Raw genomic sequence first — 115,343 nt, forward strand, 5'->3', positions numbered from 1 at the left:
GAGGGCTGGGGAGAGGGCTGGGGAGAGGGCGCTCTTTAACCTCTGCCTCAACACCGTCGTAAACCCGTAGCCCCGTAGAAAAGCAGGCCCCGCCTGGAGCGCCCCCGGGGCTGAGGCGGTCAGCGCAGCGCGCAGCGCTCGAAGAAGCTTTCCCGGCTCTGCACCATCAGCGCCGCGCGCTTGTGCGGGAAGTCGAATTCCTTTTCCCGCCAGAAGCCCAGGCGCTGCATGTGGCCGATCATGCGCGCGTTGTCCGCGCGGGGCTCGGCAACGATGCGCTGGGTGCGCGGTTCGTCCAGCAGCAGGTAGTGGACCAGGGCATCCAGCCAGCTCTGTACCTTGTGCGGGCCGCGCTGGCTGTCTTCGCCCACCAGCATGTGGATGCCGCGGTCATAGTCGTCCGCTGCGTAGAACGGTGCGATGCGGTCTTCCTTGGCCCAGTAGGCCTCGAAATAAGCGAAGGGCTGGTCGTCGAAGCAGCCGATCAGCGTCAGCGCGTGAGGGGCGAGCGCGAGCTTTTCCAGGTAGGCCCGGTGCTGCGCGAGGCTGCCGCCCTCCTGCCAGAACTCCAGCACGCGCGGGTGATTCTGCCAGCGGTTGAAGCGTTCCAGGTCGGCGTCGATATCCAGGGTGCGCAGGGATATCCAGCTTCCCAGGCGGGCATCGAAGCGCCGGTAGACCTCGCCTTCAGGCTTGGGCGGGCGCAGCGGGTGGCGCTTGCCGGCGTCCATGCGGAACACCTGGGGGAACGCCACCTCAAGGGGCTGGCGCAACCAGGGCTGCGGCAGTTGCCAGAAGGCGCTGCGCTCCACTTGCGCCAGGCCGTCGCCGGTGCGGCTGAGCAGCCCTTCGGCGTAGGCCTGCGCCGGGCAGCCGGCGCCTTGCAGGAGGATTACCTGGCGCTGTTCGTCATGGGCGAAGCACCAGTAGGCGAAGGCCCAGAGCGCGAAGGGTGACACCTCGGACAGCAGCTGCCAGGTATGGCCATCGCTTTCCAGGGCAAGCAGCCCCGCGCCATCGAGGGACAGCGTCAGGCGTCGCCCCTGCGTCTCGGCACTCAATTGGCGGCCGTCGGGTAGTGGCAGGATGGATTCGGGAAGCGGACTGGACATGCGGATACTCTCGCTTGGAGGCGCCGCCCCGATGGGGGCGGCAACGGGCCCATGGGCTCAGGCGGTCTCGGCGGCGACTGTGCGAGCTGCCGGCTGCGCCTGCAGGTGCCGGAACAGCGACGTGGAAATCTCCTCGGCGCGGGCCGGCAGGACCGACAGCAGGGTGTCGCTGAGGCCGTGGCTGGCCTGGCTGAAGCCCTGCAAGTAGATGGGCGCGCGCAGTTGCGCGTCGGTCTGCAGGCGGTAGTCGCGGTCGACGCGGAAGTCGCCCAGGTGCGCCTGCAGCGGCGCCAGCAGTTCGCGGTGCGAGTTGCGCTCGTAGCCGGTGGCCAGTATCACCGCGTCGTACTGCTTCTGTTCCACCTCGCCGGTGGCGCTGTCGCGCAGGCTCAGGTGCACGCCGGCGGCGTCGGCGCGCACGCCTTCGACGTGGCGGCGGCAGAGGAAGCCGTGGCGGGCCTGCCCGGAGACCTTCTGGCGGTAGAAGATGGCGTAGATGCGCTCGATCAGGTCGAGGTCCACCACCGAGTAGTTGGTGTTGTGATATTCGGCGATCAGCTTCTCGCGCTCGCTTTCCGGCTCCTGGAACACCAGGTCGGTGTAGTCGGGCGCGAAGATTTCGTTGACGAAGGGGCTATCGTCAGCCGGCTTGAGCACGGCGGCGCGCAGGATCATGTCGACCTGTACCGAGGGGTAGCTGTCGTTGAGGTCGATGAAGGCCTCGGCGGCGCTCTGCCCGCCGCCGACCACGGCGATGCGCATCGGCTCGTGGCGCACGCAGGGCTGCTCGGCCATGCGCTCCAGGTAGCGCGCATGGTGGAACACCCGCGCATCGCCGCGCAGGCTGGCGAAGGCTTGCGGGATGCGCGGCGTGCCGCCGGTGCTGAGGACGATGGAGCGTGCCAGGCGGTAGTTCTCGTGGCCTTCGGCGTCACGCGAGACCACCTTGAGCAGGTCGATGCCGTGGGCGCCGGCGACCGGCTCCACGTGCTGCACCTCCTCGCCGTAGCGGGCCTGCTCGGCGAAGTGCCGGGCGACCCAGCGCAGGTAGTCGTTGAACTCCATGCGGCACGGGTAGAAGGTGCCGAGGTTGATGAAGTCCGCCAGGCGCCCCTGGCTGTGCAGGTAGTTGACGAAGCTGTAGGGGCTGGTGGGGTTGCGCAGGCTCACCAGGTCCTTGAGGAAGGAGATCTGCAGTTCGCTCTGCGCCACCAGGGTGTTGCCGTGCCAGCGGTAGTCGCCCTGCTTGTCGAGGAACAGCGCATGGTAGTCGAGGCCCTCGCGTTGCGCCTGCTCCTGCAGCGCGATCGCCAGCGCCAGGTTGGAAGGCCCGAAACCGATGCCGAGAACGTCGTAGGTGGGGGTGATCATCTGGTTCATGCTGCCAATATCCTTAGCCCGTTTGCCAGGAGGCGCGGTGGCGGTCCGCCGGCCCATGGGGACGCCGCATCGGCGCCTTGTTTCTGAAAGACGAGACCGCTTTGCGGAAATTTAGAATGCGTCCTATTAGCGTTTTCTGTAGGAATCTCTAGCGACGCATCACTGCAGACGGCGCGCCTCGCCCTCTTCGTCCAGCGCCATCGAGAACGAGAACGAGAACGAGGGCGCCAGGCGGTAGCGGCGCTGCGCATCGCGCACCAGCACGCCGCTGCGCCCCAGGCTGCGCAGGGTGCTCTGCACGCAGGCCTGGGTGATGGAGTTGGTCGGTTCGCGCAGGCGCTGGTAGAGCTCTTCCACCGTGTAGGCGTCCTGCTCGTGAAAGGCGCTCAACACCACCAGCCGCGGCAGGCTGGTGCGCAGGCCGGCATGGGCCAGAATCCGCCGCGCGGGCTCGCTGGCTCTGGATTGGGTCATTGGCTTCTCCTTGTCCCCCTGGGCCGGGCGCAGCCAGTGGTCAGGGTGCGCCGCCCTCCTCTTGCATGGTCGAATCCGTTCCGCAGGTGCCTGAAACTCGTTGGAAATCATGGGAGTCCGCCTCCTTTCATTGCGCCAGGCGCACCACCCGGAGTGTGGGGTCCGCGTCGATCTGCGCCTCGGTGAAGGGCAGTGGCGACCAGGCCTGGCGCGAGAACAGCCGGGTCTGGTCGGCGTGGTGCGGCGAGCGCGGCTCGCTGGCCTGGGAGAACGCCAGCAACCCCTTGGCCTGCGGGCCCTCGGCGGTGAAGCTGACCAGCTGGATGTAGCTGCTGCCGCTCACCACCTCCAGATGGTCGCCGTGGGGCACGCTCTGCATGGCGTTGTAGATGCCCAGGTGGCCGTCGCCGCCGGGGATCGGGATCGGCGGCTTGGCTGTGCTGCTGACCTGCACTTCGCCCCAGCGTTGGCGCTGGTCGAGCCCCAGTTCATGCACCTCTTTCGTCGCGGCCAGCAGTGCCTCGCGCACCTGTTTCGCCACCTGCGGCTTGTCCAGGGCGATGCCGCTGGGCGTCTGTAGCGGGCGCACGGGGTCGAAGGGCACCTTCCAGGCGCCCTCCAGACCGTCGAAGTGGGTCATGAAGCGCTGGAAGTAGACGAAGCCCGGGCCGGCGTCGAGGTTGGCGCTGCGGTCCCATTTGGCGAGGCTGCCACAAGCGGACGATAGCGCGGCGTCCTGCGCTTGGCGGCACAGTTGCAGCAGGTCGGGCAGCACCAGGTCGGCGGCGTAGACGTGGTTGCCGGTGACCAGCCGCTGCAGCAGCGGTTCATCGATAGCGCCCTTGCCCAGCAGGGCCTGCAGCGCGAAGCGGGCGCGCAGGCCCAGCGGCTGGTCCTGGCGGCTGGCCAGCGGCGAGAAGCCTTCCAGCGGCGCCGCCGGGTTGGTCATCCAGGCGCTGTCGTTGGAGTTCTGCACGAAGTCGCGGCGCACCAGCGCCGGCAACTGCGTGGCCGGCTGGATGCCGGGCTGCGCCGCGCCGGGGTCGCGGCTCCAGCCGCAGCGGCCGAGGTTGCCCTGCAGCGCCGGCAGGCCCTCGGCCATCAGAGCGGGAATGGCGCAGGCCTGCAGCTGCCCCGGGGTCAGGTTGGGCACCACGGACTGGTTCAGGTAGAGCACGTCGCCGTGCTCGTCGGCGGCCAGGGTATTGACCCAGGGGATGCCCTGCAGGGATTCCACGCGCTGGCGCAGGTCCGCCACGTCGCGCGCCTGGTTGATCGAGTACCACTGCTGCAGCACCCGCGTGTTGCCCAGGTTGGCGTCACGCAGGGCATAGGCTTCGCCGGCGCTCCAGTCGAGCTTGCCGGGCCAGACCAGCACCGGGCCGTAGACCGACTCGTAGACGTTGTGCTCGACCGTCTGCAACTGGCCGTCGGCGCCGCGCACCTGGACCTTCACCACGAGCTTCTCCAGCGGCTGCCAGCGTCCGTCCAGGCGGTAGTGCAGCGGGTTCTGCGGGTCCAGTTCCAGGCGGTAGAGGGTGAAGTGGCTGGAGGTGTCCACCGTGTGCGTCCAGGCCAGGTGCCGGTTGAAGCCGATGTTCACCATCGGCAGCCCGGGCAGCGCCGCGCCCATGACGTCCAGCTTGCCGGGGATGCTCAGGTGCAGCTGGTAGAAGCGCATGGCGCCCTGCCAGGGGAAATGCGGGTTGGCCAGCAACAGGGCGTGGCCGCTGGCCGAGCGCTCCGAGCCGACGGCGATGGCGTTGCTGCCGCGTTCCAGGCGGAAGCGCTCGCGGCGCTGCTCGGCCAGGCGGAAGCCCTCCGCGCCGGTCAGGGCTGCACTGGCAGCGCCCGGCGGCGCCGCGGCCACCACGGCCTGGGCGAACTGGCCGACGCCGCCCTCCACCAGCAGGCGACGGGTCAGGCGCACCAGGTCGCTGCTGTCGATCGGCTTCAGCCAGGGCTGGCCCAGGCAACTGGTGGTGTCGGTGCTGGCCTCCCGCAGGAAGCGGTTGAAGCCCGCCGCGTAGCCTTCCAGCAGTTGCGTCACTTCCGCGGACTGGGCCTTGCGGAAGGCCTCCACCGATTCCGGACGGTTGAGCCAGGTGAAGAAGACGTCCGAGGCGAGGTTGCCGACCTGCGCCGAGGATTCGCCCTCGGCGCCGAAATAGCGCGAGCGCTCGCCGCGGGCGGTGACGATCTCGTCGGCCAGCAGGCAGGCGTTGTCGCGGGCGTAGGCGTAGCCGACGCCGAAGCCCAGGCCGCCTTCGTCGGTGGCGCGGATGTGCGGTACGCCGTAGGCGGTCCAGCGGATGTCGGCGGCCAGGGCGGCCGGGCGGGCGCTGTCGGCGTGGGCCTGGGGCAGCAGGCCGAGCAAGGCGCCGGCGAGGCCGGCCACGAGGGTGCGCTTTTGCATCGATTCATCTCTGTACGAGCGCGCCGCGGATGGCGCAGGACGACGGGAAGTCGCGGCCTTCGGCGGCATGAATGCTCCGCCCAGAACGCCGGCATTCAGGGAACGAAGCGCGCCCGGGAAACTTTACCGGCGCCCGCCGTATGCGCCCGGGCAAGGCTGGATCGGGGTGGCTGGCGCCCGGCCGCGGCTTTCCGTAGGATGCGAGCTCTCCTATAATTGCGCCCATCATCCCTCCGCCATGGCGGCGCCGGATCCAGGCGCGGCAAGGTTCAACCGGCCCCTTCATGACTACCCCCCCTTCCCCTTCGAGCGATCCCGTGGCGCAAGCCGCCGCGCACTGGTGCATGCGTCTGCACGAGCCGGACTGCAGCGACGCCGAGCGAGCGGAGTTCCAGCAATGGCTGGAAAGCGATCCCCGGCATGCCGCCAAGTACGCCGAAGTGGAAAAGATCTGGAAGCTCAGCGCGCACCTGCTGGAAGCCCGCCCCACCCCGCGCACTACCGGCCGCCGTCCGCCGCTGCCGCGCCCGCCCGCGCAGGCCGGGCGCCGCCGGCGTTCCTGGCGCAAGCAACTGCGCGCCGCCGCCCTCGCCCTGCTGGTACTGCCGGCCGCCGGCTACCTGGGCTGGCTGCAGGGCTGGGTGCCGGACAGCTACCACCGCTACCAGGCCGACGCTACCCTGCGCAAAGTGGTGCTGCCCGACGGCAGCGAGGTCGAGCTGAACCTCAATACCCGCCTGTCCTATGCCAATTTCCGCGACGTGCGCCGAGTGGTGCTGGACCACGGCGAGGCCTATTTCCACGTCAGCCACGACGCCAGCCACCCCTTCGTGGTGCGCGCCGCCAAGGGCAGCATCACCGTTACCGGCACGCGCTTCGACGTGTGGAAGTACCAGGACCAGGTCACCGTGACCGTCACCGAAGGCTCGGTGCGGGTGCGCAGCGAGAAGGACGGCAACGACAGCAGCCTGACCCCCGGCATGCAGGCCAGCTACCGCGCCGGCATGCTCCAGCCCCTGGTGGCCAGCGCCGACCCCGCCCAGGTCCTGGCCTGGCGCGACGGCCGCCTGGTGCTCGACGACCTGTCGCTGGGCGCCGCCCTGCCGCTGATCAACCGCTATCTGGACGCCCCGCTGGTGCTGGCCGACCAGACGGTGGCCAACCTGCGCATCGGCGGCACCTACCGCACGCGCAACCTGCAGGAACTGGTCAATGCCCTGCCCCGGGTGCTGCCGGTCGAGCTACAGCGCCTGGACAACGGCAGCATCCGCATCAGCAGCCGCTACGCGCAGTTGTAACAGCGCGCGAATAAAGCTCCGCGAGCCCTGTCGGCGCTAAATTTCCTTGGGCATCATCCGTCTTCCCGAAAGCGCATGCCTGGCCGCGATCCCGCGGCGGCATGCCTTCCAAGCCCTGGCCGGAACCCCGAATGAAACGCCCCCGTCGTACTGGTCGCACGCTGCTGATCGCAGCCCTTCTCACCTCCCTGCTCGCCGTCGCAGCCTGGCAGACCCACCCTTTCGGCGGCGATGACCTGATCACCGCCCCGGTCGCCCGTGGTGACATCGAAAGCAGCGTCACCGCCCTCGGCACCCTGCAGCCACGGCGCTACGTGGACGTCGGCGCCCAGGCGTCGGGGCAGATACTCAAACTGCACGTGGAACCCGGCGACGAGGTCAAGGAAGGCCAGTTGCTGGTGGAGATAGACCCCTCCACCCAACAGGCGCGGGTCGACGCCGGCCGCTACTCCATCGAAGTGCTCAAGGCGCAGCTGGCCGAGCAGCGCGCCCAGCACCTGCTGGCGCGCCAGCAATACCAGCGCCAGCAGCGCCTGGCCGCCGCCAGCGCCACCCGCGAGGAAGACGTGCAGACCGCCTACGCGCAGGTGCAGGCGACCCAGGCGCGGATAGACATGTACCAGGCGCAGATCCACCAGGCCAAGGCTACCCTGCGCAGCGACGAGGCCGAGCTGGGCTACACGCGCATCTACGCGCCCATGTCCGGCACCGTGGTGGCGGTGGACGCCCGCGAGGGCCAGACGCTCAACGCCCAGCAGCAGACGCCGCTGATCCTGCGCATCGCCAAACTCTCGCCGATGACCGTCTGGGCCCAGGTCTCCGAGGCCGACATCGGCCGCGTCAAGCCGGGCATGCCGGCCTACTTCACCACCCTCGCCGGCGAGCAGCGGCGCTGGAACGGCACGGTGCGGCAGATCCTCCCGGTGCCGCCCAAGCCGCTGGACCCGAACAACCAGGAAAGCACCGGCAGCGGCTCCGGCAGCGGTTCCAGCGGCAGCGGCCGGGTGGTGCTGTACACGGTGCTGGTGGACGTGGACAACAGCGACCACCAGTTGATGGCGGAAATGACCGCCCAGGTGTTCTTCGTCGCCGCCACCGCCCAGGGTACCCTCACCGCGCCCGTGGCCGCGTTGCATGAAGACGGCCAGGGCGGCCGCCACGTCTGGGTGGTGGGGCGCAACGGCAAGCCGGAGAGCCGCAAGGTCGAGACCGGCATCAGCGACCGCCTGCACGTCCAGGTGCTGTCCGGCCTGCAGGAAGGCGAGCGCCTGCTGATGGCCGCCCCGGACAATGGCGAGGGCTGAATGAGCGAACCCCTCCAGGACATCCCGCTGATCGAACTGCGCGACGTACGCAAGCGCTACGGCGGCAACGGCAGCCCCGAGGTCGAGGTGCTGCGTGGCATCTCCCTGAGCATCCACCCCGGCGAGTTCGTCGCCATCGTCGGCGCCTCCGGCTCCGGCAAGTCGACGCTGATGAACATCCTCGGCTGCCTCGACCGCCCCAGCAGCGGCCGCTACCTGTTCGCCGGGCGCGACGTCGCCGAGCTGGACAGCGACGAGCAGGCCTGGCTGCGCCGCGAGGCCTTCGGCTTCGTGTTCCAGGGCTACCACCTGATCCCCTCGGCCTCGGCCCAGGAAAACGTCGAGATGCCGGCCATCTACGCCGGTACCCCGGCCCTGCAGCGCCACGGCCGCGCCCGCCAGCTGCTGGAGCGCCTGGGCCTGGGCGAGCGCACCGGCAACCGCCCGCAGCAGCTTTCCGGCGGCCAGCAGCAGCGCGTGTCCATCGCCCGCGCCCTGATGAACGGCGGCCACATCATCCTCGCCGACGAACCCACCGGCGCCCTCGACAGCCACAGCGGCGCCGAGGTCATGGCGCTGCTCGACGAGCTGGCCGCCCTGGGCCACGTAGTGATCCTGATCACCCACGACCGCGACGTCGCCGCCCGCGCCAAGCGCGTCATCGAGGTGCTCGACGGCGAGATCGTCAGCGACAGCGCCAATGGCGCGCCGTCGCAACCGGCCACCCCCGGCCTGCGCGCCGAGGAGCTGCGCGAGCGCCTGCAGCAAGGCAGCGCCGAGCCCGCCGGGGCCTGGCGCGCCGAACTGCTGGAAGCCATCCGCGCGGCCTGGCGGGTGATGTGGCTGAACCGCTTCCGCACCGCCCTCACCCTGCTGGGCATCGTCATCGGCGTGGCCTCGGTGGTGGTGATGCTCGCCGTCGGCGAAGGCAGCAAGCGCCAGGTGATGGCGCAGATGGGCGCCTTCGGCTCCAACATCATCTACCTCAGCGGCTACTCGCCCAACCCGCGCACGCCCATGGGCGTCGTCAGCCTGGACGACGTCGCGGCCATCGCCACCCTGCCCCAGGTGAAGATGGCCATGCCGGTGAACGGCGGCGAACTGGTGGTGCGCCACGGCAGCCTCGACTACCACGCCTACGTCGGCGGCAACAACACCGACTTCCCGGCCATCCTCAACTGGCCGGTGAGCGAGGGCAGCTACTTCACCGAACGCGACGAAGCCAACGCCGCCACGGTCGCGGTGATCGGCGCCAAGGTGCGCGAGAAGCTGTTCGGCGCCGCCAGCCCGATCGGCCGCTACATCCTCATCGAGAACGTGCCCTTCCAGGTGGTCGGCGTGCTGCAGGCCAAGGGCTCCAGCTCCGGCGACCAGGACGCCGACAACCGCATCGCCGTGCCCTACTCCGCCGCCAGCATCCGCCTGTTCGGCACGCGCAACCCGGAATACGTGATCATCGCCGCCGCCGACGCGCGCCGCGTGCACGAGACGGAAAAGGCCATCGACCGCCTGATGCAGCGCCTGCACCGCGGCCAGCGCGACTATGAGCTGACCAACAACGCCGCGCTGATCCAGGCCGAGGCGCACACCCAGAACACCCTGTCGCTGATGCTCGGCTCCATCGCCGCCATCTCCCTGCTGGTGGGCGGCATCGGGGTGATGAACGTGATGCTGATGACCGTGCGCGAACGCACCCGCGAGATCGGCATCCGCATGGCCACCGGCGCGCGGCAGAGCGATATCCTGCGCCAGTTCCTCACCGAGGCCACGCTGCTCTCGGTGGTCGGCGGCCTGGCCGGCGTCGGCATCGCCCTGGGCATCGGCGGCGCGTTGCTGCTGGGCAAGGTGGCGGTGGCGTTCTCCCCAGCAGCCATCCTCGGCGCCTTCGCCTGCGCCCTGGCCACCGGCCTGGTGTTCGGCTTCATGCCGGCGCGCAAGGCCGCCCGCCTCGACCCGGTGGCCGCCCTGGCCAGCCAATGACGGACCCCCGAATGAAAGCCCTGAGCCTACTGCCCGCCTGCCTGCTGCTGGGCGCCTGCGCCGGCGCCCCGCAACCCCTCGACAGCGGCATCGCCACCCCGCCCGCCTGGCAGTACGGCGCCGGCGACACCCGCCGCGGCGAGCTGCAGCGCTGGTGGACGCGCTTCGGCGCCGGCGAGCTGGACGGCCTGATCCAGCGCGCCCTGGACAACAGCCAGGACCTGGCCGCGGCCATCGCCCGCGTCGACCAGGCCCGCGCCAGCGCGGTGATCGCCGGCGCACCGCTGCTGCCGGAAGTCAACGCGCAACTGGGCGTCACCCGCGAGAAGCTGCTGCACGGCACCGGCTACAGCGGCATCGACGCCAGCGAGGACGACGAAGCGGTGGACACCTTCAGCGCCGGCCTCAGCGCCAGCTACGAAGTGGACTTCTGGGGCGGCCGCCGTGCCGCCTACCGCAGCGCGCTGCAAAGCCTCAAGGCTAGCGAGTACGACCGCGCCACCGTGGAACTGACATTGGTGGCAGGGGTCGCCGACGCCTACCTGCAGGTGCTCGCGCTGCGCGAACAGCAGCGCATCGCCCGGCTCAACCTGGAGAACGCCGAGCAAGTCCTGGGCCTGGTGCGCAGCCGCCGCGAGGCCGGCTCCGCCACCGAGCTGGAGGTGGCCCAGCAGAGCGGCCTGGTGGCCGCCCAGCAGCGCCAGTTGCCGCTGCTGCTGCAACAGGAACGAGATGCCCAGGTCACCCTGGCCACCCTGATCGGCGAACCGCTGCCGGCCCTGAAACTGGGCGGCCAGCCGTTCGACAGCGTGCACTGGCCACGGATCGGCGCCGGCCTGCCCAGCGAACTGCTCACCCGCCGCCCGGACATCGCCCGCGCCGAAGCGCAACTGGCGGCGGCCCAGGCCGACGTGCAGGTGGCCCGCGCCGCGATGCTGCCCAGCCTGACGCTGACGGCCAACCTGTCCTCCGGCGCCAACCACGCCTCCGACCTGCTGCGCACCTCCTACTACGACCTGGGCGCCAACCTGCTCGCGCCCATCTTCAACCACGGCCGCCTGGGCGCCGAGCGCGACCGCCGCCTGGCGCTGCAACGCGAGCTGCTGGAGAACTACCGCAAGGCCATCCTCGGCGCCTTCGCCGACACCGAGCGCTCGCTGAACGGCATCGACGGCATCGACCGCCAGCTGCACTGGCAGCAGCAGGAACTGGAACAGGCGCAGCGCGCCTTCGAACTCTCCGACAGCCGCTACCAGGCCGGCGCGGAAACCCTGCTCACGGTGCTGGACACCCAGCGCACCCTCTACCAGGCGCAGGACGCCGCGGTGCAGCTGCGCCTGGCGCGCCTGCAGGCGGCGGTGGGGTTGTTCAAGGCCCTGGGGGGCGGCTGGGAAGAGAGCGGCAGCCTCGCCCGGCGACCCTGACGCCGCGCTCTTCACACCCAGGCACTGGCACTCCTGCCTTCTTCAGCCGATTCATCCTCCGTTGACGGATACCCCCTACAGGCCTGCCTAGTGCGGACCTGCTGTGATAGCGGCTTCCCTTGGAAAGGAAGCCAGCCATGTTCTCCCCCGCCAACCAGCCCCATTTCAGCCTGAATATCGACGGCCTCGACAGCGACCTGCAAGTCCTCGAATTCCACGGCCGCGAAGCCCTGAACCAACCCTACCGCTTCGATATCGAGCTGGTCAGCGAACGTCCCGACCTGGACCTGGAAAGCCTGCTGCACAAGGGCGCCTACCTGGACCTGGGGCAGGGCCACGGCATCCATGGCCAGTTGCACCGGGTGGCCCAGGGCGAATCCAGCAAGCGCCTGACCCGCTACCAAGTGAGCCTGGTGCCACGTTTGGCCTACCTCGCGCATCGACATAACCAGCGCATTTTCCAGCAGCTGACGGTGCCGCAGATCATCGCCCGGGTGCTGGAGGAGCACGGCATCCTCGCCGACGCCCAGCGCTTCCAGCTCGGCCCCACCGTCTACCCGCCGCGCGACTACTGCACCCAGTACGATGAGAGTGACCTGCACTTCGTCCAGCGCCTGTGCGAAGAGGAAGGCCTCCACTACCACTTCGAGCACGGCCCCGACGGGCACCTGCTGGTGTTCGGCGACGACCAGACGGCTTTCCCCAAGCTGGCGCCGGTGGCCTACCAGCAGGACTCCGGCCTGGTCGCCGACCTGCCGGTGATCAAGCGCTTCGGTCAGCGTCTGGATACCCGTACCGCCCGCGTCAGCCGCCGCGACTACGACTTCGAGAAGCCCAGGCTGCAACTGGAAAGCACGGCGCGCAGCGACAGTCGCCCGGACCTCGAAGACTACGATTACCCCGGCCGCTTCACCGACCGCGAACGCGGCAAGCTGCTGAGCCAACGCAGCCTGGAAAGGCACCGCGCCGACTACCGCCAGGCCGAGGGCCGCAGCGATCAGCCGAGCCTGCGCAGCGGCCATTTCCTGCCCCTGCGCGAGCACCCGCGCGGCGAGTGGAACGACCTCTGGTTGCTCACCGAAGTGTTGCACGAAGGCAAGCAGCCGCAGGTGCTGGAAGAGTCGGTCACCAGAGACGCCCGCGACGGCAAGGACGACTTCCACCAGGGCTACCGCAACCGTTTCCTCGCCACGCCCTGGGACGTGCCCTACCGCCCGCCGCTGGCGCATCCCAAGCCGCGCGTGCTGGGCAGCCAGACCGCCGTGGTGACGGGGCCGAAGGGCGAGGAAATCCATTGTGACCGCTACGGCAGGGTCAAGGTGCAGTTCCACTGGGACCGCATCGGTGCGGCCGACGACAAGACCAGTTGCTGGCTGCGCGTGGCCTCCAGTTGGGCTGGCAAGCAGTACGGCGCCATCGCCATCCCGCGCATCGGCATGGAAGTGCTGGTGACCTTCCTCGAGGGTGATCCGGACCAGCCGCTGATCAGCGGCTGCCTGTACCACGCCGAGCACCTGCCGGCCTACGAGCTGCCGGCGAACAAGACCCGCAGCCTGTTCAAGACACTCTCCAGCCCCGGCGGCGGTGGCTACAACGAGCTGCGCATCGAGGACCGCAAGGGCCAGGAACAGATCTACCTGCATGCCCAGCGCGACTGGGACGAGAACATCGAGCGCGACCAGAAGATCCGCGTCGGCCACGAACGCCACGAAACCGTGGAAGCCAACGCCTACAGCGAGTTCAAGGCCGAGGAGCACCGCACCACCCATGGCGACCGCAAGGTCGAGGTGCGCGCCGACGACCACCTCTCGGTGGGCAATGATCAGCACGTGAAGCTCGGCAGTGGCCAGTTCATCGAGGCCGGCAACGAAATCCACTACTACGCCGGCGAGAAGGTGGCGATCGACGCGGGCCAGGAACTGACGCTCAAGGCCGGCGGCAGCTTCGTCAAGCTCGACCCCGGCGGCGTCACCCTCAGCGGTGCCGAGGTGATGCTCAACAGCGGCGGCAGTCCCGGTGTCGGCACGCCGGCCGCGCCCCTGCTGCCCGGGCCGTTGCAACAGGCGGACCAGGACAAGCCCGGAGCCTTGCTGATCGCCGCGCAGCGCCAGGCCCTGCTGCGCAAGTTGCCGGTGTGCGCCATCTGCGCCCAGGCAGCGGGAGCGCAAGCATGAACGCCGAGGTTCGCTACCTGCCGCCGCTGCCAGTCGGCCTGCCATGGGCCGAAGGGGCCAGCCTGCTGCTGGATGGCGCCAGCCTCGCAGAGCTCCCCCAATGGCTGCGGCAATGGAGCGGGACCACGACCTTCCAGCTCCTCTACGCCCAGACGCGATGGGACGAGCTGGTCGATATCTCCCCCTGCCTCGTCCAGCTGAACGGGCCGGACGATGCGTTGCTCGACGCCTTTCTGGCTCAGGGCCAGGGGGATTGGGGCTACCTGCTGTTCGGCCTGGCCCCCTGGCATGAACGGCTCGCCCATCTGCGCTGGCTGCTCAACGTACGCCATCCCCAGGGCGAGGAAATGCTCCTGCGCCTGGCCGATCCGGCGGTAGCCAATGCGCTGCTGGGGCGGGCCGTGGCCAATGGCGATGCCTGCCTGTTCGGCCCATTCGAAACCATCCTCGCCTTCGATGGCGAAACCCGCTCCTGGCTATGTCACCGTCGCCCCGCGGGGCCTGTGCCGGCTCGACAGGACGGCCCGTACCGACTTGACGACGAAGAACTGGAACGCCTGGGCGAAGTGCGCTGGCAACGTGTCGTGGAACAACTGGATGCGCACCTGCGGCAGGCCTTCCCGCACTACGCCGCGGACTGCGACAGGTCGGCGCGCTGCGCCCATTTGCGCGGGTTGGCCGAGCAGGCCCACGCCAGAGGCCTATATAGCGAAGTCGACATTGCCCGCTATGCCAACCTCTTCGGTCTGCTGGGCGAGCAAGCGCTGCAGGACTACCCGGAGATAGCCGCACTGCTCGACACGACGTCCAGCCAAACGCCATCCCGGCGCCTGGAGGCTGCCGCGGACCTCGCCTACGCCATCGTCCTGCAAGCAAGGAGCGCTTCATGATCAGCAACCCCAACCGCCTGCACGGCATGAGCCATGACGACGCCCGCAACCCGATAGCCAGTTGTCCAGCGCGCCAGAACGAGCTGTACGTCGTCCCGGCGCGCTACGCCCTGGCCGAGCACCCCGCCCGCCACGCCAGCCTGCAACCGGCCGTGCGTGCCAGCAGCCACCCCATGGCCCTGCGCCGCCTGCGCGGTGGCTTCCTCTACCTCTGGCATGCGCAGGGGCCGCTGCAACGCTATGCCGTGGCCGCCGACGGGTTGCTGCAGGCGCAGCCGCTGACGGCCGACGAGAGCGTCCTGCTGCACGGCAGCCAGGCCGGCTTCGCCCTGGACAAGCGCCACGATGCCTGGCTCCTGTACAGCGAAATCCCCCTCGGCGCAGACGCCTGCGCCCAACTGGCGGAGGCCAGCATCCGCCTGGGCATGGGGCCGATCAATCTGCTGCTGCTCGCATTGGGAGGTGTGTACCTGTACGCCTGGTGGCGGCAATCCACACCACTGCAGCAGTATCTGGCCAACTGTTGCTGGTCCAAGGCTCGCGCCGGCAATACCGATCCCATTCCCGCTGAGCAGCAGCAACGGGAGTTCGACCAGTTGCTGATACTGCTTTACCAGCCACGCGTCAGCGTGGACAGCAAGTCCCAGCGGGTGCCCGGCTCCCTGGGCGACACCGTCAGCCTGGAAGCCATCCAGCGCCTGACCATCGACCTGCCGGGTGCCGAACCGTCCAGTGTCGAACTGGACCTGGGCCTGATCGGCAGTCCCGTACCCGACCACTTCCGCATGCTCCGCAGCAACGACCTACCGAGCCTGGATATTGGCGATCTCTGGCTGGAGCGCAGCCAATGCACCTGGATACCGTCGGATCAAGGCCAGGGCCTGCGCCTGAGCGGCACCTTCCGCCAGGCCCAGGTGCGTCTCTCGCTACGCCTGCGCTACCGCAACCCACTGGTGGATCTGGCCGGCATCACGACCATCGGCGGAAGACAGGGCGTGGCCTATGTCCTGACGGCGGAAATTGCACCGATTGTCCTACGCCCCAGCGAACCCACCCCGGAACTGGATCGTGCACAAACCTACCGCCTGACCGGCGAGAACCACCTGCATCCCAAGGAGTCTCGATGACGCTTCCCCCCGCCGGCAGCCAGAAGAAGGGCTTCCTCTCCCGCGAGGACTACCTGGCGCCACCGGCCATTCCCACCGGGCAGCCCCCAAGGGATGTACTTAATACCATCTGGCGCAAGAACGAGGTGTTTCTCGATATCGGCCAGTACAGCATTGGTTCGTTTGTGATGATAGTTTGGCCTTTAATATTGTTATTTTTCCTGATCAACGACATGCCATCTCTGGATGAGTCACAGGAAATACAAGTGCTCTATTGGTTTGGTTTCTTCTGCTTTGTTGCTTTTCCTATTCTCATATTGCTTTATGCATTGATTCAATCACCTCCTCCTCCCACCCGTTTTAACCGCCAACGCCGCGAAGTCTGCGTACCACAGAAAGACGGTAGTTACTGGATAGTGTCCTGGGAAAGCGTGGTGGCGCAGGCCATTGCCATGGACTCGGTGGGACGCCATGGCAAGACCACCCAAGGCATGCTGGTGGTGGGCTTCAAGAACCCGGACCCGAATGCGAAGGAAGGCGAACGGGATTGCAGTATGGGATTCAGTTGTGGTGGCGGTACTACGGCGATGTGCCTGTGGGAGTGTATTCGCAGTTATATGGAGATCGGTCCCGAGGCGGTGCCTAAATGCCATTTCGAAGGAGAGAAAACCGGTAGAAGTCTGCTGGGTTGGTTCTTGAGCATCATGGGCGATGCCATTCGTTCCCTATTGAGGGGAAACGTCAAGTCCGCGCTCAAGGACGTTTTCTTCACCTTCTTTCTAGGCGCTCCGCTAGGTTTTTATCTACAGGAGCGAAAGCTGATCCCCCCTCCCGACCTGACCGCCCCCGCCATAGTCGAATGGTCCAACCCCCTGCCACCCGAACAATGGGCCAAGCGTTCCCCTGAGTGGGACGAAGCCATTCGCCAACGTGAGGCTGAGTTGGCGGGAGAGGTTGCGACATGACGCTTCCCCCCGCCGGCAGCCAGAAGAAGGGCCTGTTCTCCCGCGAGGACTACCTGGCGCCACCGGCCATTCCCACCGGCCAGCCCCCAAGGGATGTGCTTAATACCATCTGGCGCAAGAACGAGGTATTTCTCGATATCGGCCAGTACAGCATTGGCTCGTTTGTAATAATGCTATGGCCGCAGCTACTAATAGCCATCTGGTTACTCATCAATGTACGAGATAACGGCGAACTCTTCTCGATGTTCAGCATATTGTTCTCTTTCGTTATTGGTATTCCTCTGTTGATGCTCCTCTACAGTCTGGCCAAGCCTGTATCACTTCCCACCCGCTTCAACCGCCAACGCCGCGAAGTCTGCGTACCGCAAAAAGACGGCAGTTACTGGATAGTGCCTTGGGAAACCGTGGTGGCACAGGCCATTGCCATGGACTCGGTGGGCCGCCATGGCAAGACGACCCAAGGCATGCTGGTGGTGGGGTTCAAGACCCCGGCCCCGAATGCGAAGGAAGGCGAACGGGACTGCAGCATGGGGTTCAGTTGTGGTGGCGGTACTACGGCGATGCGCCTGTGGGAATGCATGCGCAGTTATATGGAAGTCGGGCCGGAAGCTGTCCCCGACAACCTTTGGCGCCTGAACAGGAAGAAAGGAATCCTGGCCAGCTATATCGATGATGTTATCGAAGCGGGGAAAACCAAGGGCTGGCTGCGGGCGTTGCTATGGGAAGGCTTCTGCGGGTTGATCGTGTTCAACACCTTGCTGATCGACCTGATCGAGCGAAAGAAACTCTCACCCCCTCCCGACCTGACTGATCCCAATATCGTCGAATGGTCCAAACCCCTACCGCCCGAACAATGGGCCAAGCGTTCCCCCGAGTGGGACGAAGCCATTCACCAACGTGAGGCAGAACTGGCGCGAGAGATTGCGATATGAAGCTTCCCCCTGCCGGCAGCCAGAAGAAGGGCCTGTTCTCCCGCGAGGACTACCTGGCGCCACCGGCCATTCCCACCGGGCAGCCTCCAAAAGATGTGCTCAATACCATCTGGCGCAAGAACGAGGTGTTTCTTGATATTGGCGAGTACAGCATTGGCTCAGCGGTAATGATAGTGATGCGTTGATACGAGATTTGATAAGTACGGACTCGTCAGCCCATAGGCGCCTTTTGGGCACTGCTCGTCGAAAGCTACAAGGCCAACAAAGGCCGTAACTATCTTGGGTGCAACGATGTTGCAGGCATAGTGGGCAGCATTCTTCTTGCTCCCATGTTCGCCATCCAGAAGTTCACCTACGACATCGCCGCCAATGGCCCGAACGGGTCCGCGAGCGGCTGCGCACCGACGGCCCCACTACCCGATTGATCGATCTGGAGCGAGAGCGGGGTTGGATGTCTGAAACGCGCCACCCTGGCGCGCCAGCGCTTTCCGCCCCGCTCAGCGCTCCGCCAGCTTCAGGTTGCGCGCGTACCACGGCCGCCGCGGCGCGCGCTTGAGCCAGCCCTTGCGCTCGTCGTCCTCGGTGAGGATGACGCGCAGCGCCAGTTTCATGGTCTCCACGTCCAGGGCCACGTCGCTGCTGCTCGCCTGCAGGTCGGAGAGGCCGCAGCCGTGGGTGGACGGGCCCAGCCAGGGGTCGTCGATCTCCACCCAGCGGCCGCGGGCGAACCAGGGCATGCCCAGCACCTCGGCGCGGCGCACCTCGCCCGGGTGGAAGCGCTCGTGGGCGCGGAACCAGTCCTCGATGCGGTCGTCGATCCAGCCGTGGAAGCACCAGAACACCGGGTTCACATGGGAGGAGAAGGGGTCGCCGAGGAAGTCGTTCTCGCGCAGGAACCAGCGCGGCGCGAAGTCGGCGTAGTTGCGGTCGGTCATCAGCGGCGCGCCGTTGGACGGGTCGCGCGTCACGCTGGCCCAGCGCATGTGCAGCCAGTCGTGCATGCCCAGCTCCAGCTCCGAGCCGAACTGGCCCAGGGTGAGCTTCGCCAGGTAGGCCGGGTCCTGGTACTGCGATTCCCAGACCTGGAAGTTGCCGTGGTAGGCATCGGCGCTCTTCAGGCCGTGCAGCCACTGGCTGTATTCGTCATCGTCCACCGCCACCCAGGCCGGCGGCACCGAGCAGCCGTCGGCGTTCTCGAAGTAGCGGATGAAGCCGGCGCGGTCGTATTCCAGCGGCACCGCCGGCGGCGGCAGGCGCTGCCAGGACGGCAGGTCCTGCAGCGAGCGGGCCTTGGCCAGCATGCGGCGGTGCATGAAGAGGAAATCGATGCCCGAGGCGTTGCGGTCCTTGTGCCGGCCGCGCGCGTCGCGCTCGGCGTCCAGCGGCCCGGGTTGCCAGCCCACGCCGCGCAGGGCGTTGCGCTGGGCCTCGTCGAGGTGGTGCCACTTGTCCCGCGAGGCGTGCCAGAGCTGGTGGAACAGGCGGTGCTGCGGCGACACCAGCCAGGCCAGCAGCGCCTCGTTGAGCGGCAGGCGCTCGCGGGCCAGGGGAAAGGGCTGCTTCCTGGCGACGAAGCGGCAGTCCTGCTGCGGCAGGGCCAGGTCGCGGTCCAGGCGCTGCAGGCGGCCGCTGAGGGTGCCGTCGCCGGCATTCGCGAAGTTGTCCCACACCTCGTCGAACACGGCGCTGCATTCGTGACTGGGCGTGTTGCCTTCGCCCAGCAGGCGCCAGCGGATGTTCGCCGAGCTGGCGCCGACCAGGTCGCCGAGCACCCGGTAGCGCGGCGGTTCCGTGCCGCGCAGGCGCTCCGGGGTATCCAGCCAGCCGATCAGCCCGCGCCCGCGGGGGCCGCAGTCGAGGACCAGTTGCAGGCCTTCGGCGGGCAGGCCCGGCAGGCCGAGCCCAGGGTCAAGCAGGCGCAGATCCCAGATGCCGCGCAGGCGGTCGGCCAGGCGCAGCTCGGCGCCGGCGCTGGTTTCCAGGCTGGCTTCGCCGGGCGTCTCCGGCTCCCGCGCGTCCAGCTCGCGGCGTTGCAGTTCGCGGTAGCCGAAGTAAGCCGCCGTCGGCAACGCCGCCGCCCCCGTCACTGCCAGGGCCGCCATGAAACCGCGTCGAGAAACCGTCATCGTCCGTCCTGTGTCCGTCGCCAAGCAGGCTGTACCGAGGCTAGAACGGTCGGCCCGGCGGCAAATTTAGCGGTGCGCCGGCGCTAAATTTCCGCCCGCACGCCTCGTCCTCCCCCACAGGCGATGCCCTGCCCCGGGCTGCCATCCGACTCCAACGCTGACTGGGACGGCAATGACTAGCACCCGCACGAAAAAGATCCTCTGGCTCACCCTGCCCCTGCTCGTACTGGCCCTCGTGGCGGGCGCCGCGGCCTGGCTGCTGCTGGTCCGCGCCCAACCCTACCCACACGAGGTGATGGCCCACGCCGAGGCGCTGCACGAGCGCATCCTGTCCCTCGACAGCCGGGTGACCATACCCCTGGACTTCGGCACCGAAGGCCACGAGGCCGACCGCGACGGCCCCTCGCAGCTGGACCTGGTCAAGGCCGGGCGCGGCCGCCTGTCCGGCGCGGCCCTGGCGATCTTCGGCTGGCCGGAGATGTGGAGCGGCCCCGACGCCCCGCACAAGCCCACGCCGGGCTTCGTCGACGAGGCGCGGCACCAGCAGGAGATCCGCTACAGGATTCTCACCGGCATGGTCCGCGACTTCCCCGAGCGGGTGGGCATCGCCTACACGCCGGAGGACTTCCGCCGCCTGGCCATGGAAGGCAAGTTCGCCATCGTCATGAGCATGCTCAACGCCTACCCGCTGGGCGACGACCTGTCCCAGCTGGACCTGTGGGCGGCCCGCGGCATGCGCATGTTCGGCTTCAACTACGTGGGCAACAACAGCTGGTCCGACTCCTCCCGCCCGCTGCCCTTCTTCAACGATTCCGCCGACGCCCTCGGCGGCCTCTCGCCCCTGGGCAAGCAGGCGGTGCAACGGCTCAACGACCTGGGGGTGATCATCGACGTCTCGCAGATGTCGACCAAGGCCCTGGAGCAGGTCGCCGCCCTCAGCCGCGCGCCCATCGTCGCCTCGCATTCGGCGCCGCGCGCCCTGGTGGACATCCGCCGCAACCTCAGCGACCACGAGATGCAACTGATCAAGGACAGCGGCGGGGTCATCCAGGTGGTCGGCTTCCCGGCCTATCTGCGCCCGCTGAGCAAGCCCACCCTGGAGAAGCTCGACGCCCTGCGCGCGCGCTTCGACCTGCCGCCGCTGGCCGGCCTGGATTTCGCCCTGATGCCCGGCGACCCGGTGATCGCCATCTGGCCGGAGAAGAAGTTCGGCGAATACGCCAGCAGCCTCTACGGCATCCTCGAAGAAGAACCCAAGGCCGGCCTGGCGGACTTCGTCAACGCCATCGACTACACGGTGAAGAAGGTCGGCATCGACCACGTCGGCATCAGCTCCGACTTCAACGACGGCGGCGGCCTGGACGGCTGGAAGGACGAGAGCGAAATCCGCAACGTCACCGCCGAGCTGATCACCCGCGGCTACTCCGATGCCGACATCGCCAAGCTCTGGGGCGGCAACTTCCTGCGCGCATGGGGCGAGGTGCAGAAGCGCGCCAAGCCGCCCGTCGCCACCCGTTGAACCGCGCCAAGGACATTCCATGAACGATCGCCGTACCTTCCTCAAGCAGGCCGGGTTGCTCGCCGCCAGCCTGCCGCTGCTGCAGACCTCCGACCTGGCCCTGGCCGCCGCCGCGCCGGCCGGCGCGGACAAGTGGCAGGCCCTGCGCCGGCAATTCGACCTTGCCCCGGACTACCTGCACTTCGCCAACTTCCTGCTGACCTCGCACCCGCGCCCGGTGCAGCAGGCCATAGATGCGCTGCGCGCGCGCTTCAACGCCAACCCCGGCGAGGCGGTGGACTGGGACCGCGAAGAGGTCTGGAAATACGAGGACGAGACGCGCGCCTGGGCCGGCCGCTACTTCGGCGTCAACCCGGCGCAGGTGGCCCTCACCGGCAGCACCACCGACGGCCTCGCCGCCATCTACGGCGGCCTGCTGGTGGCGCCGGGCAAGGAAATCCTCACCTCCAGCCACGAGCACTATTCCACCTACACCACCCTGGAATACCGCCAGCAGCGCATGGGCACCCAGGTGCGCAAGATTCCCCTGTTCAAGGACCCGCACCGGGCCTCGGCCGACGAAATCCTCGCCAATATCCGCCGCAACATCCGCCCCGAAACCCGGGTGCTGGGCATGACCTGGGTGCAGTCGGGCAGCGGCGTGAAGCTGCCGGTGCGGCAGATCGGCCAACTGGTGGCCGAGGCCAACCGCAACCGCGACGCCGCCGAGCGGATCATCTACGTGGTCGACGGCGTGCACGGCTTCGGCGTGGAGGACGCGAACTTCGCCGACTTCGGCTGCGACTACTTCATCGCCGGCACCCACAAGTGGCTGTTCGGCCCGCGCGGCACCGGCGTCATCATCGCCCGCGAGGAGCAGTTGCAGGAGCACCTGGTGCCGAGCATCCCCACCTTCACCCGCGCCGACAACTTCGGCACCCTGATGACCCCCGGCGGCTACCACGCCTTCGAACACCGCCTGGCATTGGGCAAGGCCTTCGAGCTGCACCTGCAGCTGGGCAAGGCCGACGTCCAGGCGCGCATCCACCAGCTCAACGGCTACCTCAAGCAGCGCCTGGCCGAGCACACGAAAGTGCGCCTGGTCACGCCGACCAGTCCGGAACTCTCCTCCGGCTTCACCTTCTTCCGCGTCGACGGCCGCGACTGCGACGCCGTGGCCCGGCACCTGATGGCGCACAAGGTGATCAGCGACGCCGTGGACCGCGACGTCGGCCCGGTGGTACGCCTGGCGCCCAGCCTGCTCAACGACGAGGCGCAGATCGACCGGGTGATGGCCATCCTCGCCCCGCAGCTCGCCTGACCCGCTTCCCCACTTCACGAGAACCGCCATGCACGCATTACCGCCCCTGGCCCTGGCCACCCTGCTCCTGGCCGCCCCCACCGCTTTCGCCGCCGAGGCGCACAAGCCGGGCGCCGTGTTCAAGGACTGCAAGGACTGCCCCGAGATGGTGGTGCTGCCCGCCGGCAGCTTCACCATGGGCACCCCGGACGACGAGGTGGGCCGCCAGCCGGACGAAGGCCCGCTGCACACCGTGACCTTCGCCCGGCCCTTCGCCATCAGCCGCTACCAGGTCACCGCCGCCGAGCTGGACGCCTACCTGAAGGCCACAGGCGTGCGCCTGGCCAACGGCGACACCCGCCCCGGCCGCGAATGCATCGCCGGCAAGCCGCGCTACCAGCAGGGCCCGCGCCAGCCGGCGGTGTGCGTCGACTACGAGGACGTGAAGCGCTACGCGGCCTGGCTGTCGAAGAAGACCGGCCAGCATTACCGGATGATCAGCGAAGCCGAACGCGAATATGCCGCCCGCGCCGGCAGCGCCGGGCCCTTCCCGTTCCCCTTCGACGAAGGCAAGGACTACAGCATCGCCAAGCACGCCAACACCTACGGCGCCTCGGACGGCTACAACTTCACCTCGCCGGCGGGCAGCTTCCCGCCCAACGCCTTCGGCGTGTACGACATGCACGGCAACGTCTACGAATGGGTCGCCGACTGCTGGCACGACAACTACGACGGCGCCCCCAGCGACGGCAGCGCCTGGATCGACAGCGACTGCAAGCTGGTGCAGATCCGCGGCAACGACTGGGGCGAGGCGCCGATCTTCTCCCGCTCGGGCAACCGCAACAATGCCTACAAGGACGTACGCGGCGACTGGATCGGTTTCCGCGTCGCCCGCGAAATCTGAACCGCCGTCCCACCGAAACAGCGAGGAAATGGGAACCCCTATGACCCAGCCCAAGCCCGGCGCCCTGCGTGAACTACTCGTCCGCCTGCGGCCCTTCCGCGTCCTCATGACCGCCGCCATCGTCCTGGGCATGCTCGGCGGCCTGGCCATCACCCTGCTGCTGGCGCTGATCAACGATGCCCTGCACGCCAGCGACGGGCTCAGCCAGGGAATGCTGGCCGGCTTCGCCGCGCTGTGCCTGCTGGCCCTGGGCAGTTCCATCGCCTCGGACATCGGCACCAACTATGTCGGCCAGCACGTCATCGCCAGCCTGCGCAAGACCCTCGGCGAGAAGGTGCTGCTGGCGCCCATCGAGCAGATCGAGCGGTTCCGCAGCCACCGCCTGATCCCGATCCTCACCCATGACGTCGACACGGCCAGCAACTTCGCCTTCTGCTTCGCCCCGCTGGCGATCGCCTTCACCGTCACCCTTGGCTGCCTGGGCTACCTGGCCTGGCTGTCGCTGCCGATGTTCGCCCTGACGGTGCTGGCCACCGCACTGGGCACGGCCATCCAGTACGTGGCCCGGACCCGCGGCATCGAAGGCTTCGAGACCGCGCGCAATGCCGAGGACGAACTGCAGCGGCACTATAACGCCATCGTCGGCGGCGCCAAGGAACTGCGCATCCACCGCCTGCGCCGCCAGCGCATGTTCCGCCAGCGCATCGAGCACACCGCCGACCACATCTGCAACACCCACATCCGCGCCATCAATACCTTCGTGGTCGCCAAGGCGCTGGGCTCGACGCTGTTCTTCGTGGTTATCGGCCTGGTGCTCGCCGTGCAGAGCCTCTGGCCGCTGGCCGAACCAGGGGTGCTCAGCGGCTTCGTGCTGGTGCTGCTGTACATGAAGGGGCCGCTGGAGTACCTGGTGGCCACGCTGCCGGTAATCAGCCGGGCGAACATCGCCTTCCGTCGCATCGCTGACCTGGCCGAGCAGTTCTCCTCGCCCGAGCCGCACCTGCTGCTCAACGACGCCGAACAGCGCCCGCAGGCGGTACACAGCCTGGAGCTGCGTGACGTGTACTACGGCTTCCCGCCGGTGGACAGCCAGCCACCGTTCGCCCTGGGCCCGGTGAACCTGTCGATTCGCGAGGGCGACATCGTCTTCATCGTCGGCGAGAACGGCGGCGGCAAGACCACCCTGATCAAGCTACTGCTGGGCCTGTACGCGCCGCAGCACGGCGAGATCGTGCTCAACGGCCGGTCGGTGGAGGCGCACGAGCGCGATGACTACCGCCAGCTGTTCAGCACCATCTTCGCCGACTACTACCTGTTCGACGAGCTGCTGCAGGCCGACCCCCAGGCTGCGCAGGCCGCCGGGCGCTACCTGGAGCGCCTGGAGATCGCACACAAGGTGAGCATCCGCGACGGCGCTTTCAGCACCACCGACCTGTCCACCGGCCAACGCAAGCGCCTGGCTCTGCTCAACGCCTGGCTGGAGGAACGCCCGGTGCTGGTGTTCGACGAATGGGCCGCGGACCAGGACCCGATGTTCCGCCGAATCTTCTACACCGAGCTGTTGCCGGAACTGAAGGCGCTGGGCAAGACCATCATTGTCATCTCTCACGACGACCGTTACTTCGATGTCGCCGACCAGTTGGTGCGCATGGAATATGGCCGCGTGGCCAGCCAGCGCGTCGCCGCGACCACCGAATGACCTGCCTGCGATAGCGAGCCCCCGATGAACGACACCCTCGACCTCGACGACGACCTGCTGGCCCTGCTGCTGCACGAGGACGCCGACGACACGCAGCGCATCGCCCGCCGTGGCCTTGCCCAGGCGCCGCTGACCTTCGCCCAACGGCGTATCTGGATGCAACAGCAACTCGACCCGGACAGCCCGGCCTACAACCTGCCGCGGGCCCTGCGCCTGCGCGGCCCGCTCGACCGCGAGGCACTGGAGCGCGCGCTGAACGCCCTGCTGCAACGTCACGACGTGCTGCGCAGCCGCTACAGCGAGGAAGACGGCGAGCCGGTCCAGTGCCTGTGCCCCGAGTTCCGCCTGGCGCTGCCGCTGGAGGACCTCACCGCGCTGCCGGCCGACTGGCGCGCGGGCGCGCTCGCCGAGCGCATCGGCAAGGACGCCAACACTCCCTTTGACCTGGCCGCGGCGCCTCCGATCCGTAGCCGTCTGCTGCGCCTGGACGCGACCGAGCACGTGCTGTTGCTGAACATGCATCACATCCTCTCCGACGGCTGGTCCAACGAGATCATCGTCGCTGACCTGATCCAGGCCTATACCCAGGCCAGCGCCGGGCAGCCGCAGGCGCTACGCCGGCCGGAGATTCAGTACGCCGACTACGCCGCCTGGCAGCGCCAGGACTACCCGGCCAGCCCCACCTGCCGCGCCAGCCAGGAGTACTGGCGCGCCTATCTGCAGGGCCTGGAGAGCAACCTCGACCTGCCCACCGATTTCCCCCGTGCCCGCGCCCGCGCCGCCGCCGGCCGCGTCGCCCTGCGCCTGTCGGCGGCGCAGCTGCAGGGGTTCAGGCGCTTCTGCCAGGAACAGGGCCTGCCGCCCTTCGTGCTCGCCCTCGGCGCCTGGCAACTGCTGCTGTCACGGCACTGTGGCCAGCAAGACTTCTGCATCGGCGTGCCCGGCGCCACCCGTGGCCGCGAGGAGCTGCAGGAACTGGTCGGCTACTTCGTCAGCACCCAGGTGTACCGCGCGCGCGTCGATCCATGTATGCCGGTGCGCGACTTCCTGCAGCGCCTGCGCGCGGAGTCCATGGCCTGCCTGGAGCACGCGGAATGCCCGCTGGAACTGGCCCTCGACGACCGCCAGCTGAAACTGGTCAACGCCCACCCGGTGCTGTTCGACTGGCACGTGGCGCGCCCCGGGCGCGACCACCTGTACCTGGGCGAACTGGAGGTGGAGCTGCTGGGCACCAGTGCCGACGAGGCCAAGTTCGACCTGTCGCTGGACGTCGACTACGCCGACGACGGCCTGGAAGCTGTGTTCGAATACCGCCGCGAACTATTCTGCGCCGGACGCATCGAGCGCCTGGCCGAGCACTGGGGCAACCTGCTGCAGAGCATTGCCGAACGGCCGCTGGCGCCTTGCGGCGAACTGCACTTCCTGTCCGCGGCGAACTGGCAGCGCACCCTGCTAGCCGCGGCGCGCAACCAGGATCAGCACCCCTATGACGACTGCGTGCAGCGCCTGTTCGAACGCCAGGCGCGGCGCACGCCGAACGCTCCGGCGCTGATCTGCGGCACGCAGCGGCTCGACTACGCCGAGCTGAACCGTCAGGCCAACCGCCTGGCGCACCGCCTGATAACCTGCGGGGTCGGCCCCGAGGTGACGGTGGGCATCGCCGTGGAGCGCTCGGCGGAAATGATCGTCGGCCTGCTGGCGGTGCTCAAGGCTGGCGGCGCCTACGTACCGCTGGACCCGGAATACCCCGCCGAACGCCTGGGCTGGATGATTGAGGACAGCGACCTGAAGCTCATCCTCAGCCAACGCCACCTGCTACCGCGCTTGCCGCTGCCGGAGACGCTGGCGGTGGTGCTGGTGGACGAGGAACTCTCCGACGCCCTCGCCGAGCACGACCCGCCGTGCCGGGTGCTACCGGCCAACCTCGCCTACCTGATGTTCACCTCCGGCTCCACCGGCCGGCCCAAGGGCGTGGCCATCGACCAGCAATCGCTGGCGCGGCACGCCCAGGTGGCCCGCGAGTTCCTCGACGTGACCGCCGAGGATCGCGTGCTGCAGTTCGCCACCTTCAACTTCGATGCCTTCGTCGAGCAGCTCTACCCGGCGCTCACCTGCGGCGCCTGCGTGGTGCTGCGCGGCAACGAACTGTGGGACAGCGAGCGCTTCCACGCCGAACTGCTGGACAAGCGCATCAGCATCGTCGATCTCACCACCGCCTACTGGAACCTGCTGGTCAACGACTTCGCCAGCGGCGGCCCGCGTGACTACGGGCGCCTGCGCCGGGTCAACGTCGGCGGAGAGGCGATGCCGGCCGAGTCGCTACAGGCCTGGCGCAAGGCCGGCCTGGGCCACGTTACCCTGCTCAACACCTATGGCCCAACCGAGGCCACCGTCAGCGCCACCCTGTTCGACTGCACCGAGCTGGCCGGCGGCGAGGCGCCGCGCATTCCCATCGGCCGCGCCCTGCCGGCGCGCGCGCTGTACGTGCTGGACAACGCCGGCCAGGCCGCCGCGCCGGGCGTGGTGGGTGAGCTGATGATCGCCGGCGACCTGCTGGCGCGCGGTTACTGCAAGCGCCCGGCGCTGACCGCCGAACGCTTCCTCCCCGACCCCTTCTCCAAGCACGGTGGGCGCATGTACCGCAGCGGCGACCTGGCCTCCCAGGACACCTGCGGCGTGCTCGAGTACGTCGGACGTATCGACCACCAGGTGAAGATCCGTGGCTTCCGCGTCGAGCTGGGCGAGATCGAGGCCTGCCTGCAGGAGGACCCGCGCCTGCGCGCGGCACTGGTGGTCGCCAACCAGGCAGCCAGCGGCGCGCAACTGGCCGCCTACGTGGTGGCCGAGCCGGAGCACGACGCCGACACGCTCAAGGCGCAGCTGCGCGAACACCTGCGCGAGCGCCTGCCGGCGTACATGCAGCCGGCTTTTCTCTGCGTGCTGGAACGTTTCCCTCTCTCGCCCAACGGCAAGATCGACCGCAAGGCCCTGCCGGCGCCCGGCAACGACGAGCTGGAACGCAGCCAAGTAGTGCCGCGCTCGACCCTCGAGCGCGAGGTTGCCGGCCTTTGGGCGCAGACACTTGGGCTGGAGCGCATCAGCGTGGAAGACAACTTCTTCGAGCTGGGCGGCCACTCCATCCTCGCCCTGCAACTGCTGGCCAGCCTCAAGCGCCAGTTGTCGATCAAGGTGGCGCTGGCCGAGCTGCTGGCCAACCCCAGCGTGGCGCAGCTGTGCGCTTTCATCGCCAACCGCGAGGCCGGCAAGGGCCAGTGCCTGGTGTCGCTGAACGCCGCGCCGGCCTCGGCGCCTCAGTTGTTCTGCCTGCACCCCAGCGGCGGCGTGGTGTTCTGCTACCAGCCGCTGGCCCGGCGTCTTAAGGACGAGGTGCGGGTGCACGGTCTGATGTACCAGGGCTACGCCGGCAGCGACGGCCAGCGCCAGGGCTGGGCGGAGATGGTCGAAGACTATTGCCGGCGGATCCGCGAAGCGCAGCCGCAGGGGCCCTATCACCTGCTCGGCTGGTCCCTCGGCGGGCCCATCGCCATGGACATCGCCGCGCGCCTGGAAGCCCAGGGCGAGCAGGTGGCCTTCCTCGGTCTGATCGACGGCAGCGTCCACGCCCGCGACTACCCGCGCGACCTGGTGCGGCGCAACCCCGGCGACGACGGCGAGATCCGCCCCGGCCAACAGAGCGAACTGGAGCGCGCCGCGGAGTTCTTCGGCCTGCTCTACCCGCACCTGGCCGAGCGCACCCGGCAATTCCTCCGCGAGCACCCCGCGGCCGAGATGAAGGCCTTCCACCAATGGGCCGCCGGGCTAACCAGCGGCACCGGGGAGGACGACCTGGCAGCGGCCCTGGAGGGCATCAAGGAAGAGATCATGGCCTCCAACGCCTACGACATCCACGACCAGTTGGTGGCCAGCTTCGAGGACTTCCACCTGCCGCGCCTGGCGGTCCGGCCCAGTTGCTGGTGGTCCACCGACCACAAGTCGGCGCAGGAGATATCCTTCCTCGAGGGCCTGATCGGAGGCTGCAACCACGAGGGCCGCCTGGCCCTGTCGGTCCACTCACCGCTGCCCCATGCCAGCATGGTGTTCCACGCCGAGCTGGTGGAGTCGGTGCGCGAGGCGCTGCTCCGCCAATAACACCTGCCTTGCGCGGCGAGGGTGATTACCCTGCAGCTCGTGCGCGGTTGACGCCCAGCCCCCTCCTCTCCCGCCACAGGAAAGGGGCTGGAGTCCGACGCGGGGCAATCCGCTTCGCGAACCACTCGTCCCTGCCGGGCGGGCAAGGTGGCAGGGACGGATGGCCGCGGGCTTCACAGGTCAAGAGAGCCTCCCCGAGCCTCGCGGTTACAGCGGCCTCCATGCCCTCTCCCGAAAGGTTTCCGGACCAAGCAGCCACCAGGAGGCAGCCTCGCGAGCAAGCCCGCGCCTGCTGAGCTGGATGAGCGAGGCTTTCGGGGCGGTGCTGCCAGCGCCCATGAAAAAGCCCCCGCGAGGGCCGGCATCATCCGGTCTCTGCGGGGGCTTGCCCGGGGAAGGGCGGGTTGGCGGTGCGGCTCAGAGTTCCGGCGTGTATTTCACGCTGAACATCACGTTGCGCGGGTCGCCGTAGTAGTTGTTGTAGTCGATGGTGTTGTACGCGGGCACGTAGTATTTCTTGTCGAACAGGTTGTTCATGTTCGCTGCCACCGTGATCTCGTCGCTCAGCTTGTACGCAACCCGCGCATCCCAGATGGCGTAGCCGGGCAGGTCGAACTTGTGGTCGTACGAGGTGGTGCCGCTGACCGCGGTGGTGCCCAGGCCCAGGGACACGCGGTTCCAGTCACCCGGCAGGGTGTAGTCGCCCCACAGCTTGAGCTGGTGCTTGGGCGTCCAGGTACTGAACACCTTGTCCTTGTAGTCGTTGTCCTTGAGGTACTTGGTGGTGTTGTAGACGTAGCCGGCCATCAGCTGCAGTCCGGTCAGCACCTCGCCGCTGATCTGCGCTTCCAGGCCCTGGCTGCGCACCTTGCCCGAGGGCTTGGAGCAGTACCAACCGTCACAGTCCATCGGTCCGCTGAGGTCGAGCACCGCGCGATTTTCCTGATCGTAGCGGAACAGCGCCACCGAAGTGTTGACCGCGCCATCGAGCAGTTCGCCTTTCAGGCCCAGCTCATAGTTGGTACCGGTGATCGGCTCAACGATGGAGCCGGAGGCGGTGCGACTGGTCTGCGGCTGGAACACGTCGGTGTAGCTGGCGTAGACCGACCACTGCGGGTCCAGCTCGTAGACCAGGCCGGCATAGGGCGAGACCTTGCCGGTGCTGGTGGTGGTGGATTCGCTGCGCCCGGTGTGGGCGAAGGTTTCGGCGCCGTAGGTGTAGTCGTACCAGCTGGTGCGTGCGCCAAGGATCAGCTTCAGCGGGTCGGTCAGGTTGATCGACCAGCGGCTATAGAAGCCCTTCTGCTCCACGTCGTAGTCAGTCAGACGGCCCAAGCCGCGGCTGGCGAGGTCATAGATGTCCGGCATCGGCCGGTGGTGGTCGACGTTGGAGGAGTCGGCGCCGAAAGTGGGGGCACGTGCCCAGCGGTCATCGGTCTTGATCCGCGAGTAGTTGGCGCCCAGAAGAAAGGTCTGCTCGAAGCCCAAGCCGGTGAACTGGCCGTCCAGATACAGATCCACGCCCTTGCTGTGAGTAGTGAAGTCGGTGCTCCAGTCGATGTAGGTGTTGTCGGTGGAGCCATCGGTGGGCAGCGCGTCCCACAGCGCCTGGTAGGTAGCGCCGTTGTGCTCGCTCATGTACACGCTGGAACCCTTGATGCGCCAGTCGTCGTTGAGCCGGTAGGTGGCGTCGAGGAAGACGCTGGTCTGGTCGTTGTCCGAACGGTTCCAATCGGCGCCGACGTAGGTGGAGCGCGACCAGTCGGGGTTCCCACCATCGGCGTAGCGCGGCAGGCCGAGCATCGGCGGACGCGAATGGCCCTTCTGGTTGGCCACACCCACCCCGACGGTGAAGTCCGGGGTGAAATCGTAGTCGACGGCGCCGTAAACGGTCTGGTTCCAGCCGCGCACATAGTCGATGAACGAGTCGCTGTCGTTGTAGCTGACCACGGTACGGCCACGCAGGGTGCCGCTCTCGTTCAGCGGACCGCCGGCGTCCAGCTGCATGCCGTAGCGGTCCCAGGAGCCGGCCTTGCCGGTCAGGCTGACGGTGGCCTTCTGCTGGCCGCGCTTGCGCACGAGGTTCAGCGCCCCGCCCGGGCTGTCGCCGCCCTGCAGCAACGCCGCCGGGCCGCGCAGCACTTCGGCGCGGTCGTAGAAACTCAGGTCCTCGGTCAGGTAGCTGCCCAGGGAATAGGTGTTGCGCGGGATAGGCACGCCATCGTACTGGATGGTGTCGATGCTGAAGCCGCGGGAAAAGATGAACAGGCCCGAGCCGGGCGACTTGGTGGCGGTCAGGCCGGGGGTGCGGTTGACCAGGTCGGAGATGGTTTCGGTGTTCTGGTCATCCATCTGCTTGCGGGTCACCACCGTCACCGACTGCGGGATGTCCTTCAGGCGCTGCACGCCCTTGCCCAGGGACACCGCGCCAGAGGTATAGGAGTTGCTGCCCTCGGTGGTGGCGTTGAGCGTACTGGAACGGATGGTGGTGGCGCCCAGGTCCAGTCTGTCGGCGCCGGGGCGGGTGAGGATCAGCATGTCGCCCTGGAAGTGGTAGCTGATGCTGCTGTGCCCCCCCAGCAGCCGCGACAGTGCCTCGTCGACGCTCATACGGCCCTTGACCGTGCCGCTGCGCAGGCCTTCCAGGTCGACGGCGTTGTAGATCACCTGGGTGTTGCTCTGCTCGCCGAACTGCTGCAGTGCCTGGCGCAGTGGCTGCGCGGAGATGTCGAAGTTGATGTCGGCGGCCCACACCTGCGCCGACAGCGGTACCAGGCAGGCCATACCTAGGCCTGCGACGTGCCCGCGGGCACCGACGGCCCTGGCGGTGATCAGGGCCCTGAACAAGGGTTTCAATTGATTGACTGCTGGCATTTGCATTCTCTGCTTGTCGTTGTAGCCGAAGGTAGGTCGCACCTTCGCCCCCCTTTGATCCGTGACCACCCCGCGTGCCTGTGCAAGCGGATCCCCCGGACACGGCAGGACGTGCCGCCCGCGCCCTGGGAGGGCGCCGGCAAGTGCTCGCCGATAGAACGTAGCCACGCTCGGCGGATTTACCCCTGAAGCCAAAAATAAGGCGAATAGCCATCATTTGCGCCATGTGTCTGGCAAAGACGACGGATCGATAGCGATCGGACAAGGAAAAACGCCGCTTCCCACACGGGGAAACGGCGTTGGTGTCGGCTCATGGGGTAGCTGACTCGGTACCGATGCGAATGCCCTGCCCGCGTGGTGAGAGGGAACGGCGCCTACGCCAGCGCGCAGGCGCCTGGTCGGCTGTCAGGCGGGCGCCTGCCCGGCGCGCGCGCGCTCCTGCAGGCGGGCCTTCTCCTCGGGGCTCATGGCGTCCAGCTGCAACCTGGCGCGGGCCAGCCTGAGCAACTGGCCCGGCGTTGCCTCGCGGTCGCGCAGCCGCTGGGCGAGACCGGCGACGCTGGGGTGCTCGAACAGGTCCGCCGGCTGGATCTCGCACTTCAGAGCATTGCGTATCCCCGCCACCAGCTTGATCACCAGCAGCGAGTGGCCGCCCATCGCGAAGAAGTCCTGTTGCACGCCCAGCCGCTCCCGGCCCAGCAAGGCGGCCATCCGTGCGGCCAGCCATTGCTCGAGGGGATCGGCGGGCGCCACGTACTCTTCCGTTTCGCTGGCGCACAGGCGCTGCAGGGCCTGGCGGTCGAGCTTGCCGTTGGGCAGACGCGGCAGCTGCGTCAGGGAGCGCACCTGGCGGGGCACCATAGCCGCCGGCAGTCGCTCGGCCAGCTGTTGCCGTAGCACCGTGGCGTCGTCGGCGGCGTCCCGCAGCACCACGAACGCCGAGGTCCCCTCCTCGCCATCGGCACCGGGCAGCACCACTGCCTCGGCGACCGCTGGCAGGCGCAGCAGCTCGCTTTCGATCTCCGTCAGGTCGACGCGGAAGCCGCGAATCTTCACCTGCTGGTCGCGCCGGCCCTGTAGCTGCACAGCGAGGTCCGGACGGTAGCGCGCCAGGTCGCCGGTGCGGTACAGGCGCTGGCCGGGGTGGAAGGGGTCCTCGACGAACGCCGCCGCGCCCTCCCCGCCCAGGTAGCCACGACACAGCTGCGCGCCACCCAGGTAGACCTCGCCCAGCACGCCGACCGGTGCCAGGCGCAGCTGTTCGTCGAGCACGTAGACACGGTTGTTGGGCAGCACCCGGCTCAGCGGCGCGACCTCCTCGTCGCCGTGCAGCGGGTGCACCATCACCCCTACGCAGGCCTCGCTCGGGCCGTAGTGGTTGAACAGGCGGCTAGCCGGCGCCTCGGCGCGCAACCGCCGCAGCAGCGCCGGGGCGCAGGGCTCGCCGCCCAGCACCAGGGTCGTCGGCATCGCCAGCGGCTGGTCGTCGAGCAGCGCGGCCAGGTGCGAGGGCACGATCTTCAGGCAGTCGATGCGACGCTCGGCGAGGAAGGCGGCGAAGCGCCGCGCGTCGCCCATGGTCGCCTCGTCCGCCACGTGCAGAGCGGCACCGTTGTAGAGCGCACCATACAGCGTGGTGTTGCCCAGATCGGCCGCCACCGAGGAGCTCAGCGCGAAGCTGGCGCAGCGCTCCAAGCCCAGTACCTCGGAGGCGCCGGCCACGTAGTTGAGCAGTTGCCCGTGCTCTATCACTACCCCCTTGGGCGTGCCGGTGGAACCGGAGGTGAACAGCACATAGGCGACGTCGTTCGCCGCCACCTCGTGGGCCGGCGGCGCTGCCGCGGCCGGCGCCGCCAGCAGTTCCTCCACCGTGCAGACGTGCAGACCATCCGCCACCAGCGGCTCCGCGCCCAGCACTACGCTGGCGCCGGTCTGGCGGATCAATTGCAGTTGGCGGGCCGGCGGCCACTGCGGGTCGAGCGGCAGGTAGGCGGCACCCAGGCGCCAGGCCGCGAGGATGCCGCCAAGCAGCGCCACCGAACGCGGCAGGGCCAACGCCAGCGTGGCGCCGGGGGCCACGCCCAGACGCTGCAGACCGGCGGCCAGGTGTTCGACCAGCGCGGCCAGTTGCGCATAACTCAGTGACTGGCTGGCATCGCTGACGGCAAGGGCCTCGGGCGTCTGCTGCAGCCAGTGGGCGAACCGCTGCGGCAGCAGCTCGGCGCCAGCAGGGGTGGCCGGCGGGTTGATGGCGTGCAGGCGGCGGGCCTGCGCCTCTTCCAGCAGCGGCAGGCTGGCCAGGGGTGCGGTGGGCTCAGCCAACGCGCCCTGCAGCAGCACCAGGTACTGTTCCTGCAAGGCCAGCAGAGCGTCGGCCGTATAGTGCCCGGTGTCGCTGCGCAGGATCAGGACCTCGGGCACGCCGTTGGCGTCCAGCTGCAACTGCAGCAGCAGTTCGAAGCCATCTCCCGCGGCGTCTTCCTCGTGCGCCTGCCAATCCAGGCCGCCGCCACTGGCCGGCGCGGCGCGACGGCGGCTGGCGAAGCCCAGGGCCGGGCCAGCCAGCGCATCCGGCGCCCAGTATTCCTGCCAGGCGCGGTGCGCCTCCAGTTGCTCGGCCAGCTGCGCTGCCAGGCTGGCGGCGCCGGCCTGCGGCTGCGCGGTCAGTTGCAGCGGCAGGGTGCGCTCGAACACCCCGGCGGCGCCGGCGAAGTAGTCGTAGTCGTGGCGCGCGTCATGCCGCACCCCGACCAGCAGTCGCGGGGTACCGGCGATGCGTGCCAGCAGCGCCCACCAGACGGCCTGCAGCAGCATCTCCGGCTCCTGGCCACTGGCGCCCAATGCCTGGCGCAGCGCCTCGGACAGGGCCTTGCGCAGCGCCGCGGGCGCACCGGCCTGGCCACACCGGTACGGCAGGCGGCTGCCGGCCTGCGCCTCGGCACCGCCCTGCAGGTGCGTGGTCCAGTAGGCGCGGGCCTCGGCGGCATCCTCGTCGAGGACCACCTCGGCGCGCCAGGCCAGGTACTGGCTGAACGGTCCGACCTCTTCCTCATCCGCCTCGGCATCCTCGCCGGCGTAGAGCGCAGCCAGCTGCGCCGGCAGCGCGGCAAGGCTGGCCGCGTCCAGCAGCAGGCGCGACACGCCCAGCTCCAGGCGCCAGTCCTCGGCGCCACGCTGCAGTAGCAACGCATCGGCCGCCGGCAACGCGTCCAGGCTGAAGCGGCGCGCCAACCAGACGGCGCGTGCGCTCTCGCCCTGCGCCGCGTCCACCTCGGTCAGGAGCGGCGCGACGCTTGCCGGGAAGCGCTGGCGCCAGCCGTGGTAGCCCGGCACCCGGCACAGGACGGCGGCCAGCGCCTGCTGGCGCTCGGCCAGGCGCGCCAGGGCGCCGCGCAGGCGCTGCGGGTCCAGCGTACCGCGGATCTCCAGCGCCAGACGCAGGCTGGCCTGCTCCCAGCTGGGCTGCTCCGGCAGGGCGGCGGCCAGGGCCTGCTGCTCCGGGGTCAGCGCCAGGCCGATGTCGTCGATCAGTTCAGCGGCGCTCATGCTTGGGCCTCCAGGGTGTCGGCGGCCGACGCGGCGACGGTGCGCTCGCGCAGGTCCTTCTGCTCGTACATGTCGCCCATGGCGACGACTATCTTGCGCGGCCCCTCGTAGGGATCGCGGGCGTGGGCGGCCAGCATGTTGTCGAGCAGAATCACGTCGCCCTTCTGCCAGTCGAAGCGCACCGCGCAGGCCTCGTAGAGCTCGCCGAGCAGTTCCATCACCGCGTCCTCGATCGGTGTGCCGTCGCCGTAATAGACGTTGCGCGGCATGCGCTCCAGCCCATACATGGCCAGCAGGTCCTCGCGCACGTCCGGGTCCAGGCAGTGGATGTGGTGCAGCTGCACCTGGTTGAAGAAGCTCGCCTCTCCGGTGACCGGGTGGCGGATGATCGCCGGGCCGGGAGTGCGGATCTGCAGCTCGTCGGCCCCCAGCCATTGCCACTGGATGCCCGACTCGCGGCAGCGGCGCTCTACCTCGGCGCGGTCCTCGGTCTTGAAGAAGTGCTGCCAGGGCACGTCGAGCTTGTCGGCGAAGGTGCGCACGTAGAGCAGCCCCTTGGCCTCGAAGCGCTGGCGCAGTTCCTGTGGCAGGCGCTGGTACATCAGCCGGCAGTCCACCACCGGGGTGGCGCCGCCCTTCAGCGAGGGCTGCTCGCAGTAGAACAGTTGCTTGCGCGGCCAGCGGTCCTGGTGCGAGCTTTCGTTGTGGAAGAGGATCATCTTGCGCTCCGGGTAGGGCGTGGAGCGATAGGTGTTGCGCCCGCCCTCTTTCTTCGGCAGGTCGCCATACTGCCCGTAGAGCCCCGGCTGCACTGCCTCGGCGAAGGCCTCGAAACCCTGGATGCCGTCCAGACGGAAGCCGCGGAAGAGGATGCCAGCGTGCTCGGCCAGCTTCTGCTCCAGCAGCGGGCGGTTGTGCCGCGTCCACTCGATGAGGTCGAGCTGGCTGTCGCTCGGCTCCATCAGCAGCGGGAAGCGCTGACCGGGCACCAGCGGCGTCTCGCGCATGCCGGCCGGCTGCACGACGCCACCGGCCGACGCGGTGCCGGCGCGCTTGAGGAACTTGCCCAGCTTGTCGGCTTTGGGCCCCTTTGCGGTGGGCGTGGAAACGCCCGTGGATGGAACGTCGATTGGCATGCTGATAGCTCCCAGCTTCCTGTCCTGATCGGTGGCGAACTGTTCCAGCAGCGCGGTCCAGGCGCCGAGGAAACGCTGGATGCTGTCGCGCTGGAACAGTTCGGAGGCGAATTGCCAGTTACCCTGCAAACGCCCCTGTTCCTCTTCAACGAACAAGGCCATGTCAAATTTGGAGTGGACCTCCACCGCCGCCAGCGCTTCCACTTCCAAGCCGTCGATGGCGGCCCGTCGCGCCGGCAGGTTGTTCATCACGAAAAGCACCTGCAGCAGCGGGTTCATGCCTTTGAAACGCGGCACCGCGACACTCTCGACGATCATGTCGAAGGGCAGGTCCTGGTGCTCCAGCGCCGCCAGCAGGTCCTGCTGGATCTGCCGCAGATAGCTGCCCAGCGGCAGTTCGTCGCGCAGCCGCGAACGCAGCGGCAGTACGTTGACGAAGAAGCCGATCAGCGCCTCCAGGTCGGTATGCCCGCGCCCGGCCACATCCACGCCGACCACCACGTCGTCACTGCCGCAGAGACGGTGCAGGAACAGCTGGAACGAGCCCAACAACAGGCTGTAGAGGGTCACTCCATGGCGCTGGGCGACCTCGCGCAGGCGCGCGACCAGCGCGGCCGGCAGCTCGAAGCCGAGCTGGCCGCCGGCCTGCGAGGCGCTGGGCGCCCGCGGTCTGTCCAGCGGCAGCGGCAACTGCCCGCTGTAGCCGGCCAGACGCTCGCGCCAGTAGCCGGCCTGCTGTTCGAGAATGCCGGCGGCCTGCAGTTGCTCCTGCCACAGGGAGAAGTCGGAGTACTGCAGTGGCAGCGCCGGCAGTTCGCCGCTCTCGCCGCGTTGAAGGCGCGAGTAACTCTGCACCAGGTCGTTGATCAGCACGCCGAGGGACCAGCCGTCGGAGATGATGTGGTGCATCGAGTGCAGCAGCACGTGCTCGTCGGCCCCCAGGCGCAGCAACCGGGCGCGCACCAGCGGCGCCTGCTCGAGGTCGATGGGCGTGGTCGAAAGTGCGCGGAAGGCCTCGTTCACCCGCACATCGCGTTCGGCCGGGGCCAGCGCCGACAGGTCCTCCAAGGGAATGTCCAGGCTCGCCCGCGCGGCGATCAGCGCCAGCGGGTTGCCCTCCTCGTCCTGGCTGTAGGCGGTGCGCAACACCTCATGGCGTTGGGCGACCAGTTCGAAGCTGCGCCGCAGGTGCTCCACCGCCAGCGGTCCGCGCAGGCGCAGGGCCATGGGCATGCCGTAGGCGGAGCTGCCACCGGAGAGCTGCTCGGTGATCCACAGGCGGCGCTGTACCAGCGACAGCGGCGCGCGAGTCTTGGCGCCGTGGCTGCGCAGCTGCGGCACCGCCGTGGCGGCCCCCTGGCCAGCCAGGCCAGCAATGTGCGCAGCCAGGTCGCCCAGGCACGGATGCTCGAACAGGTCGCGCAGGCCCAGCGGGGCGTCCAGCAGCTGGCGCAGGCGCGACAGTACCTGCGTGGCCAGCAGCGAGTGGCCGCCCAGTTCGAAGAAGTTGTCCTCCAGGCCCACCTGCTGCAGTTGCAGCACCTCCTGCCAGATGGCCGCCAGGGCCAGTTCCAACTCGCTGCGCGGGGCCACGTAGGCCTGCTGCGCCTGGCTGGCGTCCGGCGCCGGCAACGCGCGGCGGTCCAGCTTGCCGTTGGCGGTCAGCGGCAGGCTACCGAGGAACAGCAGGTGCGTCGGCACCATGTGTTCCGGCAGCTTGGCCTTGAGGGCGCCGCGCAGTTGCTCGCGCAGGTCGTCCCCCTCCTCCTTCGGCACTATGTAGGCCACCAGTTGCGTACCGCCCGGCCCTTCGTGGGGCAGTACTGCCACCTCGCGCACCTGCGGTTGCTCCAGCAGGCGCGCCTCGATCTCGCCCAGCTCGATGCGGAAACCACGAATCTTCACCTGGTGATCGATGCGGCCGATGTACTCGATCACCCCATCGCGACGGAAACGCGCCAGGTCGCCGGTGCGGTACAGGCGCCCACCCTCGCCGGAGAACGGGTCGGCCACGAAGCGCGTACTGCTCAGGTCCGCACGGTTCAGGTAGCCCCGCGCCAGGCCGGCGCCACCGACGTAGAGTTCGCCGATGCAGCCCGGCGCCACCGGCTCCAGCTGGGCATCCAGCAGGTACCACGACAGGTCCGGGATGGGCTCGCCGATGGGGCTGGCGGCACCGCCCTCCAGATCGGCCAGGGTGATCGGCCGGTAGGTGACGTGCACCGTGGTCTCGGTGATGCCGTACATGTTGATCAGGCGCGGCGCCTGGTCGCCGAAGCGTTCGAACCAGGGACGCAGCGCAGTGACTTCCAGCGCCTCGCCGCCGAACACCACATGGCGCAGCGCCAGATCGATCTCCCGCGCCGGGTCGCACGCCACCTGTTGCAGCTGCTTGAACGCCGAAGGCGTCTGGTTCAGCACGGTGACGCGCTCACGGCACAGCAGCGCCAGGAAGTCCTCCGGCGAGCGACTGATTTCGTGCGGCACGATGACCAGCTTGCCGCCGTACAGCAGCGCGCCAAAGATTTCCCACACCGAGAAGTCGAAGGCATAGGAGTGGAACAGCGTCCAGGCATCGTCCTCGCCGAAGCCGAACCAGTGGTTGGTGGCTTCGAACAGACGCAGCACATTGCGGTGCGGCAGCAAGGTGCCCTTCGGCTTGCCGGTGGAGCCGGAGGTGTAGATCACGTAGGCCAGGTTATCGACCGTGGCGCGATTGGCCGGGTCGCTTTCCGGGTAGCCCGCCAGCCAGTCGGCGCCGCCCTCCAGCAGCAGGGTCTGCACACCGGGCGCCGCGGGCAGTTGCCCCTGCACCTCGGCCTGGGTCAGCAGCAGGCCGATGGCGCTGTCCTCGATCATGTAGGCCAGGCGGTCCTGCGGATAGCGCGGGTCCAGCGGCACGTAGGCGCCGCCGGCCTTGAGGATCGCCAGCAGGCCGACGACCATCTCCAGGCTGCGTTCCACGGCCAGCCCCACCAGCACGTCCGGGCCCACGCCGGCCTCGATCAGCCGATGCGCCAGGCGGTTGGCCCGGGCGTTAAGCTCGCCATAGCTCAGGGCCCGGCCCTGCAAGGTTACCGCCACCGCCTGCGGGCGCAACGCGGCCTGGCGGGCGATGCCCTGGTGCAGGCATTCCTCCACCGGGAAACCGCGCAGATCCGGGTTCCAGGCCCGCAGTACGGCGTCACGCTCGGCCTCGGCCAGCATCGGTAGCTCGCCCAGACAACGCTGCGGCGCCTCCACCATGGCCTGTAACAGCTGCAGCCAATGCCCGGCGATGGTGGCGACGGCGCGCTCGTCGAACGCCGCACGCGCATAGCTGCACCGCAGCTCCAGGCGCTCGCCCTGGTTGACCAGCACGGTCAGCGGGTAGTGTGTCTGCTCGTGGTTGCTCAATGCCTCGACGCGCAGGTCGGCCGGCGCCTCTTCGTTCAGCGCCTCGGCTACCGGATAGTTCTCGAACACCAGGATGTTGTCGAACAGCGCCTCGCCACCCTGCCCGGCCCAGCGCTGGATGTCGTACAGCGGCGTGTGCTGTTGCTCGCGCAGCTCCAGGTTGAGCGCCTGCACCTGCTGCAGCCATTGCGCCAGGCTCTGCTCGGCGCGCGGGCTGGCGATCACCGGCAGGGTGTTGATGAACAGGCCGATCTGCTGCTCGATGCCGCGCAGCTGGGCCGGGCGCCCGGACACGGTGGCGCCGAAGGCCACCGTGGCCTGCCCGGTATAGCGCTGCAGCAGCAGCAGCCAGGCGGCCTGCACCAGGGTGTTGAGGGTGACCTTCTGCTCTCGGGCGAAGGTGTTCAGGCGTTGCGTCCAGCGCTCGTCCAGTTCCAGCGCGTGGTCGGCGTAGCCCGGCTGCGCCGCCACTTCCGGGGCCAGCACCGCGGCCAGCCGGGTCGGCTCCTCCAGGGCCGCCAGTTGCGGCTTCCAGAAGGCTTCGCTGCGCGCTGCGTCCTGCTCCTGCAGCCAGGCGATGTAGTCGCGGTAGCGCCCACTGCCGCGCGCGACCTCCAGGCCACGGTAGCGTTGCAGTACCTCGCCGAGCAGTTGCGAGTTACTCCAGCCGTCCATGAGGATGTGGTGGTTGGTGTAGATCAGGTGGTAGCGACGTTCACCCGTGCGCACCGCCAGCAGGCGCAACAGCGGTGCCTCGGCCAGGTCGAAGCCCAGCCGTGCCTCGCCCCCGGCCAGGGCGTCGAGGGCCTTGCCCAGGTCAGCGCGGCCGCGCCAGTCGAGCAGGCTGAACGGCAATTCGACGCGCTTGCGCACCACCTGCAGTGGCTGCGCCTGGTGCCACAGGAAGCCGGTGCGCAGGATGGCGTGGCTGTCCAGCGCCGCCTGCCAGGCCTGGCGGAAGCGCTCGGGGTCCAGGCCCTCCACGTCCAGGCGCAGCTGGTTGAGGTAGTCGCCGCTGTCCTGCTGGTACAGGCTGTGGAACAGCATGCCCTGCTGCATCGGCGACAACGGGTAGAGGTCTTCGATCTGCCCCGGCGCCAGCGGCAGGCTGTCCAGTTCGGCCTGGGCGAGCCCGGCCAGGGGGAAGTCCGAGGGCGTCACTCCTTGCCCCTGAGCCGAGCAGCAGTGCGCCACCAGCGCCTGCAGTTCGTCGGCGTAGGCGTTGGCCAGGGCCTGGATGTCGGCCTCGACGAAGCACTCGCCGCTGAAGCTCCAGTCGATGACCAGGGCGCCGGCATAGACCTGGCCGTTGAGGGTCAGCCCGGCGCCCATCGGCGCCCGTGGGTCGCGCTCGGCGCCGGGCGATTCACCACTGGGCACGAAGAACGCGTCCTGTTCGGTGGCGAAGCTGCCGTCGAACTGGCCCAGATAGTTGAAGGTGATGTTCGGCTGCGGCAGCGCGGCCAGCGCCGCGCGGTCCGCTTCCTTGCTCAGGTAGCGCAGCACACCGAACCCAAGGCCCTTGTTCGGCACCGCGCGCAGTTGTTCCTTGATGCGCTTGAGCGCTTCGCCCGGCTTACCCGCCGGGCTCAGGCGCAGCGGGAAGACGCTGGTGAACCAGCCGACCGTGCGGCTCAGGTCGATGTCGTCGAACAGTGCCTCGCGGCCGTGGCCTTCGAGCAGCACGGCGGTTTCGGGCTGCCCGGTCCAGCGGCAGATCACCCGCGCCAGCGCGGTCAGCAGCAGGTCGTTGACCTGGGTGCGGTAGGCCGCCGGCGCTTCCTGCAACAGGCGGCGGGTAGCCTCTGCGTCCAGTCGGGTGCGTACCGAGCGTGCGTGTTGCAGACTCTGCGCGCCCTCGGGGTTGGCGCCGGGCAGGGCGAGGTCAAGGCCACGCAGCTGTTCCAGCCAGTAACCACGCTCGGCCTCCAACACGCCGCTGGCGGCATGGGCCTGCAGGCGTTCGGCCCAGTGCTTGAAGGCGCTGGTCTTGGCTGGCAGGACGATGGCCTGCCCGGCCTCGGCCTGGCGGTAGGCGCCTTGCAGGTCCTCGAAGAGCACGCGCCAGGACACCCCATCCACCACCAGGTGATGGATCGCCAGCAGCAGGCGCTGGCTGCCATCGTCCAGCTCGACCAGCAGCGCACGCAGCAACGGCCCCTGGGCCAGGTCCAGGCTGCGTTGCGCGGCCTCAGCCAGGGCCAGCAGCGCGTCGGCGTCCGCCGCACGAGCCTGCCACAGCAGTTCGCCGTCGGCCGCCTCCAGCCCCTGGTGCTCGGCGCGCCAGTTGCCCTGCTCTTCGTGGAAGCTCAGGCGCAGCGCGTCATGGTGTTGCAGCACTGCGCGCAGCGCCTGGGCCAGCGCGTCGGCCCGCAGGGGTTGCAGCGCGCGCAGCAGCACCGACTGGTTCCAGTGCTGGCGCTGCGGGATGGCTTCGGCGAAGAACTGCTGCTGGATCGGCAGCAGCGGCGTGGCGCCGCGCACCGGCCCCTGCTCGATGGCCTGCGCCGCGCCTTGCACCGCCACGCTGGCAAGGCCACCGACGGTCTGGTGCAGGAACAGGTCCTTGGGACTGAGGTGGATGCCGGCCTGGCGTGCGCGACTGACCACCTGGATGGAGATGATGGAGTCGCCGCCCAGTTCGAAGAAGTTGTCTTCCAGGCCCACGCGCTCCAGCTTCAGCACTTGCGCCCAGATCGCCGCCAGGCGTTTTTCCAGTTCGCTACGCGGGGCCACGTAGGCCTGCTGCGCCTGGCTGGCGTCCGGCGCCGGCAGCGCGCGGCGGTCCAGCTTGCCGTTGGCGGTCAGCGGCAGGCTACCGAGGAACAGCAGGTGCGTCGGCACCATGTGTTCCGGCAGGACCGCCTTGAGCGCCGCGCGCAGTTCGTCGCGCAAGCCTTCGCATTCTCGACTGGGGACTATGTAGGCCACCAGTTGCGTACCGCCCGGCCCTTCGTGGGGCAGTACTGCCACCTCGCGCACCTGCGGTTGCTCCAGCAGGCGCGCCTCGATCTCGCCCAGCTCGATGCGGAAACCACGAATCTTCACCTGGTGATCGATGCGGCCGATGTACTCGATCACCCCATCGCGACGGAAACGCGCCAGGTCGCCGGTGCGGTACAGGCGCCCGCCCTCGCCGGAGAACGGGTCGGCCACGAAGCGCGTACTGCTCAGGTCCGCACGATTCAGGTAGCCCCGCGCCAGGCCGGCGCCACCGACGTAGAGTTCGCCGATGCAGCCCGGCGCCACCGGCTCCAGCTGGGCATCCAGCAGGTACCACGACAGGTCCGGGATGGGCTCGCCGATGGGGCTGGCGGCACCGCCCTCCAGATCGGCCAGGGTGATCGGCCGGTAGGTGACGTGCACCGTGGTCTCGGTGATGCCGTACATGTTGATCAGGCGCGGCGCCTGGTCGCCGAAGCGTTCGAACCAGGGACGCAGCGCAGTGACTTCCAGCGCCTCGCCGCCGAACACCACATGGCGCAGCGCCAGATCGATCTCCCGCGCCGGGTCGCACGCCACCTGTTGCAGCTGCTTGAACGCCGAAGGCGTCTGGTTCAGCACGGTGACGCGCTCACGGCACAGCAGCGCCAGGAAGTCCTCCGGCGAGCGACTGATTTCGTGCGGCACGATGACCAGCTTGCCGCCGTACAGCAGCGCGCCAAAGATTTCCCACACCGAGAAGTCGAAGGCATAGGAGTGGAACAGCGTCCAGGCATCGTCCTCGCCGAAGCCGAACCAGTGGTTGGTGGCTTCGAACAGACGCAGCACATTGCGGTGCGGCAGCAAGGTGCCCTTCGGCTTGCCGGTGGAGCCGGAGGTGTAGATCACGTAGGCCAGGTTATCGACCGTGGCGCGATTGGCCGGGTCGCTTTCCGGGTAGCCCGCCAGCCAGTCGGCGCCGCCCTCCAGCAGCAGGGTCTGCACACCGGGCGCCGCGGGCAGTTGCCCCTGCACCTCGGCCTGGGTCAGCAGCAGGCCGATGGCGCTGTCCTCGATCATGTAGGCCAGGCGGTCCTGCGGATAGCGCGGGTCCAACGGCACGTAGGCGCCGCCGGCCTTGAGGATCGCCAGCAGGCCGACGACCATCTCCAGGCTGCGCTCCACGGCCAGCCCCACCAGCACGTCCGGGCCCACGCCGGCCTCGATCAGCCGATGCGCCAGGCGGTTGGCCCGGGCGTTAAGCTCGCCATAGCTCAGGGCCTGGTCCTGCAAGGTCACCGCCACCGCCTGCGGGCGCAACGCGGCCTGGCGGGCGATGCCCTGATGCAGGCATTCCTCCACCGGGAAACTGCGCAGGTCCGGGTTCCAGGCCCGCAGCACGGCGTCACGCTCGGCCGCGTCGAGCAGTTCCAGCTCGCCGATGCGCGCCTCCGGGTGTGCCACCATGGCCTGCAGCAGGTTGACCCAGTGCGCGCCGATGCGCTCGGCGCTGGCGGCATCGAACAGGTCGCAGGCGTAGGTCAGCTCGGCGCTCAGGCCCTGGGCGGTCTCGCAGGTGTCCAAGGTCAGGTCGAACTTGGCGGTCCGCACCTCCCAGACCATGTCCTCGATGCGCAGCCCGGCCGGTCCCACGCTGCGCGCGCCGCTGTGGTGCTCGCGCTGGTGGTTGTACAGCACCTGGAACAGCGGCGCATGGCCAAGGCTGCGCTCCGGCTGCAAGGCGTCCACCAGTTGCTCGAAGGGCAGGTCCTGATGGCCCTGGGCCTCGACCACAGCCTGCCGCACCTGCCCCAGAAGGCTGCGGAAGCTTGTTTGCGGGTCGACTTCGGCGCGCAGTACCTGGGTGTTGACGAAGAAGCCGATCAGCCCTTCGGTCTCCAGGCGGTTGCGGTTGGCGATGGGCACGCCGACGCGGATGTCCGCCTGGCCGCTGTAGCGGTGCAGCAGGGCCTGGAACGAGGCCAGCAGGAGCATGAACAAGGTGCTGCCCTCGGCCTGCGCCAATTGCCCAAGGGCCTGTTCCAGCCCGGCCGGCAGGGCGATGCGCAAGCGTCTGCCACGCTGGCTGCGCTGGCTCGGCCGCGGGCGGTCGCCGGGCAGCTCCAGCAGCGGCTGCTCGCCGCCCAGGCGCTCGCGCCAGTAGGTCAACTGGCGCTCGCCCTCGCCGGCGGCCAGCCACTGGCGCTGCCAGGCGGCGTAGTCGGCATACTGGATCGGCAGCTCGGCGAACCTCGGCGCCTGCCCGGCGCTGCGCGCGGCATAGGCCTGCAGCAACTCCTCGACCAGCACCTGCAGCGACCAGCCGTCGGCGACTATGTGTTGCAGGGTGAGGACCAGCACCCGGTCCTCGGCCTGGCTTTCCAGCAGCAGGACACGCAGCAAGGGGCCGTTGCGCAGGTCGAAGGGCCGGTGCGCCTCCGCTTCGACCAGGGCGCGCAGCGCCGCCTCGTCCGTGCCCGGCGCCAGCTTGCGCTGCTCGATGGCCAGCGCCAGCCGTGGGTGGATCAGTTGGCGCGGCTCGCCGCCGACCTCATCGAAGGTGCTGCGCAGGCTTTCGTGGCGCAGCAGCAGGTCGTCCAGCGCCGCCTGCAGCGCCGCCACGTCCAGCTCGCCGCGCAGGCGCAGCGCCAGGGGGATGTTGTAGGCCGGGTTGTCCGGCTCCAGCTGCCAGAGGAACCACTGGCGCTCCTGGGCGAACGACAGCGGTGCAGCTTCGCCGCTGCGCAGCGGGATGCGCGCTTCGGCCTGCGGCGCCAGCCCGCCCAGGGCGGCAGCGAAGCCGGCCAGGGTCGGCTGTTCGAACAGCAGCCGCAGCGGCGCCTGGACGCCCAGGCGGCGGCGCACCCGTGAGGCCACCTGGGCCACCAGCAGGGAGTGCCCGCCGAGGTCGAAGAAGTGGTCTTCACGGCCGATGCGCTGCACGCCCAGCAGTTCGCTCCAGATCGCCGCCAGGGTCTCCTCCAGCTCGCCCAGCGGGGCGCTGAAGGCAGCCTGCGCCAGAACCGCCTCGGGTTGCGGCAGGGCCTTGCGGTCGACCTTGCCGTTGGGGGTCAGCGGCAGTTCGGCCAGGAACACCCACTGCGCCGGCACCATGTAGTCCGGCAGGCCGGCCAGCAGGGCTTGCCTGAGCTGCTCGCGCAGCGCCGGCAGGGCATCGGCCTTGTGTCCGGCCGCCGGCACCAGATAGGCCACCAGTTGAGCGCCGCCGGGGCCGGGCTGGGCCACCACCACAGCGGCGTGCACGGCGTCCTGTTGCAACAGGTGCGCCTCGATCTCGCCCAGCTCGATGCGGAAGCCGCGGATCTTCACCTGGTGGTCGATGCGACCCAGGTACTCGATCACTCCGTCGGCGCGGTAGCGCGCCAGGTCACCGGTGCGGTACAGGCGTTCGCCCAGCCCGAAGGGGCTGGCCACGAAGCGTTCGGCGGTGAGCGCCGGGCGCTGGAGATAGCCGCGCGCCAGCCCCTCACCGCCGATCAGCAGTTCGCCGGCGACGCCTGGCGCGCAAGGTTCCAGAAACTCATCGAGGATGTACAGGCCGGTATTGTCGATGGGTGCCCCCAGGTACGGGCGGCCCTGGGCCGGCACACGGTACTGCGCCGACCAGATGGTGGTCTCGGTGGGGCCGTAGAGGTTCCACAACTCTGGCGCCTGTTGCAACAGGCGTTGCGCCAGCTCCTCGGGCAGCGCTTCGCCGCCGCAGAGCAGGCGGCAGCCGTGCAGCAGCGGCGCACGCTCGCTGTCCAGCAGCATGCGCCAGGTCGCCGGGGTGGCCTGCATCACGTTCACGGCGTGGCTCTGCACCAGGTCGAGCAGTGCTTCGGGGTCCTGCGCGGCGTCGCTGGCGGCCAGCACCACGCAGGCACCCCGGGCCAGCGGCACGTAGAGTTCCAGGCCGAAGATGTCGAAGGAGAAGGTGGTCAGCGACAGCAGCCGGTCGCCCGCCGCCACGCCGGGTTGGCGGGCCATGCTGGCGACGAAGTTGGCCAGCGCGGCATGCCGTACCATCACGCCCTTGGGCTTGCCGGTGGAGCCGGAGGTATAGATCACGTAGGCGAGGTTCTGTGCCCCGGCCACTGGCGCCAGGTCGCCATCGGCGCGATCCTGCAGCAGCGCGTCCAGGTCGTCCAGCAGCAGGGCCGCGCAAGGCTGCTCGAGGGCGAGCTGTTCAAGTACCTGCTGCTGCGTCAGCAGCAATGCCAGGCCGCTGTCCTGCACCATATAGCGCAGGCGATCGGCGGGGTAGCGCGGGTCCAGTGGCACGTAGGCGCCGCCGGCCTTGAGCACCGCCAGCAGGCTCACCACCATGGCTACGCCGCGCTCCAGGGCGATGCCCACCAATTGCTCGGCGCCCACGCCACGCTCGCGCAGAAGGTGCGCCAGGCGGTTGGCCCGGGCATTGAGTTCCGCGTAGCTCAGGCGTGCCTCGCCGAACAGCAGCGCCGGCTCGTGGGGAGTCAGCGCGGCCTGGCGCTCGAACAGCTGGTGCACGCCCAACTCGGCGGGGAACCCGACCGGCGCCGGGTTGCACTGGAGCAGCAGGGCCTGGCGCTCGTCCGCATCGAGCATCGGCAGTTCGCCCAGGCGCTGCTGCGGGTCGCGCACCAGCGCCTGCAGCAGGTTGCTCCAGTGGCGGCCCAGGCGCTCGACGCTGGCGGCGTCGAACAGGTCCAGGGCGTAGGTGAACTCGGCGCGGATGCCCTGCGCCGTCTCGTAGGTTTCCAGGCTCAGGTCGAAGGGCGCGCCGGGCGCCTCCCACGACAACTGCTCCACCACCAGCCCCGGCAGATCGGCCAGGCGCGCGCCATGGCCGGCGACGCCCTGGTGGTTGTACATCACCTGGAACAGCGGGCTGTGGCCGAGGCTGCGCTCCGGCTGCAGCGCCTCCACCAGTTGCTCGAAAGGCAGGTCCTGGTGGGCCTGGGCCTCCACCGCCACGCGCCGCACCTGCTGCAACAGCTCGCGGAAGCTGCGTTGCGGATCCACCTCGGCGCGCAGCACCTGGGTGTTGACGAAGAAGCCGATCAGCCGTTCGGTCTCCACCCGGTTGCGGTTGGCCACCGGGACCCCGACACGGATGTCGCGCTGGCCGCTGTAGCGCTGCAGCAGGGCCTGGAACGATGCCAGCAGGAGCATGAACAGAGTGACGTCCTCGCGCCGCGCCAAAGCCTTGAGCGCCTCGCTCAGTTCGGCCGGCAGCTGCACTGCGCTACGCGCGCCACGGTAGCTCTGGCGCGGCGGGCGCGGTCGGTCGCAGGGCAGTTCCAGCACCGGTTGCACGCCGCCCAGCCGGGCCTGCCAGTAAGCCAGCTGGCGCTCGCGCTCGCCGGCTTCCAGCCAGTGACGCTGCCAGATGGCGTAGTCGGCATATTGGATCGGCAGGTCCGCCAGGTTCGCCGTACCGCCCTGGCGGTGGGCAGCGTAGAGGGCGATGAGCTCTTCCACCAGCACGCCCATGGACCAGCCATCGGCCGCCGCGTGGTGCAGGGTCAGTGTCAGCACGTGATCATCCGCCGCCAGGCGCAACAGACGTGCACGCAGCAGTGGGCCCTTACGCAAATCGAAGGGCTGACGCGTCTCGTTCTCGACGAAAGCGGCAATGGCCATGGCCACGTCGCCCACGCCCGCCTCGCTCACCGGCAGGTCCACCGACGACTCGGCGAGGATCAGCTGGCGTGCGTGGTCCTGCTCCTCATCCTCGACGAACAGCGTGCGCAATGCCTGGTGCCGGCTCACCACGCCGGCCAGCGCGGCGCGCAGCGCCTCAAGGTCCAGCTCGCCGCGCAGGCGTAGCGCCGAGGGGATGTTGTAGGCCGGGCTGTCCGGCTCCATCTGCCAGAGGAACCACTGGCGTTCCTGGGCGTAGGACAGCGGCAGGCTGTCGAACGCCGAGGCCACCTCGGGAATCGGCAGGTTCGCCGGCGAGACGCCCTCTTCCAGCATCTTCTGCAGGTAGGCCTTGCGCTTGTCGAGCGGCAGGGTGATGAAGCGCCTGGCGATCCTCAGGGCGACATTCATATCCATCAAGCTTCCTCCATTTCGTCAAGCAGGGCTTCCAGCTTGTTCAGTTTCGATGTGTCGACCTGTTCGCCGGCACCTTGCAGCTGCTCGACGAAGACGGCCAGGGTGGGGAACTGGAACAGCAATTGCGGGGTGAGCTTCAGCCCCAGCTCCAGCTGCAGGCGCGAGACCACGCCGACCGCCAGCAGCGAATGGCCGCCCAGTTCGAAGAAGTGGTCGTCGCGGCCCACGCGCTCGAGCCCCAGGACCTCGCACCAGATGGCCGCGACCTGGTTCTCCAGCTCGCCCTGCGGAGCCACGTAGTCTTCTTGGCGGGTACTGGCATCGGGCAACGGCAGGGCCTTGCGCTCGACCTTGCCGCTGGGCGCCAGCGGCAGCCGCTCCAGCAACAGCAGGTGCGCCGGCAGCATGTATTCCGGCAGGCGCTCGCGCAGGTGCGCGGCCAGGCGGGTGCGCAGGTCCTCGGTGTCGCCGGGCCACGCGCGCGGCACCGCGTAGGCCACCAGCTGCAGGCCGCCGGCTGCGGGTAGCGCCAGTACCAGGGCCCGGGCCAGGGCCGGGTGTTCGCCCAGGCAGGCCTCGATCTCACCCGGCTCGATGCGGTAGCCGCGGATCTTCACCTGTTGGTCGGCGCGGCCGAGGTACTCCAGCACGCCGTCGGCGCTCCAGCGCGCCAGGTCGCCGGTGCGGTACAGGCGCCGGCCGGGAGCGCCGAACGGATCGGGCACGAAGCGCTCGGCGGTCAGCCCCGGGCGGCCGTGGTAGCCGCGGGCGAGCAGTTCGCCGCCCACCGCCAGTTCGCCCACCACGCCTTCGGCCACCGGCTGGCCGGCGCCGTCGAGCACGTACAGGGCGCGCCCGGGCAGGGTGCGGCCGATCGGCAGACTGGCCGGCAGCGCGGCGGCGCCGTTCAGGTAGGCGGCGCAGTCCAGACTGGTGACCGTGACCGTGGCCTCGGTGGGGCCGTAGGTGTTGAGCAGGCGCACGTGCTGCAGCCCGGCTGCGCGCCAGGCCGCCAGGCCTTCCGGCGGCATGGCCTCGCCGCCGCTGTGGACCTGGCGCAGGCGCCCATAGTCGCGAGGGCCGCGCGCGGCGAAGTCGCGGGCGAGCATGCCCCAGTACGCCGCAGTGAGGTACAAGGTGGTGATGCCCAGGTCGAGGATCTGCCGATACAGCGTCTCGCTGTCCCACACCTGTGCGTCACGCAGCACCACCGAGGCGCCCCGGGCCAGTGGCGGGTAGAGCTGCTCGACGAAGGCGTCGAAGCTGAAGCTGGAGAACTGCAGCATGCGGTCCTCGCGGTCGATGCCGTAGAAGTCCGCCGCCACTTCGACGTGGCGGGCCAGGGCCTGGCGGCTGATGGCCACGCCCTTGGGCCGACCGCTGGAGCCGGAGGTGAACATCACGTAGGCGAGGTTGGCCGGCTGCGCGCGCGGCGCCGGGTCATGGGCCGGGTGGGCGGTCCAGGTGGCCTCGTCGTCCAGCGCCAGGCACGCCAGCGACGCCGGCAGCGCCAGGCCGGCCAGCAACTCGGCCTGGCCCAGCAGCAGGCGCAGGCCGCTGTCCTGGATCATGTAGCCCAGGCGCTCGGCCGGATAGTCCGGGTCCAGCGGCACGTAGGCGCCGCCGGCCTTGAGCACCGCCAGCAATGCCACCACCAGCTCCAGGCCACGCTCCATGGCAACGCCCACCAGCACGTCGGGGCCGACACCAGCCTCGATGAGGCGGTGCGCCAGGCGGTTGGCGCGGGCGTTCAGCTCGCCATAGCTGAGTTCGCGGCCATCGAACAGCAGCGCGCAGGCCGTCGGCTGGCACGCGGCCTGCTCGGCGAAGCGCAGTTCGACGTCGCGCTCGTCGGCGTAGCGCCCGGGGTTGTACGCCCAGTCGCGCAGCAGGCGCTGGCGTTGTTCGCCCTCGATGAGTTCGAACTCGCCCAGCGCGGCCTGCGCGCCAAGCGCCGGCATCTGCGCCAGCAGGTGCGTCAGTTGACGGTCCAGGCGCTCGATGGCGGCCGCGGTGAAGTGCGCACGGTCGTAGCCGTACTGCAGCTCCAGGGTGCTGCCAGCGTTGACGCCCAGGCTCAACGGGTAGTTGGTCTGCTCGTGGCTGGCCATGGCGCCGAAGGTCAGGCCTTCGCTGGCCTGTTCCTGGAGCACGGCGGCCACCGGATAGTTCTCGAACACCAGGATGTTGTCGAACAGCGCCTCGCCGCCCTGCCCGGCCCAGCGCTGAATGTCGTACAGTGGCGTGTGCTCGTGCTCGCGCAAGGCCAGGTTCTGCTCCTGCACCTGCTGCAGCCACTGCCCGAGGGGCTGCTCGGCGCGCGGGCTGGCGATCACCGGCAGGGTGTTGATGAACAGCCCGACCTGTTCCTCGACACCGCGCAAGTCTGCCGGTCGACCCGCCACGGTGGCGCCGAAGGCCACCGTGGCCTGGCCGCTGCAACGCTGTAACAGGAGCAGCCAGGCGGCCTGCACCAGGGTGTTGAGAGTGACTTTCTGGGCCCGGGCGAACTCGGCCAGGTCGCGGGTCCGCTCGGCATCCAGCTCGCAGCGGAACTCGGCGTGGCCGCTGCCACCCAGCTCGCCGGCAACCAGGGCGCGGGCCAGTCGGGTGGGCTCCTCCAGCGGACGTAGCTGTTCGCGCCAGAAGGCTTCATCGCGCTGCGCGTCACGCGCCTGCAGCCAGGCGATGTAGTCACGGTAGCGTCCCGCCGGGCGCCGCGGCTCGGCGCCGTGGTAGCGCTGCAGCACCTCGCCGAGCAGGTGCGCGTTGCTCCAGCCGTCCATGAGGATGTGGTGATTGGTGTAGATCAGGTGCCAGGCATGTTCGCCGCTGCGCACCAACGCCAGGCGCAGCAGTGGGGCGCGACCGAGGTCGAAGCCCTGCTCGCGCTCGGCGGCGGCCAAGCCGTCGAGGGCCTCGGTGAGGTCCGCGCGACCGCGCCAGTCGACCAGGCTGCAGGGCATCTCGACATGGCGGCGGACAAATTGCAGCGGCACCTCGCTGCCCTGCCAGAGGAAGCCGGTGCGCAGGCTGTCGTGGGCGTCCAGCACGGCCTGCCAGGCCTGGTGGAAGCGCTGCGGGTCCAGGCCCTCCACGTCCAGGCGCAGCTGGTTGATGTAGTCGCCGGCGTCCTGCCGGTACAGGCTGTGGAACAGCATGCCCTGCTGCATCGGCGACAGCGGGTAGAGGTCGTCGATTTCGCCGAGGGCCAACGGCAGGTGATCCAGCTGCTCCTGCCGCAGGTGTGCCAGGGGGAAGTCAGAGGGCGTGGCGCCCTGCCCCGGCGCCGCGCAGCAGTGCGCCAGCAGCACGCGCAGTTCCTCGGCGTAGGCGTCGGCCAGGGCCTGGATGTCGGCCTCGGCGAAGCGCTCGCCGCTGAAGCTCCAGTCGATGCGCAACTGCCCGCCATAGACCCGGCCGTTGAGCGCCAGCCAGTTGGCCATGGGCGCGTCGGGGCTCTGGTCGGCGCCGGCGGCCTCGCCGCTGGGCACGAAGAGCGCGTCCTGGGCGGCGGCAAAGCTGGCGTCGAACTGGCCCAGGTAGTTGAAGGTGATGCGCGGCTGCGCCAGCCCGGCCAGCTCGATCTCGCCCTCGCGATGGCGCAGCAGGCCGAAGCCGAGCCCCTTGTTCGGCACCGCGCGCAGTTGTTCCTTGACGCGCTTGAGCGCTTCGCCCGGCTCACCCGCCGGGCTCAGGCGCAGCGGGAAGACGCTGGTGAACCAACCGACCGTGCGGCTCAGGTCGATGTCGTCGAACAGTGTCTCGCGGCCGTGGCCTTCGAGCAGCACGGCGGTTTCGGGCTGCCCGGTCCAGCGGCAGATCACCCGCGCCAGCGCGGTCAGCAGCAGGTCGTTGACCTGGGTGCGGTAGGCCGCCGGCGCTTCCTGCAACAGACGGCGGGTGGCCTCGGCATCCAGCTCGGTGTGTACCGAACGGGCATGACGGTTGGTCTGATCGCCCTCGGGGTTGGCGACGGGCAAGGCGAGGTCAAGGCCACGCAGCTGTTCCAGCCAGTAGCCGCGCTCGGCCTCCAACGCGCCGCTGGCGGCATGGGCCTGCAGGCGTTCGGCCCAGTGCTTGAAGGCGCTGGTCTTGGCTGGCAGGACGATGGCCTGCCCGGCCTCGGCCTGACGGTAGGCGCCTTGCAGGTCCTCGAAGAGCACGCGCCAGGACACCCCATCCACCACCAGGTGGTGGATCACCAGCAGCAGGCGCTGGCTGCCGTCCGCCTGAGTGGCCAGCAGCGCACGCAGCAACGGCCCCTGGACCAGGTCCAGGCTGCGCTGGGCGGCCTCGGCGTGCCGGCGCAACACCTCGTCGCCGGCCATCTCGACCTGGCGCAGCAGCCCCTGGGCCACCTCGGCCTGGTGCTCGGCGCGCCAGTTGCCCTGTTCCTCGCGGAAGTTCAGACGCAGCGCGTCATGGTGCTCCACCACGGCCTGCAGAGCGCGTTCCAGCGCTCCGGCATCGAGGCGCTCACGCACCTTCAGCAGCACCGACTGGTTCCACCAGTGGCGCTCAGGGATGGCCTCGGCGAAGAACGCCCGCTGCACCGGCAGCAGCGGCGTGGCACCGCGCACCGGCCCCTGGTCGATGCCGACGGCGCCACCGAGGCTGGCCAGCGGTGCCAGCTCGGCGATGCTCTGCGCCTGGAACAGCGCCTTGGGGGTGAAGTGGATGCCGGCCTGGCGCGCGCGGCTGACCAGTTGCAGGGAGACGATCGAGTCGCCGCCGATCTCGAAGAAGTTGTCGTCCACGCCCACCTGCGGCAACCCCAGGACATCGGCCCAGATCGCCGCCAGGCGTTTTTCCAGTTCGTTGCGCGGGGCCACGTAGGCGCCCTGTTGCTCCTGCGCGACGGGCACTGGCAAGCCCTTGCGGTCGAGCTTGCCGTTGGGCGTCAGCGGCATGCGCTCGAGGAAAAGCAGGTGCGCCGGCAGCATGTATTCCGGCAGCCGCTCCCGCAGGGCCTCTCGCAGCGCCGTACGGCAGGCCGCCTGGGCATTGCCCGGCGCCGCCAGGGCGGCATCCTGCGGCACCACGTAGCCGACCAACTGCATGCCGCTGCCGCCACTCTGGGCCACCACCACCGCCTCGCGCACCGCCGGCAGCTCGCGCAGGCGTGCCTCGATCTCGCCCAGCTCGATGCGGAAGCCTCGGATCTTCACCTGGTGATCGACCCGGCCGAGGTAGTCGACCAAGCCGTCGGCGCGGCCACGGGTCAGGTCGCCACTGCGGTACAGGCGGCTGCCGGGGGCGCCGAAGGGGTCCGGGACGAAACGCTCGGCGGTCAGCGCCGGGCGCTCCAGGTAGCCGCGGGCCACGGCCTCGCCGCCCAGGTACAGCTCGCCCGCCACGCCGATAGGCAGCGGGTTGAGCTGCGGGTCGAGGATGTAGCCGCAACGATTGCCGATCAGCTCGCCGATGGGCATGTAGGCGGCGCCACAGGGGTCGCCGCGGCGCGCTTTCCAGAGCAGCGGGGTGACCACCGTCTCGGTCGGACCGTAGCCGTTGAACAGGTACTTCGGTTGCAGCGCACGCCAGGCCAGGTCGTAGCTGGTCTGGGCCACCGCGTCTCCGCCGCAGCAGTAGATGCGCACCGGCGGCGGATTGCCGACGCGCTCGGCGTGCTCGGCCAGTTGCTGCATGTACACCGGCGGGAACACGGCCACCGTTACCCCGTAGTGGCGCAGCTTCTCGTAGGCCTGTTCCGGCAGCCACAGCTCGTCCTCGCGCACCAGCACCCGCGCGCCGTACACCAGCGGGTGCATCCAACCCTCGTGGGCGCCGTCGAAGGCGAACGACATGAAGTGCATCTCGCAGTCGTCCGGGGTCATTTCGTAGCGCTCGCCGTTGGCCAGGATGTGCGCGGCCAGCGGCCCGTGCTCCACCGCCACGCCCTTGGGCAGGCCGGTGGAACCGGAGGTGTAGATGACATAGGCCAGGTTGCCGCCGGCCAGGTCCGTCTGCGGTTCGTGGTCGGGGCCGGCGTGCCAGTCGAGGTCGCGGTCCAGGGCCAGGCTGGTCAGCCCTTCGGGTAGCGGCAGGCGCGGCAGCAGGCGGCTGTCGCTGAGCAGCAGCTGCGCGCGGCTGTCCTGCATCATGTACAGCAGGCGTTCGCGGGGATACTCGATGTCCAGCGGCACGTAGGCTCCGCCGGCCTTGAGCACGCCGAGGAAGGCCACCACACTTTCCAGGCTGCGTGGCAGGGCGATGGCCACCCGCGCCTCGGGGCCGACGCCACGGGCGATCAGCGAGTGGGCCAGGCGGTTGGCGCGACGGTCCAGCTCAGCAAAGCTGAGGCTGCTGTCGCCGAACAGCAGCGCGGTGGCCTGCGGCGTGCGCCGCGCCTGGTCGGCCACCAGCTGGTGCACCAGGCGCTGGCGCGGGTAGCCGGCGCCGGTCCGGTCCCAGAGCGCACGGAGCTGCCGCTGCTCGTCGGCATCGAGCAGGCCGATGCACCCCAGCGGCTGCTGCGGGTCGGCGATGAACGCCTCGATCAGGTTCAGCCAGTGGCGGTGCAGGCGCGTCACGCCCTCCTCGCTGAACAGCGCGCTGTCGTAGCTGTAGTGCAGGCTGAGGCCGGCGCCCAGGCCCAGGGCAACGGTCAGCGGGTAGTTGGTCTGCTCGTGGCTGGCCAGGGCGCCGAAACGCGGGCCCTCGCCGGCGCCGCGCGCCAGCACCTCGGCCACCGGATAGTTCTCGAACACCAGCAGGCTGTCGAACAGCGCCTCGCCGCCCAGGCCGGCCCAGCGCTGGATGTCCACCAGCGGCGTGTGTTCCTGCTCGCGCAGCGCCAGGTTCTGCGCCTGTACCGCCCGCAGCCAGGCCGCCACCGTCAGCTGCGGCGCCGGACTGCCGACCACCGGCAGGGTGTTGATGAACAGCCCGATCTGCCGCTCGATGCCCGGCAGCTGCGCCGGGCGGCCGGCGACCGTGGCGCCGAAGGCCACGCAGTCCTGGCCGCTGTAGCGCTGCAGCAGCAGCGCCCAGGCTGCCTGCAGCAGGCTGTTGAGAGTCACCTGGTGACCCACGGCGAAGCGTTTCAGGCGCTCGGTATGCGCCGGCTCCAGGGTCCATTGCAGGCTGCGCATGCCGGCCTCGCCGGCGCGCGGCTGCGGCGCCGCGGCCTGGGCCAGGCGGGTCGGCTCCTGCAGCTCGGCCAACTGGCCTTTCCAGAAAGCCTCGCTGGCGGCCTTGTCCTGCGCCTGCAGCCAGCCGATGTAGTCGCGGAAGCGCCCGGGGCTGCCGCCCGGGGCACGCCCGGCGTAGCGCTCCAGCACTTCGCCGAGCAGCTGCGCATTGCTCCAGCCGTCCAGCAGGATGTGGTGGTAGGTGTGCACGAGGTGGTAGCGCTGCTCGTCGCAACGCACCAGTTGCAGGCGCATCAGCGGCGGCTGGCGCAGGTCGAAACCGCGCTGGCGTTCCTGCTCGGCGAGCCGGTCGAGGACCACGGCGCAATCGGCGCGGCCGCGCCAGTCCAGTGTCTCGAACGGCAGTTCGACGTGGCGCAGCACCGCCTGCAGCGGCTGCGCCAGGTCGCCCTCGCTGAGGAAACCGGTACGCAGGATGTCGTGGGCATCCAGGGTAGCCTGCCAGGCCTGGCGGAAGCGCTGCGGATCCAGCGCCTCGATGTCCAGGCGCAATTGGTTGACGTACTGCTCGCTGTCCTGCTCGTAGAGGCTGTGGAACAGCATGCCCTGCTGCATCGGCGATAGTGGATAGAGGTCGTCGATTTCGCCGAGTGCCAGCGGCAGCGCGTCCAGTTGCGCCTGGTCCAGCCCGGCCAGGGGGAAGTCCGAGGGCGTCGCCCCGGCGTGGCGCGGGTCGCGGCAGTGGTCGATGAGCGCTTGCAGTTCGCGCGCGTAGTCGTCCACCAGGCGCTGCACGCTGGCCTCTGCGAACATCTCCTGGCTGAACGCCCAGCTCAGGTTCAGCTCGCCGCCGTAGACCTGGCCTTCGATGCTCAGCCAGTTGGCCAGCGGCGCGCGCGGGTCCTGGGCCTGGCCGGCGCTTTCCGCGGCCGGCACCAACAGCGCGCTTTCGTCGAACTGGCGGTCGAACTGGCCCAGGTAGTTGAAGGTGATGCGCGGCTGCGGCAACGCCGCCAGGGCCTGGGCGCTTTCGGCGCCGCCCAGGTAGCGCAGCAGGCCGTAGCCGACGCCCTTGTCCGGCACGCCGCGCAGCTGTTCCTTGACCGCCTTGATCGAGGCGCCGAGGTCGGCGGCCGGGGCCAGGCGCAGCGGGAACAGGCTGGTGAACCAGCCGACGCTGCGGCTCAGGTCCAGCCCGCCGCCCAGGTCCTCGCGGCCGTGGCCTTCCAGTTGCACCAGCACGCTGGCCTCGCCGCTCCAGCGGCAGATCACCCGGGCCAGGGCGGTCAGCAGCAGGTCGTTGACCTGGGTGCGGTAGGCCGCCGGGGCTTCCTGCAGCAGCTGACGGGTGCGCTCGGTATCGAGGGTCAGGGCGAGCTTGCATTCGTGGCGCTTTTCCAGCGCGCCTTGCGGGTTGTCGCATGGCAGGGTGCGCGGGGCGTCGGCCAGTTGCGCCTGCCAGTAGGCCAGCTCGCCTTGGCGTTGTCGGGCCTGTTCCTGCAACTGGCGGGTCCAGGCCTGGTAGGCGCTGCTGCGCGGCGGCAGCTCGGCGTCCGGCTGTGCGTACAGGTGCTGCAGGTCCTCCAGCAGGATGCGCCAGGACACGCCGTCCACCACCAGGTGGTGGATCGCCAGCAGCAGGCGCTGGCTGCCGTCGGCCAGGTCCACCAGCAGCGCGCGCAGCAGCGGGCCCTGTTGCAGGTCCAGGCTGCGCTGGGCTTCTTCGCAGAGCGCGGCCAGCGCCTCGGGTGAAGCGGCCTGGCGGCGCCACAGCGGGCTTTCGGCCTGTTCGGCATAGGCTTGGCGCCATACACCGTCTTCCTGGCGGAAGCGCAGGCGCAGGGCGTCGTGGTGCGCCAGCAGGCGCAGCAGCGCGCGCTCCAGGCGCTCGCCGTCCAGCGGCTGGCGGGCCTGCAGCAGCAGCGACTGGTTCCAGTGCTGGCGCTCGGGGATGGCTTGCTCGAAGAACCAATGCTGCACCGGAGCCAGGGCCGCCTCGCCCCGGGCGGGGCCTTGCTCCACCGCGGCGGCGAGGGGCTGGGCCACCTGGGCCAGGCCGCGCACGCTCTGGTGCTGGAACAGGTCGCGCGGGCTCAGCTGCAGCCCCGCCTGGCGCGCCCGGCTGACCACCTGGATGGCGATGATGGAATCGCCGCCCAGGGCGAAGAAGTTGTCGTCCAGGCCGACCTGGGGAATGCCCAGCAGGTCCTGCCAGATGGCCGCCAGGCGCTGCTCCACCTCGTTGCGCGGTGCCACGTAGTCGGTCTGGGCCACGGTCGCGTCGGGCTTGGGCAGGGCCTTGCGGTCGAGCTTGCCGTTGGGGCTCAGGGGCATCTGTTCCAGAACAAGCCACTGCGCCGGGACCATGTATTCCGGCAGGCTGCTGGCCAGGTGCGCGGCCAGGGTTTCGCGCCAGTCGTCCTGCTCGGCATCGAGCACGACGTAGCCGACCAGTTGCTTGCCGTCCACGGCCAGCACCGCCGCTTCGCGCACCGATTCGTGTTCCAGCAGGCGCGCCTCGATCTCGCCCAGTTCGATGCGCAGGCCGCGCAGCTTCACCTGGTGGTCGATGCGGCCGGCGTACTCGATCACGCCGTCGACGCGGTAGCGGGCCAGGTCGCCGGTGCGGTACATGCGCTCGCCAGCCGCGAAGGGGCTGGCGACGAAGCGTTCGGCGGTCAGCGCCGGGCGCTGGTGGTAGCCGCGGGCCAGGCCTTCACCGGCCAGATACAGCTCGCCCAGCACGCCTACCGGTACGGGTTCCAGATTGCCGTCGAGGATATGGCAGCCCAGGTTGGCGATGGGCTGGCCGATCGGGACGGCGTCCTTGCCCTCCTCCACACAGGTCCAGTGGGTGACGTCGATGGCGGCTTCGGTGGGGCCGTAGAGGTTGTACAGGCCGGCTTGCGGCAGCTTGGCGAAGACCTGTTGCTGGGCATCCACCGGCAGCGCCTCGCCGCTGCAGATGATGCGTTTCAGGCTGGAGCAACTGGTGACTGCGGCGTCCTGCAGGAAGGCCTGCAGCATCGAAGGCACGAAGTGCAGCGTGGTGACACCTTCGCGGTTGATCAGCTCCACCAGCTTCGCCGGATCGCGGTGATCGCCCGGTGCTGCGACCACCAGGCGAGCGCCAGTCATCAGCGGCCAGAAGAACTCCCAGACCGAGACGTCGAAGCTGAAGGGCGTCTTCTGCAATACCGTGTCGCCGGCGTTGAGGCCATAGGCTTCCTGCATCCAGCACAGCCGGTTGGTCAGTGCGCGATGGCGGTTGCCCGCGCCCTTGGGCTTGCCAGTGGAGCCGGAGGTGTAGATCACGTAGGCGAGGTTCTCGCCGTCCAGGGTCACAGCGGGGTTGGCGTCGCTGTAGCCTTCCAGCCAATCGCCGTCCTGATCCAGATCGATACGCTGCACGCCCTCGGCCAGCGGCAGATCGAGGTGCGACTGGCTCAGCAGCAGCTTCACGCCGCTGTCTTCCAGCATGTAGGCCAGGCGCTCGGCGGGGTATTCCGGGTCCAGCGGCACGTAGGCGCCGCCAGCCTTGAGGATGGCCATCAGGCCGACGACCATCTCGATGGAGCGCTCCACCGCGATGCCCACCAGGCTGTCCGGGCCGACGCCATGCGCTTTCAACAAGTGGGCAAGCTGGTTGGCCCGGCGGTTCAGTTCCGCATAGCTCAGGCGTTGCTCGCCGAAGGCCAGCGCCGGTGCATCCGGGTAGCGCTCGGCCTGTTCCTCGAACAGCTGGTGCACGCCGCGTTGCAGCGGGTACTCCGTGGCCGTGGCGTTCCACTGCTGCAGGATCAGTTCGCGCTCGCCGACATCCAGCATCGGCAGCTCGCCGACCGCGCGCTGCGGGTCGTCGATCATCGCTCGCAGCAGGTTCTGCCAGTGCCGCGCCATGCGCTCGATGGTCGCCGGCTCGAGCAGGTCGGTGGCGTAGGTCAGCGCGGCGTACAGGCGGCCGCCCTTTTCGTAGGTGTCCAGGGAAAGGTCGAACTGGGTGGTGCGGCTCTGCCAGTCCAGGCGGCTCAGGCGCAGGCCGGCCACGTCGTCCAGGGCCTCGATGTCGGCCACCTGCGGCTGATGGTTGTACATCACCTGGAACAGCGGGCTGTGGCTGAGGCTGCGCTCCACCTGGAAGGCCTCCAGCAGGCGTTCGAACGGCAGGTCCTGGTGGGCCTGGGCGCCCAGCACGCTGTCGCGCACCTGGGCCAGCAGGCCCTGCACCGGCGTCTGCGCGTCGAATACCGCGCGCAGCACCTGGGTGTTGACGAACAGGCCGATCAGCCCTTCCACCTCGGCGCGGTTGCGGTTGGCGATGGGCGCGCCGACGCGCAGGTCGCCCTCGCCGCTGTAGCGTTGCAGCAGCACGTCGAAGCCGCCCAGCAGCAGCATGAACAGCGTCAGCCCCTGCTGCCGCGCGGCGGCGCGCAGGGCTTCGGCCAGTGCAGGTTCTACGGCGAATTCGTAGCGGGCGCCGCGGTAGCTGGCCTGGGCCGGGCGCGGGTGGTCGGCCGGCAGCTCCAGCACCGGGTGATGCTCGCCAAGCTGCTTGCGCCAGTAGTCCAGCTGGCGTTCCTGCTCACCGGCCTCCAGCCAGCTGCGCTGCCAAAGGGCGTAGTCGGCGTACTGCACCGGCAGCGCCGACAGCTGCGCCTCGCGGCCCTCGGCATAGGCGCTGTAGAGGCGGCCGAATTCCTCGATCAGCAGGTTCATCGACCAGCCGTCGGAGACGATGTGGTGCAGCGTCAGCAACAGCACGTGTTCCTGCTCGCCCAGGCGGATCAGGCGCACCCGCAGCAGCGGGCCGCGGCCCAGGTCGAAGCTCTGCAGCGACTCGCGCTGGGCTTCCTCGCGCACGCGCGCTTCCCGTTCATCCGCGGCCAGGGCGCCGAAGTCCTCGTAGGCCACCTGCAGCTCGCCGGGCATGGGCGCCAGCAACGGGGTGCCGTCCGCATCCGCGACGAAGACGCTGCGCAGGGTCTCGTGGCGCTCCACCAGGCTGGCGAAGGCGCGCTCCAGGGCCTGGCGGTCCAGCGCCCCTTGCAGGCGCACGGCGCCGGGCAGGTTGTAGGCGCCGCTGTGCGGGTCCAGCTGCCAGAGCAGCCACATGCGCTGCTGGGCGTAGGAAGGCCGCTTGCGCTCGGCGCTCTCCACCCCGGCCGGAATCGGGAACAGCGAGAAGTCGACTCCCTCGGCGCCCAGGCTGTCGAGGAACATCCGACGTTTTTCCGGGGGCAGCTCGATAAAGCGGCGGGCGAGTTTCAGGGAGTGGTCTGCGTTCATCGGTTCTCTTCCGTGCACGTGGGCAGCGAGCGCCTTGGGCTCGAGTGGACTCAAGGGGGAACGGACCAGGTACGGGGAAAATTACCCTGCGAGAGAGGCAGGAGCGGGTCTTGCGACCAGTGGGATTTCCCCGAACTATCAGCGACTTATGCAAGACAAAAGTTTTTTTGCATCTACCCCTAAATTCCCCGCGCAGCACCTCGTTTCACCCGAATAACGAGCATTGCGCGCAGCCACCGATGCCGCCCATGAGCCCCAGCGAAAGCCTGCAGAACCCCCATGGCAAAGAAGTCCCGTTCAAGACTCTGGTTCCTCGTCCACAGCTGGTTGGCCCTGCCCATCTGGTTCTTCGTCCTGCTGGTGTGCCTGACCGGCACCCTGGCGGTGGTCAGCCAGGAACTCGTCTGGCTGGCCAAGCCGGAGGTGCGCGCCAGCATGCCCAGCGCCGACGCCCAGGAACTCAGCTTCGACCAGTTACTGGCGGCGATCGCCCGGCAGCAGCCGGAGATCCGCGTGGAGACGCTGAACTTCCCGCAGGAGAACCATTTCGCCCTCACCGCCCGGGTCAGCTTCCCCGACGGCTCGCGCGCCAGCCTGTACGTCAACCCCTACAGCGGGACGATCCAGGGGCAAAGCACGAACTTTGACTTCCGCCAGTTCACTCGCGCCCTGCACGGCTGGTGGCTGGTGCCGTTCAACCACGGCTACAGCTGGGGCTGGTACCTGGTCTCGGTGCTGGGCCTGCCGATGCTCGCCTCGCTGGTCACCGGGCTGGTGGTCTACAAGCGCTTCTGGCGCGGCTTCCTCAACCCGCGCCTGCGCCTGAATCAGGGCGCGCGGATCTTCTGGGGCGACCTGCACCGGCTGGGTGGCATCTGGTCGATCTGGTTCATCGCGGTCATTTCCATCACCGGCACCTGGTTCCTGATCCAGGCGCTGCTGGCCGACAACCACGTCACCCTGTCCACCCAGGGAGTGCCGCCGGTAATCGCCCGAGCCGACGTGCCGCAGGGCGAAACCGCCCCGCCGCTTAGCCTCGACGAGGCGGTGCGCATCGCCCAGCGAAGCGTACCGAGCCTTCAGGCCAGCGACGTGGCCCTGCCATCCAACGCCTACAGCCCGATCTACGTCGAGGGCCGCGGCTGGTACCCGCTGATGTACCAGACGGTGGCAGTCAACCCCTACACCGGGCGCATCGAGTCCACCCACCTGCTCAGCGACCGCAGCGCGCTGGAGTTCGTCACCGAGTCGATGCGCCCGCTGCACACCGGCGACTTCGGCGGCATCTGGCTGAAGCTGGTGTGGTTCGTGTTCGGCCTGATCCTCAGCCTGATGGTGCTCAGCGGCCTGCTGATCTGGAGCAAGCGCACCGCCCAGGCCACCGCCGCGCTGGTCAAGCGCCAGCGCCGGGCACCGCGCCCGCCCGGGCCGGCGCCGATGGACCAGGCGCTGGAGGGCCGGCCATGAACAAACCCGCCACATTGCCGGTCGCCTCGCCGCTGCGGAGCCTGTGGCTGCGTTGGCGCTTCCATCTCAACGTGCTGCTGGTGCTGGTGCCGCTGGCCTTCATGCCGCGCTACTTCGCCGACGTGGCGCTGTTCCGCGGCACCAGCGGCCTCGGCGAGCGCGAGTTCGGCGAGTTCCAGGTCGGCCCCTGGAGCCTGCGCCTGGCCGAGCTGCACGATGCCGCCCCGCACAACGAGGGCCCGGCCGGCTACCTCAAGGAGTTCAACGCAGCGCTCTGCGCCGCATGCATTCCCCAGGTGCGCGCGGCCTACCTGCGCGTAGGCAAGCCACGCAGCCTGCGCACTGCCGGCGCAATCTTCTTCGGCTCGCCCTACCGAATGGGCGCCTCGCTGCCGATCCCGCCGCGCACCGGCAGCGATGCCGAACTGTGGATCACCCTGGAGGGCTGGGACGGCTCGGTGCACCAGGCCGCCGTGCCGCTCTCCGTCGCCTCTCCGGCCACCCTGGCCTGGCTGAAACAACGAGGAAAACCATGATCGCCGCTTCCACTCGCCTGCGCCGTCTGGCACTGGCGGCCCTACTGCTTGGACTGGCCGGTACCGCCCAAGCGCACAACCCCGTCTGCGAATGCGAAGGCGTGGACGCCGGCAAGATCCGCTGCAAGGGCGGTTTTTCCGACGGCAGCGGCGCCCCGGGGGTGACTCTCGACGTGATCGGCTACGACGAGCGCATCCTGGTGCCGGGCAAGCTCGGCGAAGACTCCACCCTCACCTTCGAGCGCCCCGAGGGCGAGTTCTACGTGCTGTTCGACGCCGGCCCCGGGCACGTGGTGGAAATCGACCACGCCGACATTCCAACGCCATGAGCGTACAGATCGTTCGCCCGGCCGGTGCCGGCCATGAAACCCTCTACGTGCTGCTCGGCGCGCTGCTGATCGTTCTGCTTGCCGCCACCGCCATCGCCCTGCGCCAGGAACGCCACGCGACCACCGCGCCCGTCGCGCACCAGCTGGACGCGCGGCGTGACCTGAATGCCGCCGAACAGGGTATCTACGCCGACCTGCAGGTGGCCGCCGAAGAAATCCAGGCCCGCCTGGCCGAAGCGGGCGCCGCGCCAAGCCCCGCCGAACTGGCCGCCGAGGGCTTCCCGCCGTTCACCCGGGACGCTGCCGCGGCCAGCCGTGGCGGCCACGCCTGGGGTCTGGCCGACGATGCCGCCGGGCTGCGCTACCTGGGACGCAGCGCCCAGGCAGGGGGGATCGGCTCCTTCCTCCTGCTGCTGCCGGCGCAGGGCGAGCCCGAAGTCTGGCTTAGCCGCGCGCAGCCAGCGCCAGAGCAGGCACCGGCGAACGCCGAGGCGCTGGTCGCCGACGGCTGGCGGCAGGTAATCAGCCAGTTCGACGCCGGGGTGACCCGCCAACACCGCCATTGACCCACAGCGACTCCACAGAAGGTTCCCTTCCATGCGCTTCTCCCGTGTTCTGCGCGGCCTGGCCGCCGCCCTCCCCGCCCGCGCACTGCTGGCCGCGGCGCTGCTCCTGGCGCTGCCGGTCGGCCATGCCGAGCCGGCCAAGCGCCTGCGCATCGGTATCACCCTGCATCCCTACTACAGCTACGTGAGCAACATCGTCGGCGACAAGGCCGAGGTGGTGCCACTGATCCCGGCCGGCTTCAATCCGCACGCCTACGAGCCGCGCGCCGAGGACATCAAGCGCATCGGTACGCTGGACGTGGTGGTGCTCAACGGCGTGGGCCACGACGATTTCGCCGAGCGCATGATCCAGGCCAGCGAGAAGCCCGCCATCCCGCTCATCGAGGCCAACGCCCGGGTGCCACTGCTGGCCGCCACCGGCACCGCCGCTCGCGGCGCCGGCAAGGTGGTCAACCCGCACACCTTCCTGTCCATCAGCGCCTCCATCACCCAGGTCAACACCATCGCCCGCGAACTGGGCAAGCTCGACCCGGCCAACGCCACCACCTACACGCGCAATGCCCGCGCCTACGGCCAGCGCCTGCGTGCCCTGCGTGCCGCGGCCCTGGGCCGGCTGAGCCAGGCGCCGGCGGCGGACTTCCGCGTGGCCACCATCCACGGCGCCTACGACTACCTGCTGCGCGAGTTCGGCCTGGAGGTCACCGCGGTGGTGGAGCCAGCCCACGGCATCGAGCCCAGCCCGAGCCAGTTGAAGAAGACCATCGACCAACTCAGAGAACTGGACGTGAAGGTGATCTTCTCGGAGATCGACTTCCCCTCCACCTACGTCGACACCATCCAGCGCGAGTCCGGGGTGAAGCTCTACTCGCTGTCGCACATCTCCTATGGCGAATACAGCGCCGACAAGTACGAGCAGGAAATGGCGCGCAACCTCGACACCGTGGTCCGCGCCATCCAGGAGTCCGGCGCATGACCGCCGTCGAGGCACTGGGCCCGCCGCCCGGGCCACGGGTGCTGTTCGCCGGGGTCAGCCTGGAGCTGGGCGGCAGCCGCATCCTCGACGAGGTACGCCTGGAGGTGGCGGCCGGCAGCGTGCACGCCCTGGTCGGCCCCAACGGCGGTGGCAAGAGCTCGCTCGTCAAGAGCCTGCTGGGGCAGATGCCGCACCGCGGCGAGCTGAGCCTGGAATGGCCCGGCGTCCCCGGCTGCGTCGGCTACGTGCCGCAGGCGCTGGAGTTCGAGCGTGGCCTGCCGCTGACCGTGGACGACTTCATGGCCGCGCTGTGCCAGCGCCGCCCGGCATTCCTCGGCCTGTCGCGCAACCGGCGCCCGGCGATCGACGCGGCGCTGGAGCGGGTCGGCATGCTGGCCAAGCGCGGCCGGCGCATGGGCGCCCTGTCCGGCGGCGAGCGCCAGCGCGTGCTGCTGGCCCAGGGCCTGGTTCCACCGCCGCAACTGCTGGTGCTGGACGAACCGATGTCGGCGCTCGACGAGGGCGGCATCCAGGTCTTCGAACGCCTGCTGCAGGACTGGCGCCGCGCCGGAGTGACGGTGCTGTGGATCGAACACGACCTGCAGGCCGTGGCACGCCTGGCCGACCGCGTCAGCGGGCTCAACCGTCAACTGCTGTTCGACGGCCCGGCGGCCACCAGCCTGACCCCGGAACGCCTGCTCACGCTGTTCTCCACCCTGCCGCGCAAGCCGGAGGCAAGCCGATGAACGACACCTATGAGGCCTTGCGCCAAGCCATCCAGGCCTGGGCGGCGGCCGGCCACTTGCCGCAGGTCCTGGCCTACGGTTTCGTCATCAATGCCCTGCTCGCCGGCGCGCTGATCGGCCCGGTGCTTGGCGGCCTGGGCACCCTGGTGGTGGTCAAGCGCTTCGCCTTCTTCTCCGAAGCGGTGGGCCACGCCGCGCTCACCGGGGTGGCCATCGGCATCCTCCTCGGCGAGCCCTACACCGGCCCCTACGGCAGCCTGTTCGGCTACTGCCTGCTATTCGGCGTGCTGCTCAACTACCTGCGCAATCGCACCGGGCTGGCCCCGGACACCCTGATCGGGGTGTTCCTCTCGGTGTCCCTGGCACTGGGCGCCAGCCTGCTGCTGGTGCTGGCCGGGAAGATCAACGTGCATATCCTGGAGAACGTACTGTTCGGCTCGGTGCTGACGGTCAACGCCCACGACCTCGCGGTGCTCGCGGTGGTCGCCGTGCTGGTGCCAAGCCTGGCCCTGCCGCTGTACAACCGCATCATGCTGGCCAGCTTCAACCCGCAGTTGGCGGCGGTACGCGGGGTGGCGGTGAAACGCCTGGACTACCTGTTCGTGGCCCTGGTGACGCTGGTCACCGTGGCCGCGGTGAAGGTCATCGGGGCGATCCTGGTGGGCGCCCTGCTGGTGATCCCGGCAGCCGCGGCGCGCCTGGTCAGCCAGTCGCTGCGCGGCTTCTTCTGGCTGTCGGTGCTGATCGCCAGCCTCAGTACCCTGAGCGGCATCCTGCTGCCCATCGCCCTCGACCTGCCGATCCCCTCGGGCGCGGCGATCATCCTGGTCGCCGGCCTGGCCTTCACTCTCGCCGCCGTCGCCCGTGGCTGCCTGCCGCAGCTCAAGGGCAACCTCGGATGAAAGGAACCCACTCCATGACGTTCAGACCGCATGCCCTCGTCCTCCTCCTGGCACTCGCCGGTGCCCCGCTGCCGGCCGCCCTGGCTGCCGAGGCGGCACCGCCCAGTGTGCTGGCCAGCCTGCCGGTGACCTACTCGCTGGCCGAGCGCCTGCTGGCCGGCACCGAGGTACGCCTGCAGCTCATCGCCCCGGAGAACCTCCCCGCCAGCCGCCAGGCCGCCTATTTCGGTGGCCGTGGCGCGGCGGCGCTGGCCAGGGCGGCCGGACAGGCCGACGCGGTGATCGACCTGCGCTCGCTATGGACAGAGGACCCGCTCTACCCGCTGGCCCGGCGCAGCAACATCCGCATTGTCGAGATCGATGCCGCGCGCCCGCTGGACGGCGCCCTGCCGGGCGTCGCCCTGCGCCCGGGCAGCGACATCCACGCTTACCCCTGGCTCAACCCGACCAACCTCGGGCGCATGGCCGACGTGCTCGGCGCCGACCTGGAGCGCCTGGCGCCGGCCGTGCGGCCGCGCATCCAGGCCAACCTGGCTGCGCTCAAACGCCAACTGCTGGACGCCAGCGCGCGCCAGGAAGCACGGCTGGCGCAGCTGCCGAACCTCACTGTGGTCAGCCTCTCCGAACGCCTGGGCTACCTGCTCGACGGCCTCAACCTCGACCCGCTGGAACTGCCGCTGCCGGCCGACGACGCCTGGGACGAGGCGCGCATCCAGGCCTTCGTCGAGGAACTCAAGGCCCAGGACGTCGCCTTGGTGGTACACCACCGCGAACCACCCAAGCCCCTGGTCGAGGCCATCGGCGCCAGCGGCGCGCGGCTGCTGGTGATCGACAGCGACGCGGCCGACCCGGTGCAGGCGGTGGCGGAAGACCTCGGGCGGATCGTCGAGGCGCTGGCAGCGGCCAACGGCTGAGCCACGCCCACGGCGGCCCGTCTGTTCGCGAGCCAGCCCGTAGCGCATTCTGTCCATGAGCAGGAACCGGGCATGCTCCTGGTTCCTGCGAAGGGCGTGACACAAGGAAAAACGCCGTTGCTCCTTCTCCGGAGCAACGGCGTCGTCAAGGGCCGGCGCGGGTTTCAGCCGATCGCCGCGGCGCTGGCCTGCAGCAGCACGCCGCCGTTGCCGGCGCGCAGTTCGTGCAACTGGGTCTCCAGGTGAGCAAGTACTTCGGTCTCACGCTCGTGGAGGAAGAAGTGCCCACCGTCGAACCACTGCAGCTCGAAGCCCGCGCGGGTTTCCTCGCCCCAGGCCAGCAACTGCTCCTGGCTGGCCTTGTCGGCACGTCCGGCGAGCGCCCGCAGCGGGCAGGCCAGAGGCGCACGGCGCTGGTAGCGGTAGCTGCCGCAGAGCAGGAAGTCAGCGCGCAGGATCGGTAGCGTCAGGCTCATCAGTTCCTGGTTGGCCAGCACCTCTTCCGGGGTGCCCTGCAGGTCACGCAACTCGGCGATCAGCTCGGCGTCACTCTTCGGCTCGGCGAAACCGCGGTCGTACTCCGCGCGCCGCGACGGCGCCGCGGTACCCGAAGCGAACAACCCCAGCGGTGTCGGACAACCCAACTCGCGCAGGGCATAGGCGATCTCGCAGGCCAGTAGCGCGCCCAGGCTGTGGCCGAACAGCGCGTAGGGTTCCTGACGCACCTCCGCGTGAAGCTCACGTGCCAGTTGCCGGGCCAGGCGGCCGAGGTCGATCTGCAGCGGCTCGGCCATACGCATGCCGCGCCCGGGCAACTCCACTGGGCGCAACGCCAGCCAGGCTGGCAGTTTGCGCCGCCAGCGGCTGTAGGTCATGGCACTGGCCCCCGAATAAGGCAGGCAGAACAACCTCACGGCCATTCAGTTGGCCGCCTTGTCCATGTGCTGGCGCAGGCTCAGCGGGCGCATGTCGGTCCAGACCTGCTCGATGTAGGCCAGGCAGTCCTTCTTCAGCCCGCTCTTGCCCACGGCGCGCCAGCCGGCGGGGATTTCCTTGTACTGCGGCCAGATGGAGTATTGCTCCTCGTGGTTCACCACCACTTCGAATGGGATGTCTTCGCGGTCGAATACAGAAGTCATTGCGCTTTCCTCAACTGGATGGGCCGGCCGCCCCGAGGGTGGCCGCTATGGGTTAACGAAGTGGGTAGAGGGAAAATTAGGTGGTGAAGCTCTTCGTCTTCGTAGGAGCGAGCCGTGCGCACCGGTATGGAGCGGACCTTGTCCGCGAAAGCCGGAGGTTCCGGCTCGGTTCGCGGATGAGATCCGCTCCTACAGCATGCCCACCTCCAGCTCTACCTGTAGGAGCGCGCCCTGCGCGCGATTTCGCGGGCAGGGCCCGCTCCTACAATTTGCCGGCAGGCACCGCCGCAGCCAGCGCGCGGGCGAAGCGGCGGGCCACTTCGTCGATCTGTTCGGCGCTGATGATCAGCGGCGGCAGGAAGCGCACCACCGCACCGTGGCGGCCGCCCAGTTCGAGGATCAGCCCGCGGCGCAAGCATTCGCGCTGGATGCGCGAGGCCAGCGCGGGGTTGGCCGGCGGGTGGCCGAGGCTGTCGGCGGCACCTTCGGCGTCGACCACTTCCACCCCGAGCATCAGCCCGCGGCCGCGGATGTCGCCCAGCTGCGGGTAGCTGCGCTGGAGGATGCGCAGGTGCTCGGCCAGGCGCTCGCCCATGGCCGCGGCATGGCCGGGCACATCGTGCTCCTTCAGGTAGCGCATCACCGCGGAGCCGGCGGCCATGGCCATCTGGTTGCCGCGGAAGGTGCCGGCGTGGGCGCCGGGCTGCCAGGTGTCCAGCCAGTCGCGGTAGACCACCACCGCCAGCGGCAGGCTGCCGCCGATGGCCTTGGACAGCAGCACCACGTCGGGGACGATGCCGGCGTGCTCGAAGGCGAACATGCGCCCGGTGCGGCCGAAGCCGGTCTGGATCTCGTCGATCACCAGCGCCACCCCGGCCTTCTCGGTGATGCGTCGCAGGCCGCGCAGCCACTGCAGGTCGGCGGGCACCACGCCGCCCTCGCCCTGCACCACTTCCACCACCACCGCCGCCGGCAGCGGCACGCCGCTTTCCGGGTCGTTCAGCACGCTCTCCAGGTAGTGCAGGTTGGCGCGCACCCCGGCCTCGCCGCCGAGGCCGAAGGGGCAGCGGTAGTCGTAGGGGTACGGCAGGAACTGCACGCCGTTGCCCAGCACCGCGCCCAGGGCCTTCTTCGGCCCCAGGTTGCCCATCAGCCCCAGGGCGCCCTGGGTCATGCCGTGGTAGCCGCCCTGGAACGACAGCACGGTGCTGCGCCCGGTGGCGGTGCGCACCAGCTTGAGCGCGGCTTCCGCGGCGTCGGCGCCGGTGGGCCCGCAGAACTGGATCTTCGCCTCGCGCGCCAGTTGCGCCGGCAGCAGGCCGAACAGGTCCTGGACGAAGGCGTCCTTCACCGGAGTGGTCAGGTCCAGGGTGTGCAGCGGCAGTTCGTCGGCCAGCACCTGCTGGATCGCCTCGATCACCACCGGGTGGTTGTGGCCCAGGGCCAGGGTGCCGGCGCCGGCCAGGCAGTCGATGAAGCGGCGGCCCTCGACGTCCTCGACGTACAGCCCGCGGGCCTTCTTCAGCGCCAGGGGGATGCGCCGCGGGTAGCTGCGCGCGTTGGATTCCTGGTGGCGCTGGCGCGCCAGCAGCGGCGACTCGGTGAATTCGTAGAGAGTTTCGCCCGCGGCCGGTTCGGCATGGGCAGGCTGGTCATCGATGACGCTGGTAGCGACTTGCATGTCTTCAACCTCGAGACGTGGTGGTGTGCCACGGTTGACGGGTGCCCCGCGATGGCGGAGCGGCTGTAGTGGATAACGCAGCGCGGCGCTCGGGATTTACTGCCGGCCGCGCCCTGCCCCGGCGCCCTTTCCGCGGGCGCGGGGCGGCCTGCGCGCGGCGAACCGCGCGTGGGCTGCGGGTGTTTCGCGATCCCCCCGCGGGGCCTCGGCGGCCCCGCGGGAAGTGCCGGGCTAGAGCATTTCCAGCTGCGACATCAGGTCGTCCAGGCGCGCCGCCTTGCGCTCGTCGATGGCGCTGGCGGCCTGGGCCTCGATGTAGCCGGCCAGTTCCTCCACCGTGCTGCACTCGAACATGGCCCGCAGCGGCACGTTGCGTTGCAGGGCCTTCTGCACCCGCGAGGCGATCTGCGTGGCCAGCAGCGAGTGCCCGCCCAGTTCGAAGAAGTTGTCCAGCACGCCGACGCGCTCGACCTTGAGCACCTCGGCCCAGATCTGCGCCAGGGTGGCCTCCAGCTCCGTGCGCGGCGCCTGGTAGGCGTGCGCCAGGGCCTGGCCGATGTCCAGCGCCGGCAGGGCCTTGCGGTCGAGCTTGCCGTTGGCGTTGAGCGGCATGCGCGCCAGCACCTGCCAGTGCAGCGGCACCATGTAGTCCGGCAGGTCGGCGCGCAGGTGCTGGCGCACCTGTTCGAGCCAGGCGCCCTCCTCTACTACCGTCGCAGCGGGCACCAGGTAGCCGACCAGGTACTTGCCGGTGGCGCTTTCCTGCACCGCCACGGCGGCCTCGCGCACCTCCGGCAGCTCGTGCAGGCGCGCCTCGATCTCGCCCAGCTCGATGCGGAAGCCGCGGATCTTCACCTGGTGGTCGACGCGCCCGACGTACTCCAGCACACCGTCGGCGCGGCGCCGCGCCAGGTCGCCGGTGCGGTACAGGCGCTCGCCCGGCGCCCCGAAGGGATGCGGGACGAAGGCCTGGGCCGTGCGCAGCGGGTCGCCGACGTAGCCGCGGCCGACGCCGGTGCCGGCCACGCACAGCTCGCCCACCGCGCCCAGCGGTACCAGCTCGAAGTCGCCTTCGGCATCCAGCAGGTACAGCTGGTTGTTGTCGGTGGGGCTGCCGATGGGCAGGTAGGTGGCCTCGGTGGAGGCCGCGTCGACGCGGAAGAAGGCCACGTCGTCCGAGCACTCCGCCGGGCCGTAGGCGTTGACCAGGCCCACCTGCGGGTAGCGTTGCAGCCAGTGCCGCGCCAGTTCCGGCGGCATGGCCTCGCCGGTGGGCAGCATCCAGCGCAGGCCGGGCAATGCCTTGTGTTCCTCGGCCAGCATGCCCTGGATCAGCGAGGGCACGCTTTCCAGCACGCTCACGCCCTGCTCCACCGCGTGTTCCAGCAGGGCCTGCGGGTCCTGGGCGATGGCGTTCGGCACTATGGCCACGCGGCCGCCGAACAGCGGCGCGGCGAGGAACTGCCAGACCGAGATGTCGAAGCTCTGCGAGGCGGTCTGGGCGATCACGTCGCCCTCGCCCAGCTGCAGGTACGGCACCTTGCTCAGCTGGTTGTTGAGCATGCCGGCCTGTTCCACCATCACGCCCTTGGGCAGGCCGGTGGAGCCGGAGGTGTAGATCACGTAGGCCAGGTTGCGCGGCCCGCTGTAGCGCTGCGGGTCGTGCTCGGCGGCCGCGCCGTGCTGCACCTCGTCCCACACCAGCAAACGCGGGCGGCCGCCGCAGCCCAGCTCGGCGAGCAGCGCCAGGGCCTGTTCGTGGCAGGCGGCGCTGCACACCAGCACCGGCGTGCGGCTGAGTTCGAGGATGCGCGTCAGGCGCTGCGTCGGGTGCGCCGGGTCCAGCGGCAGGTAGCCGGCGCCGGCCTTGAAGCTGCCGACGATCATGCCCAGCAGGTCCAGGCCGCGTTCGCCGAGCAGGGCCACCGGCTGGTCGAAGCCGACGCCGGCGGCCAGCAGCGCGTGGCCCAGGCGGTTGGCGCGGCGGTTCAGCTCGGCGTAGCTCCACTGCTGGTCCAGGCAGCTGGCGGCGATGCGCTGCGGGTGCGCGGCCACCCGCGTTTCGAACAGGCGCACGTAGCCCTGCTCCAGCGGGTAGGCGTGCTCGCTGCGGTTGCAGTCTTCCAGCAGGAAGCGCCGTTCCTCGGCCCCCAGCAGCGGCAACTCGGCCACGTCGCCATGGAAGCCGTCGGCCAGGGCCAGCAGCAGGCGCTTGAACTCGCCGAGCAGGCGCTCGATGGTCGGCGCCTCGAAGTAGCGTTGGTCGTAGGACAGGTGCAGGCCCAGGTCGTCGCCGGGGTAGCAGACCACGGTGAGCGGGAAGTTGGTGTGGGTGCGCCCGGAATCGGAGCTGGCCTTCAGGCTCTGCGCGCGGTCCAGCACCGCCACTTCCACCGGGGCGTTCTCGAACACGAAGAGGCTGTCGAACAGCGGCTGGCCCTTGGGCAGTTCGCTGGCTTCCTGGATGCTCACCAGCGGCAGGTGCTCGTGCTCGCGCAGTTCCAGGTTGCGTTCGAACAGCCCGGTCAGCCAGTCGCGCACCGTCTGCCGCGCGCCGGGCGCCGGCAACTGCACGCGCAGCGGGATGCTGTTGATGAACAGCCCCACGGTGCGCTGCATCTGCGGCAGGCCCACCGGGCGCCCGGCCACGGTGACGCCGAACAGCAGGTCGCGCTCGCCGCTGTAGCGCCGCAGCACCAGGGCCCAGGCCGCCTGGGCGAAGGTGTTGACGGTGAGCTGGTAGCGCTGCGCCAGTTCACGCAGGCGCGCGCCGTCGGAGGCGTCCAGGCGGGTGTAGCGGTCGCCGACGATCATCCCGCCGCTTTCCCCGGCGCGCTCGTGGAGGATCGGCCGGTCGCTGGGGATGTAGGTCGCGCGCTCGAAGCCGTTCAGGTTCTGCTGCCACCAGCGGCGCGAATGCTCCAGGTCCTGGCGCTGCAGCCAGGCGATGTAGTCGCGGTAGCGCGGCGCGGCCGGCAGTTGCGGCGCGCAGCCCTCGCCCAGGGCGGCGTAGATCTCGAAGAAGTCGCTCATCAGCAGGCCGCGGCACCAGGCGTCGATGAGGATGTGGTGGTTGCTCATCATGAACCAGTAGCGCGCCGCGCCCAGGCGGATCAGGCGCAGGTGGAAGGGCGGCTCCTCAAGCAGGTCGAAACCCGCCTCGCGCTCCTGTTTGTGCAGGGCCTGCAGGCGTTCCTCGTGGCCGTCGGCAGGCAGTTCGCTCCAGTCTAGGAACTCGATGCGCAGCCGGCCGGGCTTGTGGATCACCTGCAGCATGGCCTCGCCGGCGTTCCACGAGAAGGACGCGCGCAGCGCCTCGTGGCGCGCCACCACGGCCTGCCAGGCGGCGGCGAAGCGTTCGCGGTCCAGCTCGCTGTCGATGCGGTAGCGGTCCTGCATGTAGTAGATGCCGGTGCCCGGCTCCAGCAGGGTGTGCAGCAGCAGGCCTTCCTGCATGGGCGTCAGCGGGTAGACGTCGTCGATCTGCGCCGCCGGCACCGCCAGGGCGTCCAGCTGCGCCTGGCTCAGGCGCGCCAGGGGGAAGTCGGAAGGCGTCAGGCCGCCGGCCTTGTCGTCCAGGCAGTGGGCGATCAGCGCCTGCAGTTCGTCGCGGTAAGCGTTGGCCAGCTCGGCGATGGTCTGCTCTTCGTAGCGCTCGGCGCTGTAGGTCCAGCGCAGCACCAGTTCGCCGCCGTAGACCTGGCCGTCCACGCTCAGCTCGTTGGGCAGCGGCGCGGCGGCGTCGTGGATGGCCCCGGTGGGCTCGTCCAGCGGGTGGAACAGGGCGTCGTCGGTGAAGCTCTGGTCGAACTGGCCCAGGTAGTTGAAGGTGATGCGCGGCTGCGGCAGCGCGGCCAGGGCGCGGCGCCCGGCCTCGTCGCCCAGGTGGCGCAGCACGCCGTGGCCCAGGCCCTTGTGCGGCACGGCGCGCAGCTGTTCCTTGATCGCCTTGATCGACGCCGCCAACCCCGCCTCGCCCGGTTCACCGGCGGGCGCCAGGCGCAGCGGGAAGGCGCTGGTGAACCAGCCGACCGTGCGGCTGAGGTCGATGTCGTCGAACAGCGCCTCGCGGCCGTGGCCTTCCAGCTGCACCAGCACCGAGGCCTCGCCGCTGACGCGGCAGAGCACGCGGGCCAGGGCAGTCAGCAGCAGGTCGTTGACCTGGGTGCGGTAGGCCGCCGGCGCCTGTTGCAGCAGCTGGCGGGTGTGCTCGCGGTCCAGGCGCAGGCTCAGGCTGCGGGCCAGGGCCTCGTCGTTGCGGCCTTGCGGGTTGTCGCAGAACCAGGCGCCGGGGGCGCCGTCCAGCTGGCCGCGCCACCAGTGCAGTTCCTCGCGCAGCGGCTCGCTGCCGGCGTAGGCCTGCAGGCGCGCGGTCCAGTCGCGGAAGGCACTGGTCTTGGCCGGCAGTTGCACGGCCTCGCCGGCGGCGAGTTGGCGGTAGGCCTGCTGCAGGTCTTCCAGCAGCACGCGCCAGGACACGCCGTCCACCACCAGGTGGTGGATCGCCAGCAGCAGGCGCTGGGCGCCGGGGCCGTCCACCAGCACCGCGCGCAGCAGCGGGCCGTCCAGGGCCAGGCTGCGCTGGGCGCGCTCGAACACTTCGGCGCAGTCGTCGAAGCTCGCCACCTGCGCCTGCCAGAGCAGCCAGGCGCCATCGTCCGCGGCCCGGTGTTCGGCGTGCCAGCGGCCGTCCTCCTGGCGGAACGTCAGGCGCAGGGCGTCGTGGTGCTTGATCAGTTGCAGCAGGGCCTGGCGCAGCAGCTCGGCGTCCAGCGCCTGGCGCGGCTCCAGCAGCAGCGACTGGTTCCAGTGCGCGCGGTTCTCCAGGGGCAGTTCGAAGAACCACTGCTGGATCGGCGTCAGCGCGCTCTCGCCCTGCACTTCGCCCTGCTCGGCGAGGCTGGCGCCGGCGCTGCGGGCAACGCCGGCCAGGCTGCGCACGCTCTGGTGCTGGAACAGGTCGCGCGGGCTGAACTGGATGCCCTGCTGGCGGGCGCGGCTGACCACCTGGATGGAGAGGATGGAGTCGCCGCCCAGTTCGAAGAAGTTGTCGTCCAGGCCGACCTGGGCGACGTTCAGCACCTCGCCCCAGACCGCCGCCAGCTGGCGTTCCAGCTCGCTGCGCGGGGCCTCGTAGGCGCGCTGGCCGAGGCTGGCATCCGGCGCCGGCAGCGCGCGGCGGTCGAGCTTGCCGTTGGCGGTCAGCGGCAGGCCCTCCAGCAGCACCAGGTGCGCCGGCACCATGTAGTCCGGCAGTTGCTGCTTGAGGTGCACCTTGAGCGCCTCGCGCAGGTCGGCCTGGGCCGCCTCGTCGGCGCCCGCCTCTGCGCAGCCCACGTAGCCCACCAGTTGCTTGCCGCTCGGCCCGTCGATGGCCAGCACGGCGGCCTCGCGCACCTGCGGGTGTTCCTGCAGGCGCGCCTCGATCTCGCCCAGCTCGATGCGGAAGCCGCGGATCTTCACCTGCTGGTCGATGCGCCCGAGGTATTCCACCTGGCCGTCGGCGCGCTGGCGCACGCGGTCGCCGGTGCGGTACAGGCGCCCGCCGGGCGCGCCGAAGGGGTCGGGCACGAAGCGTTCGGCGGTCAGCGCCGGGCGTTCGTGGTAACCGCGGGCCAGGCCGGCGCCGCCGACGTACAGCTCGCCGCCGGCGCCCTGGGGCACCAGGGCCAGGTCAGCGTCAAGGAGGCAGGCGCTGCGCTCGCCCACCAGGCTGCCGATGGGCACGCCGGCGCCGGCTTCCACCTGCTCCGGGGCCAGGGCCGCCAGGGGCATGACCACCGTCTCGGTGGGGCCGTAGGCGTTGAAGAAGTAGCGCGGCGCGAAGGCCTGGCGGATGCGTTGCAGGTGCTCGGCGGTCAGCGCCTCGCCGCCGGTGATGCACAGACGCACCGGCAGCTGCCGGCCCTGGGTCTGCAGCCACTGGGCCAGTTGGCTGCCGTAGCTGGGGGTGAAGCCGAGGATGCTCACCCGGTGCTCGGCGATCAGCTGGCAGATGTCCTCGGCGCCCCATTGGCCCTGGGCCCGCAGCACCACGTGGGCGCCGCACAGCAGCGGCGTCAGCAGGCGCTCGCTGGCGGCGTCAAAGTTGATGGAATAGAAGTGCAGCTCGCAGTCGTCGGCGCGCATGCCGAAGCGCTCGATCACCGCGCGGCAGTGCATGGCGATCTCGCCGTGGCACACCGCCACGCCCTTGGGCTTGCCGGTGGAGCCGGAGGTGTAGATCAGGTAGGCCAGGTGCTGCGGCTGGGCGAAGGCCGGCAGCGGGCCGTCGTCCAGCGCCGCCAGGGCCGCGCCCTCCTCCACCGGGCAGCAGCGGCCGACGCCTTCGGGCAGCGCGCCCAGGGCCTCGAATAGCGCCGGCTGGCCGAGCAGCAGGCGCACGCCGCTGTCCTCGATCATGTAGTGCAGGCGCTCCAGCGGGTATTCCGGGTCCAGCGGCACGTAGGCGCCGCCGGCCTTGAGGATCGCCAGCAGGCCGACGACCATTTCCAGCGAGCGTTCCAGGGCCAGGCCGACGCGCACTTCCGGGCCCACGCCGCGTTCGCGCAGCAGGCGCGCCAGGCGGTTGGCGCGGGCGTCCAGTTCGGCGTAGCTCAGGCTCTGGCCGGCGAAGGTCAGCGCCGGGGCCTGCGGCGTGGCCGCGGCCTGGGCGGCGAACAGGCCGTGCAGGGTGTCGCTCAGTTGCGGCCCGCTGCAGGTCAGCAGCGCGTCCTGCTCGCCGGCATCCAGCATTGGCAGCTCGCCCAGGCGCTGTTGCGGGTCGGCGATCATCGCCGCCAGCAGGTTCTGCCAGTGGCGCGCCATGCGGGCGATGCGCGGCTCGTCGAAGAGGTCGCGGCTGTAGGTCAGGCAGCAGCCCAGGCGCTGGTCGAGGTCGGTGACTTCCAGGTTGAGGTCGAACTTGGTGGCGCGGGCGTCGTTGACGCAGTACTCCACGGTCATCCCGGCCAGTTGGCGGGTCTGCTGGAACTCCCAGCGCTGGACGTTGCACATCACCTGGAACAGCGGGTTGTAGGCGGCGCTGCGCGGCGGCTGCAGGGCTTCCACCAGGTGGTCGAAGGGCAGGTCCTGGTGCGACTGGCCGTCGATCACCGTCTGCCGCACCTGCTCCAGCAGCCCGGCCACGCTCATCTGCCCGTCGAGGCGGCAGCGCAGCACCTGGGTGTTGAGGAAGGCGCCGATCAGCCCTTCGCTCTCCGGGCGGATGCGGTTGGCCACCGGCGCGCCGATGCGCAGGTCCTGCTGGCCGCTGTAGCGGTACAGCAGCACGGCCAGAGCGGCGGTCATGGTCATGAACTGGGTCAGACCGTTGCCGGCGTTGAAGCGGCGCACCCGCTCAGCCAGCTGTGGCGCCAGGTCGAAGCGGTAGAGGTCGCCGCGGTGGCTCTGCACCGGCGGCCGCAGGCGGTCGCCGGGCAGTTCCAGCACCGGATGCTCGTCGCCCAGCTGGGCGGTCCAGTAGTCCAGCTGGCGCTGGCGTTCGCCGGCTTCCAGCCAGTCGCGCTGCCACACGCTGTAGTCCAGGTATTGCACCGGCAGCGGCGCCAGGGGCGATTCGCCGCCAGCCAGGAAGGCCTCGTAGAGCGCGCTCAGCTCGCGGGCGAAGATGTCCATGGCCCAGCCTTCGGTGACGATGTGGTGGAGGGTCACCACCAGGTAGTGCTCGTCCTCGGCCAGGCGGACCATGTACACCCGCAGCAGCGGGCCCTGCTCGAGGTCGAAGGGCTTGTGCGCCTCGTCGTCGGCCAGTTGCTGCAGGGCCTGCTGGCGGGCGTCGGTGTCGAGGTGGGAGAAGTCCAGGCGCTGCATGCGCAGGCCGCTGTCCGCCTGCACCTGCTGATGCGGCACGCCGTCGACGCTGGGGAAGCGGGTGCGCAGGGTCTCGTGGCGCTGCACCAGGGCCTGCAGGGCGCGCTCGAAGCAGTCCACATCCAGCGCGCCGCGCAGCCGCGCCATGCCGCCGACGTTGTAGGCCGGGCTGTCCGGCTCCAGTTGCCAGAGGAACCACATGCGCTGCTGCGAGTAGGACAGCGGCACGCGCTGGCTGCGGTCCACCGGGCGGATCGCGCCCTGGCTGTCGCGGCTGCCGGCGGCGCGCAGCTGGCGTACCCGCTCGGCGAAGGCGCCCAGGCGGCTGGCGTCGAACAGCTCGCGCAGCGGCAGTTCGATGGCGAAGGCCTGGCGCGCGCGGGAGACGATCCGGGTGGCCAGCAGCGAGTGCCCGCCCAGCTCGAAGAAGTCGTCGTCCAGGCCCACTTGCGGCAGGCCCAGCACTTCGCTCCAGATGGCGGCCAGGCGCTGCTCCACTTCGTCGCGCGGAGCGACGTGCTCGCGCTGCTGCCCGCTCGGTTCGGGCAGGGCCTTGAGGTTCAGCTTGCCGCTGGGGCCCAGGGGCATGCTGGCCAGGCGCATGAGTTGCGCCGGGACCATGTATTCCGGCAACGCTGCCTGCAACGCGGTGCGCAGGGCCTGGCCGTGTTCGGCCTCGGCCGGGGCATCGGCGGTCGCGGTGTAGTAGCCCAGCAGTTGGCTGCCGAGGTTGCCGGCCTGGCGGATCAGCACCACGGCCTGGGCCACGCCGGGCTGGGCCAGCAGGCGCGCGCGGATTTCGTCCAGCTCGATGCGGAAGCCGCGCAGCTTCACCTGGCCGTCCTGGCGGCCGAGGTATTCCAGCACGCCCTGCTCGCTCCAGCGCGCGCGGTCGCCGGTGCGATACAGCCGTGCGCCGGGCGCGCCCAGCGGGTCGGCGACGAAGCGTTCGGCGCTCAGCCCCGGGCGGCCCTGGTAGCCGCGGGCCAGACCGATGCCGCCGATGCACAGCTCGCCGGCGGCGCCCGGCGGCAGCGGATTGAGTTCGCTGTCGAGGACGCGGCAGATGACGTTGCCCAGCGGCCGGCCGATGGGCGAGCGTGCGCCATCCTCCAGCGAACAGTGCCAGTGGGTGACGTTGATCGCGGTTTCAGTCGGGCCGTAGCGGTTGTGCAGGGCCATGCCGGGCAGGCGTTGCAGCACGCGGTCGCGCAGCTGCGCCGGCAGCGCCTCGCCGCCGGAGAACAGGCGGCGCAGGCTGGTGCACTCCTCCACGCCCGGCTCGTCGATGAACAGTTGCAGCAACGGCGGCACGAAGTGCAGCGTGGTCACGCCGAACTGCCGCACCAGTTGGGCGATGCGCGCCGGGTCGCGGTGTTCGCCGGGGCCGGCCAGCACCAGGCGGCAGCCCGCCAGCAGCGGCCAGAAGCATTCCCACACCGAGACGTCGAAGCTCACCGGGGCCTTCTGCATCAGCACGTCGTCGGCCTGCAGCGCGTAGGTGGCCTGCATCCATTGCAGGCGTTCGGCCAGGGCGGCGTGGGTGTTGCCTACGCCCTTGGGCTGGCCGGTGGAGCCGGAGGTGTAGATGACGTAGGCCAGGTTGGCGCCGTGCAGGTGCAGGCCCGGCGCGCTGCTCGGCCAGCCGTCCAGCTTGAGGCCGTCGAAGCACAGGGTGGCGACGCCTTCCAGGCTCGGCAGGCGTTCCAGCAGGTGGGACTGGGTCAGCAGCAGGCTGGCGCCGCAATCGTCGAGCATGTAGGCCAGGCGCTCGGCGGGGTAGTCCGCGTCCAGCGGCACGTAGGCGCCGCCGGCCTTGAGGATGGCCAGCAGGCCCACCAGCAGCTGCGGCGAGCGTTCGGCGCAGATGGCCACCGGCACGTCGGGGCCCACGCCCTTGTCGCGCAAGTAGTGGGCCAGGCGGTTGGCCTGGGCGTGCAGCTCGGCATGGCTGAGTTCGCCGCCGTCCCATTGCAGCGCCACGCGTTCGGCATATTCCGCCTGCGCACGCTCCAACTGCTCCGGCAGCCAGGCGCGTGCCGGCTCGCAGGGCGCGCTGCCCCACTGTTCCAGGCGCGCCAGTTCCGCGTCCGTCGCCAGGGCGATGTCGCCCAGGCACAGCTGCGGTTGTGCCACCACCTGGCGCAGCAGCGCCACGTACTGGTCGGCCAGGCGCTGGATGCTGGCCACGTCGAACAGCTCGGCGGCGTAGTCGAAGTTCAGGCGCAGACGGCCGCGGGCGTCTTCCTCGGTCTGCAATTGCAGGTCGAACTTGGCCTCGCGGCTGTGCCAAGGGAGTTCCTCGGCCAGCAGGCCGGGCAGCCGGCGCAGGGCGGAAAGGTCGCGCTGCTGGTGGTTGAACAGCACCTGGAACGGCTGGCCGCCGTGGCCCGGCAGGGCTTCCAGCAGGCTGTCGAAGGGCAGGTCCTGGTGTTCCTGGGCGCCCAGGGTGGCTTCGCGCACCTGGGCCAGCAGTTGCCCGAAGGCCTGCCGCGGGGCAGGCGTGGCGCGCAGCACCAGGGTGTTGATGAAGAAGCCCACCAGCCCCTGGACTTCCTGGCGCTGGCGGTTGGCGCTGGGCACGCCGACGCGGATGTCGGCCTGCCCGCTGTGGCGGTGCAGCAGGGCCTGGAAGGCCGCCAGCAGCCACATGAAGACGCTGGCCTGGTTGGCCTGGGCCGCTTCGCGCAGGGCCTGGCCGAGCTTGTCGTCCAGGCGCAGGCTCAGGCGCGCCGCCGGCGAGGCGGCGTTGCCGCGCGGGTGGTCGGTGGGCAGTTCCAGTACCGGGGCTTCCTCGCCCAGCTGTTCGCGCCAGTAGGCCAGTTGGCGGGCGCCCTCGCCCGCCTCCAGCCACTGGCGCTGCCAGCTGGCGAACTCGGCATAGCCGACCGGCAGCGGCGCCAGTTCGGCGGCCTGGCCGCCCTGCGCTTCGGCGTACAGGCGGGCGAATTCGTCCAGCAGCAGGTTCAGCGACCAGCCGTCGGCCACGATGTGGTGCAGGGTCACCCACAGCTGGTGCAGGTCGTCGTCCAGGCGCACCAGGCTCACCCGCAGCAGCGGGCCCTTCTCCAGGTCGAACGGCTCGCGGGCCTCGGCCTCGCGGCGTTGTTCGGCTTCGCTGGCGTCCAGTTGCAGCACCTGCCAGTGGAATTCGCCGCGCGGCTCGATGCGCTGCAGCGCCTGGCCGTCGCGTTCGAGGAAGCGCGTGCGCAGCGATTCGTGGCGCTGCACCAGGCGGGCGAAGCTGCCGTAGACCGCGTCTTCGTCCAGTTCGCCGCGCAGCAGCAGGCCGCCGGGGATGTTGTAGGCGCAGCCGCGGGGTTCGATCTGCCAGTTCAGCCACAGGCGGCGCTGGGCCGCGGATTGCGGCAGGTCGCCGCCGCGCGGCAGCTGGGCCATGGGCGCTTCCGCCGCGGCGCCATTGGCCAGGCGAGCGGCCACGGCGGCGCTGAAGGTGGCCAGGCTCGGCGCTTCGAACAGCAGGCGCAGGTTCAGGTTGACGCCCAAAGCCTCGCGCAACGCGGCCATGACCTGGGCGGCGGCGATGGAGTTGCCGCCGAGCAGGAAGAAGTTGTCGTCCGCGCCTACGCGCTCGACGCCCAGGTGCTCGCGCCAGAGTTCGGCGATGCGCGCCTGCAAGGCATCGGCGCCTTGCTCCGGCGCGGCTTCGGCCCGGGATGCCTGGCCGGGGTAGACGGCGTAGGCGTCCAGGCTGCCGTCGGCCAGGCGCGTGCGGCAGGCCGAGCGTTGCAGCTTGCCGCTGGAGGTGCGCGGCAGCGCGCCGGGGTTGAGCAGCGCCACCACCTTCGGTGCTTCCTGGCAGGCCTCGGCCACCGCCTGGCGGATCGCGTCGATCAGGGCGTCGGCCGGGATGCGCTTCTGCAGCGCGCGGCCGACCTCGGCGGCGATGCCGATGCCCTCCTCGCCATCGACCTGCACGGCGAAGGCGGCCACGCGGCCCTTGCGCACCGCGTCCACCTCGGTTTCCACGGCACGTTCGATGTCCTGCGGGTAGAGATTGTGGCCGCGGATGATGAGCATGTCCTTCAGGCGCCCGGTGACGTACAGCTCGCCGTCGCGCAGGCAGCCCAGGTCGCCGGTGCGCAGCCAGGTGCGGCCGTCGCGTTCGACGAAGGCCTTGGCCGTGGCCTCGGGGTTGTGCCAGTAGCCGTGGGCGATGCTCGGCCCGGCGGCCCAGACCTCGCCCACCTGGTTCTCGCCCAGGACGGCGCCATCGGTGGCGTCGACGATCATTACCGCATGCTCGGGCTGGCTGCGACCGCAACACATGAGCACGCTGTCGCTGCCCGCTTCGATGCGGTTCTGCGCCAGGGCCGCCTCGTCCACGCCCAGGGCGGCGATGCCCTGGCCGCGCTGGCCGCCGCTGACGAACAGGGTGGCCTCGGCCAGGCCGTAGCAGGCGAAGAAGCTGGAGGCCTCGAAGCGGCTGGCGGCGAACTTGGCGGCGAAATTATCCAGGCTGTCCTGGCGGATCGGTTCGGAGCCGGAGAAGGCCACGCGCCAGCGGCTCAGGTCCAGGCCGGCCAGGGCCGATTCGCTGACGCGCTCGGTGCACAGGCGATAGGCGAAGTCCGGCCCGCCGCTGACGGTGCCGCCGTGCTGGCTGATGGCTTCCAGCCAGCGCAACGGGCGTTCGAGGAAGTAGCGCGGCGACATCAGCACGCAGGGCACGCCGCTGTAGACCGGCTGCAGCAGGCCGCCGATCAGGCCCATGTCGTGGTACAGCGGCAGCCAGCTGACGATCACGTCGTCGGCGCCGATGCCGAAGCCGCCGCGGATCAGCCGCTCGTTGGCCACCAGGTTGCCGTGGCTGACCTGCACGCCCTTGGGCAGCGCGGTGGAGCCGGAGGTGTACTGCAGGAAGGCGATGTGCTCGGGGCGGACCTCAGTCTCCACCCAGGCCTCGGCGCCGGCCAGGTCCAGTTCGTCGACGCACAGCAGTTGCGGCGCGGCGGCGCCGGACAGCGCCGGGCAGCCTTCCAGCAGCGCCCCGCGCAGTTCGGCCTGGGTCAGCACCAGGCGCGGCGCGCAGTCGTCGATGATCGACAGCAGGCGCTCCTGGTGGTGGCGGCGCGCCGACTCCGGCGGGTAGGCGGGCACCGCGACGATGCCGGCGTACAGGCAGCCGAAGAAGGCGGCGACGTAGTCCGGGCCGCTGGGGAACAGCAGCACCGCGCGCTCGCCCTGCCCCGCCCGGGCCTGCAGCGCGGCGGCGATGCAGCGGGCGCGGCGGTCCAGCTCGGCGTAACTGAGCACCACGTCGCCGGCGCCGTCTTCGGCCAGGAAGCGCAGGGCCAGCCGGTCGGGTTGGGCGCCGGCGCGCTCGCGCAGAGCCTGGGCCATGGAGATGGGATGTTCGAACGCGTCCATTGTGTGTTTCCTGCTGAGTGCACCGCGACTGGTCATCGACCGGAAAAGTCCCACTTGGGCCTTCAGCCGGTTCTCTCAGAGGTGTACGGACGATCATTCGAAATAATTAGTGTTCTCAGCTAGGCCGGCGAGCTCGCGCAGATGGCACAAAGCCAGTCTGCATGGGGCTTTCCGGCCTGGAAGAACATTCATTTACAATTGTTGACAATGATTCTCATTTCAAATACTTTCCGGCTCGGCTCGCTGGATGCGTACCTGACTAGCGAATTGCCCACCCACACTGCCGCTAGGTGATTCTCATGCTGGATGAACTGCCCACCTCCCGTTATGCCTCGCCGTTGGTCGCGACCTTCATCGAGAATCGCTCCATCCTGGTCAAGTTCGCCTCGTGCTTCCTCGGTTGCCGTTCCCATGCCGAGGACGTGGTGCAGGACACCTTCTTCCGCCTGCAGAACGCCTCCGGCGCCTCCATTCCGCTGAAGGCGCAGATGAGCTACCTGTTCCAGGTGGTGCGCAACCTGGCCATCGACCACTACCGCAAGCAGGCGCTGGAGCAGCGCCACACCGGCGCGCCCCAGGAACTGATGGAGGCCGAGGCGGCCTACGGCGGCACGCCGGAAACCCTGCACATCAACTTCGACACCCTCGAGCAGATCGACGAAGCCCTGAGCCAGCTGCCCGAGCGCACCCGCTACGCCTTCGAGATGTACCGCCTGCACGGCGTGCAGCAGAAGGAGATCGCCCGCGAGCTGGGGGTTTCCCCGACTCTGGTCAATTTCATGATCCGCGATGCCCTGCTGCATTGCTGCGCCAGCGTGGCCAAGGACGAACAGCCCGCCCGCCGCGCCTGAAGCCCCTTGCGCCCCGGTGCCGGATGCCGTGCATCGCCGGGGCAAGGGGCCGCCGTCCCTGGCGCGTCCCATACTCCCGACGGAATCTTCCCGCTTTACCACCCCCGCCCCTGAATCTCCGCCAATACCCCCGGCGCGGCGCCCGGCCTTGTCCATAATGGCGCCCTAACGTCCGCAATCCACCCGCATCCAGCCATGGCGTCGAGTCCCTCGAACGCGCACTCGCGCCAGGCATGTCCGGCCGGGTGGATGGCGAGGCGATCTCCACAGTATCGACGGAATCCACCATGTCCTTGGGGCCCATGCCCAGGCTCAACCTGCGCACCTTGATCCTTCTGTTCGCCTCGCTGGCGGCCATCGCGACCCTGGCCAACGACCTGTTCGCCACCTACCGGATCCAGCGGGAGACGCTGGTCCTCAGTGCGCTGGAGCACAACCGGGCCTATGCGGCCAAGGTTGCGCTGAGCATCAACCAGAGCCTCGCCTCGTCCCTGGACCGCCTGGCCTACAGCGCGGCCGTCCTCGGGCGCGACTTCGCCGATGCGGCGGTCCGAGGCGCCGAGGTGGAACGCCTGGTCCGCCAGGACGGCAGCTTCAACACCGTGGTCATCGTCGACGCGACCGGGCGGATCCTCAGCGCCATTCCCCAATGGCTCAGCGCCAATGGCCGCAAGATCCTCTCCAAGCGCCCCCTGGAAATGCGCCAGGCGATGATCAGCCCGGCCTTCCATTCGCAATCCGGCGAACGGGTGGTGTTCGTCTCCCACCCGGTCTGGAACGCTCGCGGCGACTACCTCGGCCTGGTCGGCGGGACCATCTACCTGAACCGCGCCAATTCGCTGAACCACATCGTCAGCCGGCACTTCCAGGAGGACACCTCCTTTGTCTACCTGGTGGACGAACAACGCCAGTTGCTCTACCACCCCGAGCGCGAACGCATCGGCCAGACGATCGGCGTCAACGCCGCGGTGGACGCCGCGCTGCGCGGCGAAAGCGGCGCCATGCAGGTTACCAATCACGAGGGCCTGGAGATGCTCGCGGGCTACGCGGCGGTATCGGACAGCGGCTGGGGCGTGGTCTCGCAGCAGCCGCTGAGCGTCACCCTCGGCGCCGTGCGCGCGCTGATGCTGCAGGTGCTGGCGGGGATCGTGCCGATGATCCTGCTCGGCTTCCCGCTGCTGTGGTGGATAGCCGCGCGGATCAGCCATCCCCTGCGCCGGCTGGCCGACTACGCGGCGCAGCTGGACAACACCGAGCGCATCGAGGGGGTGCGCGCTTGGTACTTCGAGGCCTGGCGCATCCGCCGGGCGCTGATCATCGGCGGGCAGATGACCCAGGAGCGCATCGGCCAGCTCAACCGCCAGGCCCAGAGCGACCCGCTGACCGGCCTGGCGAACCGCCGGGCGCTGGAGGCCACCCTGGCGAGCTGGGTGGCGCGCGGCGAGCCCTTCGCGGTCATCAGCATGGACATCGACCACTTCAAGCAGGTCAACGACACCTTCGGCCATGCCGCCGGCGACCAGGTGCTGCAGGCCTTTGCCGAGGTGCTGCGGTGCAACTCGCGCAGCGCCGACCTGCCGTGCCGTGCCGGCGGCGAGGAGTTCATCCTGCTGCTGCCGGGCACCTCGCTCGGCGTGGCGGCGGAAGTCGCCGAGCGCATCCGCCTGACGACGGAACGCACGGACTTCCCGCAGGTGGGCCGGGTGACACTGTCGCTGGGCGTGGCCTTCAGCAGCGAGGGGCGGACGGACGTCGGCGCGGTGCTAGCGACTGCCGACGCCCTGCTCTACCAGGCCAAACAGGCCGGCCGCAACCGCGTCATGGTGGCGGATGAGCGGCCGGTTGGCGTGGCGCAGCCACATCCGTCCTGAGGGGCGGTGAGTCCAATCGCGGACGGAGTCCGCTCCTACGCCTGTGCCTCCCTGGAACCGTAGGAGCGGACTCTGTCCGCGATTCGGCGGATAACGCCGTAGGCGTTATGCGCCCTACGGATTTCCGACGGGGTTGCGCCAGAGGTTGGGGCTCTGCAAAGAGCGCCCTCTCCCCAGCCCTCTCCCGCAAGCGGGAGAGGGGGCCATTCGTGCCACCGGGGTGTCCGGCGTGGCCGGTGAGTCCAATCGCGGACAAAGTCCGCTCCTACGCCCGTGCTTCCCTGTAACCGTAGGAGCAACTGTCTTGTGCCGCTCTTCGTAGGATGGGTTGAGCTTGCGAAACCCATGCGGTCACGGCGATGGGTATCGCTTCGCTCAACGCCATCCTACGAAAAGCTGTGCTTCCTGGAACCGTAGGAGCGGACTCTGTCCGCGATTCGGATTTCCAGAGAAACCTCCGCGCACTCCGGAACGCCCCTTCAGAAGGCCGAACGAAGCCCCCGCTCAGGAGGTCATGCGACATGGATGTCGCGAGAGCCCCGCGGGCTACAGGGACGTACCCTCGGGGCGGGCCTCCGTGGCGGGGGAATTCGTGAGGGTAGCCCGGCTCCATCGGGCCCGTATGTCGGGGCAAGCCTTTTTGGTTCCTTTTTGCGGGGGTGGCCTTCCACCGTTTGACAAAAGGGACTCGCCCGAGGGGGCGAAACAAGAGACATCCGAGCACTCGGAGCGGCGCGGTACACCAAGCCCCCAAGTCTCTGGGTTCCCGCGTTCGCGGGAATGACGGGGTTGAGGTCGGAGCGCAGGCCCAAGAGCCGCAAACGAAGCCCTAGCCCACCCCACATGAAAATGCCGTTTCCCCCATGAAGAGAAACGGCATTCTCTCTTAAGTGAACAGCCTCGTTACGCGAACCTCAGGCAGGCTGCTTGGCATAGCGCGCCAGCGTCGGATCACGCTGCATCACCGCCAGAGTATTGGCATAAACCTGCTCCCCAGTCGCATCCTTACTGGCAAAAATCTCCCCAAAGTGCCGCTGAGTAACCTGCGCGAAATGCGCACGATCCTGAGCCTGCACCCCCAGCAGGGTGGCATAGGCATCCAACGCATCCCCATGCCCCTTGGCCATATCCTCGGCAATGTTGTCGAGCATGCCGTTCATGGCAAAGATCGAACGACCGCCATACCCCAGCCGCGCATCGGAGTTGCAGCCGTTGGTGCCGGAAGTCAGGCCGAAGGTGGCGTTGCCCGAAGTCCCGTTGGTGGTAGTGGCCAGCAGGTGCGGGAACAACCCGCGCTGCCCTTCGAACAGCATGTTGCCCCAACCGCAGCCATTGCCCCCGGCCTGGTCCGCCTGGGCGAACAGGCTGGCGGCGCCGAGAACCGCGAAGATCGCACTCTTGCCGAGCAGTTTGCTTGTCATGGATGTCGTTCCTTGGTCGTTTGACGTGGTTGGCGTGCCCTACCCCTTCGCTGTCCAGCACGGCTGGAACAGCCTGGCTCGACTTTAGGTTTAGGCAAGGAATGGCCAGGTTTCAAACTTCGGCCGGTCGGTATTTGCATGGAGAATTCGCGATATCGAAAACATATGGCCGACTTATCGAGGCGGAACCTCGATCGACGATGCGCTGCGAAATCCGTCCCACAGGTGTTCTCCGCAACGACAGCAGCTGGAAAAACCCGCAAGGCAAGCGAATATGTCTGTGGAGAGCTTTGATGCTGCGGGAAGCCTATGCGGGCTTGGGCAGCGCAGGAAGCAACGCCACAGGGGGAGCAAAGATGTCATTCACACTGCCCGATGCTTTGTCGCACTATCGCGCAACCTTGGACAAGAACCATAAGTTCTGGGGCTACTTCCAGTTGGTAGCCTCGGCTACCGCAGCTTTCGCCTGGTCCCGCGATAGATTCGAAAACGGCCAGTTGCTGTTACCTCTCGCAGCGGCTTTCGCAGTCTTCGCCATATTGAACTGGCGCTTGGTAGTGGAATCCCAGGAGGAACTCCTGATCGCAGCAAGGTGCGTCAAGGACTACGCATCGAAGATCGGCGTACCCGATGAGTTGTTGCCCATGATCCAGGCGATCAAACCCGATTCGACCCTTCGGGTAGGCGTCTGGCATGCCGTTTTGTCGATGGCCACACTCGCTGCCGTTATCTGGGCTCATTGCGGGTTGGAGCCATTGCGCAACTGACGTTGGCCGCTACCGCGCAGCGCTTCCAGGCACATCGGCGTCGAATCCAGGCAACTCCGGCGTGGCCGTTGCCCCTATGGTGACGGGCCACATCCCACCGACCTGGAACTGTCATGTCCGACTTCATCACCGTACTGCGCGAAACCTGCCCCACCCCCGTGCTGGATGCCACCAAGTGGAAGCGCATCGGCGGCGACCCGCACACCGTCAACCTCAACGCCTACACCTCGGCGGACGGCAGCAAGATCATGGGCACCTGGATCTGCACCCCCGGCAAGTTCGAGGTGAACTACGAGAAGTGGGAGTACTGCCACTTCCTCGACGGCTACTGCATCATCACCCCCGAAGGCGAGCAGCCGGTGCACCTGAAGGCCGGCGACGTGTTCGTCATCGAGCCGGGGCTGAAAGGCACCTGGGAAGTGGTGGAGACGGTGCGCAAGTATTTCGTGTTTGCCTAACGCCTATGGCGTTATCCGCCAATCGCGGACGGAGTCCGCTCCTACGGTTCCAGGGAAGCACGGACGTAGGAGCGGACTTCGTCCGCGATGGCCCTCGGCAACGCCAGTGTTCCGGCCAACGGCGGATAACCGCGAACGGTTATGCGCCCTACGACTCGCCTGCATTGGCCAGCAGCCGGCGGGCGCGGGCCAGGACCGGGGCGTCGACCATCTGGCCGTCCACCTGGAAGGCCGCTGCGCCGCTTTCGGCCGCAGCCAGCACCCGGCGCGCCCAGGCCAGTTCCTCGGCGCTGGGGGCCAGCGCGGCATGGAGCACGGCGACCTGCTTCGGGTGGATGCACAGCGCGCCCACCAGGCCCAGGTCGCGGCCATGGCGGAGGGTCGCGGCGAAGCCTTCGGCGTCGTCGAAGGCCGGGTAGACGGTGTCCAGCGGCGCCTGCAGGCCGTTGACCCGCGAATGCAGCAGCAGGCTCAGGCGCACCTGGTCGTAGACGCTGGCGGCCGCGGCTGTGCCGCTGCTCATGCCGATGTCCAGGGCCAGATCGAGGCCGCCGAAGGTCAGGCGCTCGACGCCGGCGCAGGCGGCGATCTCCGTCACTGCCAGCAAGCCGCGGGCGCTCTCGATCAACGGCCAGATCGGCTTGCCGCAGGCCGCCGCTTCGCGCAGGTCGTCGGCGCATTCGACCTTGGGCAAGAGGATGCCCGCCACTCCGGGCTGGCGTCGGCACAGTTCCAGGTCCGCGGCATGCTCGGGGTGCCCGGCGGCGTTCACCCGCACCCGCACGCGGGCCTGCGGGTTGGCTTCGAGGAAGGCCGCCAGGTCGTCGCGGGCGCGGGCCTTGAGCGCGGGCTCGACGGCGTCTTCCAGGTCGACGATCACGGCGTCGGCGCCGCTGGCCAGGGCCTTGGCGAAGCGCTCCGGGCGGCTGCCGGGGACGAACAGGGCGGAACGGACGATCGGAGTCATGCGGGGTCCTTGGTCAGGTTCGGCTCACACCGCGCCCTGCTCGTGCAGGCGCTGGATGTCGGCGGCGCTGTAGCCCAGCTCGGCGAGCAGGCCGTCGGTATGTTCACCGAGACCCGGCACCGCGTCCATGCGCGGCGCATAGGCATTGCTGCGGGCCGGCGGCAGCAGCGCCGGCAGGCGGCCCACCGGGCTGTCGATCTCGCGCCAGGCGTCGCGGGCCTGCAGTTGCGGGTGGTTCCACAGGCCCTGCATGTCGTTGACGTGGGCGTTGGCGATCTGCGCCTGCTCCAGGCGCGCCACCACTTCCGCCGCGCTCAACCCGGCAAAGGCCTCGATTATCAATGCGCGCAGGGCGTCGCGGTTGGCCACCCGCAGGCTGGTGGCGGTGAAGCGCGGGTCCGCCGCCAGTTCCGGGCGCTGCAGCACCACTTCGCAGAACAGCTTCCACTCGCGCTCGTTCTGCACGCCGAGCATCACGTTCTTGCCGTCGCCAGCGGGGAATGGTCCATAGGGGTAGATGGTGGCGTGGGCCGCGCCGGCGCGCGGCGGTTGCGCCTGGCCTTCGAAGGCGTAGTACATGGGGAAGCCCATCCACTCGGCCATGCCCTCGAGCATGGAGACCTCCACCCGGCTGCCCTCCCCCGTGCGCCCGCGCAGCAGCAGCGCCGAGAGGATGCCGCTGTAGGCGTACATGCCGGCGGAGATGTCGGCGATGGAGCAGCCGGCCTTGGCCATTTCGTCCGGGCCGGGGCCGCCGGTGACCGAGAGGAAGCCGCTCTCGCTCTGGATCAGCAGGTCGTAGGCCTTCTTCTGCTCGTAGGGGCCGCCTTCGCCATAGCCGGAGATGTCGCAGACGATCAGGCGCGGGAAGCGTTCGTGCAGCGCCTCGAACGACAGCCCCAGGCGCGCGGCGGCGCCGGGCGCGAGGTTCTGCACCAGTACGTCGGCCTGTTCCAGCAGTTGCTCCAGCACGGCGTGGGCCCCGCCCTGCTTGAGGTCCAGGGCCAGGCTTTGCTTGGAGCGGTTGGTCCAGACGAAGTGCGAGGCCATGCCGCGCACGCGCTCGTCATAGCCGCGGGCGAAGTCGCCGACGCCGGGGCGCTCGACCTTGATGACGCGGGCGCCGAGGTCGGCCAGCTGACGGGTGCAGAACGGCGCGGCGATGGCGTGTTCCAGGCTGATGACGGTGATGCCGTCGAGGGGACGCGGGTTCATGGGCGCTCCAGGTGTCTCGTGCGCCGCCGCCATGGACGGCGCGGCGCTGTCGGTGTGTATCCACGGTCCGGGCGGGCGGCGCCCCGCGCTCTGTGAACCCCCGGGTTCCGGAGGCCGCCCGCCCGGGCCGTGGGCTACTCAGGCAAAGGCTTCCAGGCTCGGCAGGTCGTGCAGGCGCCAACTGGCGTCGATCAGCCGGCTGGCCTCGGCTTCGCCGCGGGCGCCGGCGAAGGCCAGCAGGCGGCGGAACTTGTCTTCCAGCTCGGCGCGGCTGAGGCTGTTGCCCGGGTCGCCCTTGGGCTCGTCGATGGCGCCGTGCAACTGGCGGCCATCGCTGGTGAGCACCTCGACGCGGCCCAGCCAGCGCTGCGGGTAGGCGCAGTCCACTTCGGCATCCAGCTGCATGCCCACCTTGTCGCGGAAGGCCGCCACGCGCGGGTCCTGCAGGGCGAACTGCTCGAACTCCACCAGCCCGGCCTTGCCGTGCACGGCGATCAGGCCCAGCACCGTGCCCATGGAGAACTTCGCCTGGTGCACCGTCTGCGGCACCACCACACGGCCGAGCACGTCGATGGCGCCCTGGTGCACGCGGGTGGTGACGCGCCCGATGTCCTCGGCCTGCAGCCCCTCGCGCTGCATCAGCGCCAGCAGGGCGTCGGCCGCGGGATGGGTGTGGCGGCAGGAGGCGTGGAACTTGAACGAAGTCTCGACCAGCGCCCAGCGGCTGCCCAGGCCGTCCACCAGCCGGCGCGGGTCGGCGTCGCTGGACATGCCGGCGGCCATGCCCTGCTCGCCTTCGAGGATGTTCTGCGCGCCGCTGAGGCCATCGGCGGTCAGGTAGGCGGCGAGCAGGCCATCGGCGGCGGCCTTGGCGGTGTGCAGCTGCTTGGAGTCGGCGGCATCGCGGAGGAATTCCCAGAGCCCGGCGGCCTGGGTCCCGGCGCTGCCCAGGCAGTTCACCAACTGGCGGGCGTCCAGGCCCAGCAGCTTGCCAACGGCTACGGCGGCGGCCAGGGTGCCGACCGTGGCGGTGGTGTGGAAGATGCGGTAGTGCGAGCGGCCGAGGAATTCGCCGATGCGGATGCCCGCCTCGTAGCCGGCGACCGCCGCGAGGATCAGTTCGCGGCCGGACTTGCCCAGGTCCTGGGCGGCGGCCAGGGCTGCCGGGAATACCACCGTGGCCGGGTGCAGCACCGAGCTGTTGTGCAGGTCGTCCTGTTCCACCAGGTGCGAGCTGGCGCCATTGACCAGCGCGGCGAAGTACGCCGAAGTCGATGAACCGTCGACCAGCACGCGGCTGCGTCCGTCCACGGGGCCCATGCGCTGTGCATAGCGCTGGAACAGCGGGATCGGATGGCGGCCCTGGCTGGCCAGGGCCGAGCCCAGCCAGTCGAGGAACAGGTCTTCGGTGCGCGCGACCACTGCGGCCGGCAGGTCTTCGTAGCGCAGGCCGGCGAGGAATTCGGCCAGGGCGTGGGTATTGTTCATCGCTTGTCGTCCTTGGGCTCGCAGGTCAGAAGGAACGCGGCAGTTCGAGCAGGTGCTCGGCCACGTAGGACAGGATCAGGTTGGTGGAGATCGGCGCCACCTGGTACAGGCGCGTCTCGCGGAACTTGCGCTCGACGTCGTATTCGTTGGCGAAGCCGAAGCCGCCGTGGGTCTGCAGGCAGGCGTTGGCCGCCTCCCAGCTGGCCTTGGCCGCCAGGTACTTGGCCATGTTCGCCGCGGCCCCGGCGTTGCGCCCGGCGTCGTATTCCGCGCAGGCCTTCCAGCGCATCAGGTCGGCCGCTTCCACCTCGATGTGCGCCTCGGCGATGGGGAACTGCACGCCCTGGTTCTGCCCGATGGGCCGGCCGAACACCACGCGGTCGCGGGCGTACTGGCTGGCCTTCTCGATGAACCAGCGGCCATCGCCGATGCACTCGGCGGCGATCAGCGTGCGCTCGGCGTTGAGCCCGTCGAGGATGTAGCGGAAGCCCTTGCCCTCCTCGCCGATCAGGCTGCTGGCGGGGATTTCCAGGTTGTCGAAGAACAGCTCGTTGGTCTCGTGGTTGACCATGTTGGCGATCGGCTGCACGGTCAGGCCGTTGCCGATGGCCTCGCGCAGGTCGACCAGGAAGATCGACATGCCGTCGGCCTTCTTCTTCACCTCGGCCAGCGGCGTGGTGCGCGCCAGCAGGATCATCAGGTCGGAGTGCTGGACGCGGGAGATCCACACCTTCTGCCCGTTGACCACGTACTTGTCGCCCTGGCGCACGGCGGTGGTCTTGATCTTGGTGGTGTCGGTGCCGGTGGTCGGCTCGGTGACGCCCATGGACTGCAAGCGCAGTTCGCCGCTGGCCAGCTTCGGCAGGTAGTAGCGCTTCTGCTCCTCGCTGCCATTCCGCAGCAGGGTGAACATGTTGTACATCTGCCCGTGGATGGTCCCGGAGTTGCCGCCGCAGTGGTTCACTTCCTCGAGGATCACCGAGGCCTCGGCCAGGCCCAGGCCGGAGCCGCCGTACTCTTCCGGGATCATCGCCGACAGCCAGCCGGCCTCGGTCATGGCCTTGACGAAGGCTTCGGGGAAGCCCTTGCATTCGTCGATCTCGCGCCAGTAGGCGCTGGGGAATTCCGCGCACAGGGCGCGCACGCCTTCGCGGATGGCCTGCAGTTCTTCCGGGGTGCTGCTCATGGGGGTTCCTCGATGGGGGTTCAGTCGAATTCCACTTCGCCGCGCTGGGCGATGCCGGCTGCGTTGCCGGCCCAGACCTCGGCCTTGCCGGGACCGCTGGGGCGGCCGCCCAGCTCGAACGGCTCGGGGCTGATCAGCGGGCGCAGGCCGCGGTAGGCGAAGCGGCGCAGGCGCGCCTGGGGGTTGGCGCGGCAGAAGGCGCGCAGGTTCAGGGTGGCGATCAGCGGGCCGTGCACCACCAGGCCGGGGTAGCCTTCGGCGCCGGTGACGTAGGGCCAGTCGTAATGGATGCGGTGGCCATTGAAGGTCACTGCGGAATAGCGGAACAGCAGCACCGGGCTGGGCTCGACCGCCTCGCGCCAGGCGCCTTCGGGCAGCGCCTCGGTGCCGCCGAGCTTGGGCGGGCTGGGTTCGCGGTAGACGATGTCCTGCTCCTCGCGCAGGGCCAGGCGGCCGTCCTGCAGGTAGTCGTGGCGCAGGGTGACGAACAGCAGCGCGCCGGTGCGCCCGCGCTTTTCCTCGACCTTGAGGATGGTGGTCACCCGGCTGGCTTCGCGGCCGACGCGCAGCGGCTCGTGAAACTCCAGGCGGCCGCCGGCCCACATGCGGTTGCGCCCATCCGCCGGCGGCAGGAAGCCGCCGCGCGCGGGGTGGCCGTCGGCGCCCAGGCCGGCCTCGGGCACGGCGTCCTGGAAGAACGCCCAATGCCACAGCGGCGGCAGCGCGTCGCCGGCGGCGGGGGCCGGCTCGCCGAGGGTGGCGGCCAGGCGGCTGACCAGCAACGTGCTCAGTTCTTCCTGGCTTTCCTGGGTGCGGCCTATCCAGGCTGCGTAGGACATTTCACTCATGGTTTCTCTTCCGTGGAAGTTTCCGAACAGGATGCCGAGGGGCTTGCGTTCCGAGAATCCGCATTTTCATAATCCGGCGTTAACCGAAACCGAACGCCACCCGGACGCCCTCATCATGCACTTCGACCTGGCCGACCTGCGCCTCTTCGTGCACATCGCCGAATCCCCCAGCCTGACCCAGGGCGCCCGCCGCGCGCACCTCTCGGCGGCCGCCGCCAGCGCCCGCATCAAGGCCCTGGAAAGCCAGCTCGACAGCCGCCTGCTGTACCGCGACAACCGTGGCGTGGAGCTGACCCCCAGCGGCCAGCGCCTGCTGCAGCACGCGCGCCTGATCCTGCGCCAGGTGGAGCGGCTCAAGGACGACTTCGGCGAACAGGGCGGCGACCAGGCCGGGCACATCCGCATCTTCGCCAACACCACGGCGGTCACCGAGTTCCTCCCGGAGGTGCTGGCCAGCTTCCTCGCCGAGCGCCCCGCCGTCACCGTGGACCTGCAGGAGCGCCTGAACCGCGACATCGTCCGCGCCATCCTCGACGGCTCGGCGGACCTGGGCATAGTCGCCGGCCCGGTGCGCGCCGAGGGCCTGGAGATCCTCCATTTCAGCACCGACCACCTGGTGCTGGTGGTGCCGCCGGGCCATGCCCTGGAACGCCTGGGCCGCCCTACCCTGGCCGACACCCTCGGCTATTTCCACGTCGGCCTGCACGAGGGCAGCACCCTGCAGAGCTTCCTGCGCGAACAGGTGGAGCGCCTGGGCGGCACCCTCAACCTGCGCATCCAGGTGGCCAGCTTCGAGGCGGCCTGCCGGATGATCGAGGCCGGGGTGGGCATCGGCGTGCTCCCGGAAACCGCCGCGCGCCGACACCAGCGCAGCATGGGGTTGAGCATCCTGCAGCTGGATGAACCCTGGGTGGTGCGTGAGCGTAGTGTGTTGGTGCGGGAGCGCGAGGCGCTGCCGGGGTGTGCGCGGACGTTGGTGGAGTTGCTGCGGCGAGTGGGGGATGGGGGGTAGTGTTGTTTGTGAATGGGGTTTGCCGGGGGCTGCGGTGCTGGGTTCAAGAGCGCCCTCTCCCCAGCCCTCTCCCTGAAGGGAGAGAGGGCTGTCCTGAGCGGCCTGGAAGTTCGGCACCATCCTTCCACCCCGTCATTCCCGCGAACGCGGGAACCCAGAGACTGGCGGGTTCGCGAGCAAGCTCGCTCCTACGAAAAGCAGCACTCCCCAAGTCTTGACCAAAAAAACCGCCAACCGGGCGTCCCCGGTCGGCGGTCTGTTGGTCCACGCGCACCTCTACACCGATACGCCCCAGACTCACTTCCCAGCAGTCAACGTGCTGTAGCTGGTGATCAGGTTGCGGTAGTCCGGGATATGGCTGGAGAACAACGCCGCCAGGCCCTCGATGTCGTTGCGCCAGTCGCGGTGCAGTTCGCAGGCCACGCCGAACCAAGTCATCAGTTGCGCGCCGGCGGCTTCCATGCGGCGCCAGGCGGCGTCGCGGGTGACTTCGTTGAAGGTGCCGGAGGCGTCGGCCACCACGAAGACGTCGAAGCCCTCCTCCAGGGCCGATAGCGCCGGGAAGGCCACGCACACTTCGGTGACCACGCCGGCGATGATCAGCTGCTTCTTGCCGGTGGCCTTCACCGCCTTGACGAAGTCCTCGTTGTCCCAGGCGTTGATGTTGCCCGGGCGGGCGATGTACGGGGCGTCGGGGAAGCGTTCCTTCAGCTCCGGCACCAGCGGGCCGTTGGGGCCGCTCTCGAAGCTGGTGGTGAGGATGGTCGGCAGCTTGAAGTACTTGGCCAGGTCCGCCAGGGCCAACACGTTGTTCTTGAACTTGTCCGGTTCGATGTCGCGCACCAGGGACAGCAGTCCGGCCTGGTGGTCGACCAGCAGCACGGCGGCCTGGGTCTTGTCGAGGCGAACATAGGGCTTGCTCATTGCGCTTTCCTCTTGCTGGGGGAACGCCCGGCCTGCGCCGGGCAAGGGGTGTCGTCAGCGCTGCGAATCCAGCGCTTCGTGGTTGCTCACCACCGCCTGGGCCTTGGTGTAGCTTTCGATCAGCAGGCGGTAGTGCGGGAAGATGTGGCTGTAGGCCTCGGCCCAGTCGGCGGCATCGGGGCGGTTCCAGGTGCGCTGGATCTCCGAGCACACCGCGGCGGTGTCCATGGGCACCACGCCGGCCTGCACCACACGGGCCAGGGTGATTTCCTGGGCGGCCTTGGAGTAGGTGCCGGAGGCGTCGATCACCGCGAACACCCGGTAGCCGGCGTTGACCGCGGCGATCGCCGGGAAGGCCATGCACACGCTGGTGATGGTGCCGGCGATGACCAGGGTCTTCTTGCCGGTCTGCTGAACCGCGGCGACGAAGTCGGGGTTGTCCCAGGCGTTGATCTCGCCCTTGCGCGCCACGTACTGCGCATGCGGCGCGGCCTCGTGGATCTCGGGGATCAGCGGGCCGTTGGGGCCCTGGGGCACCGAGGCGGTGGTGATCAGCGGGATCTTCGCCAGGCTGGCGATCTTCGCCAGGGTGATGGCGTTGGCGCGCAGTTCGGTCATGGGCATGTCCTTGACCGTCTGGAACAGCCCGCTCTGGTGGTCGATCAGCAGCATGGCGGTGTCGTCGGGGTCGATCACCGGGCGCTGGCCGTTGAAGTTGGCGACGTTGTCGAATCGGCTCATTTTCGTTTCCTCGCAAGTGGGCGTCCTGCCCGAACGGCCCGTGCGCTCCGGCGCGGGCATCCAACCAGACTAGGCGCTGGCCGAGTCCGGCACGTGACGCTCAGCCGGCCATCTGTCCGAAACGCCCGCGGCGGAAGTCGTCGAGGGCCTGCTCGATCTGCTCGCGGCTGTTCATGACGAAGGGGCCGTAGCCGACGATGGGTTCGTCCAGCGGCTCGCCGGACAGCAGCAGCGCCAGGGCGTCGCTTTCGGTCTCGATGTGGATGGCATCGCCTTGCCGTTCGAACAACACCAGTTGGCCCTCCTCCGCCCGTTGCCCGCCGTTCAGCCGCAGGCTGCCGCGCAGCAGCACCAGCGCCGTGTTGCGGCCCGGCTCGACGCGCAGCTCGAAGGCCTTGCCGGCGTTCAGGCGCAGGTCCCAGACATCCAGCGGGCTGAAGCTGTGGGCCGGGCCGCGGTGGCCGCGGTAGTCGCCGGCGATCACCCGCAGCTGGCCGGCGCCGCCGGGCAGCTCGGCGCGGGGGATGCTGGCGTCCAGCAGGGTCTGGTAGGCCGGCGCGGCGAGCTTGTCGCGGGCCGGCAGGTTCACCCACAGTTGCACCATGTGCAGGGTGCCGCCGCTGCGACTGAAGGCCGGAGCGTGGTACTCCTCGTGGAGGATGCCGGCGCCGGCGGTCATCCATTGCACGTCGCCGGGGCCGATGCGTCCGCCGGCGCCGCTGGAGTCGCGGTGCTCCAGCTCGCCCAGGTAGACCAGGGTGACGGTCTCGAAGCCGCGGTGCGGGTGCTGGCCGACGCCGCGGCGCGCGCCGTCGCCGGGGAAGTCCTGCGGCCCGGCGTGGTCGAGCAGCAGGAAGGGGCTGAGCTGGTCGCCCAGGCGGTCGTAGGAGAACAGGGTGCGGACCGGGAAACCGTCGCCGACCCAGTGCGGGCGCGGGGCGCTGTAGATGCCGAGGATGTCTTTCATGGGGTGCCTCCTGAGAGTCTGGAGCCACCTTAGAACTGCAACGCTATAGCCGGTAGACTGCGAAAATCACCTTCAGCGTTCCATTTGGAGAACAGCGCCGTGGAAGACCTCAACGACCTCTACTACTTCGCCCAGGTGGTCGAGCACGGTGGCTTCGCCCCGGCCGGGCGCGCCCTGGGCGAGCCCAAGTCGAAGCTCAGCCGGCGCATCGCCGCCCTGGAGGAACGCCTGGGCGTGCGCCTGATCCAGCGCTCCACCCGGCACTTCTCGGTGACCGAGATCGGCCAGGACTACCACCGCCACTGCCTGGCCATGCTGGTGGAGGCCGAGGGCGCCGCCGAGGTCATCGAGCGCCACCGCGCCGAGCCCCAGGGCCGGGTGCGGCTGAGCTGCCCCACGGCGCTGCTGAACTTCTGGGTCGGCCCGATGCTGGCCGAGTTCATGCTGCGCTACCCGCTGGTGGAGCTGCAGGTGGAGGCCACCAACCGCCAGGTGGACCTGATCCAGGAAGGCTTCGACATCGCCTTGCGCGTACGCTTCCCGCCGCTGGAAGGCAGCGAACTGGTGATGAAGGTGCTGGGCGAGAGCCGGCAGATGGTGGTGGGCGCGCCGGCCCTGCGCCAGCGCCTGGGCGAGCGCCCCTCGCCCACCGAGGTAGCGGCGCTGCCGACGCTGCACTGGGGCTCGCCGCAGCGCGAGTACCAATGGCAGCTGGACGGCCCCGAGGGGGTACGCGCCCAGGCCCGCTACCAGCCGCGGCTGATCACCGACGACCTGATGGCGCTGCGCCAGGCGGCGGTGGCCGGCGTGGGCGCCGTGCACCTGCCCTCGGTGGTGGTGCGCGAGCAACTGGCCGGCGGCAGCCTGCTCAACCTGCTGCCGGACTGGGCGCCGCGCACCGGCATCGTGCATGCCGTCTACCCTTCCCGGCGCGGCCTGCTGCCGTCGGTGCGCGGCTTGCTGGACTTCCTCGGCCAGGGCTTCGCCCACAGCGACATGGCCTGAGACCGCTACCTAGCGGCGCAGGCGCCCGCCGCCGAAGTGGCCGCCGCCCCACTGCCGCTGCGTCTGCCCGAAGCGCTGCTGGCCGACCACCCGCGACTGGCGCTGCTGCTCCAGTTGGCCGCGCAGCTCGCCGTTGCCGCCCTGCACCGGCTGCCAGCCGTTGTCGGTGTGTTTCTGCCAGCCGTCGTCGGTGCGCTGGTAGATGTTGCCGTCGTGCCCGGCGTAGACGTCGCCGTTGTTCCAGGCCACGCCGCTGCCGGTGCGCCGGTTGTAGGCCAGGCCGCGGCTGTCGGTGCTGCGGCTGCCGTCGTAGACGTTGCCGCTGACGCCCTTCTCGGCGATCACCGTGCGCCCGGTCTGGGCGTTGTGCCCGGCGACCTGGCGCCCGGCGGCGTAGTCGCCGCTGTCGCGGTTGCCCACCACGGCGCTGCGCCCGGCGCCGGAGATGCCGGTGGCGGGGTTGGCGAAGGAGCCCTGGCGGCCCGCGGCGAAGTTCTGCGAGTAGGGGTTGAAGGCGGCGCCGCGGCTGCCCTGGAAGTGCGCCCCGGTGAGCGCGTCGTAGCCGCGCGCGGTGCTGCCCTGCCATTGGGTGCCGGTCCAGGCGTTCCAGCCGTTGGCGTGGGTCACGCTGCCCTGCCCCCAGCGTCCGTAGAAGTTGGCCTGGTTGACGTTCACGTAGTTCCAGCCATGGCTCGGCCAGGGCCCCCAGTACGGCCCCCAGCAGGGGTATTCCGAGCCCCAGATGGCGCCCACGGCGAAACCGAAGGCGAAGCCCTCCAGGGTGCCCAGGGCGAAGCTGGCGCCGTAGCCGTAGGTGGGCGGGTAGCCGTAGTAGACGGTCTCGCTGACGTAGGCCGGGTAGCTGTAGCCGGTGCCGTAGACCACGGTGCCGGCGTCGTTGACCACCACGCCCAGGTAGCCGGGGGTGTAGCCGACCACCACGCTCTGCGGCGTCACCGAGTAGATGTGCACGTAGGTGACGTAGTACAGCGGCGAGCTGGGCGGGATCGCGTAGATCGCCGCCGGCACCTCGGTGGCCACCTTCCAGGGCCCGGCGGCGCCGGTGGCGACGAACCACACGCCATTGCTCACCGCATAGAACTGGTCGGGGCCGACCTCGATCACCGGCGTCGGGGTGTTCACCGCGTACTGCAGCGCGGTGCCTTCGATGGGCGAGAAGCGCGGCGCGCCGTCATAGGCGACCTTGAGGCTGGTCCTGCTGCGCGAGACGCTGGCGGTCTGCGGGATGTTGGCGGCAATGGCCGCCTCTTTGGCCTGGGGCGTGCCGGGCACCGAGACCAGCACGTTGGCCTTGGGGTCCTTCGGCGAGATTTTCGCGAAGTCCGCCGGCAGGTCCTTGCCCTCCACGTAGGTCCAGGGGCCCTTGTCGCCCGGCGCGCTGAACCAGCGCCCGGAGACCAGCACGTACCAGGTGTTGCTGGCGGGATCGACGAACACCGCGTGGTCGGCGTTGCTCAGGGTCAGCAGCGCGACGCCGTCCACCGGGCTCATCTGCGCCGCGCCGTCGCTGATGATCAGTTCGCTGGGCTGGGTCGCCAGGACGATGGCCGGGGCCTTGGCGGCCTTCTTGCCGTCCTTGGGCAGCAGCGGGTCCGGCAGGTTGACCTTGGCCGCCAGCCGGGCCGCGTCCAGCAGCGCCTTCGGCGGCTGGCTGAGCACCCGCCAGGTGCCCTCCAGGCCCTGGGCCAGGTACCAGTAGCCGGCGGCCTGCAGGTAGCAGTTGTTCTGTCCGTCGCGCAGGATCAGCGCGCGGCTGTTGAGCACGCGCTGGAAGTCGCTGCCTTCCACGGTGCGCCACTGCGGTTCGCCATCGATGCGCACCAGCACGCTGGGGCTGTCGGCGAAGAGGATGCGCGGCGCGTCGTTCTTCACCGCCACCCGGCGCAGCTTGTCCAGTTGCAGGGCCACGGCGTAGCTGGCCTGCAGCTCGTCCAGGGACATGGTCAGCTGCTTCGGCAGGCGCTGGGTCAGGGCCTGGCGGACCTTCTCGGCGCTGTCCGGCGCGGTGGGCACCTCGACCTTGTCGATGCGCAGGTCGGTCAACTGCACCAGGCCGCTGCTCTTGTCGATGTCCGCGGCGGCGGAGAACTGCGCCACGCCATAGGTCGGCGCGCCCTTGGCGGTGCCCAGGGCGATGGCGGCGCGGCCGCCCAGGCGGGTGCCGTCCCAGCTCTCGATCTGCGGCTGGAACACCTGCAGGTGCTGCTCGCCCAGGGGGTAGTCGCGCGGCCACTTCAGGCTCTCGCCGCTGGGCGGTTGCGGCGGCGCCTCGGCGGCTGGCGTCGGCAGGCTGGTGACCAGGGGGAGCAGCATCAGGCAGCAGAGCAGCAGGCGGCGAGCGGTCATGGTCGGTCTCGGGCACGCGCGGGTGGGCGCAAGCGATAACGATAGTGCATCGCCGGCGCCCTGCCGCCCGCCGCCCGCCGCCCGCGCGGGACCGGAAAAGTTCGAGGCCCGGTTATTCGCAGAAGCGCCCTTGCCGCGCCTCGGGCATCAGCTCCAGGTACTGGCGGCCGCTCATGTGCACCACGGCGTTGTGGTCGCCGGCCTCGAAGTAGATGTCCGCCTGCTCGCCCAGGGATTCATCGATCAGGGTTTCCAGGCCGAACAGGCTGCCCACCGCCGGGATGGCGCCGGGCGCGCAGTCCTCGAAGCGCGCGGAGAAGTCACCCTCGCGGGCCAGGCGCCAGTTGCGCCGGGTGAGCTTGTGCACCTTGTGCAGGTCGACCTGGCGGCTGGCCGGCACCACGGCCATCAGCCAGTGGCCCTGGAAGTCGTCGAGGATCACCGGCTTGGCCATCTGCTGCGGCGGCACGCCGGCGCGGCGGGCGGCCTCGCGGGTGGTCATGGACGTGGCGTGGGGCAACAGGTCGTAGCGGCTGCGGTGCTGCGACAGGCAATTCTGCAAGCGACTGGACATGCTCATGGCTCACCTCCGGGAAGCGGCGCCGCCCCACTGCCCCGTGGCGCCGGCGCGGCCGGCTGCAGGGGGAGCCTCCCGCTCCCCGTTTGCTCCAGTCTAGCGCCGCCGCCCCGGCGCGGGCGGCGGGCCGACCAGGGGCGTCAGCCGGCCAGCGCGAGCAGCGCCGGCACGCTGAGGACGGCGGTGTAGAAGCCCATGAACTGCACGCCGATGTTGAAGCCGAGGAAGCGCCCGAGCAGGCCGCCGACCAGGCCCATGCTGAGGATCACCAGCAGGCCCAGCAGCCCGCCCTCCCACAGGCCGACCACCAGGATCAGGCCGACGAAGGTGGCGATCACCGCCTCATGGCTCACGCGCCGCGAGACGAACGCGGCGGCGCGGTGGGCGAAGTTCATCGCGAAGGGATAGGCGACGAGCGCTGCCACCAGCACCGCCAGCAGTCCGACCACGAGGAACTCCCAGGGGCCCATCAGGCTGTGCAGGTTGTGCACCTGGCCGCTGGCGGCGTCCACGTGGAAGCGCGGCGGCGCGTTGAACAGCGGCGCCGCCGGGCCCGCGGCCACCGGGCTGAGCGGCAGGCCGAAGGCGATCAGCGGGATCATCGCCTCGGCGATGTAGGTGGATTCGGTCACCCCGTTGCGCACGGCCAGCACCGAGGTCAGGCGGTGGTAGGCGTGGCGGATGCGCGAACCGACGACCTCGCCGAGGATCACCGTCATGGCCACCGGGCTGAACACGAAGGTGGCGCTGGACAGCGCGGCGGTACCGAGGGTCCAGCCGGTCTGGCGGCGGTCGAGCACTTTCAGCGGGTTGGGGAAGTAGCCGTCCCAGCCCTTCACGTCCGGCGCCAGGGCGAAGGTGCGCGGTTCGCTGCGGCGCATGCGCTGGCGCTCGGCGGGCGCCAGCAGGGCGAACAGCGAGACGATCAGCGGCCCCACGGCGATGCCGAGGAAGTAGCTGACCGCCAGCTTCACCCCGTGCTGGGCGGTCAGCGTCTGCAGCGCCACGATCAGCAGCACGAAGGGCCCCAGGGCCAGCAGCGCGGCCCAGCGCCCGGCGGAGAACCAGGCGATGGCCAGGGCCGCGCAGAGGAACACCCAGGGCGCCGCCTGCTTGATGGCCGCGCCGAAGGGCGCCAGCAGCACCGCGAAGAGCACCGCCAGGGGCACGGCGATGAACGCCGCCAGCACCGCGCCGGAGATCATCTTGCGCAGGGCGATGTGCGGCACGCCGAGGTTGCGCAGGAAGTTCGCCTCGCGCATCAGCGGCGTGGCCATGGTGTCGCCGGGAATGCCCAGCAGCGCCGTGGGCACCGCGTGGGTCATGTGCTTGGCCACCGCGCCGGCGAGGAAGAAGGCGAACACCCCGGCCGGCGCCACGCCCAGCAGCACCACCAGCAGGGTCAGCGGCGCCAGGGTGGTGGTTTCGTCGCTGCCGGAGACCAGGCCGATGGCGGCGAACAGCAGCGCCCCGGTCACGGCCATCAGCAGGGCGATGGGCAACTGCTCGATGAAAAGCTCCATCAGGCCGCCCCTCCCGTTGCCGGCGCCACGGCGGGCGCGGGCTTCTCCCGGGGCGCGCTCGCCTGGGCGAACAGCTCGTACAGCTGGACTTCCTTCAGTTCCGCCAGCACTTCCGGCGGCAGGTCGCCCAGCTCGCCGAGGCCGCCGTACTCGGCCTCCAGCTCGCGCAGGGCGCGCTCGCGCCAGGCGGCGTCGGCCACGTGCTCGACCACCCGGCGCTTGGGCTTGAACAGCACGGCGCTGATCGCCCCGCCGGCCAGGCAGCCGAGGATGCCCACCAGCATGGCGTAGGCGCGGGCCATCTGCGCCGATTCGACGACGCCGAGGAACAGCCGCTCGGCGAGCAGGAAGGCGCCCAGGCTGACCAGCGCGCCTATGGCGATGGCGCCGGCCAGGTGACGGCTGTCGACGGTGTCGCCCCAGACCTCGTAGAGCCGGGAGTCGGATTGGGGGTTCGGCGCTGGCAGCGGCGCCGTTTCGTGGATGTTCATGGTGTGGCTCCTGCCCTGCCGGGCTCTTGTTGTTATGGTGCGGTCGCGCAAGTTCGCGGCTGCCGCTCGGCGGCCACCAGGGCGCGGCCGGCGCGCGAGGCGTTGGGCCGGCCCAGGCGGCGGCTGATGAGGGTGCCCAGGCGGGCCACGGCCGGCAGGTCGATACCGGTGGCGTAGCCCATGCCGTGCAGCAGGTGCAGCACGTCCTCGGTGGCAACGTTGCCGCCGGCCCCCGGCGAATAAGGGCAGCCGCCGAGGCCGGCAAGCGAGCTGTCGAAGGTGCGCACCCCGGCCTGCAGCGCCGCGAGCAGGTTGGCCAGGGCCATGCCGAAGGTGTCGTGGAAGTGCCCGGCGAGCGCCGTCAGCGGCAGGCGCTGGGCGCAATGCTCCAGCAGCCGCGCGGTGGCGTCCGGGGTGCCCTTGCCAAGGGTGTCGCCCAGGCTGATCTCGTAGCAGCCCAGGGCATGCAGGCGCTCGGCCACCTCGCCGGCCTGCTGCGGCGCCACCGGGCCACTGTAGGGGCAGTCGAGCACGCAGGACACGTAGCCGCGCACCCGCACGCCCCGCTCGCGGGCCAGGGCCAGCACCGGCTCGAAGCGGCTCAGGCTGTCGTCGATGGAGCAGTTGATGTTGCGCTGGGAGAAGGCCTCGGAGGCGGCGGCGAACACCGCCACCTCCTCGCAGCCGGCCGCCAGCGCTGCCTCCAGGCCCACCAGGTTGGGCACCAGGGCGCTGAAGCGCACCCCGGGCCGGTGCCCGAGGCGCCGCAGCACCTCGTCGCTGCCGGCCATCTGCGGCACCCAGCGCGGCGAGACGAAGGCGCCGGCCTCGATGTGCCGCAGCCCGGCGTCCGCCAGTTGCCGGACCAGATCGATGCGCGCCTCCACCGGCAGCACCTGTGGCTCGTTCTGCAGGCCGTCGCGCGGGCCGACCTCGACGATCCTGACGAAGCCGCTCATGCGCCGCGCCTTTCGCGCAGCAGTTCCACGGCGCGGTCGGCGCGCACGTCGCCGGCTTCCACCAGGCGCCGCGCCAGCCAGTCCACTTCCTCGCCGCGGGCGCCGGCCACCAGGGCGATGTTGCGCGCGTGCAGCGCCATGTGGCCGCGCTGGATGCCTTCGCAGGCCAGGGCGCGCAAGGCCCCGAGGTTCTGCGCCAGGCCCACGGCCACGGCGATTTCGGCCAGTTCCTGGGCGCTGCGCACGGCGAGGATGCGCAGCGACAGCTGGGCCAGCGGATGGGTACGGGTGGCGCCGCCGACCAGGCCCACCGGCATGGGCATCTCGATGCTGCCCACCAGGTGTCCTTCGGCGTCCTTCTCCCAGGTGCTCAGCGAGCCGTAGTGGCCGCTGCGGCAGGCGTAGGCGTGGGCGCCCGCCTCCACGGCGCGCCAGTCGTTGCCGGTGGCGACGATCAGGGGGTCGATACCGTTCATGATGCCCTTGTTGTGTGTGGCCGCGCGGTAGGGGTCGACGGCGGCGAAGCAGTAGGCGTCGAGGATGCCCTCGATCACCGCTTCGCCGCTGTAGTCCGGCGACTGCAACTGTTGTGGGGCGATACGGACCTGGGCCCGGGCCAGGCGCAGGTCGGCGAGGTTGGAGAGGATGCGCAGGCGCGCCTGGCCGCCGGTGATGCGTTCCATCAGCGGGGCCACGGCCTCGGCCATGGCGTTCACCGTGTTGGCGCCCATGGCGTCGCGCACGTCGACGATCAGGTGCGCCACCAGCATCGGCCCGCGCGGGCTCTCGGCGAAGCAGTGCACTTCCAGGTCGCGGCAGCCGCCACCCAGGCTGTTGAGCAGCTGGTCCTTGCGGTTGGCCAGCTCGACGATCTCGTCCTTGTGCCGCAGCAGCGCCAGGCGCGCGTTGAACGGGTCGCCCAGGCCCACCAGCTGGACCTGGGCGCGCATCAGCGGCGCGCTGCTAGAAGTCTGGAAGCCGCCGCCGGCGCGGGCCAGCTTGGCCATGTAGGAAGCGGCGGCGACGATCGATGGCTCCTCCACCACCATCGGCACCAGCAGCTCGCGGCCGTTGACCACGAAGTTGCTGGCCACCGCGTAGGGCAGCTCGAAGGTGCCGAGCACGTTCTCGATCATGCCGTTGGCCACCTCCAGCGGCAGTGCGCCGGGTGTGCCCAGGTGCTGCAGTTCGGGCAGTTGCAGCAGGGCCTCGAGGTGGTCGAGGCGCTGGCGCGGCGACAGGTTGCGGAATTCGGGAAGGCGGGAATCGATGAGCATCGGGGCGTCCATTGTCATTCTTGTGCGTCGCTCTTGTGGGATGCGGGCGGCGACGGGCCGCCCGAGGCCCCAAGGTGCTATGACTGGTCCCGCTGTTGAAGGTACAGTTCGCCCCAACAGTACCCACACTGTACCCATGACAGCCCGGAGACCGCCGTGCCCCGCCAGACCCTCGCCGAACAGGTCGCCCAGTCCCTCGCCCGGCAGATCCGCGAAGGCGCGCTGCAGCGCGGCGACCGCCTGCCCTCGCTGCGCGAATACATGCGCCTGCAAGGCCATTCGAAGAACACCGTGATCACCGCCTACGAACTGCTGGCTGCCCAGGGCCTGGTGGAAGCGCGCCACGGCAAGGGCTTCTTCGTCCGCGCCAGTGCCCCGAGCAACAGCGAGGCCGAGGAACCCCTGCCCTACACCCGCGCCCTGGACACCATCTGGATGATGCGCCAGCAGTTCGTCCGCGAGCCGGCCCGGGCGCCGCTGGGCGAAGGCTTCCCGCCGGTGGCCTGGCTGCAGGACATGCGCCTGGACCGCTTCACCCGCCAGGTGCTGCGCACCGACGCCAATTCACTGTTCCGCTACGGCAACCGCCTGGGCAACCTGGCCCTGCGCCAGAGCCTGGTGCGCCGCCTGGCCGGCTACGCCATCGACGGCAACCCGCGGCAGATCCTCACCACCCACGGCGCCAACCATGCGCTGGACCTGATCGTCCGGCGCTTCGTCGCCCCCGGCGACGCAGTGCTGGTGGAGAACCCCGGCTACTACCCGCTGTTCGGCAAGCTGCAACTGCAGGGCGCGCGCATGCTCAGCGTGCCGCGCCTGGCCGACGGGCCGGACCTGCAGGCGCTGGAGCAACTGCTGCGCCGCGAACGGCCGAAGCTGTTCTTCCTGCAGTCGGTGGGGCACAACCCCACCGGCTCGGACATCTCGCCGGTGAAGGCGCACCAGTTGCTGAAACTGGCCGACGAACACGACCTGCTGCTGGTCGAGGACGACGCCATGGCCGACTTCAAGCCCAGCTCGGCGATCAAGGTCGCCACCCTCGACCAGCTACGCCGCACGCTCTACGTCGGCAGCTTCTCCAAGTCGATCTCGGCCTCGCTGCGGGTCGGCTTCATCGCCGGCAGCCGCGAGCGCATCGAGGAACTGGCGGACCTGAAGATGCTGCTGCACACCAGTTGCTCGGAACTGTGCGAGCGCACGGTGGACGTGGCGCTGGGCGAAGGCTACTTCCTGCGCCACCTCACCCGCCTGCAGGCCCAGGTCGCCGCCGCCACCCACGCCGGGCTGGCGGTGCTGGACGCGCTGGGCGCCGAAGTGCTGTGCCGCCCGCAGCAGAGCCTGTACCTGTGGGCGCGCTTCCCGCACATCGACGACGCCGAGGCCTTCACCCGCGATGCGCTGCCCCAGGGCCTGGCGCTGGCGCCGGGCGCGATCTTCAGCACCGACCGCGGCCAGGCCAACCCCTGGATGCGCCTGAACGTCGCTTACCTGCAGGACCCGCTGTTCGCCGCCTGCGTGCGTCAGGCCGGCGGCTCGCGGCGGTAGATGAGGGTGTCCTGGGTGCCGTGCCAGGCATCGTTGCGCACCCCGCGCAGGGTGCGCACCAGGCGGAAGCCGGCGGCCTCGGCCAGGCGCTGGCTGCGCGGGTTGGCCGAGGAGGTGGTGAGGTACAGCCGGGCCCGCGGCAACTGCCCGCAGACTTCGCGCAGCGCCGCGCTCAGGTAGCCCTGGCCGGCGAAGCGCGAACTGGCCCAGTAGCCGATCACGTAGCTGTCGCCCCTGCCCCGCGGCTGCAGGCCGATGCAGCCGATCACCTCGGCGCGGTCGGCGGACAGCAGGAACAGGCGCTTCTCCGCCAATGGCGCGGCGTAGTTGGCGATGGCGCCCTTGAGCGAGCGCAGCACCTGCTCGGCGCTCACCTGCGGGGTCACCCAGTCGAGGAAGGGCGCGTGCTCCGCGTAGCTGTCCTGCAGCGCCCGGCGCAAGGGCTCGCAGAGCGCCAGGCTGGGGCGCACCAGCACGGCGTCGCGGGTCGTCAGGCGGTACTCCACGGGTGGCGTCGGCATGGCGGGGGTTCTTCGGGCGATGACGGTTCGCCAGCCTACCGCAGCCCGGCGCCGCCGGCACCTGCGCTGACGGCCACCCAGGCGCCTGCTTTACTACGAGCAGGGCCGGCCCGCCATTCCAGGGAGCCGCGGAACCATTGAAAGATCCATGCGAGGAGACCGCGCGCAGTGACGGAGGCCAAGCCATGATCGACCTGGAACTGACCCGGCGCCTGCTCGACGGCGCCCTTCGCGCCGATGGCGGCCCCTTCCCGGTGGAGGCCATCGCCCGCCACTACCACGCCGAACTGCACCGCCGCCTGGGCGCGGAAACGCCGGACGCCGACGTGATCATCGCCAATGCCCTGATCCTCACCGACCTGCTGCGCCGCCTGGGGCTGCTGGAGGGTCTGTACCACGGCAACGAGGTCGGCACTCCCAGCGACGGCGAACGCCTGACCGAAAATGGCAAGCGTTTCCTGGCCCTGCTGGATGATCCGCGGTTCGTCGAATACCTGGGCAGGCAGCCCTTGCGTGGTGATCGCGATACGGTGCTGGAGGCGATCCGACGGTTCAGCGTGTAGGAGCAACTGTCTTGCATGCCGTGCCGAGGGTGCTCTTCGTAGGAGCGAGCTTGCTCGCGAACAGACTCCGCAGCGGGGGTTCATTCGCGAGCAAGCTCGCTCCTACGAAAAGCCGTGCTAGCCGGAACCCCGGCGTAGGATGGGTTGAGCTGAGCGATACCCATCGCCATGACCGCATGGGTTTCGCAAACTCAACCCATCCTACGGACCTCCGCCATTTCCGCGAACGTAGGGCGTATAACCGTTCGCGGTTATACGCCGTTGGCCCGAGCACCGGAGCCAAGGACAGCAACCCATCCTACGGAGCGCAAGCGCGGTGCAGACCTATACGGCTGACTCAGGACTTCCTGTTCACACCGGACGGTCCCCTCTCCCGCTTGCGGGGGAGGATTAGGGAGGGGGAAACACGGCGTCCGGAGATACACCATGCCTCGGATCAAGCTCCGTTCCCTCTCCCCAGCCCTCTCCCTGAAGGGAGAGGGGGCTGTCCGGAGCAGCCGGGAGGTTGGGCGTCATCCTGGCGCCCCGACGCCCATCCCAGATCAGGCTCCGTCAGAACCCCACACTAGCCTGCACGAAGAACGTCCGCGGCTGGCCGACGTAGATGCCGGCGTTGTTGTCGCTGGAGCGGGTGAAGCTCTCCTTGTCGAAAAGGTTCTTCACCCCTGCGCCGAGCTTGAGGTTGGACAGTTGCGGGCCGAAGTCGTAGCCCACCCGGGCGTTCCACAGGGCGTAGCCGGGGATGTCGCCGTACTGGCCGTCGGCGGTCGGCTCGGTGATGTAGTTGTGGGTGAAGCTGCCGTCGGCGTTGGTGCTCGGGCCGGGCGCGCGTTGCTGCGACTGGGCGAAGGCGTCGACGTTGTAGGTCCAGCGGTCGCGCACGTAGCGCAGGCCCAGGGTGGCCACCTGGCGCGAGTAGAACGGCAGGTCGCGGCCCTTGAAGCCGGGGATCTCGCCTTCGTAGGTGGCGCGGGTGTAGGTCAGGGTGCCGTAGGCGGTCAGGCCTTCCAGGCGCGGGTCCAGCGCGGCCAGGTCGTAGTGCGCGGAGGTCTCGATGCCCTGGTGTTTGGTGGCGCCCAGGTTGGTCCAGCCCACGTCGTTGCTGATGTACTGCAGCTCGTCGTCGAAGTCGATGTAGAACAGCGTCACCTCGCCGCCGAAGGCGCCATCGTCGTAGCGCGTGCCGATCTCGTAGGTGCGCGCCTTCTCCGGCTCCAGGCCGTCGGCGGTCTGGTCGCCGCGGCCGCCCTGGCCGAGCTGGAAGTACTGCAGGCTGCCGAAGGAGGTCTCGTAGTTGGCGAACAGCTTCCAGGCGTCGGAGACGTGGTACATCACGCTCAGCGCCGGCAGCGGCTCGTTGTAGTCCTTGCTGCGGTTCTTCGCCTGCACCGGCTTGCCCTTGTTATCCAGCACCGGGCGGTCCTGCCAGTCGGTGGAGATGCGCTCGAAGCGGATGCCGGGGGTGACCGTCCAGTTGCCGACGTCGATCTTGTCGTCGATGTACAGCGAGTTGGCCTCGGTGCCGCCGGTGCGGTCCTGGTAGATGTGGCCGTCGGCGCCGGGTTGCGGCGTCGGCACGTTGTTCACCAGGGCCACCTGGGAGGCGCGCTCTTCCATGTCTTCCTTCAGGTAGCGGTAGCCGATGCTCGCCTCCTGGGTGGTCGGGCCGACGAAGAAGATTCGCGAGACGCGCGGCTCGAAGCCGAAGGTGTGGTAGTCGCGCGGGTAGGACGCCAGGGTCTTGAGGTCGCGGTTGGCGATGTCGCTGCCGCGGAAGCTGTCGCTGTAGTAGGTCAGCACTTCCAGCTGGGTCAGGTCGTCGATCTTGCGCGTCCACTTGAACGAGCCGTCGCTGCGGCGGCCGCGGAAGTTGTCGTAGTCGCGCACCGACTGGTACGGGTCGTGGTCGTACTGGGCCTGGGTCAGGCCGCCGGGCATGTCGGCGGTGCCGTCGTAGTAGTGCAGGTTCAGGGCGAAATCGTCGGCGTCGGTGGGCGCCCAGTGGGTCTTCAGGGTGACGTCGTCGATGTCGTTGTGGTTGTTGCTGTCGCGGTAGCCGTCGCCCTTCACCCCGGAATACAGCAGGGCCATGCCGATGCCGTTGTCCGCGGTGCCGCCGATGAAGGCGTTCTGCATCTGCTTCCAGCCGCCGTGGCCGGCGTGCTCGACGGTGGTGCCCACTTCGCCGGAGAACTTCTCGGGGATGGCGCGGGTGACGAAGTTGATCACCCCGCCGACGTTCTGCGGGCCGTAGCGCACGGAGCCGGCGCCGCGGACCACGTCGATGCTGTCGTAGCTGCCGGCCACGCCGGGGAACATCGACAGCTGCGGCTGGCCGTAGGGCGCCACGGCGGCCGGCACGCCGTCGATGAGGATGGTCGAGCGCGGCGACAGGCGCGAGGTCAGGCCACGCACGCCGACGTTGAGGGAGACGTCGCTGCCGCCGGTGCCATTGTTGTCCTGCACCTGCACGCCGGGAATGCCGCGCAGCGCCTCGCGCACGCTGACCACGCCCTTCTCCTGCATGGCCTCGCGGCGCACCACGGTGCGCGCGCCGGGGTGGTTCTGCACGTCGCGCTCCTGGGCGTCGGCCAGCCAGTCGCCGACCACCTTCACCTCGGAGGACTCCATCTGCAGCGGCTCATCGGCGCCGGCCGCACGCTTGCGCAGGACGATGCCGTTGCCGACCACTTCGTAGTCCAGGCCGCTGCCCTGCAGCAGGCGTTCCAGGGCCTGTTCCGGGGTCAGCTCGCCGCTGACCGCCGGGGCCTGCTTGCCTTCCACCAGGTCGGGGGTGAAGAACAGTTGCAGCGAGGTCTGCTGGCCCAGTTGCTTGAGCGCGTCGTTCAGCGGCATCGGGCGGATGTCCACCTGGGCGGCCTGGGCCTGGCCGATGGCGGCGGCGATGGCCAGGCTCAGGGCCACGGGCAGCAGGTGGCGGGCGGTGCGGTTGGAGCGGCGGAGCGAAGGGTTGGTCACGATGTTCCTGTTCCTTGAGGTCCCAATGGCGGCGCGCAGGAAACGGGCCTTGCGAGCCTTTGCCGGGGAAGACGAAACAGGGCGATGAAAACCTGAATCTAACGGAGAATTATTTCGCTTGAGCCGTCGGCCAAGGTCTGCACCTTGACCGGCAGCAGGTGCGGCAGCGCCATCAGCAAGGCGTTGGTGTCGTCCACGCGGAACACGCTGGTCAGGCGCATCTTCGCCACTTCCGGGCTGCCGACGCGCAGCGGCTGGGCGCGGTAGCGGGAAACCTCGCGGGCCACTTCGGCCAGGCTCGCGCCATTGAACACCAGGCGCCCGTCGCGCCAGGCGGTCTGCGCGGCGACGTTGGTGGCGGCGGCCGGCGCCACCCGCCCCTGAGCGTCGATGTGCGTGCCCAGGCCCGCGGTCAGCAATTGCTCGGCGCTGGCCGCCTCACGTCCGGCAACCCGCACCTTGCCCTCCTCCACCGCTACCCGCACTTCGTCGGCGTCACGGCGCACGTCGAAGCGCGTGCCGGTGACGGTCACCGCGCCCAGGCCGGCGTCGACCACGAAAGGCCTGTCGGCGGCATGGGCGACGCTGAACATGGCCTCGCCGCGTTCCAGGGTCACGTCGCGGCGCTGGTCGTGGAAGCGTACCTGCAGGCGGGTATTGCCGTTGAGTTCCAGCTGGCTGCCGTCGGGCAGCTCCACCTGGCGGCGCTCGCCCAGGGCGGTGTGGAACTCGGCGCTGTAGTCGCGGCCCCAGCCGCTGAACAGCACGACGCCGGTGGCCAGCCCGGCCACGCAGGCCGCCGCGGCGAACGCCGGCCAGCGCCGCCGGGTCTTTTGCGGACGCAAGGCGACCGGCTCGTCGGCGGCCAGTTCGCGCAGGCGCTGCGCCGGGATCAGGTCGGCGGCGCCCCACAGACGCTGCAGCTGCTCGAATTCGTCGCGGTGTTCCGGCGTCGCCAGCCAGCTGTCGAAGGCGGCCTGCTCAGCGGCGTCCAGGGCGCCGTCCTGCACCCGCGCGAACCAGCGGGCGGCGGCGTCGCGCGGTTGTTCTGTCAACGCCATGGGGCGTTCCCCGGCGAGGTGCTTGGGGTCGGTTTCACTGGCTGGTCCTTCATCACGGTGTGTCGCCCAGGCGGTCCCTGAGGTGGCGCAGGGTACGGATCATATATTTTTCCACCATGTTCTTGCTCAGCCCCAGGCGCTCGGCGATTTCCGCCTGGGACAGCCCCTCCAGCTTCTGCCAGACGAATACCTTGCGGCAATTGGCCGGCAGTTCGGCCAGGGCGCGTTCGATGGAACTGGCCAGCTGTACCGCGTGCATGGTGGTCTCCGGGTCGCCGTCGGGCGCTTCGTGCTCGTCCAGGTGCTCGATGCCCACCGGCGGGTGCGCCTGTTCGCGGCGGAAGGCGTCGATGGCCAGGTTGCGCGCCGTGCGGTGCAGGTAGGCGCGCGGCTGCGCCACCGTGGCCTGCGGGGCTTCCAGCAGGCGCAGGTAGGTGTCGTGGGCCAGGTCCTCCGCCTCGTGCCGATTGCGCAGGCGGCGGGTCCAGGCTCCGATGAGCTCCTCGTAGTGTTCGAAGAGGCCAGGCTTGCGCGGGGGTTTGGCGGGCATGGGAGGAATAAACGCGAAGAATGAGCAAATGGTAATGCTTCCTGTTTTCCACTTGCAATCTCCGCCCGGCGACTTCCCGCGGCATTTCCCCGCCAAGCCTCCGGAACCCCGGGGCGCCTGCGCCCGTCAACCCAGTAGACACAACGCAACGAGGAAGGAGCATCGAACATGAAAGGCACTGGCATCCTCCGCGGCGCCCTGCTCTGGGGCGCCCTGCTGGTATCCGCACCGCTGCTGGCGGCCGATACCGGGGTGCAGGATTTCGTCAGCCGGGCCTCCGCCACCGGCCTGGCCACCATAGACGCGGCCAAGATGGCGCTGAGCAAGAGCCGCTCGGCAGACGTGAAGACCTTCGCCGTCCATCTCATCGACGACAACACCAAGGCCCAGGTCCAGCTCAAGACCCTGGCCGAAAGCCGCCAGCTGCAGTTGGCGAAAGGGCCCGACGAGGCCAGCCGCGCCAGGCTGAAGGACCTGGAGGCGCGCCAGGACGACTTCGACGCGGCCTTCGCCAGCAGCCAGGTCCGCGCCCAGGAAGAGGCGCTGCAGCTGTTCAGCGAAGCGGCGCAACAGACCGAGGACGAGGACGTTCGGCAATTCGCCCAGAACAACCTGGCGGTGCTGCGCCTGCACCTGCAGATGGCCCGCCAGCTGGCCGAGGCCCATGGCGACGGCTGAGTGGCGTATCGCCGAATCCTCGTCGAGCGCCGGCCGCCATCGGGCGAAACCGGCTACACCTACAGGGGACGATGGCTCCGGGCAGTGCAACAAGGTCCGGAGCAGGCCCATGAAGACACAGGAGAACCCCATGACCCCGCATCGATGGTTTCCCTCCCGCCGGCACGACAGCGTGGCCGAACTGCAGAGCCTGGTCGACGAGCTGACGGAGCTGCTCGATGGCGGCCGCGAGCTGGCCGCCAAGGACATCCCCGCGTTCAAGGCACGCCTGCGCCACCTGACCGACGACTGCCAGGCCATCGGCGACCGCTTGGCCTACCAGGGCCGGCGCGCGCTGCGCCGCGGCGGCGACTATGCCAGCGAGCATCCCTGGCAGGTCGCGCTCATCCTCGCCGCCACCTGCGGGGCGCTGGCCGCCGTCTGCCTGGTGAGCCGCCGGCGCTGAACCGACGCCACGCCCGCCCACGCTACTCATCGACCTTCGAATCCCTCCCCCTGCGCGCCGCCCTCACGGGCGGCGCATTGGGCGCTTTCGCATTGTGCATTTTTAGTATGTAATTACATGCTACATAGTACGGTACGAAACGAGCGAAACAGCCATGGCACGGGGCGGAATCAACAAGGCACTGGTACAGAAAGCAC

65 protein-coding genes and 1 pseudogene (1 of these 66 only partly in view) are annotated in these 115,343 nt (G+C 69.5%); 34 read left to right on the plus strand and 32 right to left on the minus strand.

The window, feature by feature from the left end:
* Positions 1-119: 119 nt before the first annotated feature.
* The 4 genes from ACTWJ5_RS16770 to pvdQ form a co-directional block, all read right to left on the minus strand.
* Positions 120-1,112 carry a GNAT family N-acetyltransferase gene (locus ACTWJ5_RS16770; protein WP_074983746.1) on the minus strand — a complete coding sequence of 331 codons (993 nt, stop codon included), beginning with the start codon at positions 1,110-1,112 and terminating at the stop codon, positions 120-122.
* A 57-nt stretch (positions 1,113-1,169) separates the two neighbouring features.
* Positions 1,170-2,492 (minus strand): lysine N(6)-hydroxylase/L-ornithine N(5)-oxygenase family protein, encoded by a 1,323-nt coding sequence (locus ACTWJ5_RS16775; RefSeq protein ID WP_249916659.1) that lies wholly within the window; start codon positions 2,490-2,492, stop codon positions 1,170-1,172.
* A 159-nt stretch (positions 2,493-2,651) separates the two neighbouring features.
* Complete coding sequence (locus ACTWJ5_RS16780) at positions 2,652-2,966, minus strand: transcriptional repressor (RefSeq protein ID WP_253391343.1); 315 nt, start codon at positions 2,964-2,966, stop codon at positions 2,652-2,654.
* Positions 2,967-3,093: 127 nt separating this feature from the next.
* Positions 3,094-5,382: a bifunctional acylase PvdQ gene (pvdQ, locus tag ACTWJ5_RS16785; RefSeq protein ID WP_444436119.1), complete on the minus strand. Its 2,289-nt coding sequence runs from the start codon at positions 5,380-5,382 to the stop codon at positions 3,094-3,096.
* Between the two features lie 284 nt (positions 5,383-5,666).
* On the opposite strand from pvdQ, the gene ACTWJ5_RS16790 reads away from it, so the two are divergent.
* From ACTWJ5_RS16790 to ACTWJ5_RS16835, 10 genes and pseudogenes are all read left to right on the plus strand, one after another.
* Positions 5,667-6,680, plus strand: a complete 1,014-nt coding sequence (locus tag ACTWJ5_RS16790) for a FecR family protein (protein ID WP_116424563.1) — start codon at positions 5,667-5,669, stop codon at positions 6,678-6,680.
* A gap of 131 nt (positions 6,681-6,811) precedes the next feature.
* Positions 6,812-7,984: an efflux RND transporter periplasmic adaptor subunit gene (locus ACTWJ5_RS16795; RefSeq protein WP_253391345.1), complete on the plus strand. Its 1,173-nt coding sequence runs from the start codon at positions 6,812-6,814 to the stop codon at positions 7,982-7,984.
* Positions 7,985-9,964, plus strand: coding sequence for a MacB family efflux pump subunit (locus ACTWJ5_RS16800; RefSeq protein WP_253391346.1), 1,980 nt, complete (start codon positions 7,985-7,987; stop codon positions 9,962-9,964).
* An 11-nt stretch (positions 9,965-9,975) separates the two neighbouring features.
* Complete coding sequence (locus ACTWJ5_RS16805; RefSeq protein WP_256511285.1) at positions 9,976-11,388, plus strand: efflux transporter outer membrane subunit; 1,413 nt, start codon at positions 9,976-9,978, stop codon at positions 11,386-11,388.
* A 137-nt stretch (positions 11,389-11,525) separates the two neighbouring features.
* The gene (tssI, locus tag ACTWJ5_RS16810) at positions 11,526-13,562 is read left to right on the plus strand and encodes a type VI secretion system tip protein TssI/VgrG (RefSeq protein ID WP_444436121.1); all 2,037 of its coding nucleotides are present in this window, start codon (positions 11,526-11,528) and stop codon (positions 13,560-13,562) included.
* Positions 13,559-14,452 (plus strand): DUF4123 domain-containing protein, encoded by an 894-nt coding sequence (locus ACTWJ5_RS16815; RefSeq protein ID WP_253411873.1) that lies wholly within the window; start codon positions 13,559-13,561, stop codon positions 14,450-14,452. The genes tssI and ACTWJ5_RS16815 overlap by 4 nt, the downstream gene beginning before the upstream one ends.
* Positions 14,449-15,579, plus strand: a complete 1,131-nt coding sequence (locus tag ACTWJ5_RS16820) for a toxin VasX (protein ID WP_444436122.1) — start codon at positions 14,449-14,451, stop codon at positions 15,577-15,579. Before ACTWJ5_RS16815 ends, ACTWJ5_RS16820 begins: the two co-directional genes overlap by 4 nt.
* Complete coding sequence (locus ACTWJ5_RS16825) at positions 15,576-16,523, plus strand: hypothetical protein (protein WP_084302004.1); 948 nt, start codon at positions 15,576-15,578, stop codon at positions 16,521-16,523. The genes ACTWJ5_RS16820 and ACTWJ5_RS16825 overlap by 4 nt, the downstream gene beginning before the upstream one ends.
* Entirely contained in the window at positions 16,520-17,455 is a 936-nt protein-coding gene (locus ACTWJ5_RS16830; protein WP_444436123.1) for a hypothetical protein, read from the plus strand. Before ACTWJ5_RS16825 ends, ACTWJ5_RS16830 begins: the two co-directional genes overlap by 4 nt.
* Positions 17,452-17,631, plus strand: a pseudogene (locus ACTWJ5_RS16835) (hypothetical protein); the annotation flags it as partial. The gene ACTWJ5_RS16830 and the pseudogene ACTWJ5_RS16835, both read left to right, overlap by 4 nt.
* Before the next feature lie 321 nt (positions 17,632-17,952).
* On the opposite strand, the gene pvdP reads toward ACTWJ5_RS16835, so the two are convergent.
* Entirely contained in the window at positions 17,953-19,581 is a 1,629-nt protein-coding gene (gene pvdP / locus ACTWJ5_RS16840; RefSeq protein WP_444436125.1) for a pyoverdine maturation tyrosinase PvdP, read from the minus strand.
* 172 nt (positions 19,582-19,753) lie between these two features.
* Between pvdP and pvdM the strand changes: the two genes are divergently transcribed.
* From pvdM to ACTWJ5_RS16865, 5 genes are read left to right on the plus strand one after another with little or no spacing between them, the layout of a single operon-like run.
* On the plus strand, positions 19,754-21,100 hold the full coding sequence (gene pvdM, locus ACTWJ5_RS16845; protein ID WP_444436127.1) for a pyoverdine-tailoring dipeptidase-like protein PvdM: 1,347 nt from the start codon (positions 19,754-19,756) through the stop codon (positions 21,098-21,100).
* A 19-nt stretch (positions 21,101-21,119) separates the two neighbouring features.
* Positions 21,120-22,400 (plus strand): pyoverdine-tailoring periplasmic protein PvdN, encoded by a 1,281-nt coding sequence (pvdN, locus tag ACTWJ5_RS16850; protein WP_444436129.1) that lies wholly within the window; start codon positions 21,120-21,122, stop codon positions 22,398-22,400.
* A 28-nt stretch (positions 22,401-22,428) separates the two neighbouring features.
* The gene (gene pvdO / locus ACTWJ5_RS16855) at positions 22,429-23,283 is read left to right on the plus strand and encodes a dihydropyoverdine dehydrogenase (RefSeq protein WP_444436130.1); all 855 of its coding nucleotides are present in this window, start codon (positions 22,429-22,431) and stop codon (positions 23,281-23,283) included.
* 40 nt (positions 23,284-23,323) lie between these two features.
* Complete coding sequence (locus tag ACTWJ5_RS16860) at positions 23,324-24,982, plus strand: cyclic peptide export ABC transporter (RefSeq protein ID WP_444436131.1); 1,659 nt, start codon at positions 23,324-23,326, stop codon at positions 24,980-24,982.
* Positions 24,983-25,006: 24 nt separating this feature from the next.
* Entirely contained in the window at positions 25,007-29,131 is a 4,125-nt protein-coding gene (locus ACTWJ5_RS16865; protein ID WP_444436132.1) for an amino acid adenylation domain-containing protein, read from the plus strand.
* A gap of 417 nt (positions 29,132-29,548) precedes the next feature.
* On the opposite strand, the gene ACTWJ5_RS16870 is transcribed toward ACTWJ5_RS16865, so the two are convergent.
* The 4 genes from ACTWJ5_RS16870 to ACTWJ5_RS16885 all read right to left on the minus strand — a co-directional run bounded on the left by ACTWJ5_RS16870 (position 29,549) and on the right by ACTWJ5_RS16885 (position 61,433).
* Positions 29,549-32,005, minus strand: a complete 2,457-nt coding sequence (locus ACTWJ5_RS16870; RefSeq protein ID WP_444436133.1) for a TonB-dependent siderophore receptor — start codon at positions 32,003-32,005, stop codon at positions 29,549-29,551.
* A 405-nt stretch (positions 32,006-32,410) separates the two neighbouring features.
* Positions 32,411-35,551 (minus strand): non-ribosomal peptide synthetase family protein, encoded by a 3,141-nt coding sequence (locus ACTWJ5_RS16875; protein ID WP_444436135.1) that lies wholly within the window; start codon positions 35,549-35,551, stop codon positions 32,411-32,413.
* Positions 35,548-49,050, minus strand: coding sequence for a non-ribosomal peptide synthase/polyketide synthase (locus tag ACTWJ5_RS16880; RefSeq protein ID WP_444436136.1), 13,503 nt, complete (start codon positions 49,048-49,050; stop codon positions 35,548-35,550). The genes ACTWJ5_RS16875 and ACTWJ5_RS16880 overlap by 4 nt, the downstream gene beginning before the upstream one ends.
* Positions 49,050-61,433 carry a non-ribosomal peptide synthase/polyketide synthase gene (locus ACTWJ5_RS16885; RefSeq protein WP_444436138.1) on the minus strand — a complete coding sequence of 4,128 codons (12,384 nt, stop codon included), beginning with the start codon at positions 61,431-61,433 and terminating at the stop codon, positions 49,050-49,052. Before ACTWJ5_RS16885 ends, ACTWJ5_RS16880 begins: the two co-directional genes overlap by 1 nt.
* A 279-nt stretch (positions 61,434-61,712) precedes the next feature.
* Here ACTWJ5_RS16885 and ACTWJ5_RS16890 point away from each other — a divergent pair, with 279 nt between their 5' ends.
* The 8 genes from ACTWJ5_RS16890 to ACTWJ5_RS16925 are packed head-to-tail and all read left to right on the plus strand — an operon-like array spanning position 61,713 to position 67,866.
* The gene (locus ACTWJ5_RS16890; RefSeq protein ID WP_074985169.1) at positions 61,713-62,900 is read left to right on the plus strand and encodes a PepSY-associated TM helix domain-containing protein; all 1,188 of its coding nucleotides are present in this window, start codon (positions 61,713-61,715) and stop codon (positions 62,898-62,900) included.
* Positions 62,897-63,436, plus strand: a complete 540-nt coding sequence (locus tag ACTWJ5_RS16895; protein WP_074985171.1) for a thiamine pyrophosphate-binding protein — start codon at positions 62,897-62,899, stop codon at positions 63,434-63,436. The genes ACTWJ5_RS16890 and ACTWJ5_RS16895 overlap by 4 nt, the downstream gene beginning before the upstream one ends.
* Complete coding sequence (locus ACTWJ5_RS16900; protein WP_283939431.1) at positions 63,433-63,765, plus strand: hypothetical protein; 333 nt, start codon at positions 63,433-63,435, stop codon at positions 63,763-63,765. Before ACTWJ5_RS16895 ends, ACTWJ5_RS16900 begins: the two co-directional genes overlap by 4 nt.
* Positions 63,762-64,331: a DUF6162 family protein gene (locus ACTWJ5_RS16905; RefSeq protein WP_074985174.1), complete on the plus strand. Its 570-nt coding sequence runs from the start codon at positions 63,762-63,764 to the stop codon at positions 64,329-64,331. The genes ACTWJ5_RS16900 and ACTWJ5_RS16905 overlap by 4 nt, the downstream gene beginning before the upstream one ends.
* A 31-nt stretch (positions 64,332-64,362) precedes the next feature.
* Complete coding sequence (locus ACTWJ5_RS16910) at positions 64,363-65,304, plus strand: metal ABC transporter solute-binding protein, Zn/Mn family (protein WP_116423509.1); 942 nt, start codon at positions 64,363-64,365, stop codon at positions 65,302-65,304.
* The gene (locus tag ACTWJ5_RS16915) at positions 65,301-66,050 is read left to right on the plus strand and encodes a metal ABC transporter ATP-binding protein (protein WP_249916679.1); all 750 of its coding nucleotides are present in this window, start codon (positions 65,301-65,303) and stop codon (positions 66,048-66,050) included. Before ACTWJ5_RS16910 ends, ACTWJ5_RS16915 begins: the two co-directional genes overlap by 4 nt.
* The gene (locus ACTWJ5_RS16920) at positions 66,047-66,952 is read left to right on the plus strand and encodes a metal ABC transporter permease (RefSeq protein WP_074985181.1); all 906 of its coding nucleotides are present in this window, start codon (positions 66,047-66,049) and stop codon (positions 66,950-66,952) included. Before ACTWJ5_RS16915 ends, ACTWJ5_RS16920 begins: the two co-directional genes overlap by 4 nt.
* 14 nt (positions 66,953-66,966) lie before the next feature.
* Positions 66,967-67,866 (plus strand): metal ABC transporter solute-binding protein, Zn/Mn family, encoded by a 900-nt coding sequence (locus ACTWJ5_RS16925; RefSeq protein WP_074985183.1) that lies wholly within the window; start codon positions 66,967-66,969, stop codon positions 67,864-67,866.
* A gap of 164 nt (positions 67,867-68,030) precedes the next feature.
* Here the strand turns inward: ACTWJ5_RS16925 and ACTWJ5_RS16930 are convergent, their stop codons facing one another.
* The 4 genes from ACTWJ5_RS16930 to ACTWJ5_RS16945 form a co-directional block, all read right to left on the minus strand.
* A complete protein-coding gene (locus ACTWJ5_RS16930; RefSeq protein WP_074985185.1) occupies positions 68,031-68,786 on the minus strand; it encodes a thioesterase II family protein in 756 nt (251 codons plus the stop codon).
* Positions 68,787-69,005 carry an MbtH family protein gene (locus ACTWJ5_RS16935; protein WP_074985188.1) on the minus strand — a complete coding sequence of 73 codons (219 nt, stop codon included), beginning with the start codon at positions 69,003-69,005 and terminating at the stop codon, positions 68,787-68,789. It abuts the gene before it with no gap.
* A 262-nt stretch (positions 69,006-69,267) separates the two neighbouring features.
* Positions 69,268-70,686, minus strand: coding sequence for an aspartate aminotransferase family protein (locus ACTWJ5_RS16940; RefSeq protein ID WP_444436143.1), 1,419 nt, complete (start codon positions 70,684-70,686; stop codon positions 69,268-69,270).
* A 231-nt stretch (positions 70,687-70,917) separates the two neighbouring features.
* Positions 70,918-83,889 (minus strand): non-ribosomal peptide synthase/polyketide synthase, encoded by a 12,972-nt coding sequence (locus tag ACTWJ5_RS16945; protein ID WP_444436145.1) that lies wholly within the window; start codon positions 83,887-83,889, stop codon positions 70,918-70,920.
* A gap of 299 nt (positions 83,890-84,188) precedes the next feature.
* Here ACTWJ5_RS16945 and ACTWJ5_RS16950 point away from each other — a divergent pair, with 299 nt between their 5' ends.
* Both ACTWJ5_RS16950 and ACTWJ5_RS16955 read left to right on the plus strand, forming a co-directional pair.
* Entirely contained in the window at positions 84,189-84,740 is a 552-nt protein-coding gene (locus ACTWJ5_RS16950) for an RNA polymerase factor sigma-70 (RefSeq protein WP_444436146.1), read from the plus strand.
* Positions 84,741-85,027: 287 nt separating this feature from the next.
* Positions 85,028-86,611 carry a sensor domain-containing diguanylate cyclase gene (locus tag ACTWJ5_RS16955; protein ID WP_074985197.1) on the plus strand — a complete coding sequence of 528 codons (1,584 nt, stop codon included), beginning with the start codon at positions 85,028-85,030 and terminating at the stop codon, positions 86,609-86,611.
* Between the two features lie 914 nt (positions 86,612-87,525).
* Here the strand turns inward: ACTWJ5_RS16955 and ACTWJ5_RS16960 are convergent.
* Positions 87,526-88,032, minus strand: a complete 507-nt coding sequence (locus ACTWJ5_RS16960; protein WP_009622065.1) for a DUF3015 domain-containing protein — start codon at positions 88,030-88,032, stop codon at positions 87,526-87,528.
* Between the two features lie 293 nt (positions 88,033-88,325).
* Here ACTWJ5_RS16960 and ACTWJ5_RS16965 point away from each other — a divergent pair, with 293 nt between their 5' ends.
* Positions 88,326-88,799 (plus strand): hypothetical protein, encoded by a 474-nt coding sequence (locus tag ACTWJ5_RS16965; protein ID WP_253412526.1) that lies wholly within the window; start codon positions 88,326-88,328, stop codon positions 88,797-88,799.
* Positions 88,800-88,912: 113 nt separating this feature from the next.
* Positions 88,913-89,257 (plus strand): cupin domain-containing protein, encoded by a 345-nt coding sequence (locus ACTWJ5_RS16970; RefSeq protein ID WP_009622067.1) that lies wholly within the window; start codon positions 88,913-88,915, stop codon positions 89,255-89,257.
* A gap of 148 nt (positions 89,258-89,405) precedes the next feature.
* Here ACTWJ5_RS16970 and ACTWJ5_RS16975 read toward each other — a convergent pair whose 3' ends face one another.
* From ACTWJ5_RS16975 to ACTWJ5_RS16995, 5 genes are all read right to left on the minus strand, one after another.
* Positions 89,406-90,224 (minus strand): HpcH/HpaI aldolase/citrate lyase family protein, encoded by an 819-nt coding sequence (locus ACTWJ5_RS16975; RefSeq protein WP_444436150.1) that lies wholly within the window; start codon positions 90,222-90,224, stop codon positions 89,406-89,408.
* Positions 90,225-90,248: 24 nt separating this feature from the next.
* On the minus strand, positions 90,249-91,439 hold the full coding sequence (locus tag ACTWJ5_RS16980; protein WP_444436152.1) for a CaiB/BaiF CoA transferase family protein: 1,191 nt from the start codon (positions 91,437-91,439) through the stop codon (positions 90,249-90,251).
* Positions 91,440-91,577: 138 nt separating this feature from the next.
* Positions 91,578-92,927 carry an MmgE/PrpD family protein gene (locus ACTWJ5_RS16985; protein ID WP_444436154.1) on the minus strand — a complete coding sequence of 450 codons (1,350 nt, stop codon included), beginning with the start codon at positions 92,925-92,927 and terminating at the stop codon, positions 91,578-91,580.
* 25 nt (positions 92,928-92,952) lie between these two features.
* The gene (locus ACTWJ5_RS16990) at positions 92,953-94,113 is read right to left on the minus strand and encodes an acyl-CoA dehydrogenase family protein (RefSeq protein WP_444436155.1); all 1,161 of its coding nucleotides are present in this window, start codon (positions 94,111-94,113) and stop codon (positions 92,953-92,955) included.
* Between the two features lie 20 nt (positions 94,114-94,133).
* Complete coding sequence (locus tag ACTWJ5_RS16995; RefSeq protein WP_444436156.1) at positions 94,134-94,961, minus strand: FAS1-like dehydratase domain-containing protein; 828 nt, start codon at positions 94,959-94,961, stop codon at positions 94,134-94,136.
* A gap of 115 nt (positions 94,962-95,076) precedes the next feature.
* On the opposite strand from ACTWJ5_RS16995, the gene ACTWJ5_RS17000 reads away from it, so the two are divergent.
* Positions 95,077-95,973 (plus strand): LysR substrate-binding domain-containing protein, encoded by an 897-nt coding sequence (locus tag ACTWJ5_RS17000; protein ID WP_444436157.1) that lies wholly within the window; start codon positions 95,077-95,079, stop codon positions 95,971-95,973.
* A gap of 297 nt (positions 95,974-96,270) precedes the next feature.
* Here ACTWJ5_RS17000 and ycaC read toward each other — a convergent pair whose 3' ends face one another.
* From ycaC to ACTWJ5_RS17015, 3 genes are all read right to left on the minus strand, one after another.
* Positions 96,271-96,897, minus strand: a complete 627-nt coding sequence (gene ycaC / locus ACTWJ5_RS17005; RefSeq protein ID WP_253390255.1) for an isochorismate family cysteine hydrolase YcaC — start codon at positions 96,895-96,897, stop codon at positions 96,271-96,273.
* 54 nt (positions 96,898-96,951) lie between these two features.
* On the minus strand, positions 96,952-97,638 hold the full coding sequence (locus tag ACTWJ5_RS17010; protein ID WP_116423497.1) for a hydrolase: 687 nt from the start codon (positions 97,636-97,638) through the stop codon (positions 96,952-96,954).
* Positions 97,639-97,738: 100 nt separating this feature from the next.
* Complete coding sequence (locus ACTWJ5_RS17015; RefSeq protein WP_116423496.1) at positions 97,739-98,605, minus strand: pirin family protein; 867 nt, start codon at positions 98,603-98,605, stop codon at positions 97,739-97,741.
* Positions 98,606-98,704: 99 nt separating this feature from the next.
* Here ACTWJ5_RS17015 and ACTWJ5_RS17020 point away from each other — a divergent pair, with 99 nt between their 5' ends.
* A complete protein-coding gene (locus ACTWJ5_RS17020; RefSeq protein ID WP_253413843.1) occupies positions 98,705-99,610 on the plus strand; it encodes a LysR family transcriptional regulator in 906 nt (301 codons plus the stop codon).
* Positions 99,611-99,619: 9 nt separating this feature from the next.
* Here the strand turns inward: ACTWJ5_RS17020 and ACTWJ5_RS17025 are convergent, their stop codons facing one another.
* From ACTWJ5_RS17025 to ACTWJ5_RS17050, 6 genes are all read right to left on the minus strand, one after another.
* The gene (locus tag ACTWJ5_RS17025; RefSeq protein WP_444436158.1) at positions 99,620-101,977 is read right to left on the minus strand and encodes a carbohydrate-binding family V/XII; all 2,358 of its coding nucleotides are present in this window, start codon (positions 101,975-101,977) and stop codon (positions 99,620-99,622) included.
* A gap of 112 nt (positions 101,978-102,089) precedes the next feature.
* Positions 102,090-102,557, minus strand: a complete 468-nt coding sequence (locus tag ACTWJ5_RS17030; protein WP_009622089.1) for an aminoacyl-tRNA deacylase — start codon at positions 102,555-102,557, stop codon at positions 102,090-102,092.
* A 137-nt stretch (positions 102,558-102,694) separates the two neighbouring features.
* Positions 102,695-104,077: a tripartite tricarboxylate transporter permease gene (locus ACTWJ5_RS17035; RefSeq protein WP_444436159.1), complete on the minus strand. Its 1,383-nt coding sequence runs from the start codon at positions 104,075-104,077 to the stop codon at positions 102,695-102,697.
* Positions 104,077-104,568, minus strand: a complete 492-nt coding sequence (locus ACTWJ5_RS17040; RefSeq protein WP_249916694.1) for a hypothetical protein — start codon at positions 104,566-104,568, stop codon at positions 104,077-104,079. The genes ACTWJ5_RS17035 and ACTWJ5_RS17040 overlap by 1 nt, the downstream gene beginning before the upstream one ends.
* Before the next feature lie 32 nt (positions 104,569-104,600).
* Positions 104,601-105,527, minus strand: coding sequence for a hydroxymethylglutaryl-CoA lyase (locus ACTWJ5_RS17045; RefSeq protein ID WP_444436160.1), 927 nt, complete (start codon positions 105,525-105,527; stop codon positions 104,601-104,603).
* Entirely contained in the window at positions 105,524-106,804 is a 1,281-nt protein-coding gene (locus ACTWJ5_RS17050) for a hydroxymethylglutaryl-CoA reductase, degradative (RefSeq protein WP_444436161.1), read from the minus strand. The genes ACTWJ5_RS17045 and ACTWJ5_RS17050 overlap by 4 nt, the downstream gene beginning before the upstream one ends.
* A 156-nt stretch (positions 106,805-106,960) precedes the next feature.
* On the opposite strand from ACTWJ5_RS17050, the gene ACTWJ5_RS17055 reads away from it, so the two are divergent.
* A complete protein-coding gene (locus ACTWJ5_RS17055; protein ID WP_253390260.1) occupies positions 106,961-108,349 on the plus strand; it encodes an aminotransferase-like domain-containing protein in 1,389 nt (462 codons plus the stop codon).
* On the opposite strand, the gene ACTWJ5_RS17060 is transcribed toward ACTWJ5_RS17055, so the two are convergent.
* Positions 108,325-108,870, minus strand: coding sequence for a GNAT family N-acetyltransferase (locus ACTWJ5_RS17060; protein WP_135499934.1), 546 nt, complete (start codon positions 108,868-108,870; stop codon positions 108,325-108,327). The two genes, ACTWJ5_RS17055 and ACTWJ5_RS17060, sit on opposite strands and share 25 nt — an antisense overlap.
* Before the next feature lie 185 nt (positions 108,871-109,055).
* Here ACTWJ5_RS17060 and ACTWJ5_RS17065 point away from each other — a divergent pair, with 185 nt between their 5' ends.
* Positions 109,056-109,433: a hypothetical protein gene (locus ACTWJ5_RS17065; RefSeq protein WP_253390261.1), complete on the plus strand. Its 378-nt coding sequence runs from the start codon at positions 109,056-109,058 to the stop codon at positions 109,431-109,433.
* Positions 109,434-109,985: 552 nt separating this feature from the next.
* On the opposite strand, the gene ACTWJ5_RS17070 is transcribed toward ACTWJ5_RS17065, so the two are convergent.
* The 3 genes from ACTWJ5_RS17070 to ACTWJ5_RS17080 all read right to left on the minus strand — a co-directional run bounded on the left by ACTWJ5_RS17070 (position 109,986) and on the right by ACTWJ5_RS17080 (position 114,023).
* On the minus strand, positions 109,986-112,346 hold the full coding sequence (locus tag ACTWJ5_RS17070) for a TonB-dependent siderophore receptor (protein ID WP_444439610.1): 2,361 nt from the start codon (positions 112,344-112,346) through the stop codon (positions 109,986-109,988).
* Between the two features lie 164 nt (positions 112,347-112,510).
* Complete coding sequence (locus ACTWJ5_RS17075; protein WP_444436162.1) at positions 112,511-113,473, minus strand: FecR family protein; 963 nt, start codon at positions 113,471-113,473, stop codon at positions 112,511-112,513.
* 52 nt (positions 113,474-113,525) lie between these two features.
* Positions 113,526-114,023 carry a sigma-70 family RNA polymerase sigma factor gene (locus ACTWJ5_RS17080; RefSeq protein ID WP_074979149.1) on the minus strand — a complete coding sequence of 166 codons (498 nt, stop codon included), beginning with the start codon at positions 114,021-114,023 and terminating at the stop codon, positions 113,526-113,528.
* Between the two features lie 168 nt (positions 114,024-114,191).
* Here ACTWJ5_RS17080 and ACTWJ5_RS17085 point away from each other — a divergent pair, with 168 nt between their 5' ends.
* The 3 genes from ACTWJ5_RS17085 to ACTWJ5_RS17095 form a co-directional block, all read left to right on the plus strand.
* Positions 114,192-114,701: a DUF4142 domain-containing protein gene (locus ACTWJ5_RS17085; protein ID WP_444436163.1), complete on the plus strand. Its 510-nt coding sequence runs from the start codon at positions 114,192-114,194 to the stop codon at positions 114,699-114,701.
* A gap of 130 nt (positions 114,702-114,831) precedes the next feature.
* Complete coding sequence (locus ACTWJ5_RS17090; RefSeq protein WP_249916701.1) at positions 114,832-115,146, plus strand: hypothetical protein; 315 nt, start codon at positions 114,832-114,834, stop codon at positions 115,144-115,146.
* 154 nt (positions 115,147-115,300) lie between these two features.
* Positions 115,301-115,343, plus strand: the 5' portion of a protein-coding gene (locus ACTWJ5_RS17095) for a DNA-binding protein (RefSeq protein ID WP_444436164.1). It continues 932 nt past the right edge of the window; only the first 43 of its 975 coding nucleotides appear in the window; its start codon is at positions 115,301-115,303; its stop codon lies off the right edge, out of view.

Source organism: Pseudomonas sp. A6, from assembly GCF_052367875.1.
Taxonomy (GTDB): Bacteria; Pseudomonadota; Gammaproteobacteria; order Pseudomonadales; family Pseudomonadaceae; genus Pseudomonas; species Pseudomonas citronellolis.

Bases quoted from the DNA above. Each gene is read 5' to 3' on its own strand.
- ACTWJ5_RS17030 (WP_009622089.1), bottom strand. From the start codon at position 102,557: ATGAGCATGTCCAGTCGCTTGCAGAATTGCCTGTCGCAGCACCGCAGC.
- ACTWJ5_RS16925 (WP_074985183.1), top strand. From the start codon at position 66,967: ATGACGTTCAGACCGCATGCCCTCGTCCTCCTCCTGGCACTCGCCGGT.
- ACTWJ5_RS16800 (WP_253391346.1), top strand. From the start codon at position 7,985: ATGAGCGAACCCCTCCAGGACATCCCGCTGATCGAACTGCGCGACGTA.
- ACTWJ5_RS17040 (WP_249916694.1), bottom strand. From the start codon at position 104,568: ATGAACATCCACGAAACGGCGCCGCTGCCAGCGCCGAACCCCCAATCC.
- ACTWJ5_RS16870 (WP_444436133.1), bottom strand. From the start codon at position 32,005: ATGCCAGCAGTCAATCAATTGAAACCCTTGTTCAGGGCCCTGATCACC.
- pvdO (WP_444436130.1), top strand. From the start codon at position 22,429: ATGCACGCATTACCGCCCCTGGCCCTGGCCACCCTGCTCCTGGCCGCC.
- ACTWJ5_RS17080 (WP_074979149.1), bottom strand. From the start codon at position 114,023: ATGCCCGCCAAACCCCCGCGCAAGCCTGGCCTCTTCGAACACTACGAG.
- ACTWJ5_RS16910 (WP_116423509.1), top strand. From the start codon at position 64,363: ATGCGCTTCTCCCGTGTTCTGCGCGGCCTGGCCGCCGCCCTCCCCGCC.
- ACTWJ5_RS16825 (WP_084302004.1), top strand. From the start codon at position 15,576: ATGACGCTTCCCCCCGCCGGCAGCCAGAAGAAGGGCTTCCTCTCCCGC.
- ACTWJ5_RS16915 (WP_249916679.1), top strand. From the start codon at position 65,301: ATGACCGCCGTCGAGGCACTGGGCCCGCCGCCCGGGCCACGGGTGCTG.
- ACTWJ5_RS16820 (WP_444436122.1), top strand. From the start codon at position 14,449: ATGATCAGCAACCCCAACCGCCTGCACGGCATGAGCCATGACGACGCC.
- ACTWJ5_RS17090 (WP_249916701.1), top strand. From the start codon at position 114,832: ATGACCCCGCATCGATGGTTTCCCTCCCGCCGGCACGACAGCGTGGCC.
- ACTWJ5_RS17075 (WP_444436162.1), bottom strand. From the start codon at position 113,473: ATGGCGTTGACAGAACAACCGCGCGACGCCGCCGCCCGCTGGTTCGCG.
- pvdQ (WP_444436119.1), bottom strand. From the start codon at position 5,382: ATGCAAAAGCGCACCCTCGTGGCCGGCCTCGCCGGCGCCTTGCTCGGC.
- pvdN (WP_444436129.1), top strand. From the start codon at position 21,120: ATGAACGATCGCCGTACCTTCCTCAAGCAGGCCGGGTTGCTCGCCGCC.
- ACTWJ5_RS17035 (WP_444436159.1), bottom strand. From the start codon at position 104,077: ATGGAGCTTTTCATCGAGCAGTTGCCCATCGCCCTGCTGATGGCCGTG.
- ACTWJ5_RS16885 (WP_444436138.1), bottom strand. From the start codon at position 61,433: ATGAACGCAGACCACTCCCTGAAACTCGCCCGCCGCTTTATCGAGCTG.
- ACTWJ5_RS16970 (WP_009622067.1), top strand. From the start codon at position 88,913: ATGTCCGACTTCATCACCGTACTGCGCGAAACCTGCCCCACCCCCGTG.
- ACTWJ5_RS16895 (WP_074985171.1), top strand. From the start codon at position 62,897: ATGAACAAACCCGCCACATTGCCGGTCGCCTCGCCGCTGCGGAGCCTG.
- ACTWJ5_RS16940 (WP_444436143.1), bottom strand. From the start codon at position 70,686: ATGCAAGTCGCTACCAGCGTCATCGATGACCAGCCTGCCCATGCCGAA.
- ACTWJ5_RS16930 (WP_074985185.1), bottom strand. From the start codon at position 68,786: ATGGCCGTGAGGTTGTTCTGCCTGCCTTATTCGGGGGCCAGTGCCATG.
- ACTWJ5_RS16960 (WP_009622065.1), bottom strand. From the start codon at position 88,032: ATGACAAGCAAACTGCTCGGCAAGAGTGCGATCTTCGCGGTTCTCGGC.
- ACTWJ5_RS16780 (WP_253391343.1), bottom strand. From the start codon at position 2,966: ATGACCCAATCCAGAGCCAGCGAGCCCGCGCGGCGGATTCTGGCCCAT.
- ACTWJ5_RS16920 (WP_074985181.1), top strand. From the start codon at position 66,047: ATGAACGACACCTATGAGGCCTTGCGCCAAGCCATCCAGGCCTGGGCG.
- ACTWJ5_RS17010 (WP_116423497.1), bottom strand. From the start codon at position 97,638: ATGAGCCGATTCGACAACGTCGCCAACTTCAACGGCCAGCGCCCGGTG.
- ACTWJ5_RS16935 (WP_074985188.1), bottom strand. From the start codon at position 69,005: ATGACTTCTGTATTCGACCGCGAAGACATCCCATTCGAAGTGGTGGTG.
- ACTWJ5_RS16880 (WP_444436136.1), bottom strand. From the start codon at position 49,050: ATGGATATGAATGTCGCCCTGAGGATCGCCAGGCGCTTCATCACCCTG.
- ACTWJ5_RS16955 (WP_074985197.1), top strand. From the start codon at position 85,028: ATGTCCTTGGGGCCCATGCCCAGGCTCAACCTGCGCACCTTGATCCTT.
- ACTWJ5_RS17065 (WP_253390261.1), top strand. From the start codon at position 109,056: ATGATCGACCTGGAACTGACCCGGCGCCTGCTCGACGGCGCCCTTCGC.
- ACTWJ5_RS16770 (WP_074983746.1), bottom strand. From the start codon at position 1,112: ATGTCCAGTCCGCTTCCCGAATCCATCCTGCCACTACCCGACGGCCGC.
- ACTWJ5_RS16795 (WP_253391345.1), top strand. From the start codon at position 6,812: ATGAAACGCCCCCGTCGTACTGGTCGCACGCTGCTGATCGCAGCCCTT.
- ACTWJ5_RS17015 (WP_116423496.1), bottom strand. From the start codon at position 98,605: ATGAAAGACATCCTCGGCATCTACAGCGCCCCGCGCCCGCACTGGGTC.
- ACTWJ5_RS16905 (WP_074985174.1), top strand. From the start codon at position 63,762: ATGAGCGTACAGATCGTTCGCCCGGCCGGTGCCGGCCATGAAACCCTC.
- ACTWJ5_RS16875 (WP_444436135.1), bottom strand. From the start codon at position 35,551: ATGAGCGCCGCTGAACTGATCGACGACATCGGCCTGGCGCTGACCCCG.
- ACTWJ5_RS17060 (WP_135499934.1), bottom strand. From the start codon at position 108,870: ATGCCGACGCCACCCGTGGAGTACCGCCTGACGACCCGCGACGCCGTG.
- ACTWJ5_RS16775 (WP_249916659.1), bottom strand. From the start codon at position 2,492: ATGAACCAGATGATCACCCCCACCTACGACGTTCTCGGCATCGGTTTC.
- ACTWJ5_RS16990 (WP_444436155.1), bottom strand. From the start codon at position 94,113: ATGAGCAGCACCCCGGAAGAACTGCAGGCCATCCGCGAAGGCGTGCGC.
- tssI (WP_444436121.1), top strand. From the start codon at position 11,526: ATGTTCTCCCCCGCCAACCAGCCCCATTTCAGCCTGAATATCGACGGC.
- ACTWJ5_RS16980 (WP_444436152.1), bottom strand. From the start codon at position 91,439: ATGAACCCGCGTCCCCTCGACGGCATCACCGTCATCAGCCTGGAACAC.
- ACTWJ5_RS16900 (WP_283939431.1), top strand. From the start codon at position 63,433: ATGATCGCCGCTTCCACTCGCCTGCGCCGTCTGGCACTGGCGGCCCTA.
- ACTWJ5_RS16865 (WP_444436132.1), top strand. From the start codon at position 25,007: ATGAACGACACCCTCGACCTCGACGACGACCTGCTGGCCCTGCTGCTG.
- pvdP (WP_444436125.1), bottom strand. From the start codon at position 19,581: ATGACGGTTTCTCGACGCGGTTTCATGGCGGCCCTGGCAGTGACGGGG.
- ACTWJ5_RS16860 (WP_444436131.1), top strand. From the start codon at position 23,324: ATGACCCAGCCCAAGCCCGGCGCCCTGCGTGAACTACTCGTCCGCCTG.
- ACTWJ5_RS16790 (WP_116424563.1), top strand. From the start codon at position 5,667: ATGACTACCCCCCCTTCCCCTTCGAGCGATCCCGTGGCGCAAGCCGCC.
- ACTWJ5_RS16945 (WP_444436145.1), bottom strand. From the start codon at position 83,889: ATGGACGCGTTCGAACATCCCATCTCCATGGCCCAGGCTCTGCGCGAG.
- pvdM (WP_444436127.1), top strand. From the start codon at position 19,754: ATGACTAGCACCCGCACGAAAAAGATCCTCTGGCTCACCCTGCCCCTG.
- ACTWJ5_RS16965 (WP_253412526.1), top strand. From the start codon at position 88,326: ATGCTGCGGGAAGCCTATGCGGGCTTGGGCAGCGCAGGAAGCAACGCC.
- ACTWJ5_RS16995 (WP_444436156.1), bottom strand. From the start codon at position 94,961: ATGAGTGAAATGTCCTACGCAGCCTGGATAGGCCGCACCCAGGAAAGC.
- ACTWJ5_RS17085 (WP_444436163.1), top strand. From the start codon at position 114,192: ATGAAAGGCACTGGCATCCTCCGCGGCGCCCTGCTCTGGGGCGCCCTG.
- ACTWJ5_RS16890 (WP_074985169.1), top strand. From the start codon at position 61,713: ATGGCAAAGAAGTCCCGTTCAAGACTCTGGTTCCTCGTCCACAGCTGG.
- ACTWJ5_RS17050 (WP_444436161.1), bottom strand. From the start codon at position 106,804: ATGCTCATCGATTCCCGCCTTCCCGAATTCCGCAACCTGTCGCCGCGC.
- ACTWJ5_RS17045 (WP_444436160.1), bottom strand. From the start codon at position 105,527: ATGAGCGGCTTCGTCAGGATCGTCGAGGTCGGCCCGCGCGACGGCCTG.
- ACTWJ5_RS16950 (WP_444436146.1), top strand. From the start codon at position 84,189: ATGCTGGATGAACTGCCCACCTCCCGTTATGCCTCGCCGTTGGTCGCG.
- ACTWJ5_RS16985 (WP_444436154.1), bottom strand. From the start codon at position 92,927: ATGAACAATACCCACGCCCTGGCCGAATTCCTCGCCGGCCTGCGCTAC.
- ACTWJ5_RS16805 (WP_256511285.1), top strand. From the start codon at position 9,976: ATGAAAGCCCTGAGCCTACTGCCCGCCTGCCTGCTGCTGGGCGCCTGC.
- ACTWJ5_RS16830 (WP_444436123.1), top strand. From the start codon at position 16,520: ATGACGCTTCCCCCCGCCGGCAGCCAGAAGAAGGGCCTGTTCTCCCGC.
- ACTWJ5_RS16815 (WP_253411873.1), top strand. From the start codon at position 13,559: ATGAACGCCGAGGTTCGCTACCTGCCGCCGCTGCCAGTCGGCCTGCCA.
- ACTWJ5_RS17000 (WP_444436157.1), top strand. From the start codon at position 95,077: ATGCACTTCGACCTGGCCGACCTGCGCCTCTTCGTGCACATCGCCGAA.
- ACTWJ5_RS16975 (WP_444436150.1), bottom strand. From the start codon at position 90,224: ATGACTCCGATCGTCCGTTCCGCCCTGTTCGTCCCCGGCAGCCGCCCG.
- ACTWJ5_RS17025 (WP_444436158.1), bottom strand. From the start codon at position 101,977: ATGACCGCTCGCCGCCTGCTGCTCTGCTGCCTGATGCTGCTCCCCCTG.
- ycaC (WP_253390255.1), bottom strand. From the start codon at position 96,897: ATGAGCAAGCCCTATGTTCGCCTCGACAAGACCCAGGCCGCCGTGCTG.